Source organism: Sulfolobus sp. E5-1-F, from assembly GCF_009601705.1.
GTDB lineage: Archaea > Thermoproteota > Thermoprotei_A > Sulfolobales > Sulfolobaceae > Saccharolobus.
In genome coordinates, this window is the sequence record NZ_CP045687.1 from 862,260 (window position 1) to 977,602 (window position 115,343).

Here is a 115,343-nt window from a genome sequence, read left to right on the forward strand (position 1 = left end):
TACAAGGTCGTGTCTAATATCTGAAACAAGCATTCCCCATGCAGAGAATACTCCAGCGGGGAGAAATGGTACTATTATCTTCTTTATGTCTAATTCTTCTGCAACAAATGGAGCGAACATTGGACCAGAGCCACCGTATGCTACTAAGGTAAACTCTCTTGGATCGTATCCTCTTTGAACCGATATTAACCTCACTGCATTTACTGCATTATCGTTAGCAATTTTAATTATGCCATAGGAGACCTCTTCAATAGACATGCCATAGTGTTTCGCAATACTTGAAATAGCCTCTTCAGCAAGTCTTTTGTTAACCTTTATTTTCCCGCCAAGTAGTTCTTCTTGATTTAGAAATCCACAGATTATATAAGCATCTGTCACAGTGATGTCTTTACCTCCTTTCCCATAAGATACTGGCCCTGGGTAAGCCCCAGCCGCTCTAGGTCCTACTTTTAAATTGCTTGTTTCATCTATCCAAGCAATACTCGTCCCGCCATTACCTATTTCAACTATGTCTAATGTTGGGACTTTCACTGGGTATCCCGGATTGTACTTATCTCTTCCGACATAGTAATCAGTATTTATATTGGGTTCTAGATTTCTCACTAGACTAGCTTTAGTGGTAGTACTCCCACCATCCATCGCTATAATGTTTTTTTCTCCTAATGTGTCACTTATTTTAATAGCACCGATAACTCCTGCTACCGGACCGGATTCTAAGGTATATATTGGAAATCTTTTAGCGTAGTCGAATGTAGCCATACCTCCATTGGAAAGCATAGCGAAATAATTTCCCTTAAAACCTCTATTTTTAAATTCATTTTCCAGTTTGCTTAAGTATTTGCTCATTTTTGGCATAACGTATGCGTTAAGTACAGCTGTACTAGTTCTCTCGTACTCTCTCCACTCTCTAGTGACCTCATGAGATAACGTTACCATAATATTAGGATCAACTCTCTTGATGATTTCTCCTATCTTAAGTTCATGTATAGGGTTAACGTAAGAGTTGATAAAACTTATAGCAATGGCTTCTACGTTTTCATCTTTTAGTCTTTTAATCGCTTCGACAGCTTCGTTTTCGTTAAGAGGCATTAAAATATCGCCATTGCTCTTTATCCTCTCGGTGACCTCCAGTCTTAAATATCTCGGAACGAATGGAGTAGGTTTCTTATATTTGAAATTGTACATATCTCTTCTATTAGCCCTTTGGATTTCTAGGATATCTCTAAAGCCCTTAGTTGTGATTAGACCTACCTTTGCTCCTTTCCTTTCTACTATTGTGTTTATGGCTAGTGTCTGACCGTGAATTATGGTATTTACATAACCTAAATTTATCTTAACTTGGTCTACTGCCTCAAGAACGCCATTTGACGGGTCGTCGGGTGTTGTCTCTACCTTTGCCCAACTTATATCTCCGTTGTCTTCGTTGTAGACCACCACGTCAGTGAAAGCGCCTCCTATATCTATGCCCACTCTTATCATTGATTAAGTTGTATTGATTTAAAGATATTAAGCAGTCTAATAGTCCTTTATGTCAGCAGAATGTTTTAAATAGACTAAACAACGTATGATAATATCCTTTCTTACTGTCGTAATATGCTTGTTGTTAGACAATGATGGACTAGTCAAAAGAAAATTATAAATAACAGTTATTTTTATAGATTTTATTAAGTTGAGAAATGTCATGGGAAGAGGTATTTCGAAACTATCTTGATGATAAAGATATAAGGATTTTGAAACTTTTAAATCAGGACGCGAATATCTCTGACGCTAAGCTGGGTAAATTAGTTGGACTTTCAAAGACTGCTGTGAGATTAAGAAGAGTAAAACTGCAAAATTCTGGGATTTTAAGAATAGTTGGTGTGGTAGTTTTGCAAAACTTAGGTATACCGTATGCGGACCTCTTAGTAAAGTTGAAGAATGATATAGTACTAAGGGAGCAATTTATAAACAAACTTATAGCAAATGATCTAGTATATGAGGTAACTGAATATATGGGAGATTGGGATTTACTCATAAGATTATTTCATAACAATATTGCTAAGTTAAAGGAAGAGTCATTAAAAATTATTAGTGATAGAGCTGTTCAAGATTACAGAATTAATTATGTAGTAAAAACTTATAAGGCGTGGGGAAAATCGATTCTTTCTAGTATATAAACCTTACTTAAAAACTCACAGTCTAATAGACTACAATAATCTAGTTTTTTGGAATAGAGATAATGGAATAGTTGACTAGATAATAGCGTTAATAATAGTTATTTTCTTAAAAAACTATTTCTTCTAAACTATCATAATGCTTTTATCTCATTTTTAAACATTAGAAAATATGACCGGAAAGGAGGAAATTAGCTCAAAATACGACGATTATTCATTGAAGGAAGTCCCTAAAGATTCCAGATATGGTTTCTTTAACGTTTTTCTAGTATTTTCATCTGTATATGGTGCAATAGCTGTAATATGGGCTGGAGGAGCACTAGGTTATGGTCTCACATTTTCTCAGGCTATGATTGCAGTGCTGTCGGGGACAGTAGTATTAGGCATCTTAGGTTCATTAACTGCAGCAGTGGGAGCTTATAGTGGTCTTTCCACATACGTTATGTGGAGACATCCTTTAGGAAGATGGGGAGGTAAAATTGCTGGATTGTTACTGATAACTATAACTACGGGAATAGGATGGTATGCAGTAGAAACATGGCTATTTGGTATAGTAATGAGTGAGATATTCCCAAATAATCCATTCTTTTCTGTTGGAGTAGCCGCAATTTGGGGAGGAATTTTGATGACAATAATGACATATGTAGGCTATAGGATGCTGTCTTTCCTAAGTTACTTTACAATTCCGTTTCATATATGGCTGATAGCAATAGGAATAGCAATAGTATTAGCACTTAAAGGGGGATTCCACACAGTTATGACAGCTGTTCCTACAAGCCATATGAGCTTGCTTGACGGTATATCTGCTACTATAGGATTATATAGTGCTGGGACTATAATTTCTCCCGATATCTCCAGATTTGCCAAATCAGCGAAGGATGCTGGATATGCGTGGTTTGCCCACATAATTTTCCTATATCCATTCTTAATATTGGGAGGAGTTGCAATAGTGTTAGCGACTGGTTCCTATTTAATAACTAACGCGATGCTGGAATTAGGTATGGGAGTTGGCGTTTTACTAATTATAGTTTTCGGTCAGTTCATAATAAACACTGATAATCTATATAGTGGTTCCTTATCTTTAGTTAACCTAATTCCAATGAGACGTGAAATCGCCTCTATAATCAATGGTGTCATAGGTACTGCCATTGCTGCATATGTCGGATTCTCTGCGGGTTCATCCATAACTCCCTTCGAGAACTTTATCTCTTTACTAGGAGACTTTTTACCAGCAATGGGAGGAATTGTACTAGCTGACTTCTACATTGTGAAGAAATACGTTAATAAAATCCAAGATCCTCATAAACGATATCAATTCGTACCAAATAATAAATATTACAATATAAATATTGCAGGAATATTAGCTCTAGCATTAGGCTCAATAATAGGTTACTTTGTAAATGCAGGTATACCAGCCATAAACTCCTTAGTTACTGGCTTCCTATCCTATATAATAATATACTACATTATCAAAGCAATGGGTAAGAGTCCAGAAATATTGCCGTTTAACTATGAAGGGGGGATATTAAGATGAAATTGTCTGATAACTATAGAATATTTACTATATCTAACGTTATAGTGGGGTTAATCTTCAGTACACTATATTTCATTACAAGTGGGTTTATACAATACTATAACTTAGTCTATGGTATCCTTACGTTAGGAATAGCTATATGGGGAATTGGGAGATATTATTTCAAACAGATAGAAGATGATAGAATAAGAGCAGGAGTTCAAACAGCGTGGCTAATAGTCTCTTTCGCTCTAGGTTACATATCAATAATTTACGCCCCTGTTCTGTTCACCAGGTTAGAAATAATAGTGATTGAGTCCGTTCTGTCAATAATACAAATTTTGTGGGGTTCTGCACTATTAGCAATTTCATATAGGAAAGGATACTCAGTAATAAAGGTGTAACTACATGGAGACTTATTTCATCGAAGAGAGAGATTTACAAAACCTAATAACTGGAGCGTCATTTTTAGGCACTGGAGGTGGAGGAGATCCGTATATAGGAGGACTTATGTTAAAAAGGGAACTAGAAATTGTGAAGAAGATAGAAGTAATAACTGGAATGAAGTACTCAAATAATAAATCATTTATTTTAGGTAGTGCAATGATGGGGGCTCCTATAGTTATGATAGAAAAAATACCCAACAGCTCTGAAGCTAAAAAGGCCCTTGAAGTTTATTCTAAATTTACCGATAATGAAGTAGAATACATTACGCCACTGGAAATGGGCGGAGTCAACTCCACGATCCCATTAATAACATCAGCTAAGACCGGTATTCCAGTAATTGATGGAGATGGTATGGGAAGGGCGTTTCCAGAACTGCAAATGACTACCTTTTACTTTTATGGTGTTCAACCTTCTCCAATCGTCATATTCGATGAAAGAGGTAATGTAAGTATAGTACAAGGTATAGACGGTTATTGGTCTGAGAAAATAGCAAGAATCATCACTGTAAGATACGGTGGAAGTGCATATATTGCACTGTACGGTACTTCATTACCAACTTACTTAAATACTGCCGTACTAGGTACACTGAGTTTAGCCTTAGAAATAGGCAAGCTATTAAATCAAATGCGTCTCGATGATGTGTTAGACCTTTTAAAGGCAATAATAATGTTCAAGGGTAAGGTGGTAGATGTACAAAGAAGAGTAGAGAAGGGATTCTCCAAAGGAAATGTAATTATAGAGGGTATAGAAAACTACAGAGAGAAAAATATGAAAATTGACTTTCAGAATGAATTCTTAGTAGCAAGGATTAATAATAATATAGTAACTACTGTGCCAGATCTCATAACAGTTCTGGATCTATTCACATTAAAACCAATTACGACGGACAGAATAAAGTATGGTCAAAAAGTCATGGTTATCGGTATACCTTCTAGTGAGAAACTCAGAACTAAAGAAGCATTAAGATATGTAGGACCTAGAGCCTTTGGATATGATGTGGATTTCATACCGCTCGAGGAAAGGTGGAATAAGGTTGAGAATTAGAATAGGTATTGATATTGGTAGTACTCATACAGATGCAGTAGCATTAGAAGGTAAAGAGCTAATAGTAGCTGATAAAGTAATGACCACACCAGACCTAACTACTGGACTTTTAAATGCCATAAGTAGGGTAATGGAAAGACTTGGAGAAAGAAAGAACGAAGTAGATACGCTAATGATAGGGACTACCCACGGTCTGAACGCCTTACACCAAGGTAAAGGCTTAAATAGAGTAGCTATCATTAGAATTGGCTTACCTGCAGGAGAGGGAGTTCCTCCAGTATTTGATTGGCCACAGCAACTATCAAACTTTGTCACTCATAGATATATGGTAAGAGGAGGTCATGAGTATACCGGAGAAGAAATAGTAGAGATGGACGAGGACAAAATAAAGAAAATCGCTGAAGACATAAACGGTAAAGTGGATGCTATAGCTATCAGTTCAATATTTTCAATTGTAAATTCGTCACATGAGATTAAAGCAAGGGAGATTTTAAGAGAGAAAGGAATTAACGTACCCATAGTGCTTTCTCACGAAATTGGTGGAATAGGACTGTTAGAGAGGGAGAACTCAGCGATCTTAAATGCGTTAATACTTAAAATCTTCGATAACCTAATAACCAAAATCAAACAGTTACTTTCTTCTTTAGGCATAGAAGATGTAAGACTATTCTTCGCACAGAATGATGGAACTGTGGCCTCTGAAGATTTCATCAAAGGCTATCCGATATTCACTGTAGCGGGACCAGTTTCAAATAGTATTAGAGGAGCGCATTTACTGACTGGGATAAAAGATGCAATAGTAATGGACGTAGGAGGAACTACAACAAACGTAGGTGTTCTCCATGAGGGATATCCTAGAGAATCCTCATCTGTAGTAGAAATAGCTAAAATAAGGACTAATTTCAGAATGCCCGATATTTACACGATGGCATTGGGAGGAGGCACCATAGTTAATGAAGAGAAAATAGGACCAGAGAGTGTAGGTTACGCACTAATAAATAAGGGAATAGCATGGGGAGGTGATACTTTAACTGCAACAGATGTCGCTATGGTAGTGAAAGGAATAACAATAGATGGTACAAATCCGAAGCTGATAAATAACAAATTCCCTAGGGAGTACTTATTTAGGGTTTACACCAAAATGGTGGAAATGTGGGAAGACGCCATAGACTTAATGAAAACTTCAAAAGATGATGTAACGGTGATTGTTGTGGGCGGGGGAAGTGTAATGGTTCCGGAGAAGTTGAGAGGTGCGAGGGAAGTTATAAGGCCACAAAATGCCCAATACGCTAATGCCATAGGTGCGACATTAACCAAAGTTGGTGCAACAATAGAAAGGACGTTCTCCTATGATCAAATAACTAGGGAAACTGCAATAAAGAGCCTAATTGATGAGGCTAAAAGTCTAGCTATTAGAGCTGGGGCCTTAAGTACGACAATAGAAGTTAGAGAAATAGAAGAAATACAAATACCTTATCTGCCCGGAAATTCTGTAAAAGTAAAAGTTAAGGTAGTTGGTGAATTTTCTTAACTTCTTTTAATACCATTTCCTTAATCTTATCGTATCCTCCAACTTCCTTCCACTTATTACTTACAGGGATTTCTAATACTCTCACCTTTACTCCGTATCTAAGGGAGTCAGAAGTCACTACGTTATTATTATAATCTATTAAATTGATAATTTCTGGTGATATTGACAGAATTTTTCCTTCTTTAAGGAAGCTTAAATACTCATTTTTAAATACGACTTCAGCACTTTCACCTCTATATTCTTCAAGGCCGTCAATTTTAGCTATACCAATTGCAAATCCTCCTAAGTTAAATCTCTTTACATCAACTATTTTACCTTCGAAAATTATCTTACCCCTCGCTAAATTAATCATTTCATCCAATCCTTGTTCTATTAACGTTTTACCTAACTCAAAAGCTAGACTTACTGTACCCAAGATAGCTCCATTAATGTACTCCCTTCCAGAGGCTGGGTAAAGCGAGATATAACCTCTTCCACCAAATCCCACAGTTATACTCCTTGCAATACTCTCAGCCCGGAAATTATCAACAGTCTCTATAATAACGCAATTTTCACGCTCGTCACAAATACTCAGAGGTGTTGCCTTATATCCTGCAAAATGCATAGTGGTCATATATAATTCAGGAAAAGCCCTACCCTCATAATCCCCATCTACTAATGGTTTCTTGCTCATTAACGATGCCATAAATGGGACAACTGAGTTTATACCACCTATTTCAATAGAAGTTATTTTAGTGACTTCTTTTCTCAAGAATTTAGTTAAGGTCATAAGAGATCTATAATATTCATTGCCTGCGGGGATCTTCTCTATGCCGATCAATGGCGATCCCATACCGCCTACTCCTATTATGAAATCTTTATCCTCATCAACTTCGTCAGTATATTCAACATAGTCAACATTCATCTGAAGCATTTTTGCTTTAACAATTTTATATCCTAAAAACGGATTTCCACCACCACCAGAACCTAATATCGAACTTCCTATTGCAAGATTGTATAGATCATTTACAGAAATTCTCATGTTTTCTTATAAAGCCCTCTAGTAATATAAAGTTTAAAGTTTGATTCAACGACGTTCAACAATGATCAAAGACTTTGGGTGAATATCGGAAAGGACAACTTTTTAGTAAGAAGTAACGCAACAAACTTGTTAAATAATATTTATATAAAAACAATTCTTACACTATTTAGATCTCTCTATGATATTTATGTTATATATCTTGTTGGTGAAACTCTTAAATCGATTGTCCCATTTCTGATTAATTATAAATTTGGTCTTTAACTTTTTGATCCTCTTTTTTATATAATACTCTAAAAAATGAGATTTGAATAAAAAACTTAATAAATGTATAAGCGTTCATAATTTATTGAAAATATGGTTAAAAATGAGATTCAAGCTTTAGCTTGTTCCCCTCTAAGGTCTACATCTTTAGTCTCTCTCAACGTTAGAACCCCAACAACTGCTACAATCCCATAAGCGATTATTAGCATAACTAAATATGGCCAGCCGAATTTAGCCCCATGAAGAGCAGATACGATATAACTAGCTAAGATTGGTGCTAAACCTCCTCCATAGACCTGAGATATTTGATATGCAAGATTATAATCAGAAACCCTATATGTGCGATCTTCTTTCTTTCAAGAGCTTAGATAATAGCACCCCTATTCATAATGGCACCCTATAGCAATTCACACATATAGTTTTCAGATTAGTTTCTTAATGAGAGATAGATATGAAGAATACAATATTATTAAGCACCACTAAATCTCATAATTTACTTTTGAAATATTTTTAGAAACATGGTTCTAAAATTTTGGATCTTTCCGGGGGAAATATCAATAAGCCACTACCGATATAATAGACTGTACATCATTATCATTCTAATAAACGTAAATAGCTAGGTCTTTACCTCGATATATACTATCTGACTTCCTAAAAGACTAGTCCTTCTACCAACAACTTGTAACAGCCAAGGATAAATTATCAATTCATAATATCTTCAGATAGGATAGTATTCTTGTGCAGTTTTAATAATCTTAGTGGTAAAAATGTCCACTCTTTTTGCATATGAATTTTTACTATGTTTATTGTAGAGTATGAAACAGCATGTTAACGAGTAAGGAATTATTATGATAATAGTTCATTGACTTATTGTAACTTATCGAAAAATATACATAGGTTTAACGTAATCGATGTCCTAAAATATTAAATAATTTTAAGTATAATAGTTATCATGTGTCGTTATTTAACTTATCACTCGTGACTTTTGAAATAGATCATGAAGATTGCTGGAGTAAGGTCACGTCAGATTAACCTGTGTTAATAAAAATCATTTTTGCAAAGCCAAGTCCTAGTTTTCCCTCCTAACAACTCGTAAACTGGAACGCCAAGTAACATAACATAAGCATCATACATCAAGAGGTTAACAACACTTATCGCATGCATAGCTATTCCACTCCTACCAATTGGCAACGTATATCTATATAGCAAATCCCATGCCATGCTTATCCTAGAGATTGGTAAACCCTTTATCAGATTAACTAAATTAGACATTACAAAATTACAAACCAACTCAGAGGTTTCAAGAATGGAATAAGTAGAGTTGTCGTCTAGATCCATTCTTATAAAACAAATCTTATCCATGAACGCTGATTGAAATGGTGATGAAGATCCAAGATATTCTTTATAGTAATCAGTTGGCTTAACGTAAGGAAAATTCTGCTTTGAAATACTCTCCGTAGTAACTACATATATCTTATCAATTTTTACCGTCATGCTATAACACTTCTCTAGGCACCTTTTTATCAATTAGTCCTAACTTGTGCGGATAAGAATGTAAGTCTCATAGAGTGTATATCTAACTAACTTTTGTTGTGATGAATACCAATCCTAACATGTTTGGAATCACCTTTTATTCAGTTACATGGAAAAATATAAGTATGGTTAAATCAAAAGCAGCCCTTCTGAAGAAGTTCTCAGAACCATTATCAGTAGAATACGTTGATATTCCAGAACCTAAAGGTGAAGAAGTGCTAATAAGGATAGGAGGAGCTGGAGTTTGCAGAACTGATCTGAGAATATGGAAAGGAGTGGAAGCAAAACAAGGTTTTGGATTGCCAATAATACTAGGTCATGAAAACGCTGGGACAGTAATTGAAGTAGGGGAATTGGCAAAGGTAAAGAAGGGAGATAACGTAGTGGTTTACGCAGCTTGGGGAGATATGACTTGTAGATATTGCAAAGAAGGGAAGTTTAACATTTGCAAAAATCAAGTAATTCCTGGGCAAACTACAAATGGTGGTTTCTCTGAGTACATGTTAGTTAAAAGCTATAGATGGTTAGTAAAACTAAATAGCCTAAGCCCAGTTGATGCTGCACCATTGGCAGATGCTGGAACAACGTCAATGGGAGCTATAAGGCAAGCCTTGCCATTCATTAACAAATTCGCAGAACCAGTTGTTATAGTTAACGGTATTGGAGGGTTAGCAGTTTACACTATACAAATACTAAAGGCTCTATTGAAGAATACAATTATAATCGGAATTTCTAGGAGTAAGAAGCATAGGGATTTAGCATTGGAGTTAGGTGCAGATTACGCGGTTGAAATGAAAGAGGCAGAGAGTTTAATAAACAGACTAACTGATGGACTAGGTGCTAGTGTGGCAATAGATCTAGTGGGAACTGAGGAAACTACTTATAATTTAGGTAGATTGTTAGCACAAGAGGGTGCAATAGTACTAGTGGGAATGGAGGGGAAGAGAGTAAGTCTAGAAGCGTTTGATACTGCAGTGTGGAATAAGAAGCTTCTGGGTTCGAATTACGGTTCACTAAACGATTTAGAAGATGTAGTAAGGCTTAGTGAGAGTGGGAAAATTAAGCCATACGTTGTCAATGTACCTTTAGATGAGATTAACAAAGCTTTTAAGGATTTAGATGAGGGAAGAGTAGAGGGAAGACAAGTAATAATACCGTGATTCAAGTTATAGTCTTAATATAAAATTAACAAAAAATGACAATCCAGTAAAAGCACGGGATAATTTAAGTTATGGCTTTAATCGTAACTTTTACCTCATTTGGCGAAACTATCCTAAACCACGTTGTCGGTTTCTCAATAACGTTAACTCCAGTCTTTAACTTTACAGTTTCACTGACCTCATCGTTAATATCAGCCTTTAAGTGTAACTCAGCTTCACCATTAAGCGATAATACTAGCCTATTTGCATAAGGAGCATAGTACCATTTACTCTCCCTTCCCTTGAATTTTCCCCTTAACTCGCCATAACTTTTAGGATTGAATATGGACTCGTTTACGTACTCTACCCAAATCTCGTGAGTATATCCCTCTCTTCCCGTGTCCATCCTAGTAGTGTAGGTGTCTCTAAATGATGTGAAGAATAATTTAGGCCTTCCATCGGGTTCAGTGGTGTAATGTGGATGCCCAACTTGAACAAATGAGTCGTCTAAGCCCAGAAGGGGCATTATTGAACCTTGAAGCATCCCAACTTTGTTAATATCCTCTGTGACATAAAGTTCGTCTAGGCTAGGTCCAATAAACGATTGTAACATCCATTTGGAAGCAGTATTTATCTCAACGAATATTTGAAACCTAGGGATTAGTGTGAAATCTAATACGTCATTGCTTCTAGCCCATATTCCAATTTCTCCTAAATCCTCAACTGTTACCTTATCTAAGTCGTCAATATTTTTAACTAGAAATAGTTTAATACCAGAGGAATCATCATTCGGACTTACTCCAAACGCGTCGTGTAAATTCCTATAAGCACCCGTTGGTCTTATTGGAAATCCTGAATCCTTCTTTAAATCCTTAATTAATAACTTATATCCCTTCAATCTCCATTCAGGGTCAAAAATAAATAAATAAACGTCATTACCGTGTGTTGACGTTACGTAAAATTCATCCCTAGCTTCATTATAGAAACCCCTTACAGCATTATTACTATAATTAACTTGACTTGGAAAGTCATAGGGCAGAATCTTTTTAATAGTAGTGTAATCAACATTTAAACTTCTATCAATTTGCACTACGAATCCCTCTCTCTTTAACCCAACAAGGTCATTCCACCCAGTAAACAAGAGCCAATGCTTATCCCTTTTTACATCATAGATAATATAAGGCGTGCCAACTCCTCCTCTAACTTCGCTTATTGGTGATTTTTGAGGAAGAATTACGGGCTTGATCGTAGATCGCTCTCTCATAAAAAATATTGTGCTATTGTAGTTTATAAATAAAACTGCACACTGATATGGATTTACTTTTGTATATCAATAATTTGAACAATTTCGCTCAACGAGTAAAAGGTGTTTAGATTTACGTAGTATTTATATACAGATTGAATTGTAGTAGGGAATTTTTGGATTTCTATAGGTTTCCCGATACCGATCTCAAACCTTAAGACTTCAATGAAGTCTGAGAAGAACTAACGATTACCTTAATAATCTGGTGAAAATTGGTAGTAAGTGAGATTGTGTTTTAGAGAATTACTATAAGATATCCCTTAGTCTTAAATGCTGAAAGCAAATCATAAATGAAGGAAATAGTGGAAGAGAGCTAAACTAAGGGATTTTTCTAGATTAGATGTTGGCCAAGTACTTTGGTAATAAGCTTTATATTATTCTCGTGATGTTGAATTAATGTTATAACAATAAGAAGCGTATATAGGATTTCGAAATTAGAATTTGTGAACTTAATAAAGGCTAAATATTATTAAGAGAATGAGTAAGAGAGAAGGTTAGTTTAATGGAAAACCGAGATGAGTTTTTAGGTTCTAGAGAGTGAACTATAAAAAAGAAGGAGAAAAGATATTACTTCCAACTCCTATACTCTATATAATGGAATGGAAAGTAAGGATTAAGGAGGTAATCGAGAAGATCGCTGAGGCAAAGAGGAAAATGCCAGAAGTTAGAGTAAATAATGAAGGAAACCCTGAACATGAAATTGAGGAGAAAATAATGAGAATAGAACTACTCAGTGAAAAAGTGAAGCCCGAAGTTTATCCCTTAGATTACTTCAAATATGATAGTAATAAGAGGATAGCTTCTCTGGATTCCTCATCCAGGTATTTAAGGGACCACTCAGTCAACACTTGTCTTGTGGGTTTGTCCATTTACAGTAATAAAAGGGGGTTTATTGATGGTCCCTACACGATAAATACTCCCTACATGGGGATAAGTAGTTATGAGGATATCTTAAAGCAAATTAACGTTAATGACAATAACATTAGGACAAAGAACGTTATAGATTACTATTACGTGAATGAGGGGAGAAATGAGTATAAAATAGATGATATAGCGGACGAGATTAGGATAGAGGCTGAAAATATAGGTTTAAAGGAGGTAATTAACGATCACGATATAATAATAGTCGACGGTCCTATTTATCCAACACCTCTAGAGTTTACGGAGGAATTGGAAGTAACGACTGAGGCAAGGAGGAAGCACAAGATCGCATATGCAAAACTGGTAAACGAGAGGATGAAAATTTTAAATGATAAAGTTATTGGTGTAGTGAAGAGATTGGAGAACTCCAAGAAGCTCGTAAATGAGAAGAATATTGCTGAATTGTTGGGAATAGAAAATAGTAACCTTAGGGATACTACAGTATTGGAATTAATAGATGAAAAATTATGTAGAAGGAACAATTACCCATATATTTGCACAATAGGTCCCTTTAAGTTGGAATACGCAATACAAGTTGAGGACGAGAATGGGGGGAAAGTTTTTGAAAAGATTTTGCCAAAATACGCATATTACGTTATCATGAGGAGACCATACTTTCCACCTACCTTTTTAAGGATAGAAAGTATTAGTGAAAAGCTTGACTTATCCCCAGTTCTTTCAAGAATAACTGAGAATAACCTATTACCAACTTACATTGAAATGGTAGATAAAAGGAGTAAGAGAATATCAGCTTCTCTCTTCATTTACGCATACGAAATTGCGTCAAATAACCTAAACGTAATTCACGATGACAAAATGAGCTATGCAAATGTTATTCAGCAATTCCTACAAAGTTAGAAGGGTCTTTATTGGTACCTCACTGAAGTTGATGGAATATATTATACCTAATCCGGGAGTAGCGTGCTTTAGGAAATCCTCATACTCCTCTAAACCTATTCTTCTCAACACGTGAGTTTCATTCCTCATCACAATTTTAGTATTAGACAATTGTAAAACTAGTGGATTCAAATCCTCTGGAACGTGGGTAGCTAATATAACACCCATATTCCTAACTCTACCCAACCTCATTACCTTATTTATCAATCCTTCAACTATGTCCTTTGAAACGTTCTCAGAGTCAGTCTGTGGGAAATACTCGTGGGCTTCATCCATAATTATTAATGATAGTTTAGTATTTTGATGTTTCTTATACGATTCGTCTTTCCAAGCGAAGAAGTCCTCCAACACCTTATACGCAATAGTTGTAACGGCTTCGATCGAAGCTGATCTCTCCATAACCCAGCTTAAGTCGACCACTATATCATCATAGGGTATCTTATCCGGTCTGAAATCAACTGTGCCTGGGACTGTGAATATTCCATAGCTATCATAAGCCTTTAATGTCCTAACTATAACGTCTTGTGTTGAATAAGCTAACTCAAGTTCCTTCATTACATTACGTAACATCTTACCCATGTGGAAAGTCAACGTCTTACTCTTAGGATCATAACTTATATCATCCTTGTTTATATTTGAATTAATATTAATGTTGTTTAAAGTAACGCTAACATTACCTATAAGCTTCCCCGGTGTTAAATTATCCCTTAACATGGATGCGATTTCGTAATCTGTTAATCCCCTATTAATCTTATCCTTGAGAGAGTACCTTATCTTATCCAACAACTCGTCAATAATAGCTTCCCAATACATGGAAGCTCTAGCAGTAAAGTAAGGGGTTATCTTATTGAAGTTCCTCAAATTATCATAAAAGTTTATGGAATAGGGAACAACGAAAACGTCGTGATTGCTACACCTAACGTAAGCTCCATGATTGTTTAATACGTTAACAGTGTTAGGATCACAGCCATACCAGTTGGCGAAATCCTCAACGTAGTCCTTAATTGAAACTTTACTGTTGGGCTCCTCAACAACTGGCATTAAGACGGCGAAGTCTTTTCTACCCTTTAGGAAATTAACGAAGTCCCCTTGCCTATCGAAGATCAAAGTACTCTTATCAATGTCATTACTGGAAATTACAGTCTTAAGTAAAGTGGTCTTACCAGATCCAGTTGTACCTAAAACTAGGGTGTGATGCCTTAAGGTGTATTCGTCCAGTCTAACCTCAGCCTCTATCTCCTCACCACCTGAAAATATCTTAGCAATAACTATACCTTTTTCTGGTATCCTCAATATCCTCTCGATCAAATTAGGGTTTGGTATGAACACTGGACTTTGAGGGTCAATAGGTGAAACAGCTGGCCTGATCTTATCTCCTTCCATTTCTGCGATCGGTCTTAACTCTACATAAGTTGTCGTGATAATAGTAGAAGGGTCTTTAGGATAAGTTAATTCCCTAATTCCCAATCTAGCTAAGGCGTCAGCTCTACTAATGGAGTAAACTTGCCCAAGCATTATTATTGGTTTTATGATACTTCTTATTGCTAGATACTGACCTCTCTTTATATCGCTGTTCTGGTAATTGTCAAAAAGTATATCAACTCCTACGAATTCGTTCTCGTCAATTGTAATTGTCTCATATCTAGTCACCCTTCCGATTATTGTTCCGTATTTACTCGCCTCATTCTCAGCCTCATTAAGCTTTTTCCTTAATTCATCAATGACGTTTTCTAAATTTCGATTTTCCAATGACATAAATATAAGGTAGAAGAATACAAATTAAAATTTTACTTGAATTGAAAACGTTTTACCTTAAGCTTCTAGTCATGGTTATATCAAGATATGAGCTGTGGTTTATGAGAATATTTGAAAATCTCATAATAGTCCTTTTATACTTAAAGAAGTCTAAAGCTTTACCTCAACGTAATACTTTAGGACGTGGATATCAAAATTTAACACTAGGAAGAAGACTTATTAGCAATATTCAATATTAACCTTCCTAATACTTTTATCGAATCTAACAAGTCCTTAACGTAAACGAACTCATCACTAGCGTGAGCCACTTCGATTCTACCTGGACCGTAATTAATACTTTTAATACCCTCACTTATAGTGAACCTAATGTCAAATGTCCCTGCAGATAGAACAGTAATAGCATCAACTCCCCTAATCTCCTTTATACCCTTTTTCAGAGCCTCTGTTAATTCCTTGTCCTCGCTTACTACAGTATCGACAGCGTAGAACTCATCGTAGTTAAACCTGACACCAGTTTCATCGCTCACCTCCCTTAATATGCGTAATATGCTCTCCCTAACTTCATCTATTCTCTCTTCCGGTATCAATCTCCTAACTATACTGAATTCACAGTAATCCGCTACAGTGTTAACCCAAGTACCACACTTAACAGTACCAACCAATATTGAAGGTTTCTTACCAGCCTCTGGCATAATGCTGTACTTCGAGGTAATGTTGGGTATAGAAGCGTAAAGTCTTTCAATCATAATTGCCACAGCCTTGACTGCGTCAATTCCCAATTGAGGAAAACCTCCGTGACTTTTCTTCCCATATACCTTAACAATGGCCCATATTGCACCTCTATGACCATTACAAATGTTATCCGGTCCAGTAGGTTCCGTGAATATTACGTAATCAGCGTTATTCTTGTAGATTTCCCTCAAACAATACGTACCAGCGTTCTTATTTCCCACTGTCTCCTCATCAGGTACAAAAGTTTGGATAATTTTCACGTTAGAGGGTAGTAGTTTAGCCCTCTTTAACATTTCAACTGCGTAAATTTGGGCAACTATTCCAGACTTCATGTCAGAAGCTCCCCTACCGAAAACTTTTCCATCTCTTTCTACTCCCTCATAAGGGTTAACACTCCAACCTTCACCTGCTGGAACTACGTCATAATGTCCATTAAATGCAATCCTTACGTTACCGTTACCCAAATAACCCACTAGATTTGGTCTATTACCGCTTCCAAACTTGACATACTCTTTATCCCCCTCAATTATTTCCGTCTTATACCCAAACTGTTCTAACTTATCCCTCAATACGTTAACTATCTTATCGTAATTTAATCCAGGGGGATTTTCAGTTGGGATCCTTATTAACTGTTTTAAGAACTCCACAATCTCGTCCTTAGATTCTTCAACAACTTCATCTAATTTCATATATTTATATAAAAAAGAAAGGGATATTTAAATTATGCCAAGTATATTCCCTAGTGAAATGATAAGGAATAAAAAAGAGAGAAATCCCATTCTCGAGTCTTAAAAACACCCACTTGTACATTTCCCAAGCGTTCATGTGCGTGATCAACCATTTACTGCTTTTTGAAAGTATTCTATATATTAAAAGGAGAAAATTTAAATATAAGTTAATTATTAAAATTATTAATGGTTTATGGCTTGAATAAGCAACAATGGTTAGCAATATTCTCTACTTGGCTAGGATGGTTAATGGACGGATACACTAGCATAGCATATGCATTAGTTGGAGTCACAATATCGAAAATATTCTTCCCAACGACAATTGGAATCTTAGGTCTTATAGCCACCTTTGGAGGATTTGCAGTAGGTGCATTAGCAAGGCCAATAGGGTCTCTAGTGTTTGGGAACTATATAGGGGACAAAATGGGTAGAAGAAACATGTTAGTCATAACAATCTTAGGATTTTCATTGTTAGCCTCTTCAAAGTCACTCTTACCATCATATAATACTGTAGGCATTTTAGCACCAATACTCCTATACATAGTGTTGTTCGTCGAAGGTATGTTTGCAGGTGCAGAATATGGAGGTGGGACAACACTAGCCTTAGAATCTGTTCCAGCAGAGAGGAGAGCGTTCATAGGTTCATTCGTGCAAAGCGGTTTCGGAACCGGATATTTCATCATTTCTCTAGTCTACTCTCTACTATACAACATTTACGGAAATAGCGGTTTCCAAGCAATAGGTTGGAGAGTACTCTTTGCTACTTGTATTATTCCAGGATTAATAACATTAATTATTAGAAGAATAACTGATGAAAGTCCAGTATTTAAGGAAATGGAGAGTAAAAGAGAAGTAGTAAAAATACCGATTAGAGACTTGTTCGCTTCATCATACAGATCAGTGCTTATTGGATTAATGATAACGAGTGGATTATTATATATCAATACTGCCACTTTCTCCTTCTATCCCTCAGTTCTAACGCTCCAAAATATTCCGGGAAGTTTAGTGGGTCTGAGCGTTGCCATAATCAATCTAATATCACTATTCGGTGTATGGATAGGTGGATTTATAGCGGATAGGATTAAAAAGGGAAGGAAATTCCCAATGTTACTCTACTCAATAGTCTTCGTAGTCTTAATATATCCAATAATATATCTAGGACTCTCGAAAAGCTTCTTTTTGGTAACAGCGGTTTTCAGTATACAAGCGTTCTTAGAGGCAATGATATTCTCAACTCTACCCGCATTCCTCGCAGAACAATTCAGTAAAAAATATAGGGCAACTGGAGTGGGCTTTACGTATAATGGTGGAGCAATAGCTGGAGGGTTTGCAATATCAGCAATATTTGCATTGTCGACATCCCTAGGATTACTTTATGCATGGTTCTTCAACATGATCATAGCTGGAATGGTAATGATAATTGGAATAATCCTCGCGAAAGAGACTTATACTGGAAAACATGATCCTATCATGGAGTGAGGTGTCTAATTGAAATGAGGATTGGAATAGAGGGTATTAAGGTTGGAGGGTACACAGATGAAAACGCTAAGTCTGGAGTTACAGTAATATTGGTTGAAAACCAGAACAACACTGCAGGGATTTCACAGAGAGGAGGATCACCAGCTACAATAGGGACTGACTTATTAAGACCTAAACATAGAGGAAATCAATCGGTTAACGCTATAGTGCTAACGGGAAGGAGCGTCTTTGGGCTTAGAGTAGTAGATGCAATAATTACTAAGTTGTTTGAATTGAAAATAGGATATAAAATAGGAGAGAACTTGAGGATACCAATTGTAGCATCAGCATCAATATTCGACTTTTACGACAATACAATATTACCAACTCCAGAATGGGGATATAAGGCTATGGAAAACCTATCAGAAGATATACCCATAGGAAGATATTGGGCAGGGAGAGGTGCTACAGTAGGGAAATTGAAAGAGTTAAAGTATGCTAAACCATCTGGTCAAGGTTATTACGAAATACAAAAAGGTAATCTGAGAGTGGGAGTGATTTCCGTAGTAAACAGTGTAGGCAACGTATATGATGAAAGTGGAAGACTGATCGCTGGAGAGGAGAGTGAGGAATTTAGTGTCAACAACGTAATGGGAACTACACTAGGAGTCTTAATAACTAACGCTAAGCTAACGAATTCAGATGCTTGCAGAGTTGCGAGCAGTGTAGAAAACGGTTTTGCTTCTGTTATAAGACCTTACAACTTATCCTTAGATGGAGATACTGTGTTCACGATTGCTACAAACCAAGTAGAAGTTTCAGTGGATAAAGTAATCTTTTTAGCCTACGAAGTAGCTAGAAAATCTGTGCTTTCAATATTTAGGTGATGAAAATGAGTTCAGAACTGTTTTCAGTAAAAGGAAAAGGTGCAGTTGTAATTGGAGCTGGTAGTGGAATAGGAAAGGCAATAGCGGAACTATTCACCAATTTAGGAGGTAAGGTTGTGGCAAGTGATGTGAAAGGATTAGAGGAATTAAATAAGATAGCCTATACCTTTAAGGCAGATGTAACTAACGTTAATGAGGTAAGGGAACTTGTTAAGTTTAGTCTGGAAAAGTTAGGTGAAATAAACGCTCTATACATCACTCCATCAATTAACGTTAGAAAAAGGATAGAAAACTACACCTATGAAGAGTTCGATAAGGTTGTAAACTTAAACTTGAAGGGAACATTTATAGCATTAAAGGAATTCCTTCCAGCAATGAAGAAGAGTGGAGGTAGTGTTGTTCTATTCTCTTCAATAAGAGGTAAAGTCGTGGAGCCTGGCCAATCGGTGTATGCAGCAACTAAGGCTGCAATAGAGCAGTTAGCTAAAACTGCTGCAGCAGAATATGGGAAATACGGTATAAGGGTCAATGTGATTGCTCCAGGGATTGTGGACACCCCATTTACACAGCAGATAAAGAACAATCCAGAGTGGTACAAAGCTTATACTGAGAAGACAATACTAAAGAGATGGGCTACGCCAATGGAGATTGCTAGTGTAGCAGTATTCTTAGCCATGCCAGCCTCATCTTACATAACTGGTACTGTAATCTACGTAGATGGAGGATGGACTGCGATAGACGGGAGATATGAGCCAAATGTGTGATTTTTATACTATATATTATTATAACTTTTTGTTTATTTAAGAGATTTGTAGAAATCATCAATAAACTTCAGTAGACAACATTATTATCTTAAGTATGAAAAAATTGACTTTAAATAAATATACTCATAACTCCACTCATTATTGCCAGAATACCTAATACACTGACAAGCACTATTACCCTTTTTGTCCTAGCAAACCTTAACAGAGCGTTTATAAACAATAAACTAATAACTGTAGCTACTATCATTGATAAGCCTAAACCAGCCATGTTAATTGAATGAAGAGCAATGGTAACTTCATTTTTGCTAAATAGGACTGTAACTCCAATAGCTCCAAGCGCAGCTGGAATCGGCGCTATGAATGAAAGCCTAAATGCGTCCTCTGGTTTTACTCCTAACAATATCAAGGCTGATGTTGTCATTCCAGACCTACTAACTCCGGGAAGAGCTGCTAGTCCTTGAGCTAAACCAACAATTATGAAGTCTCTTATCGTTAGCTCTTTGATGTTTTTTCTTGGTGTATGTTTTCTCCTAGAAAAGTAAATTACCAAACCGTCAATTAAGAGAACAATTCCTAAAAGGATCATTGGTATTCCAATTATCGCAGAGGTCACTAATTTTTCTATAAACAGATATACACGCACTCCGACCAATCCAGTGATTACTGTAACCACTACAAGGTATTTTAGAAGAATGAGCGCTTCTTTATCATCTCTTTTGAATATCACTCTAATTACTCTCCATATCTCTTTTCTAAAATACATTATCGCAGCAAATATAGTACCAATTTCCATGAATAATCCAAAAGCGTATGCTTCACTAAAGGAAAGTCCTAGAAGGAAAGAGGATACCAGAAGTATCTGCGTTTTGCTACTTATTGGTAACCATTCGCTTATTCCTTGAACTATGCCAAGTAATACAGCAACAAGGATGTAGTCCAACATTTCAGTAGATTAAATATTGTTTTAGAATTTAAGTATAATGTATGTAGAGAATATAGGGAAATTTAGATGTATGTAAAATATATAGGCACATAAGCTTTACTTAACAATTTTCTCAACATGATCAGTGAGGTAGCTAGATAGGAGTTTTCTGAAAATGAAGTATAGTATATAACGTTTAATTTTTTCCAATGTAGGATTTAAGGTATATTTATACTATACACGCTTTAACTTTCACAATTATTTAAATCTACTTGAAGAGAATCTACGTTAGTGTTTAAGCAACTTGAGGTAAATTTACGTAAGTTACTACTAGTAGAGTAGTAATGACAATATCACGCTTTTTATATGCTCCTTCCTATTTACCACTTTCAATAAGTCCATAAATTTAACAGAATGATAGGTAATAAAATAAGTATATTATACTCGTAACTCTACTTTACTACACAATTCTCTTCATAAGCAAAGGGTGAGCTTTCTATAACTTTATAAGGTAAGATTTTCTTTTTTACCTTTCAATATAAACTCTATTGACAACTTAATTCCCCTTTTCATTGTATCTAAACTCATGGATGGTATTGGTCTCTGTAATTTTGCAGCATATGATTCATGTAAAGGAACGTGGATGAAACCACCTAAGCTATTGTACTTTCTCGCTTCCCTAATTATGATGTACATTGCGTTGTTACATAGATAGCTACCAGCACTTAAGCTCAATTCAGCTGGTATTCCATTTTGATTCAAATAATCAACTAAATCCTCCACTGGCAAATTAGTGAAGATACCATCTTGTCCTAATGGATCTATCCTCTCTCCCCTATACTTCTTTCCTGCATTATCACCTTCTCTTGAGTATCTGTAATTTATGGCTATCTTCTCTGGCGTTATCTTTGCTCTACCCGGAGCTAAGCCTATCCCTAATGTTAAGATTGGTCTAATCTCCCTAATTTTCGTAACTATAATATCCTCTATCTTATCATACTCCACTGGTAATATTACACCTTTAACCTCTTCGTTTAGTATCACATTTCCATTTAAGGTTTCAACAATTAATTGAGATGGATTTTCCATGTAATCTAGAAATGGTTCAAAACCAAATAGGAGGACTGTCATATTATCTTTTTAACGCTCAGAGTATTTATTAACTTTGTTTTTGCCCTTTCCTTTCAATTCTCGTAGTAATTAAAGAGAGTTTAGAAATGTCAAGTTAAACTTGAAAAATGTCGAGTATTTTCCTTTCAATTCCTTCTAGGATTTATAAGCCAGTTTTGCGATGAAAAAAGAGCTAAAGTGCCAAAGAAGTGCTCTTCATCTCTTATTTCTACTCTCCCTAATTGCGTTGACCCATTCCTCGATAGATACACCATTCATTAATTCTATTATCTTCTTCACCTTTTCTACTATCTCTTCGTTTTCGCTCATAGCTTTCTTCAAAACTTTTCTACCCCCCTTATATCTATTCCTAAATCTTTAAGTTTTCTCCTTAAGCTCTTTTCTTACCCTTATGCAATTATGCATGCGCAACTGGGTATATTTATCTCTCCCTCTCTTACCGTGTATAGATTCTACTCATATACTGTATAATCAAACGCATAAATTTACCTCAAATCCCTTAAGCCTTAAATACTGACATAGATTCTCCTCAAAAAGATTTAAATAATCGTAAATATATCAAACGTATATAACATAAATACGCCTTAAATCTCGTGTCGTAAAAATTAAACGTTATATATCATACGTCATTTTTAGGAAACTACTACTTTGAGTTCTTTACGACAACGCCATTTGAGGTTGCAACTAGTTTCTCGACATCGATACCTACTCTCCTACCGTTACTTCGTAGGTGTTTCTTTTCTACTTCCGTTTGAAATACAGCATACCAACTGGTTGCGTTTTTTACTATTATTACTCCCTTCGCTTTCCCCTCTAGTGGTCTGTGGAAGAGGACCTTTATTGATCTTATTGAAAGGATCAGTTTGTCTCCTTCGATCTTGAACCCAGATTGATTGTAGTTTATGACTTTGAGAGTCTTCTTATACCTTAGCTTCCCTACTTCGAAAAATTGTCCCTCACATACACATAATCATAGAAAGCTTAATAATAGTTCACATTTATATTTTATTGAAACTATGTACAAGAAAGTAAGGATAAAGAACTTTAAGAGCCTTTATGATGTTGAATTAGATATACGTAAGGTTAACGTAGTTGTTGGACCTAATGGTAGCGGAAAGTCCAATCTAGTTCAAGTATTTATGTTATTAAGAGAGATTATTAGACCCTCCTCTTATCCCCCATTACCTTTTCTCCCGTTTGGTGGTTACGATAAAGTTGTATATATGCATGATACTTCCAAAGATGTTTCTATAGATATAGTAGGAGATGATTTTGAATACTCATTAACGTTTAATGGAAAAGAACACACAATTAACATCAAAAAAGAGTTTATAAGATATAAAGATTTTACTATTGAGAGAGAAGACGAACTCATAAAAGTGGATGGAAAAGAAATAAAAGAAAACAGAATTTCTCCGTATAATAGTGTTTTCTCTCTAGTTCAGAAAGTAGGTATGATTACGTTTAGTAATTTACCCGTTCAACTACCTCATGATATAATGGAATTTATGGCAAATTTCGGTTACGATATTATCGTCCTAAGGGTTATACCAGAAATAGCAATTTCACAAGTTCCTAATTATTTTCCTCTGAGTCTAAGAGTGGATGGTTATGGTTTAGCTAAATTACTGTACTTAACAAGACTCAATATTTTTCCCTTCCCAACGATAAAACATGAAAGCGCTGAGAGCATTCCTATTGCCATAAAGAGATTTTTAGATGAGAACAATATGCGGTTTGACTTCCAGATAACTCAAGATGGTAGTATAATGTTAATCTTTAAGGAAAAAATAGGAGATAAAGAGATAACATTAGTACCTCAAGCTGTACCCTCCGGTGTTGCAAAAATGCTTGTAATACTATCAGCAATTTATTTACTTAATCCAAAATTGTTAATTATAGATGAAGTTGAGAATCATCTTCATTTAAAGTTTATAGAAGAATTAACAGACCATTTTAAGTTTTCTAATCCTCAGTTTATTATAACTACGCACTCACCCCTGGTAATTGACTTATACGATCCATCTGATATAGTCTTACTTTCTAGGGAAGGATTTGATACTAAGGCAGAAAGGATAAAAAATAGCAAGGAGTTAACTGATAAATTAATTGACCTAGGGGTTTCACTGAGTGACTGGATCTTCGGGTTCCCAAAATAAAAGGGTCCATATAGTTTCTGAGGATACTTACGGTCCAAAGTTTGTAGAATATTTAATTGATGTTCTAAAGAGTAAAGGGTTGATACCTCATAACATAGTTCCTTGTAAATCACGTAGCACTAATGGAAAGGGTAATTTTAAGAACGTTGCTATATGGAGGAGAATAAAAGGTATAATAAGGAGTGGTATATGTGATAAGGCTATCATTTTGATAGATGGTGATGGGAAAGATATTAAAGAAGTTAAAGAGGAGTATAATCTAGATAAGTTAACTAAAGAGTTAAGTGAAGACGTGAAGGAGAAGATATGTACAGTAATATTTGATCATGAAATTGAAGAGTGGATTTTACCTAACTCTAATGAACCATCAGAGGAATTAAAGAGAAAAGAGGATTATGATAAAAGTGATCTACCGAAATATGCTAATGAGATTGATATTGAATTATTAAAGCAGAAAAGTAGAAGTTTTAATGATTTTCTCAACTGCATTAACGATCCGTAACACATCCATTCCTCTGTATCTTGAGAATATCGTCTATACCAAATTGTTTTCAACTGATTCGGACACATCTTTAAGTATTTGTATAGGATACACTCTTATTGTGATTAACTTGAAAGGAAATAAAATCGATTACCTATTTCTCCTTTTTGGACTATTAGGATTAGGTGCAATGATATACTCTTATCTGACCTTTGGCCTAGATGTGATAAATAGTAACAGTTGTACCATAAATTCTGTAATAAGTTGTATATCAGTCGAAACTTCTAGATACTCAACGTTTCTAGGTATAAAACTATATTATTACGGAATCGCTTACTTCTCCGCCATAATACTACTCTTTTTATTCGTTGTAATGGGAATAGGGACAAATATATCTGGCTACTTAATTTTCCTTCTAAGTATCCTAGCCTCTATCATATCTATTTACTTAATATATACTGAAATATTCTTGTTAGGACACATATGCATACTATGTACTTTAGCACATGTCTCCATTTTCAGTATCTTAGTCCTCTCAATAATTAGGTTCAAAGATTCACTTTTAGCCTAGTCCAAATAAGTGAACTATCCTACCCTTAAGGATAAGACACCTCAAGGTGAGGATTTCTCGCTTCTTCCAGGAAACTTGCTATGGACCCCTTCTGAGAAGGGAATGTATGGTAGAGGTTTCCTGTCCACAGACACTAAGGGCAGTCCCGACCCCGCACAAAGAATAATCACGATCTACAACCTAACCACACTTAGGACAAACAAATACTCGATCCTCAAGAGTAAGATCGTTCTTTACATAACCACAGCGAACACACTTCCTTGACGTATTCCTCGGGTTTACCTTCACCAACTTCCTACTAGCTCCTTTAGCCTTGTAGAAGAGGAAAAGGGAAAAGTTGGAATGTGTTTCCTAAGTCTCTCGACTTCTCTACTATTTGCTTATTTTCCAGATCTTCAACGTAAATCTCCTCGTATTGCTCCACAAGCCACGCGTTTACCTTAAGTGTAAATATAAGAGGAGTGAAGAACCATAGTAGTTTCATGAAAATAACGTGTAATATATACAACGTTTAATTTTTCAAATAAGGTAAATTTATACTATATACGCTTCATCAATTTATGATTACTTAAATCCTCTTGAGGAGAATCTATCTTAGTGTTTAAGGTTTAACGTAAATCTGCGTAAAGTACTAATCTAGATAATCATATCGATACTAAAGTTACCTTTTATTAGTTGAGGTGATTTTCACAAGAAAGAAAACCATCTTCCGCTTTTATTTCCCATTTCGGAAAAAATTATGCCTAGTTCTAGTTTAAACTGTACCAATTGTGTATTCTTGAAAATCCTTGAACTTTCGTGTATTCAAAAATTCTCTTCGAAAACTTTTTCGCGTCTTGCTAATTACCTCGTTACAATATCTATTTCAGAGTTCTTAATATTCCTCTTTAATCAAGACCTTTACACTTTTCAACTTCATCTTAGCCAGTTCAACAGCGTAAGAACTTACGTTAGCAACTAAACTAGGCTTATTCTCTAAAGCCCTAAAATCATTACTAACGACTATCTCATCTGATCTCATATTTTCAGATATTTTCTCTATCATGTATGATAGGACTTCTGGGAATTTTTCTAGAAATTTTTTGGTATCTTCTGTGAAGTTGCAAATATACTGAAATTGCCTAACCTCACACAGTTTCAGCATGTCCTCAGCTATCTCCCTCTTGTACTCCTCCCTTAAGATCGAACTTAAAAATTTTAACGTCTCGTCATTTACGTAAACGTTCAAGCCAAAAGGATCTGAGGAAACACAGCAAAGATTACCGGTAAATGGTATACCCCAGAAACCAACCAAAACTCCATTCTGATAAACCGGAACTCTACCCATTATCTTCAAAACGTTAGAGGAGGGCACGATCAACTTATCGAAAGGATAAGTAAAGCGTATATCTACCTTCTCAGCTCTCACGTAAACAATGGTCTTATTATCTGTTTTAACATTAGCCCTAAAAACGACAGGTAAAGCTTGGTTCTCGTCTATCCAATTAGGTATTGGTTGATGAAAGATCTCATTATCGTATTTCACACCAAATGAGTATGCGTGGTTTCCAGTTAATATATAGATGGGAATCCTCTTATATAAGGCTAATATTATTGCGTGTTTTAAACCCATTCCATATCTCCCAATACTACAACAATTCTCTAACGTTAATCTTTTCCTAGTTCTAGATCCAAATAGAAGTAGATCTCTCTCAGATATTGTCCCCTCATTCTCTATTTTATAGTATCCACCATCGTAGACGAAATTTAATTTCTTGTATGTATTAAGAGTTTCCTCTAGATCTTTGGCATTCTCTATCATAGCGTCAACAGCGTTTTCAAATATCTCCCTTAAAATGAAAACAACGGGATAACTTTCATATACTTGACTAGAACAAATCACACTAAATATGTTCCTAGAATATTGTAAAGTAACGAAATCATAGCTCATGTATTCATTAAACGTTGCCTCAAAGGGATCAGTGATACTTATTGGTTCGCTCAAGGGGTTAAATTTTAAAGACATAGTTCAGACTCGCCTCCACATAGTACATATTACCTCTTTACCTTCAGAGTATATAATAACTTTAACGATATTTAAGCTATTGGGTTAAATTCTTACGTAAAACCTAACGAAGTTATCCGTCAATTTTTATCCTACTTAAGGTAATTCAATTTTTAAAGTCAATTTGTGATCTTATTCCTCATTAACCCCCTTTCATATTATGGTGATACAACAACTGAGAGCGTTCTGTGCAGTAATCTTATTTGATAAATAGTAAAATTATATCAGTATCCCTATATACTATATTACCCTCAAGTAGGTTTAGCTCAAGTTATCTCCCTTGAAAATACATTACGTTCAACAAAGCCAAGCTATAATTCCCTATCTTCTAACCCCTATTAATCCTAGTATCCCTCGCAAGATCTACATCAAGAATTATACCTCTTCCTTATTTCGTATAAACTTCCTCAAGCTGTATTGCAGTTCTTTGCCTCTAAGTCAAGACGACTAATTGTGAAAATTTCTATCATAATATATTTTTACAATGATATATCAAATAAGATTACTGCATGAGAATACTCCGATATTTTTAAACACCTTATAATTAAACGTAAAATATAAATATACAACTTCAAATATAACTCAATGATAGAAGTATTAAATGTTTCGAAGAAGTACGGGAACTTTTTGGCATTACAAGACGTTACGTTCACTATCAACAACGGGGAACTAGTAGGTTATGTAGGTTTAAATGGGGCTGGGAAGACAACAACAATAGAAATAATAGCCGGAGTTAGCTTCCCTTCATCAGGAGACGTAATTATTGACGGCCACAGCATAACTAAAGAGAAGAAGGAAGCGTCAAAAAGAGTAAGCTGGGTACCTGAATTACCAATATTCGAACAGGACGCAAAAGCACTAGATTACTTCATTTACCTCGCAGGATACTACGGAATAGAAAAAGAAGAAGCGAAAAAGAAAGCGGAAGAATTATTCTCATCCTTTGGTTTACTAGGAAGAGAAAAAGATAAACTAAAAAACTACTCCCAAGGAATGAAAAAGAGGTTCGTATTAGCAGTATCTTTACTTTCAGATCCTAACAACTTCATATTCGATGAAGTATTAAACGGTCTTGATCCCCAAGGAATAATGTTCTTCAGAGACCTAGCTATAAAGTTGAAAAGGGAGAAAAAGGCAATTTTGTTCTCCTCCCACATTCTTTCAGAAGTAGAGAGTATAGCAGATAGAGTAATTTTCATTCATAAAGGTAAAATAATAAGGCAAATGGCAATGGACGAAATAAGGAAGTTCTTTAGTTCTAATACCTTTAGGGTTACTTTAGGAAGAGTTGACAATAACGTAATTAAGATAGCTGAAAAGTACGGTAATCCTACACTTCAAGGTAACACGATCGTTATAGAAAACTTTAACGGAAATATCACTGGACTTTCCTCAGATCTGTCTGAGTATAACATAATTGAAATGAGTAGACTTGAGGGCAATTTGGAGGAAGTGTTCTTCAAGTTAATAGGTGATCAAAAATGAATCCCGTATTTTATGACTTTAAGCGGAGTTTCCTTCGATTATCAGTAATAATTTTTATTATTATATTTGCTACTTTAGGAATATCAGCCTCTTATGAAACTTATGTGTCAACTGTAGCTCCTAATCCTTATTTTTATCATGATCTGAATGTGATAGGAGTGAGTATTACAAAGGGAGACGAAAATAATATTATTGGTTATGTATTTAATAATCAAGGAAATCCTATAAGTAATGCAGAAATAAACGTAAATAATTCCATTTATAGGACTAATTCCTCAGGCTATTTTAGTATTAATGTAAGTTCTAATTTCTCAAAACCTATTATTATATCCTATAATAATCAAAAAATCTCATTTGAACAATCTTCAGTGTTCGGGAATGGTACCAAATACTTATCTACAGTATTATTCACATTATCTACCCCTGTAACACACAAGCTATTCAGTTTAAATAATGATAATTCGGTGATTTCGACTTCTAATTCAAATAGTATGGCATCTTTAGGATTGGTAATAGTTAAAGATACGTTAATTTTGGTTACAAATAATCCTAATAATCAGCAAGTTTATATACAATTCCGAAGCTTGACTTCAAATACTTCTACAAATGGAGAATACATAGGAAATGTAACCAACTACTTTAATTTTTATCACATCCAATCCCCTAGTTCGGAGAAATTACTAATAGTTACAATAATCTCTAATAAGTCTTTACAATCTACATTTTCCTCACTATATTATCCTCATGGAGATGCCATTACATCACTAGTAAATAATATAGATGATGTAATGGGCATATTTGCTATTGTTTTCCCGATTATAATGCTATATTTAGCATATGTTCTCTTTTCTAAGCCAAGAGATACTGGTGCACTAAAGTTCATACTCGCAAGACCTATCACAAGAAGGGAATTATATATTAATAGATATTTAGGAGGTGTAATAACAGCTGTATTATCTTCATTTCTACTTAGTTTTCTATCATACATTACTCTTTCAGTTTTACTATTATCTTCAGGAGTCTCATTGCCGATAAATATTCCACTGTTAACTTTCGCTTATGTTACTGCAGAATTGATAGCCTTCTTCTCATTAGTATATATGTTACCATCTTTCATAAAATCTGGAGGAACAATGCTGGGAATATCTATATTTCTTTTCTTATTCTTTGAAGTAGGAATAAACATTATAGCTGAAGTAATGGCTCTTACAACTCACAATATCAGTGGAATAACTAATATATTATGGGAGATTTATTACTTTAGTCCTTTAGGAGTACAAAGTTACGGAAGTTATTATTTAGAACGCCAGTACGGATTAACATCAACAATAAGCACTGTTCATTTACCTTTAGTAATATTGTCTACAATATTATGGATTATAGTTCCATTTATAGTTGGCTTAATAAAATTCAACAAGATAAACATTTGATTTTTAACTGAAAGTTTGTGGGTGTTCTAGGGGAGTGTTCTCATGCAGTCATCTTATTCGAGTTTTTGAAGTATTTCAAATTCACATCATTTTCAGTAAACTAGTATTAGAAAAAGTATTACAATTATAAAAATAACCTTCTCATGCAAAGCTTGCGGACATTTCATCGGATGTGTACAGACGTATTAAAAACCAGTTGGCGTTCTCCCTCATTGCCTCCTTTGCAAGTTCAACGACTATTTCGGAGTTTTTATCTGGATCTCGGTTGTCCCATCGATTCATTGCCTTATTAAATACTTCTGCCATATCTTTATATTCTTCGCCGATCTGCTCAATTTTGAACCTTTCAAAGTAATTTTCCAAGGCGCCAATAAAGAATGTTAAAATATATGTCCCTATCAAGATGCCAAATGTAATTAGCTTGCTTATGGACATTACGTTCAGAACGTTCAACAAGACCACCAGCGAGATGCCGACAATAATCAAGAATTCAACAACCCTTTTCAGCTTATTTACTTCTTTCTCATACTTATTCACCGTACTTGAGTAATACTCGAGCTGCCCTCCAATCCAATACTTCTTTACCGCCTCAAAATCGGGCCTTGGCTGCGGATCAAATACGTTTACAGACTTCAGCGTTTCCCTAACCCACCTAATGTATTTCTTGTACCTCCTTGGATAGAGATCGTGAATGTCCTCATGCTTCCCGGCAAGCCTCAAAAAGAACAAAACCCTAAGCCCCTCAGCCAAAGCCCTATACTGTATATATTTCAGACGAAATGATTTCGAAAGTTTCAAATACCTAAAAATAATCAATGAAACTATGTAAAGCACAGAATACGACAGCAAAGCCCAAAAAGCATCTGATAATTCATAAAACAAAAGCAGAGTTAACAACAAAAACCCCAAAATAAATATCTGAGAAATCTGAGTTAACCTCCACCTATCCCTATACCTAATTGAAATCGCATCAGACTCTCCAAATATAAATGAAACAAAATTCTCCTTCCTAAGAATTTCCTCACGCTTTCTCGAATCCTCCTCAAAAACTAAACTATCCCTAGATCTCTTAACCTCCTCCTCACTCAACTTCTTAACCTCCCTATTAAATTCGTCAATTTTCTTAAACGTTTCATTCTTATCTAAACACAACTCCTTTCCACCCTGACCAATCTCCGGACACAACCATTCAACCGTGGGATTAAAGTTCAACTCCGGATACTTCTTCCTCCTAGTACGAATATGCACGACAACTCCCTTATCAGGCTCATCCAAAGGACCTATATACGGTGTATACTCATTAGGCAAACCCTCCAGTTTAAACTTAACTATTTCAGATGTCCCACCCTTTAAACCCGTAACCTTACCATCCCAAAGAGCTATCAACACTTGACAATGTTTAACTATATACACACCAACTTCCTCATACCTTTGATCCCTTTCCGGCCCATACTGTTTTATTGCATCTATTTTACTAGGATCTATTGGCAAAGTGAAATAGCCTAACGCTTGTTTCTTAAGCCTCTCATATTCCTCTAACGAATCCTTGAAGTCATCCTTGTACAGATCCTCCCGCATTGGCAATACAACAACATACTTCACACCCTCCTCCAAAGCAGCCTCAGCAGCAATCCTATCAGCACCCTCAGCCAAAGGAGTTAAGAGAAGCAAAGGAGTATCAGGAAACTTACTCCTCAACTCCCTAAAAACCCCTTTGATCAACTCCTTCAACCTATCCCTATCTTCATCAGGTATATCCCTATGCCCAGTTATCCCAACTACAAGATGTATATACTTCCTTTCAGCATCTACGTCTTTACTCATCCTCTCTCCCCTCTCCTAGCCATCTCAACACATTGCGATGCGAGATTAGCGTAGTAATTCAAATTAAACCTCCTAAATATATCCAATGCCTCACTACACGCCTTAATAGCTCCATCATAATCACCCTTCTCTAAATAAATATAACCAATGGCAATCAAAGTGGTCGCAAATTCTGGGCGATTTCTACCATATACCTTCTCCCTAATACTTAAAGCCTCATTATAGTACTCTAAAGCCTTATCGTAATCACCCTTCTCTTTATAAACAAGACCAATGTTATGTAACGTACCTGCAACATCTGGGTGATTCCTACCATATACCTTCTCCCTAATACTTAAAGCCTCATTATAGTACTCTAAAGCCTTATCGTAATCACCCTTATTTACATAGACATTCCCAATGTTATTCAATGTGTCCGCAACTTTTGGATGATCCCTACCATATACCTTCTCCCTAATACTTAAAGCCTCATTATAGTACTCTAAAGCCTTATCAAACTCACCCTTCTCTTTATAAACAAGACCAATGTTATGTAACGTACCTGCAACATCTGGGTGATTCCTACCATATACCTTCTCCCTAATACTTAAAGCCTCATTATAGTATTTTAAAGCCTTATCAAGCTCACCCTTCTCTTCATAAATAGCTCCAATGTTATGTAACGTACCTGCAACATCTGGGTGATCCCTACCATATACCTTCTCCTTAATACTTAAAGCCTCATTATAGTATTTTAAAGCCTTATCAAGCTCACCCTTCTCTTCATAGACATTCCCAATGTTATTCAACGATACCGCAACATTCGGATGATCCCTACCATATACCTTATCATAAATATTCAAAGCCTCATTATAGTACTCTAAAGCCTTATCGTAATCACCCTTATTTACATAGACATTCCCAATGTTATTCAACGATACCGCAACATTCGGATGATCCCTACCATATACCTTATCATAAATATTCAAAGCCTCATTATAGTACTCTAAAGCCTTATCAAACTCACCCTTCTCTTTATAAACAAGACCAATGTTATGTAACGTACCTGCAACATCTGGGTGATTCCTACCATATACCTTCTCCCTAATACTTAAAGCCTCATTATAGTATTTTAAAGCCTTATCAAGCTCACCCTTCTCTTCATAAATAGCTCCAATGTTATGTAACGTACCTGCAACATCTGGGTGATCCCTACCATATACCTTCTCCTTAATACTTAAAGCCTCATTATAGTACTCTAAAGCCTTATCAAGCTCACCCTTCTCTTCATAAATAGCTCCAATGTTATTCAATGTGTCCGCAACATTCGGATGATCCCTACCATAGAACTTCTCATAAATACTCAAAGCCTCATTATAGAAATTCAGTGCTTCATCAAAACAACCCAACGAACCCATTAAAATTCCAAGGTCATTTAAAATATCAGCCCTCTCCTTGTTATCTTGAACGCCCGTAACTTTATCACTAAACATCATATTCTCACAATCCTTCCCAAAACCAAACGTTACATAATTAACCAACTCGTAAAACCTGTTGTTAGGGTACTCTCTTAAGAAGAGCTTAAGCACGTTAACGTTTGAGAGGTATTTCCTAATCTCATCCCTATCACCAACCATGTAAAGCTGGTAAGGTGCCTCATATATCTGCCTCTCATCAACCTCTTGCTTCGAAAAGTAATTGTAAATTTTACGCCTATACTCAACTTCCTCACCCTTATCCTTGAACAACTTCTTCACCATATCCCTCAAAGACTCATGCATGAAATCAAGCAAATCATTCTTATTAGCCAAATTATAATCAAGATAATTCCTCATAACCGAAAGATATGCGGGAAGTATATCCGACGAAATCCCAACAACCTCATTTTCACTCAACCCACTCCTAGAAACAGCAATCAACTTCAAAAACTCTAAAACCGACTTATCATTCCCAAAATACATGTACATCACACGCCTAAGCTCCCCAACCATAACACCATAAAGATCCTCCAAACTTCTCACAAGATACTTCCCTATCATCCTATCCATAAATTCATTCTGAGACTCCTTCTCCTCCTTCATTTCGTAAATCCCTAAAAGCATATTAAGGAGCGTCCTCAAGTACAATGGATTCCCAGCCATCTCCTCCTTAACTATCCTCTTAATTTGATCCTCCGTCAATTCCTTCCCCGCAGCCTTTAACACCCTCCTTATTATCTCCTCCCTCTGCTCAATCCCCAGACTACTCAGCACGTACTTTCTGAAGCCCAAGTTCACCAGATAATTAAACTGCTCAGTGTTATCCCTACACGACGCAAGAACCTTCACCTCATTTAGATAACTAACGAAAAGTAACTCCCGAGCCTCCGGCAGTTGGTCAAGACCATCTATTATTATGAGCGCATCTTCCTTATTAGGAAGAAGGCTCAACCACCTTGATAACATCGCGTAAATTTTATCCTCCTCATTTGGAATTTCCTCATCGATCTTAATACCATTGGACTCTAACCTCTTCTTTAGTTCTTGGAGTAAGTGAAGCGCGATGTCCTTTGACGTCTCTCTTCCTCCCGCCCCTATGTAGTGTTCAAAAACAAAGGCGTTAGGTTTCTCGCCTCTGTATATTTCGCTCAAGCGGGCTAGCGTAGCGCTCTTCCCGATCCCAACTTCACCAGTAACCACAACCCTTCTTTCTTTTTCCAACTTTTCCAATATTTCTTTCAAGGTCTTCTTATCCTCAACGTAATTATTCAATAGCTCCATCTTGTATTGTGAGTGTATTAAGTTGATCTGGTCAAGCTGCGAGATCGACTGTTCAGGGTAGTTCTCGTCGAGCATTTTAATGAAATCTTCTACGATTTGTTCTCCCAACTCTACAGGGTTCTCAAACTCCTTATCTCTCCAGTGCCAAGGTGAATCCTTCACCCTGATTTTACTCTTTAAATCCTGAAGCTTTCTCAAATTTTCTGAGTCATCTTGTTTTTCAGTAGATGCTTTATCAGATTTGAAATAGAAGTAGGAGTATTTTGCCATTTCGGGCTTGAGGAAGACCGCATAGTCTATTTCCATGTGGGTAATGCTGTACCCTTCTTGAGTCCATTTGTCCTTCAACGTCTTATCTACTTTAAGTTTGTCCACTTGTTCCTTAGAAGGTACCGTGCCGTACCTGTTGCCCAGTATTCCTATAAAGTGGGGTCTTGCCTCATCTATCTCTGCGAGGCACCTCTCAATGATCTTGGCTAGGTCGTTTTCTGTAATACCCCATCTCAAGTCTATTATGGTTACATATACTCCTCTGCTTCTCGCTATACTTCTTAGCTTGGGGTAAACTACGTTTACTAGGTAATCGCGCTCTTTATTCATATCCCTAAAAGTTGAGGAGACGAAAATCCTTACAACGTTTTTCTTTTGCTTCCCGCTCATAAATTATTATAATTAGGTGTATATTTAAACATATATGTTCCTTAATTATACTACAATGTTACCTTCATGTTGAATACACCATTATCAACAGTTTCCAATAGATCATGAAATCTATCTCACTTAGTAGTTTACTGAAAATGATGTGAATTTGAAATACTTCAAAAACTTTTTATGATGATAATACCAAAATTAGATAATGAAAATAACGAGTCTCTTCAATAGGGGATTTGTAAGGGTAAGGAAGTACCTAGGGCAGTTCAGTAATAAACATTTCGATCGAATTTTAGGGGAGTGTTCTCATGCAGTCATCTTATTCGAGAACTATTAGTAAAATTATATCAAGTTTTCTCTAATATATTGTACTGTCCTCAAGTAGGTCTCGTTCAAGGGAGTTATCTCTCTTGAGAACACGTGAGGATACATAATGTTCCACAAGGCCAAGCTGCAATCTACCATCCTCTGACTCCTATTAACCTTAGTATCCCTAGCTAACCTAGCAAGACCTACACCAAGAATTATGACTCTCCACAATGTAAGTTTACTTCTTACTATACGATTGTCAAGAACTTGATAAACACAGTAGTGATCAGTATAGTTTAACCCACTTCTCGGTAATAGAGAAAACTGAAGGTCTTATGATCCCTATCCTAAACTCAAAGAACGGTATTCTATCTGGCAAACCCATAGATCCTCTTCCCATGCCTAAATAAGTCCAGAACTCGTCAAACACTCTAAATTTAACAGTAAACTCTTGAGTTTGACCCTTCAAGATTGACAACTCAAAAGCTTTTGACTCAAACCTCTTCACTAGGCTATATATTGTAGTTATAATAGGTTGTTAAGGATCAGACTTATTATTCCGTTTTCGTAAAATACTACATGATGCCATTGCAAGAGAGAATAAAGGAGGCGATAATGACGTATTTGCAAAGCAACTTATATTACCCAGACGAGTACAGACATAAGTTGAACTGGTTTATAAGGTTCGGCAAGTGGATTATCACTAATTACACTATTTACAACAGTAAGGGCAAAAAGGTACGCGAAGTTTACGCTTATTTTAAGCTAAACAGAAGGGGTGTGTTAACCCTTTTAGGTGAGTATTGGATTAACGATCAGGATGGAACGTGGATAGGAGAGGAATTAGTAAACAGAAAGATTAGTAAGGATTGCATAAAGATTGTAAACAATAAGTACCTTTGTGACTAATCTCTTTTTAATATCGTTAATTTACCTTAAATTTTAGACCTTATACATTCGCCATAATGTAATCGATCTTCATGAAAAGGAGCATTAACCTTAATAATTTGTTATAACTTGCTTCAAATATCGATATAATAGGAGGAGATATACGTTTAACACTATTTCACTAGCACTTCTAGCGTATAAAGGTATAAAGTGTAATTATATAAATAAGCAGAATCGAATAATCTTTATTTATTTATTTTGGGTTCTTTTAGTGTTCCAACTCACTTCCTCCGCTTAAAATGCTAATCTTTAACGTTGATTATTTCATGAAAGCTGTTATTTCCTTTTTGTTACTGTACACTTTAGCAAAAATGAAAGATCCTTATCATTAAGATTTATTGTTTAATTAACTATTACATCTTTTTTTGCACCTAAATTGATCATTCTAACCTAGAGTAATCTCCTATAATATCAACTTCAAAGCCAACAATGAGAAGTCTGCATAAAGAAAACGCGCAACTTGGATTATTAGTAGTTTTATCGTCGTAACAGTAGAATTGAGTCGTTCAAAAATATTTTGACAAATTCCTTTTGCAAGTAGACTCTCCCACCTTGCCGAAACTTTTTCTTCTGTAATTAAAAGATAATACCATCTTTAATGTATTATCTTCCTAATATATTACTACAAAAGTTAAAACCTACACTTTCAGTGTTCTCTCTAAAGACTTAATTTGCTAAGGGAGAGATATAACACATGGGAAGAACACAACCATCATACACCATGGCAGTAAACAGAGAATTAGAAAAACTGGAAAGAATAATTTCACGATTGAACTCACCCACCCTATCCCTTTTACTCGAAAAGGTTAAAGAAAAAGTAAGATATGCTCAAAGTGCATCATACGATGAACTCGTTGACCCCTATAACCTAGTTTACTTCACACTTATTTGGGCTTTAGCGGAGGAGTGTGAGAAATGGAGGAATACGTGCTTGACGCTTACCCGATCAAAGGAGGAGTGAAACTATTCCTAAACAATTTCAAGGAGAAAACTATCAGAACAACGTTTCCAGTTTACGCTATAACAGACAACCCCGATATAGTACTACAGCATCCGGAAGTGAAGTATTATGAGGAAGAGAAATGGAAAACGTTAAATGGGAAAGAGGTTAAAGTTTACCGCTTTGAAGTTGAATCCTTTGACGCTTATTATTACATGAGGAAGAGGCTAAACGTAGTTAACGAAACGCCAACAGTATTATCACAAACCCTATATCGCTTAGGGATAAGACCCTTTAGGAGATTACACTCTTATGATGACGAATTCCCAAAGTTAACTATTGCCAGAGTTGTGCCCTTAGATTGGTATGGTGAGTCGTCAAAGGGGAAAGTTTTTGAAGTCAAAATAAATGATGAGGTTAAGAGATTTTACGAAAAGCCTGAAATTGAGGCTGATGTAGTCGAATGCCTAGGAGAGGCGTGTAATTACGTAAAGTCGAACGTTAAGATTAGAATTGAGAAGAAGAGATCTCCAGTTTCAGCTAAGGGGTTAATAGAGTGGTCCCTTATCTCGCTTACCCCAATTCACGAAATAGCCTATGCCACTATTGGTAAAGTGTTAACGACAAATGAAGCTTGGGTTGCGTTTAAGAGAAGAATAATCATACCTAAGGTTGTTCCAAGAGTTGAGAAATTGAGGAGATTGGAGGATATAATGATGGCGGATAAGGGTGGATTGATACTCTTCCCACAGCTTGGATGTTACAATAACGTTTATCAGGTTGACTTCTCTTCAATGTATCCCTCCTTGATCGTTAAGTACAACATTTCAGCTGAAACCGTTGACAGTTGTAATGATATAACGACTGAGTTACATTCAATTTGCTTAAGGGAAAAGGGAATTATACCAGAGGCGTTAGAGTGGTTGATAAAGAGAAAATCAGAGTTGAAGAAAATTGATGAGGAGAGAGCTGAGGCAATAAAGTGGATTTTAGTTGCCTCGTTTGGGTATCTAGGTTATAGGAATTCCTTGTTTGGGAAGATCGAGGCTTACGAAATGGTTACCTATTTCGCCAGGAAGACGTTAAGGAGAACAATGGAGATTGCTGAAGAAATGGGATTGAAGGTTTTACACGGTATAATAGATTCACTAGTCGTTAAGGGTGATAACGTTGATAAATTCGTTGAGAGAGTTGAGGAGGAAACTGGGCTAAGACTGGATTATAAACGTTATAATTGGATTATCTTCACTACTACCAGAAATGATACTCCCTATCCTACAAGGTATATTGGAAACATGAATGGTGAAATGATCGCTAAGGGTTTAATAAGGGAGAACATGCCAAATATCGTTAAGTCGTTTTTGGAAGACGTGTTAAGGGAATTTTCATCAGCTGGGACTTGTTCCGATATAAAGAAGGTTAGGATTAGGGATTTGTTTGAACAGTATAGAAAGAGGGCTATAAATGGTGAGCCAATAGATTACGTTATATGGATTAAGGGTATTCCTTACGTGAGGGGAGTTAAGGGTTTCTACGATGCTAGACTAGGTTATATGGGAAGGGATGTAGATTACTACGTTAATTACTTGAAGAGGGTTTACAAAGATTTGGAGGAGGTGATCTCTAGATGCTAATTACTGGTTTTCCCTTTTTAGATGAGATAATAAAGAGAGATGAAATAGTTGAGTTCTTCTCAACTGATAGTGATTTGTTGAGAATTTTCTATCATAGGGTTATAGCTATTTCAGCTCCAGTTTACGTTGTAGTAGTTTCCGAAAGAGGCGGATTAGATCCCTATTTAATTGAGCGTTTTCAAAACGTTTTCGACAATCACGCTGAAGTTTATATAAGGAGGGCTTTCAAGGCAGAGGATGTGCCAATTACCATTGATTCAATGGGAGATAATGACTTAATAGTCATTGATCCTTATCACCACAGAAAGAATTACACTAAAATTGTATCGTCATTGAGAAAGGTTAAGGGTAGGAAGTTCTTGTTCAGTTTTATGGATAGGGAAAGAGAGGGGTCAATTTTCGGCTCTCACACTTCTCATGCAATGATCAAGTTGATTAAAAGCACTAGGGGTTTTAAGTTTGTAATAGTGAAAAGCGTTACCAGTAAAGAGATTGAAATTCCCAATTACTTGTTGGACTTATACGGCAAAGTAAGCGATGATGGCGGTTTATTGAAATATATGATCTAACTCGATTTTTCTCTTCTAGTCTATGTATCTCTTGTAATTGCTTTTGAAAAAATTAGATTTATTTTATTATATATCTCTCACACACGACTAAAGTACGTTGAATAATCTCACTACTACTTTGCTAGATTATAAACTCTATACTACTAACGGTAGTGAAAAACTGATTAACGCTTAATCAATAAATATAGACAGAGAGAGAACATATAATAAATAATAATCTAATTCCTCTCCTCTTTCTCTTTATTATTGTAATAAGCCAGTTAAAACAGTAGAACAGCCTCCGCTATTCCAACCTTTTTTATAATAAACCTCTAGCTTTCATAGCACTTACTACCCTATCCACTGCTAAAGCCATTGCTCCACTTCTCAAATCTTGATCACTGAACTTCCTCTTATGAAAATCATATAACGCATTAAAGGCATTTGTCATCCTATCAATAATAATTTTCTTAGCCTCTTCGTCACTAATTATCCCACCAGACTTATTATTAGCCCACTCCACATAACTTCCAACAACTCCTCCAGCGTTAGCTAAAATATCTGGTATTACAACTATACCTCTCTGCCTCATTATCTCATCAGCGTCTGCAGTTAAAGGTCCATTTGCACCTTCAACAATTAGCTTAGCCTTAACCTTTGGAGCGTTAAACTTATTTATAACGTTTTCAACTGCTGCGGGAATTAATATATCACAATCACTAGTCAACAATTCCTCATTCGTAACCTTTTTCCCCTCTGGGTAATTCACAACACTTCCAGTTTTCTGAACAATTTCCAACGCCTTATTAATATCTATTCCTCTCTCGTTAATTACCCCTCCCCCTATATCGCTAATTCCTACTATTTTAGCTCCCATTTCACTCAAGAATTTAGCGGTGAAAGAACCCACATTCCCAAACCCTTGAATTATAACCCTCGCTCCTTCAATCCCTCCTATGAACTTACTTGCAGCCTCTTTAGTGACTGTTGCAACACCTAACCCAGTACTGTATAATCTAACGCCTATCCCTCCTAGCTCAGCGGGCTTTCCAGTAAACACTGCGAAATCAACTTCACCAGTTATCTTTATATACTCGTCTAAGAACCAAGCCATTATTTGCGGATTAGTGTTAATGTCTGGTGCTGGAATATCTACATCGCTACCCAAATAGTTATGAAGTAATTGAACATACTTCCTTGAAAGGTCCTCCAATTCCTTTAAGGTCAACTTTTTAGGGTCAACTCTAATTCCGCCTTTTCCTCCCCCATAGGGTAATAATAGCAATGAGTTCTTCCACGTCATGATCATGGATAACGCTATCACCTCATCTTGCGTAACATTGGGACTATACCTAACTCCTCCCTTATATGGACCTAAGGCAGAATTATGCTGACTCCTCCAACCCAGAAACGTTTTCAATTTCCCATCAGAGCCCCTAATCTGTATCTTAACTTGAATAACCCTTTCCGGTTGAGAAAGGACTTCTAAAGTCTCACCATCTAAACCTAATAGCTCTCCAACTTTATACAACTTCTTAACTTGTTGCACGAACAAATTTGAGGTAAGGAGTTCCTCCATAACTTTACCCATTTACTTTAAGAATAAAAAATTATTCCAGCTTAATTTCAAAAATTTTTAAAACACTATTTTTTAATATAGAAAGATATATTGGAGTTGAAGGTCTTCTGAAAGTAAAGGTTTTTGCAAAACTTCTACTTTCACAATAGGTAAAGAAAATTATTAATAAGCACTTACCATGATTTGTGCATCAGCAAAGATTAGTTTTTCATTAATAGCCTAACATAGGGAACTACTCAGTATTCACCTTAAAGCTGAATACCTTAAGCGAGAAAACTCTCCTAGATCATATTTACTAAAATATGGTATAGATATTTTAAAAATGGATTAAACGTCACTCATTTTATCATTCAAATCTCTCCTCTACTTTTTCTGACCCTAAGCATTACGTTAAACTCAATTAAACACAAATTAATAGTCTTATTCTCCATTATATAATTCATGGAAATTGCAACTTTAGGAGGAGGCTGTTTCTGGTGTACAGAAGCAGTGTTCAAGAGAGTTAAGGGAGTAGTTAGCGTCAAACCAGGTTACTCTGGTGGCCACGTTCCTAATCCCACTTATGAAGATGTATGTACTGATACAACTGGTCACGCTGAGGTAGTTCAAATAACCTTTGATCCATCAATAATTTCCTATAAAGAGTTACTTGAGATATTCTTCGAAATTCACGACCCCACAACTCCTAACAGACAAGGAAACGATATAGGGACACAATATAGGTCCATAATACTCTATCACAATGAAGAACAGAGGAGAATAGCTGAGGAAATGATAAAGGAAGTGGAGAAGAGAATAGGTAAGAAAGTCGTAACTGAATTAAAGCCCTTTGAAGTGTTTTATGAGGCTGAAGATTACCACCACGATTACTATGATAAACACAATTACAATCCGTATTGCAGGTTTGTAATAAGTCCAAAAATAAAGAAGTTCATGAAACTCTTCCCTGAGAAAGTGAAAATTGAGTAAAAGACGTGATATACCATTGAGAAAATGAAGGCATTAAATAAAGAGCAAGAAAGAAGTTACACCTTTTAAAATTAAACACACTGATCTAAACAACATTTTTTAATAATAAAATAAAAATAATCTTCTACTTCATTCTACTTCCTTATTGATAGATTGAAAGATATATAAAATTATTTCATTACTTTACGTTTAATTGGAAACGAAATTTTTATATAGAGTTAACTCCCTATTTAATACATGGAAGTAAACATTAGATTACTCCTTCTAGTCCTTACAATATTGAGTATTATACCAGTAAGTATGATATTCAGTCCACACACAAACCTCAATGTACAATCACTTTCACAATCTCACTCTTTAAATAGAGTTTACTTTCCTCCTTCTGCTCACAATATTTCCCCATTAAAAATAGGGGATCAGATAAACCCTTATGCCTATTATAGTAGTGAACCAGCACCAATGGGAATTGCCGACTATGGTTTATCACCGAATGGTCCATTCATAAGAAATACCACTTCATGGTGGGGAATAGTGGAAATAAATGGCTTGAGTGCAATAAGTAATGGCAGCAGCTGGGTTAGTTTCCAGCTTAATGTTGTGTTAAACTATCAGTATAATGGTAATACTTATGCATTATGGGTTCAAGATGTTGCAGTATATAATACTGAAAGTGGTGAAACATATATTTTAGATAATATTTGGAATTTTACTTCTCCAAAAGCAAACGTCAACGGTTTAGAGGGAAATGGAGGGATTTATTATGATAGCAATAGTGGGCTTTTATATTACGCATATGAGGCGCCTAATCCTACTACATTGACACTTCCAGCAACAATTCAACTCTTTGTGAGTGTATCTACTAATACAAATGGTCAGCCCGTAATTTACTTCTGGTATAATGATGGAAATGGTTGGGTTAACTACGATGTTGTAACAGTGACAAACGTTTTCGATGCTAGCAACGTTTACTTTTTAGTGGATGGTTATACTACGACCGGAAATGGTCTTCTCTATGACGCTGAATTAGTTATGGGAGGGCCTGGTGGTGGATTATGTGCTAATGTTTTTTACTCTGATGTCTTCTTCTTCCTATATTACTGGAATGGACATAATTATCAAGAGGTTAGAAATGCCTATAACTTCGGCTCAGATACTGCTGAAACTGTAAATAACGTAAATGTGGGGGAATATTATTATCCGCTATACGGAATACTCACTTCTGGATTAACGAGCGGAAGGGGATCGCTATCTCAAATCTGGAATCAAGATAATACTGTACAACTAACTATATACGCGAATACTTATGATGGATACGTTTACGTCTACAATGAAAGTTATCCCTATTCGACTGCAACACAGTATGAGAATAGCATTCCTTTAAGTGAAATGTCCTTTGCTGGTGGCCAAGTAACATTAACGCTTTATCCCATGAATTACGCAATCCTAGTTTACAACCAAAATGGACAATTAGTAGGGGAAGCTAACATAAATACTTATTCTGGTGAAAACGCTGTCACTTCAACTACGCAATTTTCAGTTTCAGTTAGCAATACAATACTTAAGGTAGCAGTTCATTCAACATCTACAATAAATATTAACATCAACGCTTACGGCACAGTTACAGTTAACGTCATTGGCCCTCAGAGCGGATTATCTTACTCCTTATCGCAAACTCAATTTTACGTAGATGGAAGTGGAACTACTACGCTAACAATAAATGGTATCAATACTGGAACCTATACGCTAATTGTTAACGTTACGTTATTCCCGGGATATTACATAATTCAGACAATTACGGTAAACGTTATAGTGATTACTGTGCCATTTACCTTAACATATACTGTAAATGGGCAATCATTACCGCAATCACCAGAAGTCACATTCAACTTCCCTAACGGTACTGTGATGACTATTCCGTTTACAAGTGGTTTTACAATTCAAGTACCTACTGGAACTACGTATACAGTTCAGCAAATCATTGGAGGTGGTTCAAACGTTCGATGGGCTACAGAAAACCAGGTTAGTGGTACTATAAGCGGATCAACTAGTATCAGTGTAACTTACTATGAACAATTCCTAGTAACGTTCAACTATCAAGTTATAAATGGACAGTGGAGCTATGGATCACCTAGCGTAACTTATTACTACTTTGGTACACCAACTGTTGCATCAACACCAACAACTGTCTGGGTTGACTACAACTCACCTTATCAATTCTCACAAATGATAACTAGTAATTCAGAAAGGATTATAGGGACAAACTATCAAGGAACAATAACATTCCCCGGTACGATAACAGCAAACTATTATGTTCAATACTACATATCCGTTAACTCACCAATACCAGTATACGCATTAGTAAACGGTAAGAACGTCTCCTTAGTCAGTAATTGGTACAACGGCAGTGTGACAATTAACGTAGAAAACATAACATACTATCCGTCACAACTCACAAGAGATGTCATTATAAGCGTATCCCCTAGTAATATCATAGATGTGACATCACCCATTACGATAACGGTAAACACAATTACTCAGTATTACGTGAACGTTTCAACACCAATGCCAATTTACGCTATAATTAACGGAAAGAACACAACACTAACAAGTAATTGGTATAATAGCGGTACTGAAATAAACGTGGAAAACATAACATACTATCCCTCTACAAGTGAAAGATACGTAATGAAAAGCATATCACCGGGCATGGTATTCACAATAAGCTCTCCAACTAATGTTGAAATAACTGCTATAAAACAATACTTCATCAGAGTCAACTCAGTAATTCCAGTTAAAGCTTACATCAACGGTACTCTCTCTTATCTGAACTCGTCGTGGATTAATGAATACACCAACATTGGAATATTGAACTACACCTACTACGTAAACTCTCAACAAAGATACGTTATACTCAACATTTCACCACAATCGTTCACAGTTAAAAACCCATTAAGCGTGAACGTTTCAACAGTAAGGCAGTTCTTGGTTACGATAAATAACGTATCAACCTGGTACAATGAGGGAAGTAAGGTATTGCTAAGTGCTAACGTGCCAATATACGATGTAGGCAAGTTCGTTGGAACGTACAACGTCTCACCGGGAACATACATTACTGTCAACTCACCAATAGTTGAAAGGCTAGTGTTATCACCGAACTACGTATTCTACGGAGGAATAGCTGGAGCAGTAATAGCAATAGTGATTGCTGTAGTCTTATTGTCAAAAAGAAAGGGTAAAGGGAAGTAAAAACTCTTCTTTAACCTTTTTTCTTATACTAACTAGATGGAGGGCGTCAGGTTTTCTAAGACTGAATCTTTTTTCTTATACTAAATACTAACCCAAAGCTAAGTTTACACTAAATCGTGATGGTAGCTACTCATTCCTATTTTTCACCAGATAATGTATTTGACTGTTGATCCTTTTTCAACATTAACCCCTTAGCCCTCATCATAAGTTTGATAATCTTCTCAAAGATTGCTAAGGCTATGTTAGCCAACGAAACGACACCATAAGTTTGATAATCTTCTCAAAAGAGTTTCTTACCTCACAAGCTATTTACAGATTCGTTACAGTATGGGTACAAAAACTTTCGTATCTATCAATTTGTTACCACATCTGATAAACCATGTGAGGACTTTGTCCAAAAAGTATGTATATTTGACTACACAAAGTTATACACTGAGATATATCGTCAATATCATCTACATAATTGGAGTAATCAATTTCTTATTAAAATTCTTGTCAAGTATCTCTCTAGCTAACGTTCTTAGGAGATCAATATTAACTTTTATTTTACCTTCCTTCACTAAAGACGAGAAAAGCTTCGGAATGAAAGGAATAACTATCTTTATATCGAAGTCCAAATCCTTAATCCTTTCAGAAATATTGTATATATCGCTTGGAAATGGGTAAACCATATTCACTATGAGGATTTTTCTTCCCTCTAGATTCTTGTAGTATTTCACTGTTAGGTCTAACGTAAATGCGTCTGATACGATCAAATTCACTACCTCATCAGCCTTATCAAACTTACTTTCAAATTGCATAGTGGGGGTATCTACGATTATAAAATCGTAATTTCTCTCTATATTACCGTAATCCAGTGTTGTATCATCCGTAACTACATCTACACCCTTTACTGAGTTCTTAATCAACAAACTTGAAAACTTTAAATAGTCCTTATCTACAACAAGGACTCTCTTACCACTTTCTGCCAAGTACTTAGCCAAATAGGCGGAAATAATTGACTTCCCAACGCCACCCTTTACACTTACTGTTTTTATTATCATTCAACTTCCCCCAGATAGAGGAGTAACAACGAAAATAAACTAAAACATTTTATTATCATTTAATTTCACCCTAATTATACAACTTATTATTATTATCATCACCACCATACTGCTTATTATTAAATAGCACAGCCCTCTCCAAAATTTTCGACAACGCAATTCTTATTCCTTCCTCAAGATCGTAGTATTTTATCTCCCCTTCACTGTTTTGATAAAGCACCTTCTTACTGTTCTTACTAAACACAATAACCTCATTAGATTCGAAAAATATTGATAACCTTCTATTCCTTTCATCTTCCTCCAGCAAAGATAGATCCATAACCTTCAAATGAGTATCGTTAACTACAGCGTAGTCTAAACCCAAAGAGGTAAGTAAAGTTAAGAGTCCTCTAATTATACCTCCCTTTTCAAGCTCACTTCTTAGCTTGTCAATTAAAGTCATCCTCCCAACGGATAACCACCTAGCCCTAGTTGCTGAGTTCACCACTGACAATCCTAATGCACCTACAAGAAGGTAAAGTGATAGGCCAAAGTACGTTGTTGAGGGAAAGAATATGTAGAATGCACCATTAGGAGTAGGTAGTACAGAGTAACCGTAATAGTGCAAATACCTCTGTTGGAAAATGAAAGTATTTACGATCATCACAACACCAAAACCCGCAGCAATCGTAGAAGCGTAAAGGGAATACCTACTTGACCTCCACGCTAACGGTAAAACAGCTGATATTATGAAGAAAATTACGGCGAGAATAGTTAATGGAGATATTAGAAGATATTTTGATTCGAAGAAAAGAATTTGAAAACCTAAGGGAGTAATCATCTGTTCATAATTAATGCTTTTTAATCCAAAAACGGGTACAAAGAACCAAAGTACAACAGCAATGATCGTCAAAATGGAGAATATAACAACCTCACTGCGGAACCTTGCCATACTAGCTATTTCACTTTTCGGGATTTAAAAGTTTTCACCTAAAACTCCCGGATGAAATATATTTCGAACGTTTTATTTTCTGGTGGAGAATAGTAGATGATCGTCTTAACAAAAGCATTAACGTAATACGTATCCTTAGACAAGGAAGTAGAGTATATAACGGATTGATACTCACTCAAGTTGAAACTTAAATTAAGGTAATGTAATCCGGGTGAAAGAGAGAGATTTAATGGAATATATTTAACTATGGCAACGAAACTTGACAAATTATAATTCACTAAGCTCAAATTCTCTATGCTTACTAACGTAACGTTTAGTGGGCTAAACACTTCAAGGAAAAGATGCAAAGTACCGTTTTCATATGTGAAATTCAAAAGTTTTATTTCGTTGATTATTGTAACGGAAATAACGTCAGAGAAAGTAATGTAAATTGGATTACCATTTAACTTACCCTCTAACAAGCCCTCCACTGTTACTTCTGACGGTAGATTATAAACTAATGGGAAGGATACATTGAAGAGGGAAGAGTTACTGTAGCTAACAATGGGTTTAGTTATGTTAACCCTTTGCCCAGTGTTGAATATCTCTACATATCCACCGTTAAAACTAATGTTATATCCATCATTATTTACTACCTCTATTTCAACTACAATCTGTCCATTTTCCACCCACGTGTTTATCACTTTGGCGTATGGAGGATTGAAATTACTAGCTGGTTTTATTATCACTCTAGTTGCCTCATAAGTCCCTATAATGGCTACTAAAAGGAATAAGATAACGAGGATGGTGAAGATCTTAACGTCTCTCTCCATTCACGATAAGCCTTATCCTTATTATAATTTAAAGTTTTTCGATTGATCTATCTTTGCGGACTTATCATAATGATAGAGAGTTTGGAGACATTACGCAGTGTTGAACCATTTGCGGATTGAATAAAGAGACGTGAATTGTGAACCTAAAATCAATGGAAATTAACATGCAATAGATTATAGCAATACACAACTGAAAACTAATTTTAAAGTTTAGCCACATACTTAGTAAAAAAGAGAATGTCTTTATTGTTCCTCTGAAAAAATACGATTATTTGTAGTTTAAATCTTGTAAAACAAACTATCACAAAAAGCTTAGAAGTCAGAAACAAACAGATATAATAGAAGTACAACAACTTTATAGGAAAAATAAGTTATACCAATTACTCTCTTTCAAAGAGCTAATGCTTATATCGTGATGCGATAACGATCGCCGTTTTTATCCTCTAAATAAAGTCTTGTATTCCGTTAGCACACAAAATGATAGTTGTCGACGCGATAGTTCAAAAAATATGGTTATCATCTTCTTTTTTTATTATTGTACAAATAAAGAATTTTAAGCAAACCCTTAGGAATTCACTAAATTCTAGAATCTTAGTTTTACTAAAAATATTTCTAATCAGAAGTTTGAGAGAATTAAAAAGCATTTAGTAATTCTGAAAAATTTGTTAAATACTTTAGATTAAAAATCGCACGCTCCTTAGTTTTGAATATAAAGTGAATCGTCGTAAGAATAAACACTTTTAACGTGAAACTCCTTACCCTAAACAGAACATTATAGAAAATTTTAATTAACCTTCCCTTAAAAACAATTAAGGAAGTGATGAGATGTGAGCAAACTTAGTAGGAAAATATTAATACCGTTATTACTAGTCGCATTTATAATACCAGTAGTAACTGCAGACGTAATATACTACTACTCCGGAACAATAAACGTTAACACTACTTCCTCTCCCATCACTATAACCCCAGGGCCAAACGGCAACGTACAAAACTATATTACCGTAACTACACCTACGGGGAGTAATCCAGGTACTAATAGTTTCACAGCTACCATATACATAACTAATTCTAGCTATGCATATTTCTATCAAGCAGTACAATTAACTGTTTCTTCGCAAATATACCTATATATAACTAACATACAAGCATCTGCGTCCTACATAAACAATATGTGGATGATTATACAATCATCTTCCGGCTCTACAGTTGCTACGATACAAATTATTAATGGTGGGGCAGCAGTATCTTCACCATCTACTCCAATAAGCTTATCTGCTGGTACTTACTACATTTCATTCTTAGTACAACCTACCACACCTTTACCACAACCATCAACTACATCAATAGAAACAGTCACACTATACCTAGGAGCTAACGTAGTATCGTCAACCGCCTTACCACTACCACCTGTGTAATTTTTTATATTATTTTTTAACAACAAGATGATAAATCTTTCTTTTTTATAAATTGTATATAGATTTGAAACTTAGTATGAGGTGAATTACTACTCTCTATAACCTTGTCATAACTCGATATTTTTAGATAGAGAGGGGAGATAAACTTTTAAGGTAGACTTCTAATATTGATTGTGTGAAATTCAAAAAGGGAGCTATTATCATCCTATTTATGTTAATTATACCACTTATCCTGCTCCCATATTATGATGCTGATACTGTTTATTATTATAACTCTACATCTCACTTTTCTACAATAAACATATTAACGGCTAAAGGATATAAGGACAGTTACAATGTAACTTTTAATCCAATAGATAAAATATATAAACGTTTGTATAGCGTATATTCGTCATCTGTAGTCTCATCCTCTAATAATATCTCTATCAACGGCACTCTAATCGTTTTTCTACCCATTAATAATAGTATAAATGCTAATATAAACGCAAGCACAGTAAATTTATATCGTAGCGGAAATCTTATTATAGTACCTAATTTTACGACAATCCAAGGAAACAATAAACCACTTTACACTAGCGTAAATTTAATCTTATCAGAGGGGAACTCAAAATATAATATACCACTAGTGTCTAATGGCAATGTGTTATCTTCAAATTATACTATTCCAGTTACACCTGGTCTTATGACAGTTAACGTTAGTTGGAGTATAAAATCTAGTCATTCAATTAATTCTTCCTTTTATGAAAAGCTTAATGTAGAATTTAATTACGGAGGAGTATATTATATTTACTACTGGAATATTAATATCACTTCCTATAGTTCCTCATGATATTAGTTGATACATAGCAATACGAATACGAATTGTTCTGCCTTTTTCAATCTATAAGTATACCTTTTCTATAGTGTTTTTCCGTAAATGGTACTTTGCGAGAATTTAAAGCATAATACGGTTCTTCGAAATCTAATTAGCGATCCTCTCTCACTCTGATAAATTGAAAGAAATATTTTATAACCTAACGTTATAAAACCTTCTACATATATTTTCGAAGCCCGAATCTCCACCAAATTCCCTTTAATGACAAAATTTTACCCTATAATATAGCCCACTGCCAATAATTATATACCGTAACGTTTAAACCAATCTCTATGCAGAGAAGATGTATTTTTTATTATCTCTTTAATGCATTATAGTAGTTGGCACTTCTCCTTATAAATTGTTTAAATAGTTTGATCATAAATCTTAAATTCCTAACCATCTCGAACATTGGCCTAAATTTCGTAGTACCGCTAATCCTTTATAGTGTTATTGAAACATGAGAAATCCCATTACTGGAGGCTTATTGATAATATGCCCTCACGATATCCCTCTTATATTAATAGTTAGCCATAGATGATAATGAGCTTAACCTTCAACTAATAAACTTGAAGTAAAACCTTTAAATATATAGCATAAAGCAACTTCAAACACATATGTGCTTTATGAACACCTTAGAATTGTAGAATAGAAGAAAAAAATATTATTATAATAATATACAATTACTCATCTTGAATATTTCCTTTAGGGTATAATAGATTAAAGCAAGTATCATGAAAACGCTATCACTAGGAACAAGCTAATATTCCTCCTTTCTACTTCATCGCTGAGCAAAACACTTACGCTAAGAAAACGTATAACTTAAGGGCTTTACACACTCTGCTACAAAAGAAGTTGAATTCAGCATTAGCGTGATAAAATACTATACATAGAAGAAATCGTCACTCTCATGGTATCATTCCATTGAAGCTCATTAACAGCTTATACATGTCGATCTCTCTCATAAACTTTAAATCATCAGCAGGAATATATAATACGGGGTAATGGATTATAAGAAAAGAAGTTCTAATTGCGATCATCGTAGCAGTAATAGTTTCGATCGTTGCTTATGCATTAACGATGGTTTCAACACCTCATATATCTTCATATATCTTCAGCGTCAAAGTCTTAAGCTTAGTTGATTCACAAATCTTTCCTGCAAATTGGAAATATAAAAATGCTACATGTATAATAGCTTACATTAACTTAACGTATGAAGGTAACAAACCCTTAACAATATATGCATCTAATTTCTACCTAAACACTAGTGAGGGAGAGTATAAGGGAAATAATATTTCTCTATCGGGCTCCTTCCTTCATCCAGTTACTTTACATAATGGGCAATATCTAATAGGTGGAGTAGGCTTCATTATACCGATAGGGGCTATTCCGGAGGAATTAGTCTACAAAAACAGCACTGGTCAAATATTGTTTAGCGTGCATTTACATGGTTTCACGGAGTATTGGATAGGTGTTAGTGCAAAGCCCGAGCTTTATAACACTTCCATATATTACACTATCGTTACAATATACCCCTTTATCCTAAGTGGTCAACCAGTTTACTTGAATGTAGAAGTGGTAAATTACTACCCCCACTCGAACATTAGTGTCTTAAATATAACAACATCTCCTAAATTCAATTTTACCGTAACTACTCATAACTTGCCCTCCATTCCACTTCGGCCTTACCAATCAACAACTTTTGGTTTACTTATATATCCGCCTAATGAAAGTTATTATGGCAATCTATACGTTTACGTATACTACAAGGTTGAAAACTCAACAACCTCAACATAACCTTTTTAACAAGCTCTATTTTGACCTCACTGTTTTCTATTGAGAACTCAATATAGTCCCCCCTCTTTTATTCCTAGCACTTCTCTAATCTCGTAAGGTATAGTCACTTGAAAGTTCCTTGTAACCTTTCATATCACTCTTCTTATAGTATGTTTTAGGGAAAAGGAATATATAACTCTCTCTAGCAATTTTTCTACTAGTTTTTACGCGTCACTCTGGAATTAAGTTGATTATCATCATAATTATCATAGTCATTATTTCACAATAAATATTATCTAGAAGAATGAACCATTAATTAAAACGTTTACATCTATTAACATCTAATAAAAGAATAGTATTATTAGTTCTCTGAAAATGACGTATAGCATATACCTTTAATTTTTCCGATGTAAGATTTAAGGCTTATTTATACCATCAACGCTTAAACTATTTGCCATTATTTAGATCTTTTCGAAGAGAATCCATGTCAGTATTTAAGGTCTAAGGTAAATTTACGTAAACTACTATAAATAGTATCTTCACTATTTCATAGTATCATTTCCGGTTTTAGTTTCTTTTCGTTCGTAAACTACTATAGTATCTTCACTATTGTAAATCCAAAAACATGTAATCCTCTAGAACTTTATAACATTATGCTGAGTAAGTGTAATGTTAAAAGAAAAATAATATATAATACCTTTGTATAAATGAGTATTAAGAATGACAGATGATTTGTTAACTTATGAATTTGAGGAACCCGAAGTCCCTTTGAACAATCCTAGCAATACCACTTTTAACGAATTAATTGGGGTTAATTTTAAGTGTGAACCCTTTACATTCAAAGCTTATGAACATCAAATTAGAGCTTTTAATGAGTTAAAGAAGGGGAATAACGTAATATTGAAAGCCCAAGCTGGATCGGGTAAGACGGAAGCGTGGTTCTCATATGTGATATATAAAATTCTTAAGGAAGGGCAAAAGGACTTCAAGACTCTCCTTATATATCCCACAAGAGCTTTGAGCAATGATCAGTTCAGCAGATTAACAAAATATGCAGGTGAGGCATGCCTTAAAATGCCCAATCTAGTGGAAATGTATGATAGCAACAAAACACCGAAACATCTTCATTATCCATTTAACATCTTAATTACAAACCCTGAGAAAATAGCTAGAAATCTACACAATAAAGAAAGACTCTTACCATACAAAGATGTTAATCTAATAGTCATTGACGAATTCGATTTTTATGGAACAAATGACGCAAACAAACTTCTTGTCCTACTAAAGGTTCTCTATAAAGATATTTTTAGAACTCAATTTCCCCAATTCGTCATTATGAGTGCTACCTTAAACCTCTCTGACATTAAGGAGACTATATTAGAGAAATTAAGCGATGGTAAAGAAATTATAACAATTGAAGGTAATGCAAGAAAGCCCAAAAACAAAGTTAAGATAGTTTTAGGCAAGAATCAAGGTTTAAGTACCTCAGAGATCTTTCACGCTCTAAAGAAATATTTTTTCAGTAACGAGATAAGTGATCAAATAACTCAAGTGATAAAAACACTCGATACGAATATAAGAATATTCAAAAAAGGAGATGATAACAACTTACTATCAAACTTTTTAAATCAATATATCAACTCCGGTAATACAACCATCGTATTTGCACCCACAATAAAATGGGCAGACTACCTATATTCTAAAATTTCAACTCAAAAAGACAAAGTAGTCATTCATCACTCATTAGTACCAAACCGAGAAGAAATTGAAGCTAAACTAAGAGAGGGTGAAGTTAACCTAGCCATATCAGTTATAACCCTTCGTCAAGGGATCAATATAAAAAGCGTTACAAGGATCATACACTACGGTATGCCTACAAGCATATCTGAGTACCTTCAGAGAGAAGGGAGAAAAGGAAGAGATCCAAATATAACTACAACTGAAACTGTAATCATACCGTTAACCCTCTCTGACCTCATTATATTTGCCAGTGATAATCCCGAGGAATTATTCAAGAAATGGAAAAATTTAGGGCCGGAAACTACAGTTTTATTGAAAGAAAACAACAAGTTCACCAGGCTAGTTGAAGACATTTATAAAAACGTAATCAATAAGGAAAACGAAAAAATTCAAGATTTAGCCAGACGAATGAGAATTTTAACAAGTAAAAATAAGAAAACGATCCAGGCTACCTTTTACGGATGGCACTCAGACAACGTTAAAGTAATATTAGACGATCAAGTCGTCAAACTAATAGACAAAGCTAGTTTTGTAAATTATTATCAAGTAGGGTCAATAGATATAGCAACTGAATCTGTTATAGTGAAAACGGACTGGAATAAAATTTATGAAAAGAGTATAGTTGAGTTACTTAAACAGAGTTATCAAAGTCCTCAAACCGTATCTGGGATAGAACGGGAAATCATCAAGCTAATTAATAAATACAAAAAGTATAAGAACAAATATTATTATTATAGTAATAATAGCATTCAAGATTTAAATAGCTTAAAGAATGCGTTACTAGATGACATATACTCCTATAGACTCGTCTCCTACGTTGAATTAGGTATTAGGCTAATAGAAGAATTAACAAAAGGCCTTTATATAGTGAGAATCTTTCCAGTTAGAACCATTTGGTATCTAAATGATATCAATAAAACTCTAGGTTCAATATATTGTAAAAAACCTATTGTTAGCGTGTACGACGTAACTTACGCATACAACTTCCCCTTACTTTACTTATACACCATGAAGTCGGGAAAGTATGTCGAGATTAATGATAAATTAAGGAATGAGATAAAAGAAAACCTTAAGCAAATAATATCATTAATAAATTTAATTCTCAGAAGAAATTACAACATTTACTTTCCCTTAATAAGATTCTATATAGACAAAGACACCGAAAACGTCATCTTCTGGGAATGGGAGCTCACTGGAGCACTAGAGACAATATTTGATAATGCGTCATTAAACTTTAGCAACAATAAAACACTTAACCTAGAAAGTATAGAAAAAGACGTAAGTAACATACATTTTGACGATATAACCACGATACTGCTTAGAATGAACGGGATTTACGTAAATGATGTAAGATTTAAAGAGATAAAGGATTACGCAGTATCCTTCTTACAACTTATAAAAGCCTACAAACAAATAACCACTCTGTTAAAGGACTTCTCAAATAAGGACGTTTTCTTAGTCCCATTGCGCTATAATAATCTCGATCTAGTTTTCGTTTTCTCACTTAACATTTACCCAGGTTTCTATTCTCTTAATAAATTATTAACTACTAACCATATCACTGCGGATAGTAACGTATATTGCATTGGTAGAAAAGAAGACTTAGATCAAATCGAAGGAACCTTACGAAATAACGGTATAAAGAAGGTCACTCGCATCGACATTAATGAAGACGATAAAATGGTCAGCTTCTTAGAAGAGAAATTAAGGGAATTTGATCAAGAAAATAGTGAAGTTATTGGAGAATTACAACAAAGTAACAAAGATAGCTTAATATTTATTCAATACTTTGACTCATCTATAATCAAGGAAGTTATTGAAAGGATCAAAGACCATAAAATTATAAATAATGAAAATCTTATTAATAATGTAATGAGCACATTAAACACTACCCAACAACCAGTTCAACAGAATAGAGATAGTGAGCCAATATGTTTACTGATCACAGAGGACTGGTCTAATCTACTTAGAACAGAGTTAAAGAAAGAAAACTCAAAGTATTTCATTGAGTTGAACTCTAACATGCAATTATCCAATAACGAGAAATACAAAAACATAACCAATTCACCACCAATATCCACGGAATTCTTATCATACATCAAAAAACCTAATACACGAATAGACGTTGTGTTTTTAGAGAAAAAGGACAACGAACTACTCCTCCGTTCAGTCGGAAAAATTATCGACGCTAAAAACATCGAATTAGTAGAAGGGAACAAAATTAAATCAATCAAGATAAACGTCGACTGCTATCAACCTGTCCCACTAAGAATGGACCTAGATATAGGCTATGAAGGGGTCTTTATTTGTGAAAGAACCCACGATGATGAAACTAAGAACGCTTCTAACATGATAAATATCAAGAAAATATTGAGTGAATGTAGAAAAGATTCAATATATGAATTAAAAGTATGTTACCCTAAAATCCTAGCTTCTAAAATCCTCTCAGATAACCCATTAACACTAGATCAAGACGCATTTATAGATATCAAAAGCAACATTATAATCGTTCCTTCTCGGCAAATAGTATTAATTCCATATAACAATACGTACGTTTTATGGAGCATTCCCTATAACTGCAGACAAGGAGATATCAGAGAAATAGATAAAATAGATAGCAGAAAAATAATTGAATGCATGGGATTACAATTTTTACAAGAAGATAATTATTTGGCTAAACAACTAAGTACCAAAGAAGGTGTTGAAAAGGCCTTATTGGGAAAAACTTATTCTAAGGTATCAGTTTCGAGAAAACCTAGCAATATAGTAGACTCATTAAAGAAGACCCTCTATTGGCAACACTACATTCTGGAATTTATAGGAGTTAAAAAACTAGTTATATTATTGAACTCTCTAATGAAATATCATACTGTACTTAAAATGATTCAAATTAACAACCTTTATGATGTGCTATCATTTATAGACATAGTTAAGCAAATCAACGAGCTGAATTCATACCAATCATTACAGGAAGTAATTAATTCACTCCGTCAACATTATCAAATAGACTTATGGAATTCTAACTCTGACAAAATCTTAAATCAAATAAATGAAGCTATAGAGAAAATTAATTCAGAGAAAATCACCAATGACTTAAATAAATATTTAGATAGTTATTCTCAAGAAATCTCTTTCTTACTTGATGATGATATTTTAGTTGAGACCCGTGGTATCATGATATCATATAGAGAGATATTATTACCGCAAAATTCAGAGCTAAAAATAAAGTACTTATCACTGTTACTTGTAGAGAAGTATAAGTTTAATGATTTTCCGGTCCTTGTTAAATTCCAAAGGTAAAGCAATCAGAGATTCCCTCAGCGTTATATAATTTCTTAAGGATAAGCTCCTTCTTTTAATTCTTATAATAGATTTAAAAGAGTATTCTGTAGATCGACTAGAAAAATCTTACTTGATAGAGTAGATTTTCATAGATTTAAAGGTGAGTGTAATCTATCTAGGGTACGCATTCATTAGCTCTGACGCCTGAAATGAGTCATCTTCAAGTAAAATTGACTCATGACATGACTCAAAAAACAATTGCAATACCACTTCATGTAAAAGTGTTGATTAGTCAGTCGGGATATTAGTGCTCTGCAGCATTACAATACCACTTCATGTGAAAGAGATAAACTTATCACGAAGACTAGGAAATACAATAGTAGTAGTATTTTCTTGAAAATGACGTATAGCATAATACTTTTAATTTTTACAATGCAAGAAAAGGCTTATTTTTTATACTACATACGGTTAGTGTGTTTACGATCGCTTAAATCTTTTTGAGGAGAATTGATCTTAGTATTAGTAGATTTGAAGTAAATCTACGTCGTAAAGTACTATACTGACTTAATCAGAAAACTCTACAATTACCTTTGAATCAGTGACCTACCTTCCATAAGGTAAAAATAATTAAAAATTACTAAATCTGATTTATTTGAGAGAAGATAATATACCTAATACACGCATATATACCTCCTTTTTATTAAGAAGCAGAAATTGAGATACGTAACTATTTCACCTGATTTGTCTCTATATACAATCAGCACTACTTCATTATCCTAACAACAGCAACAAATAATTTATATAATAAAAATTGTAACTCACTTCTTCTCCTCCTCTAATTTCCTAAACTCCACCGCAACCTCCCCAAAACCGATACCCCTACTCTTTCCTATACCAAAATAGGAAGAGGACAACAAATACCTCAATACCCTCCTCTTTAATCTCTCTTCTGGTATATCGAACTCGATCCAACCCATAACACCCCTAGCTTTTCTCAAATTACCTTTACTATCCTCACCAATGGTAACAGTTACCGGATGTAGATCATATCCCACAATCCTGGATAACGCGTTAGAGAGAACCCCAAGCTTAAACGCCCTAACATCAATTTCCTTCTTCCCGATCAAATTACAATACGTTTTATAAGCATAAGCAACTATCAAACCAACTGAAGGCAAAGTCGAGTAACCAGCGTCAATCTTCTTATACCTTTCAGAAAGAGAAGGAGGAAGCAAAACCTTAGATGAAAGAATTGCAGGGGAAATAAATCTAACCACTATATTATCCTTCATGTAATTTTCAACTCCCTTATTCAACTTCTCAACATCAACTATTTCTACATCCTCGATCTTTAGATGAAATTTACCGTAAACAGTATCGAAAACCCCCTCATCTACAATTTCAGTCAAAACGTTAGTTTCAGTAGAAAAGGCAATTGTTGAAGAAAGCCTTGTACCTTTTTTTACAGTCTTCAAGCTTCCATTCGTCTGGAAAATCCTCCTCTGATTTGAACCTAGATGGGAGATAAAAATCAGCTTGTATTTATCTCTAGATGCAATTAAATCTCTTAACGAAGGGAGTACTTTTCCACTTTGTATCAAATATTTCAGCACCTTAGATGAGGGAGTAGGTAAAATAACGTCTTGCAGAGGCGTAACGCTATACCTTATCCTAAAAATTAATGGCATCACTTTCCTCACCTCATCAACTCCCAATCTGAAATTAACCTCAAATCCTTAATAACTCTTTCATTCCCTCTCTCCATGATTTCCTCCTTCTCTTTCGTTTCTTGTTTTTCTGTCACAATGTATCATATAGTTATGAGTCTATATAAACTTCGCTTTCATATGTACGAAACGATTTTTTCATACTTATGAAAAATTAAGGCCCGTAAATTTCCAACAAGAGCTTACCTTTCATTGTAAGTTTATTCGAATCGTCAATTAATTTCTCTTTCTTCAACTCGTTTAACCTCCTCCATGTTGTAGTTAAGGAAATTTCCGTAGTCTTACTTATTGAGTTAGCTGACGAATAACCATCTTTAATAGCCTTCAGTATTGCCAAGTGATCCTTGGTCAAGGATAGGGAAGTAAAAGTAACATCGCTCATCTTAAATTGGTAAACCTTTGTGAAGTCCTCAGTCTCGATCTCAATAACAGCATCTATTCCAGTCAGTAGAAAAGCAGAAAATACTCCTAAAACTATCAGCCTCATACCTCCGCTCAAATTAGCTACAAATTCTTTCCCCGCATTTTGTAGAATAACCTTTCCAACCTTCGTAACTATGTTTTCGAAGTCAATAGGGTCTACATCAACAACCTCATAAGGAACTTCAACAGTCTTTATAAAGTTTGTCAGAGATTCCAACGCCTTTTTAGCCTTCTCTTCTCTAAAACTACCTACTATAATGACTTTTTCAACGTTTTTACCGTGCCTCATTAACGCTCTATACTGAAACTTCTCGTCAAACCCAAGTGTAAAGATCAGTATCATACCCTATACACGGAAAATAAGATATTAAATTTTTCTGGTTTAGGGAAAAGAGTAGGATATATCGTGTTAAGTGAGCTAGATCTGTCTGAAATACTTCTCTATCTTCGTGGTTTAGAATTTCTGTTCTTAATTGCAACTCTCCCATCAGCTTCATTCAGTAAGGAAAGTACTGAAGCCGAAATAAATCTGTAAAAGCTATATTTCATGTCGATTGGTAACATTCGCTTGTCTACAGTTACTATTATCTCCTTCTTTTTGATCAGTAAGTTGTTTATCTTGTCTACAATTTCTCTACCAAGCTCACTTCTGAGAAAGCTCACATCCATTCGTGTTATCACGTCTAGACACTCTTCATAAGGTTGGAATTTAATGTTTTTATTTATGTTCCTAAAGACCTCTGAGTAATCCCTTTTAGCATAATGATGCAAAAGGACTGGTCTAATTAACATCACTCCAATCATTTTATTTTTTTCCGATTTAGTTATATTAGTAGGTTCCATATCATCCCAACTTATTCTCGTTGCAAGTAATATTATTCGAGCACTTATGAGTTCATGATCTGTATAGTGTCCGGTTGGTTTTTCTTGATATCTTGTATCAATTTTTCCTAAGTCATGAAGGAAACCAGAAAGCAGAATTAAATCATGAACTTCATCTTTATCAAGATTTGCCCTTCTCGATATAACGTTTACTAATTTTTCAAAGAACCAGTTATCTCTCATATAGTTTACAACGTCTGTAGCGTGAACTTCGTAGAGTTCCTCTTTCTCATTTTTATTATCATTAGGATAATATGCTAAACAAGCCATTACTTATTCACCCTCAAACCAACATGTTCCTTATATCTATCTTTTCTAAGGATAAGAATAGGAGTCGATTTGTATTCTTCTATAAACTTTCCATATAATTTTTCAACTTCTCTACTTCTTTGTATCTTCTTCTTACCCATAAGCTCCTTATACAATCTTTCGAAATCACATTTTGGACTCTTTTCAATAACCTTGTATCCTTCGGGAGTTAGGTAACCAATTCCTTCAACATACTTGAATATTCTTCCATTAATCTCATTTATCCCTAAAACTAATGAGTTGCTCATTATTTCCATAGTTATCTTATTGAACTCTTCCCGCTCTGAAGTTTTTTTATTAGAGTTTTCGTCTGGCTTTTGTGAAATTATTTTCTTAAAATCTTCTATTCCTCTGACGTAAACTTCAATTAAGCTTCTTGTTAGAGAAAAGTTATTCTTTCGCAAAAACCTATTTATAACTTCATTGGGCGTATAGAGAGGTGCTAAAATTGACTTTAAGTTGTACATAAATTTGTAGTCAATCCTATAATAATAATCCGAGGTAGCCCTTATCAAATCTAGGTAAGAAACCTCGTAGCCATCCTTTTTATAAGGTAGTCTCCAATTTATCTTCATCTTATGTTCCTTTATGAATTCAATTATCTTGTTGTTATTCTCTTCAACAATATATATTTCTGCTTCATTGTTCTTATTGTCGCATTTTCCCTCTTTATTGCCATATCTGAAAACTCTTCCCACTCTTTGAACAACGGAGTTAGGGTTGGTTGCAGTAGTTATCAATGCGTCAAAGGATACGTCAATTCCCGCCTCAATTGCACTAGTCCCTAACACGACTTTTGCCGTCCTTAATTTACTAGCAGCCTCATCTCTGTCCTTTCTAATCAATCTCCCGTGAATTAGTACACACTCATTACCTTGAGATAGATCCTTGCACACCTCCTTATAAATCTTCATAACCTTTTTTAGACTATCTATGATTACTAAGACTCTCTTTCCTTCATAAACTAACTCCTTAATTTTATTAACGATATCTTCTTTTTTAATCGTTTGGGTTTTCCATACAACGCTTAGCATTTCTTTTTCAAATTCCTCATCGTGTATAATGATCTCATTTCTCTTATCCTCGTCTTTTTCGCCAAGCCTTAACCTAATATATTTATCTTGACTAAGCACTTCTGTATTAAAGAAAACATCTGGTAATGTTGCACTAAGTATTAATACAGGGTTCCTCATATACCAGTGAGCCTCTAATGCAGCGTAAAATAATGTAGGTATTTCGTTCTCATCGTTCTTAAAATATATGTGGGCTTCGTCATAAACCGTTAACGAGGTAAATATTTTACCTAATGGAAGGAAATAGTGTTTATTAAATTTAAACAACTCAGTAATAGGGGCTTTGAAGAAATTGTGTACAAAAGAATCCATTGTAGTTAGGACGTAGTCAGCATCGAATAGAGGTCTCTTCTTTGGTTTATATTGTTCATTATTCTCCTTCCCTTGATCTTCTTTTTTATAATCAAGACTCTGTATATAATCACCCATCTGATAAGCTAGGTTAATAGGTCCGTTTTTATTATATAAGCGCATTTCATATAAGTCCTCCAATAAATTACGTACTAAGACTCTCAAAGGGAGAACATGTATAACGTTTTCTGCCCAACCTTCATCTGATAATTCGTTGAATATCTCAGGGACACTTTTCGTTTTTCCATAACCTGTCGGAAATTCAACTATAAAAAACGGTAATCTGCCCCCCTTTTTCTTCTCTCTTCTTACAACTTCAATTAGTTTCTCTATTCCTTTTCTTCCTTTAGTTTTTCTCATGGTTCCCATCGTAGATGCCTAGTATATCATTTTTAATATTTTTCCATTCATTACCGTAAATTTTCTCTCCGGCAATATTTACCGTATTACTTGTTAATCCTCTAATAATTGGATAAAATAAACTAACGTCTTGAACGTTTATATATTGAATAATTGCATTTGAAAGTAACTCTATTAAAGTCCTTATAGCATTACTGTCATCCTCTTCATATCTATATTTAGATGTTAACATGTAAATAGAATTAGCTAGTTTTAGCTTCCAGATAACTTTCATTAAGTCTGTTATGTAATAATATACTAATTTAGAACTGCCATCTTTAGAACTGCCATCTTTAGAACTGCCATCTTTAGAACTGCGATCAAAATAGATAAAACCCAGCAGAGCTTTATATTGCGTGTCTTTTTCAATAGCTTGCATATAAGCTAATGCATAAGCCGAGGCTACCCCCATTAACGTTGCCTTTTCACTTAATTTAGATTTTTCACTTCTTTTTCTTATTACTTCTTTAGAGTAATCTAGAGCTTTTTCAATATTATCAAATAAAACTCTTTCTGGATATACTATATCGATGAACACATTACCTTCATCAACGGCTGTAGATAGATCACCGATCCTTGCTAATTTAGCAACAGCCTTGTTAACGCCTATTATATTTCTAATTGCACTAGTTTGTCCCCCGAAGATTCTTCCATACTCACTAAATTCCAACCTATATTTAGAATTATTGAGAATTTCCTTCTTATCGGAATTATTGGGATTTTTACTTTTTCTTTTCTTACTTTGTCGAACAGCCTTCAATGGAACGAAATTGTTTTCATCAAAATCACTTTTCTCGAGCTTTAATAAATCGATGTCAGAGACATTAGCTTCTTTATTCAATCCTAATTTTACATACTTAGCTTTAAGAGCCTCTAGAAGTATGTTAACATTTTTGATAAATTGATCTAACTGATCCTCATCAGCTAATGGCACCTTTTGAGTGAAAACATCAACTTTATGTGCCAATAGGATTGCTTGCCTAACATACTGACTGAGTAATAAATTCTTAAATTTCCACAAATTATTAAGCGTGATAATTATACGCTCTGCCGAGCGTTTAGGCATTACCTATCACCTCTCTCGGTATTATTAGATGTTGATTACTCTCAACAACTTTCTCCACTTTATTCACATCAAGGACTACGGCATCACTAGTAACATCTACTACCATTCCTCTAGGCACCGGTAAATAAGGCGGTGGTACACAGAACTGATCATCCTTAGGATAAATTACTTTTGTAAAATTCTCCTTATCAAGTATTGGCATTTCAACGATCTCACACATCGTTGTATTCAACGCTAACCTTTGGGGGAAGTAAAATCTCGTTTTCAAGTCGCTTACTTCGTCAATAATTAAATCTTTGACTTTAAACACTTTTACATCTCTTATATAAACTAACGACTCTTTTCTTCCAATCCTTGTTATGCCATAAGCGTATTTAGCCAACTTCTCGTCATTAACAATATATGCAATATACGCTTCACCTCCATAATAAACTGAGCTTCTCGTACCAATACCATACATTCCTTTTACTGTCCCCCGAAGCTCCTCTGAACATTGATCTGGTTGTCTTAAACAATCAACAACCTCTTTCGTATTTCCAATCATTTTAAGTCTACTAGACTTCTGTATAAACATTGTAAATATTCTTTCCATATCGGTTGTTATAGCATATGTAGGAGCCCAAAAGGATGCATATTTAACATTATCTAATAATTTATACGTAATTGAATACGAATTTTCAGTTTCAACTCCATCTTTTGCAAAATATGGATAACTCAGAGCACCAACCAACGTTGTAGGGGGAGGAACAACGTAACCTTGAGAAGATTTAACTAAGGGTGGAACAGATATAAAGTTACTATAAAAACCTACCTTGACTAGAATAAGGCTTAAATCACTCATTGCACTCACTGATGTGTTACTTTTTATTTGAATTCTTTTTCAGTTCTTCCATTACATCTTCTTTCACAGCAGCGATTAATTCCTCTAAGGAGGTTTTTCTTGTAACATTAACAATACAACCTTGAGTCTGACTCTGATTTTCTGTTGTTTGCTTATTTTCGTTTACCTTAATTAATTCCTCGTTATCAAAATAGAATATCTTTATGCATTCATCCTTTATATTATTAACGTAAACATATGCTCTCTGCAAGGTATCAGCAACGTAATCATACCTCTTAGGAGGAGATACAGAGAACGGCATAGGTTTCGAAATAGCTGCAATTCCCCCTAAGAATTCAATGATTGGCAAATACCTAGCATGTTTAGCACCTATATATGAACCACTAAACATGGTCATTAAAGCAGTAAACGTTTTGTCTACTCTGTCTATTCTGTCCTCTACATATTGCTCAGTAGATAATTGACCAATTCCACTAACATTAACATGTATTGTTAGCATGTAAACTGCTGAACCACTCTCTATCTGAAATATGGCATTTTCATTTTTTATATTATTAAACCTTACGTGGAACTGTGGAAAGATAGTTGCTCTTGCTGCATCTATATCTGGAATCATATAACTAAACATTATTCTTGAAGTTCTCCTTATCGAACTTCCCTTTTCTTCGGCTTCAGATTCACCTTCTTTTTCTGACTTAGAAGAGGACTTTGTAGCCATAGCTTTAGATTTACCTTCTTTTTCTGACTTAGAAGAGGACTTTGTAGCCATAAAACCGGTAACATCATCTACAATACACGTTTTTACTCTATTGTCAAGAAGTGTGTTAGCGTCACCAGATCTTTTTAAAAATCCGCCAATCGTTTGATAGTTCTTACAATCCTCACACAATCTCGGTTCAGTCTTACTCGATTTACTTTGTTGCGAACCACTCTCACTACTACCGCTTTGCAGTGGAGTTACTCCTATTTTATTTAACTCTAAGTCAGCTAAAGCCCTCATAAATGCGTGCGCTATTGCTTGTCCAGAAACTACTGGTGCAAAAACTACTTCATAGCCATTATCAGTTTTTCTTAGCAGTGGAGCAGTCCTGTGTCTTGTATAATTACCAAATGACTCTACCATGTTCATTGCTTCTACATTAACCCTAAACCTTAAACCAAAACTTACGAACATTATTGACCACCACCTTGGGTTGACTGTTTAGCCTCTTCTTGTTCACTTTTAGGCGTTTGCTCAGACTCATCTTGTTTAAGAGCTCTAGATAATGCTCTTATTGCCAATTCTTTATATATAGCCGGATTTTTCCTAGCCTTAGCAAAAAGTATATTAAGCTCTCTTTCTGAGGGAATCGACACGCTATTTTGTGTAGAAACATAACGTATTGCGTTGTATAAAGCAGCATTAATAATTGATTCATCAGAGACATATGCTAGAGTATCTAAGATCCCGTAATTTTTTCCCCTTGCTATAACAGTAAGCAAGTTAACGATAGATTCAAGAAACCTTTTTTTCTCCTTCTTTTCCTCTTTACTCATACGCGTATATTTTATAGGTAAAAAATATATATATTTTGCGGATCTGTTATTAAACGTTAACATCTCAATTATCTTATAAATCTCACGTAAATTCCCTTCATTACTAGTAAGATCTAATGTATATCTTCCGTAGTCATTTTTCACTAAAATGAAAAATCACGGGCATTCTCCATGATACTCAGTATCACGCAAAAGTCCATAATAAATTACGTCTAGTATTACCTATGAGAAAATACGATGCGATAACTAGTATGTATACCCCTTTAAGTCCTCAAACATCAATGAAAATACCTGAAAAAGAATACACGTGTTAAAAAGACATACAATGACTTTCTCCTCACCTTCCCTAAATTAAATAAATAGAGTCAGAACGTTGAAACAACTAAAAATAATCTCCTAGACCTAAATTACTCAACCATAAAAAGGGAAGGGAGAAATACAAAGATAAAATCCCTAGAGAAACCGTCCTTCGCGTTCCAATTCCTTAACCTATAGGTTAAGACGATCAATCACAAAAATTTCTAGCCTGATATAGTTTCACTGTAATATATCGACTAAGATGAATGCATGACAACGCCTCTCGAGAATTTTGAAGACTATTTGGCCAATGTAAGAGTCAATTCTTTCAATTCTATAGGAGATTAGCTTTACAGTATTTGCAATCATTAACTAACGCACCGGAATTAGCTGATGCTTTCAATTCTATAGGAGATTAGCTAAGCATAGAACTGCGCCAGTTGTATTAAGGACTTCCACCTTTCAATTCTATAGGAGATTAGCTTTGAATTAATTGTACACGTTGTGATAAAAATTGTGTAAGCTTTCAATTCTATAAGAGATTAGCACAGAATGAGATAGCATCGAAAATCATCCAGCTCAAAGACTTTCAATTCTATAAGAGATTAGCAAAAGAACGCCAGGGAAGTGCAACTATATTCAACGAGTAACTTTCAATTCTATAAGAGATTAGCCGTTTATAAATGCGTCTGAGATGATTGCGAGAACTATTGCCTTTCAATTCTATAAGAGATTAGCTAGGGTCAATACTGATAATATCGAGAGCTGAAATTATACCCTTTCAATTCTATAAGAGATTAGCAAAATAGTGCACTTGTCGGGGAGATTGAGTCATTGGAAGCTTTCAATTCTATAAGAGATTAGCCTTCACCACCTTTTAGCTGTGGCCCAAGGCGTTTGATGTTCTTTCAATTCTATAAGAGATTAGCGAAATGAATTTTAAACACTTAGGTATGATTTTACTTATAATCTTTCAATTCTATAAGAGATTAGCAGAATGGTACAATAGCATCAAAGGCAAACGATTAATGCTAAACTTTCAATTCTATAAGAGATTAGCCAAAGCCTTTTCTCAGAGATTTACAACCAGCTAATTCAGATCTTTCAATTCTATAAGAGATTAGCTTGCTGGAGTAATGTATATGATATGAAAGTAGAAAGTAAGCTTTCAATTCTATAAGAGATTAGCTAACATTTGCTTTGTTAGGATTGTTTATTTGTAAGGAAGTCTTTCAATTCTATAAGAGATTAGCGCCGTCTGGTATTGTACAAACTGCTCCGTTAACTTATTCCTTTCAATTCTATAAGAGATTAGCAAGGAAGTAACGATGATCGTACAGGGTTAGACGCTTTCTTCTTTCAATTCTATAAGAGATTAGCAATATTGGTCAGTCTCGGAGTAATTGTAGGAGTATATCTCTTTCAATTCTATAAGAGATTAGCTTGTGGCGTTGTAAGCTTGGTCGGAGTCAGCATAACATTCTTTCAATTCTATAAGAGATTAGCATTACGCTCTAGCTTCAAGTCAAGATAGTAGTGTTGTTTTTTGCCTTTCAATTCTATAAGAGATTAGCAAAGGAATTGGAAGAGAAAGTCTCAAAATTGAATGAGTTGCCTTTCAATTCTATAAGAGATTAGCGAAACAGAAAAAGAGGAGGAAACAGCGTCTGAAAATGAACCTTTCAATTCTATAAGAGATTAGCTTACCAAGGTTTCGCCCTTAAGTTGCAGAGACATCTAAATCTTTCAATTCTATAAGAGATTAGCACGGCAAAAGTTCCGTTAGGACCTAGTTTATTCCATGAAACTTCTTTCAATTCTATAAGAGATTAGCTTGGCAATAAAGGAAATTGAAGGCCAGCTGGATAATATTACTTTCAATTCTATAAGAGATTAGCGTGCCGTTCGAAGAGTTAGGAGTTGGAACAACTTCAGTTTCCTTTCAATTCTATAAGAGATTAGCATAGCATCAGTATTAGATGGCATTGCTAGCACCTATCTTGACTTTCAATTCTATAAGAGATTAGCCTCGCTATTCTGTGCAAAAGTGTTAGATGAGAGCAAAGTCTTTCAATTCTATAAGAGATTAGCACAAGTATGGGTACCAAGCCCACAAAAAGCAGTTGAAAGTCTTTCAATTCTATAAGAGATTAGCTTTCGACAGAACAACTACCGACAAGTTGTGGCTTTCAAACTTTCAATTCTATAAGAGATTAGCAGAATATGAAGAAACGCCATGGTTCCTTCAGCTTAGTGAACTTTCAATTCTATAAGAGATTAGCCTACGTTTTGTCGTTGCCGTTGCGGGCGTGGATGAAGCAAACTTTCAATTCTATAAGAGATTAGCCGACCTCATACGTTTTCTCGTAGTACTCTAATGGCGATAACTTTCAATTCTATAAGAGATTAGCAAAAAGCTAAGGGGGAAGAACAGTGAAAATAATTGAGTACTTTCAATTCTATAAGAGATTAGCAATATTGCACTAGGTGTGGTGAAAAATTCGCAACTGTCTTTCAATTCTATAAGAGATTAGCGTATTGCAAATAAATGCAGTACCCAATAACGGCCTGATACTTTCAATTCTATAAGAGATTAGCAAAAATGAACCGGCAGAAGAACAAGTACCCGAAGAAGAAGCTTTCAATTCTATAAGAGATTAGCTGGTGCAATAACCCCACCTATTACGAGACCGCTGATTACCACTTTCAATTCTATAAGAGATTAGCAGAGTAATTCGGCACTTGCTTTTGTCCAGCCATAAACTGAGGACTTTCAATTCTATAAGAGATTAGCGTCAAGTCCTTCAGGAACAAAGATTCCAAATACTCATTTCTTTCAATTCTATAAGAGATTAGCAAGGCATTGTTCGTGGAATATTGGCTGGGCTCACAGGAATCTTTCAATTCTATAAGAGATTAGCCTGTAGTGTTGCCATGTTTATCCCTAGTTATCGTTCTCACTCTTTCAATTCTATAAGAGATTAGCCAATTTATATGCAGTGATGGGTTGCAACAACGATTTTGTTACTTTCAATTCTATAAGAGATTAGCGCGTATCAGTATTCGCAAAACGCAAAGAACGCACTTCTCAACTTTCAATTCTATAAGAGATTAGCGTAAATCTGGCATGGGCCTGTTGCCCACGCATATATGTTCTCTTTCAATTCTATAAGAGATTAGCTTAACAAACTAACTAGGTTAGTAAATAGTATCTTTATCGACTTTCAATTCTATAAGAGATTAGCATATCTCTTTGAAAGATAATTTGCCGTTGTATAATCAGATCTTTCAATTCTATAAGAGATTAGCCCAAAGGCCGAAGAGCAACTTGTGCGATATGCCATAAGCTTTCAATTCTATAAGAGATTAGCCATTCAGCTTCTTCTGCATAGCTTGTGACAATCCATACACTTTCAATTCTATAAGAGATTAGCTTAACGTCCTCTATATCTTGAAATTTATATATTAATAATCTTTCAATTCTATAAGAGATTAGCATCGAAAAAGATGATATAGCGAGAGAAGTTTACGAGTATCCTTTCAATTCTATAAGAGATTAGCTGCCACTGGATTTACTGAAATTGGAGCTTCGATAGGACTTTCAATTCTATAAGAGATTAGCACAAATTTTAGAGCAAGTTCAAGCGGCGTTAGGCAGAAGCTTTCAATTCTATAAGAGATTAGCGTGGCATATGCGGTGGTGAATGGTGGAACAGCATCATTACGCTTTCAATTCTATAAGAGATTAGCACTTAACGTAACTGAATCCCAAGTTTCTGAAAACGTAGCCTTTCAATTCTATAAGAGATTAGCTAAACATTAGCTACTAATATATCATTAGGTCCTACAGTGTACTTTCAATTCTATAAGAGATTAGCTTCAAACAGAAAGACGTAGTCAAATGCATTGTCACGAAACTTTCAATTCTATAAGAGATTAGCAATGAGAAAGAAAAGGGGTTGGGGATATGACCCTAATATCCTTTCAATTCTATAAGAGATTAGCTCTCCTATGTATGCCGCAAAATGATAATAGCCTCTTTGCTTTCAATTCTATAAGAGATTAGCACAGATAGTATGCGCCTTTATACCCTCTTTGCCACGAAAGCTTTCAATTCTATAAGAGATTAGCACTTTTGAATGGTCTTGTTCTGGTTTATGTGAGGATACTGACTTTCAATTCTATAAGAGATTAGCTGAGGGTTTATTAATCTCATATTTACTACTATTTTCTCCTTTTCTGTTTATAAGTTTTGTTCTCCCCTTTTTCTTTCCAATTTTTATCATTATTAATTCAATCCCTACTAAGTTTAGGAGAGTGAGGGATTCTTCATAGAGGTAATGAGTTTAGGTTAACATCCTACCTCCTAAGGAAATAACATAAAACAACACACACTAACAAAAACGGGACAAAAAATTCAAATTTCCTAGAAATTCCTCCTCTTAGTACTTTATTAATTTATAGAAAGATTTATGAGTTGGTAATACTAATTTATTGTATGAAGTCATATTTTGTCACCATGGGATTTAATGAAACTTTTCTCCTTAGACTTCTAAACGAAACTTCAGCACAAAAAGAAGACAGTTTGGTAATTGTTGTTCCCTCACCAATTGTCTCCGGGACTAATACTGCAATAGAGAGTTTGAGGGCTCAAATTTCCAAGTTGAATTATCCTCTTCCAAAAGTTTACGAAATAGACATAGTTGACTTCAATTCAGCTCTCTCTAAGATTTTAGATCTTCTTTTGCCTTTACCAGAGCCAATAATAAGTGATCTAACAATGGGAATGAGAATGATAAACACTTTGATTCTCTTAGGGATTATTGTGAGTAGGAAGAAGTTCACAGTTTACGTTAGAGATGAGGGTGGGGGAAGTAGGGTTATTTCATTTAATGATGGCATAATGAGGGCTTTGATGAGGGAATACAGTAAGGAGGAAATGAAGTTACTTAACGTACTCCATGAGATGGAAGGAGCTAGTGTAACTGAACTTGCAAAAATGTTAAATAAGAGCGAGAAGACTTTGATAAACAAGGTAGCTGAGTTAAAGAAATACGGGATTTTAATTCAGAAAGGTAAGGATAGAAAGGTTGAGCTAAATGAGTTGGGGTTGAACGTTATTAAACTAAATAGGAGTTTTGTTAGTAGTAGTAGGGGTCTTGGTATCGAAGAGAATGGAAAGGAAGCTGATGTATCTTATTAGAATTATATGAATCAGTAAAGTCTTATACGTTGTTTGCGATGCAAGCTGAGATGTATCTTATTAGAATTATATGAAAAAATGTGTATATAAAGGTGTTAGAACGCTTAGAAGAGAAAAATGGTTAGCAGACGAGTGGTCATTGACTATTTGGAAAAGCAATCTTTATACTAGAATACTTGGTTAGAGTAGTTTTGATACCCCGACCTCTCAAAAGACTTTTCTGTTCTAGAATACTATGGTTAGAGCGTTCTTTATAGTTAACTTAGAAGAGGGTAAAAAGAGGTAAATTTAATCTTATTAGAAATAACCATTAGCTCTTGTTTTACATTAAGTAGAAAGCCATTACATTTGAGTAGTTTACTGAAAAATTAGAGACAAGTAATAGAGATGTGCATGTGTGTATATAACGTTTAATTTTTCCAATGTAAGATAAGGCGTATTCATACTAAACACGCTTCAACTATTTACGGTTACTTAAATTTGAAGAGAACCTATCTCGGTGTTTAAGGGATTTGAGGTAAATTTACGTAAAGTATACATTTGATAGAGCTAAATCATGAAAACCTAGTTTCACCCGTCAAATAACCAGATAAAGAGATACTTCTCTACTTGTGTCGTTCGAAGCTAAACCATTGTCGATCCATTGTATACAAAACAGATATTTCTCTGCTTGTCTTATCCAATAGTGTTAAATAATGGGTTCAGTATTAGCGTAAGCAATCTTGAAGACGCTAATTATCACCTTCAGCGTTAAATAAATAGATAAAAATTTTCACGTTTTCTGACCTTCTTTAAACTACGTAAAAAGGGCAAAAATTCAAAGCATTTAGCTCACAACAAAACGCTAACTGGACAAACTCTCCTATACTGACAAGCTTTACATAGTAGGGGTGAGGGATTGACGACAGGAGGACTATCATCTTCTATACTGTCGATTAACTGATTAACTACTTTATGTATGTATTCGACGTGCTCTCTTCTAACCTCAATGTTTATCTTCTTCTCCTTGTTCATTAGTAATATGGAACTCCTCACCCTAAACCCATTTCTCTCAGCTAAGTAAGCGTAAGCTAGCAACTGTATTCTAAAGTGGTTGTAGAATCTTCTGTGAAATGCCTTAATCTCTATTACACTATCCTCAGTCAAAACGTCAACTATCCCGTTTAATCCACTATCCTTATCCTTTAAATGTACTTCATAATATTTAGGTTCTGGGAAATCACTCACAATTTCCTTTAAATTCACTTTCTTAGCTATCCTCTGACTATTCGTTATTGGCTCTCTCCAACCCATCTTCTTCCTTATCCATGGTATGACCTTACACAGAGTGAAGTCCTTTAAGTCAGTTACACTAACCATTCCTCCAATCCCTCCTTACCTATCACAATCCTTCTCTCCCAATCCCTTATACCTAAAGGAATTATGTGAACTATGTCAGTATTAGTGTCAATAATTAACTTAACCACTCTTATCAAATCCTTAACTCTTTGACTATCTATATCACCTTCAAATGCACTTCTCTGAATCCTCTCCAATCCAAGTTTCTTCAAGTTATTTGCTAGCTTATTCCTCTTACTATCGTCAGAAACGTCATAAACTACCAATAGCTTCACTCACATCACCAACCTAAATCCCTTATATTCCCTTCCTTCCCTAATGCTTGACGCTAACTTCACAGCGTGAGCCCTAATCGCTTGAATTAACGTCTTAGGATTATGATCACTTTCCTCCTTAACGTTCTCCTCCATACCTTTCCTTATTAACTTAGCCAAATTTCCCCTACTACTCTCCTCAATTAAACCTTCCTTAACCTTTAACCTAAAACCACTTCTTAAAGCTCTAACCAATAGGAAATCAATATATGGTTTAAACATTTCTGAGAAATCATATACTAAACTCTCCTTCCCTGGTCTATCCTTGTGTATAAAACCTAAATAGGGATCCAACCCAGCTATAACTAGGTATTTGAAGACGATGCTGTAAAGTATAGCGTAAGAGTAGTTCAAAGCAATATTGAACTGATCAACCCCATCTACATCCCTACCGTCAAATCCAATATCCTTAGGTAGTAGGTGAGATATATTCTGCCAATATATTCTAGCAGCAGTTGGCTCATCCTTCCCTAACAACTCCTTATAATCGTTCTTACTTCCAGTAATTCTAGCCCAGTACTTTAAGTGAACACTCTGATTGAAAATCTTAGAACTTATCATCTCCTCCCCGTATTTAATGTCCTTCTTCACCACAACACACTCGTACTGTGCCTTCTTAGTCTTAACAGTTTCAGTTACAATAGAAGGTAATAGTATTCCCCAAGGCGTATCCCTTGAGTTCAAGAACATTACACTTATACCGTGAGTTAAGGCTAGAGATAAGGCAGTAGTTGAAATCGAACAAGATGCTGTTATCAATATTTCATCAACCTCAGAGGGCGAAATTTCGACCTTCTTATCCCCTTTCTTAATCACTAACATGTTCCTCTTAACGTAAACGTAAGCTCCGTATTCAGATATGACTAACGTTCTCATTATTTTCACCTCTTATTATTACAATAGTTTAGGAAAGGACAAGAGGGAGAGCACGAGACCGGCATACCAGGATCCTTCTCTTGACTTACCATGTCAATGACCTCATCCCTAGCGTCTAAGAACTCCTTCCTAATATCTGGGGAAATGTAAAATACTTCAACCTTAAATTCCGGGGAGTTAATGGTGACTCCGTTAACGTAGATTAGAGCACCGAAGTCAATTGGAAGCTCTAGAGCGCTCTCCAAAGCCATACCGTATCCAGCTAGAGCCAATCTATGAAACTCTTGAGAACTCCCAACCTTCATTTCCACAACCAAGGAGAGTTGCATTATTGCGTCAACTGACAACCTAGAGGATAAACCCAAGGGACTACCATCTACTTTGAATTCGCTGATCACCGGTACAAATGATGTGGAATCTGAGAAGTCACTCAAAAGATCCAAAGCATAAGCTTTGTAAACCTCTTCACAGTACTTAATGAACTGTTGGGGACATACGTTCCTAACAATCTTGTTGCTCCTAAACAGAGTTTCTAGGACGTTCCATGGTTTATAACCAGAAGAAAGGAGTTTAATGACCTCGTTTGATACGTTCCTAACTATCTCGTGAATTGCTTGGCCTAATAGTAGCGAAGCTCTTTGTTCCCCTTGCACTTTTAAGACCTTCCTTAAGTACACATCCCTCTTAGTCTCACAGTATCTATAAGCAACATCAGACATAGAGAGGCCCAAATAACGTCTAGGCTTAATTGGGGGCATGTGATAGTTCCACCCTCTAAGCTCCTCCTCAATAGGGTCCGAGGCCCTATATGAGTGGAGCCTTCGTAACTGTCTAATTATCTGGGACCTCATAATATAATGGCAGTTGTCGAATTTAAAATCCATTTTAAGGGGAGGGGTAAAGGAATTCCCGGCTTTACTAAGGATTAGCCTAGAATTTTGAAAGTTTTCTCTACATGAAGATTAATAATCTAGGTAGGGAAAGATGTTACTCCACCGTTAATGGAAACGGTTACTAGTTTTGAATTTTTTGTCCCGTTTTTGTTAGTGTGTGTTGTTTTATGTTATTTCCTTAGGAGGTAGGATGTTAACCTAAACTCATTACCTCTATGAAGAATCCCTCACTCTCCTAAACTTAGTAGGGATTGAATTAATAATGATAAAAATTGGAAAGAAAAAGGGGAGAACAAAACTTATAAACAGAAAAGGAGAAAATAGTAGTAAATATGAGATTAATAAACCCTCAGCTAATCTCTTATAGAATTGAAAGCAAATTGAAAAATAATGTCTTCAATTGTGATTTGGCCTTTGCTAATCTCTTATAGAATTGAAAGTTTCTAACTGTACGATTTCATTAATTCCGTCCGAAACCTGCTAATCTCTTATAGAATTGAAAGGGTCTAGGGCATCGAAGATACTGGCTATCGTGGGTACGTCTGCTAATCTCTTATAGAATTGAAAGGCACAACAGACAATTAGCTTAGAAGTCACTGACCCTGCCAGGCTAATCTCTTATAGAATTGAAAGGAAATATTGGCATAAACCGAGACATTGTAGACTTCTGGAAGCTAATCTATTATAGAATTGAAAGTTAATACCCGCTACAAGCTTATAATCATCAGTTACGATTTGCTAATCTATTATAGAATTGAAAGAATGCTTTAACACTTCAATATCATCATCACCCACATTGAATGCTAATCTATTATAGAATTGAAAGATTTATTATATTGCGCACGCAATCCCGCGTGAAATTGAAAGAGGCTAATCTATTATAGAATTAAAAGCTACGTAAATTGGGTCAGCCTCTGTCAATGCCGGTTGCCCAGCTATGCTAATCTATTATAGAATTGAAAGATTTTTAGCGTATTGCAAATACGTTGACTGTAAATCGCGCTAATCTATTATAGAATTGAAAGGTGTCTCGTCTCTTGTTATTGTTGTGTCAAGCGCCACAGGCTAATCTATTATAGAATTGAAAGTGGGTGGGTGTTTCTTCTGTACGTTGAATTTTTCTCATGCTAATCTATTATAGAATTGAAAGTTTATTATGCCATACGCTATATCAAGCCAATAAGTTGTCCGCTAATCTATTATAGAATTGAAAGTTGACAGACAAGATCGTTGACAATAAATTCTTCATCTTCTGCTAATCTATTATAGAATTGAAAGATTATCAGCATCATTAGGTCTGGCCCACTCCCCACCCTAGGCTAATCTATTATAGAATTGAAAGGATTTAGTCTGCTCATTAGGTTCAAAGTCGTAAAAAACTGCTAATCTATTATAGAATTGAAAGAACACGCTTGTGATGAACGCATCTATTGCTGTAATTTGTGCAGCTAATCTATTATAGAATTGAAAGATTATAATCTTTGACAATTTCTTTCTCACATTCAAATCCATGCTAATCTATTATAGAATTGAAAGAAAAATGTCAACTATGGAGGAAATTATGCCAATAAAGTGCTAATCTATTATAGAATTGAAAGCAGCCTAACCCCAACTATCCGTTTACATTTTCTGTCATAGCTAATCTATTATAGAATTGAAAGAACAGAAAGACGAAAACAATAATCACTAACAAAAAAAGCTTGCTAATCTATTATAGAATTGAAAGGTCCCTGGGGGGCCATGTAACAGAACAATCTGAAATGGATTGCTAATCTATTATAGAATTGAAAGGAATTATCGGATGAACCTGAACTATCACCAGAACCGGACCCACGCTAATCTATTATAGAATTGAAAGTTTAATGTACTACCAGCGTATGCTTTTTGAGATGTACTAGCTAATCTATTATAGAATTGAAAGACGGCAAATTACGTTTATGAAACGCATAGATATTCATTCGTGCTAATCTATTATAGAATTGAAAGTTCACCATTATTGTGTTCTCTTGCTTCTGATAACTCAGCTAATCTATTATAGAATTGAAAGTCAGCAGCGGCAATAAGGCAATTAATAATAGATAACTTCCGCTAATCTATTATAGAATTGAAAGATAATTTACACTAACTTTACACTAACACACACGGCGTGCTAATCTATTATAGAATTGAAAGGTCATCTGCAAGATTACAAAACGTAAAACAAAAAATAGCTGCTAATCTATTATAGAATTGAAAGATACTGTAGCTGATGCAGCTGTACCTGTAGCCGCACTACCGCTAATCTATTATAGAATTGAAAGTAAGTCCAGCTGGTTGAATCAATGCTGATCCACTTCCAGCTAATCTATTATAGAATTGAAAGTAATTTATCAACCGTCTGTTATTTTTCTGGTTTCGTGGTGGGCTAATCTATTATAGAATTGAAAGATCTAATGAATTACAGTTGGAAGGTAGAAAGCACAGGTAGCTGCTAATCTATTATAGAATTGAAAGACAGTTTGTCAATGTCGTGAAGGAGAAGTTCTGGTATTTGGCTAATCTATTATAGAATTGAAAGAATTTTCAGTTTCTACGGTGTACCAAAAAGCGATATTGACTGCTAATCTATTATAGAATTGAAAGAGTAACGACTCAATGTTGTATCCAAATTCTCTCCTAATAAGCTAATCTATTATAGAATTGAAAGTCGTATTTGCTGTCCCTAATCCTAACGCTATAGTACTGGCTAATCTATTATAGAATTGAAAGTAAAAGCATCTATTTGGAAACTCTTGCTTTAGCTAATTCCGCTAATCTATTATAGAATTGAAAGAGTATCAGCTAATGTGAGTTTGTTATTGTTGTTCTGCTTGCTAATCTATTATAGAATTGAAAGCAGCGGTGCCTTCATTTTTCAAAACTCATTCTCTTCATGCTAATCTATTATAGAATTGAAAGATTACGAGGTATATTACACTCCCACCTATCACCCTAACTGTGCTAATCTCTTATAGAATTGAAAGCAAGTTCTTAGCACAGTAGCGGTAGAGAAACCATAACTTCTAGCTAATCTCTTATAGAATTGAAAGAAAAACGATTGGAAATGGAAGGGGACTTTCACCCCCTTAATCCCCATAAAGTTAAAAATAACGAGATTTCAACATTAGGTAAGATTTGTGAGTCCCTTCGTAATTATACAAAATTTTAACTAATTAGGTATTACTATAAGTATGGGCAACACTTTACTTAATTAACAATATCATTTACACTCGTATTTAGTGGATAGTTATAAATGCAAGTATTTCAAATGCATGAAATTACTCCTCCGCTATCATATCATTAGTGAACGTTACCTAAAAAAGTGTAAGGACTAAACCCCATCCTTCTTTGCGTTGTTATACATTAGTTAACTAAAAAAGTGAATATAAAATATTTCTTATTTATTTATTGGGTATGTGTATATATGTACACATGCATACATGCATATATAATAATAAATAGAATCTATTCTAGTTTTTTCCTTTCTTCAAACGTTTTCAACTCCTTGGCTATATCTGGATTTTCATCAAACACTTCCTTCAACAACTCACCGATCTTATCGTGAGCATAATCTATCCGTATTTTGTTATTTTCTTCCTTCTTCACAACCACATATTCATTTAATAGACCAGCGTGGGCTATGAAATTCCTCTTTAAGCCCTCTTTATCATCCCTCTTCTCCTCATCCTCAAATTTTGACTCTCTAGCGTAAAGTTCCGAATATAACTTAGTCTCACCAACGTTCATCTTCTTTGAAAGCGTATAAATTATGTTCAACTCCCTATTAATGATGATATAAGATATAGGAGAAAACTTGGTAAACACTTTCTCACTAAATTGCTCAACATCTTCTTTCGTATTCCCCTTCACATTACTGCATGCGTAATCGTAGATTACATCAATCCAGGCTGGATCTGGCTCAAACTTCTCATTTATCGTTATGGTATTATTCTCTATCGAAACAGCTCCTACCAATTCCCTATAATAGTCCTTCCTTTCCTCTTTTCTACAAATTTCAATAGCAAGTAGTGGTGCATTATACCTTAATGACTTAATTAAAAGCCTCTTCCTCTCATTATCCTTATACTTACCCTCTCTAATTTGACTTAGATCAAAAGTTCTCTTCCCTTCATACTTAGATATTTCAATGTAAGTGTACTCTTTCTGAAACACAGTTGGTATATAGTTAATTACCTTAAACTTTAAATCGAGTAAGGAGGTTAAGTTATATAATACACGCAATACCAATGCCGGTAAATAATTCACTCCGTGAGTAGTGTCTAATATTACCTCATCGTCATTAACGTCTCTTAACTCCTCATAAAGTCTTTGAACTAGGAGAGTTTCAACAATAGATGAATAAATATATGAGGGTAAATTATCCTTCTTTTTATCTTTAAGTCTAATCTTACCGTACTCATAATTACCAATCTTTCCTATTGCGGGGATAACTATCACACTCAACCTTTGATTATTATCTGCAACCACTTCGCCTACGATACATTTTATGTAATTTTCCACCGCACCAATCCAATCGCTGTAACTCTTAATATTATCACTCAAATTATTACCTAATATCTTTTGAAAACAACTATTCGCAACCTTATTTCTTACAGGATTGGAAGTAGGAGTGAGCACAGAATCTTGAACTATGATGATTATTTTCGACCCTTTCTCGTAAGTGGCAACAGTGGTAAAGCTCCTCTTAGGAGTTTCTTCGTAATTTGTCCAGTAATTTACCTCACTCCATCCAGATGGGTCTCCATAAGTTGAAACGTAAACTACCATATGAAATAGTAGAAAAAGAAATAAAATATATATATTTTACTTCTTCCAGGTGAGGACAACACTTTCATGAGACTTATTCTTATCATATTCATCATTACCTCCCTCTCCCCACTAAATACGCTTCTAAGAATCAACTCGTTAGTATATTCTAAGGGAAGCTACAGAGGATAGATTTACTAAACGTAATTTCTCCTACTAAAACATCTTATGCTCAACATTTAACCGAACAAAACCATTATGACCTAATGGCTTGTCATTCAAGTAAACCACCTTATCCATAAAGTATTTTTGAAATCCTCTCAATAGTATTCGTGAGAACTATTTCCACCTTCGTTTCCAGCCCCAGTTTTAGGATATCCTCCTTGATAGTATTCATGTAATACTTTACGTAAATTTACCTTAAATCTCTTGAACACTAACCTAGATTCTCTATGAAAAGATTTAGATAGTCTAAAATAATTGAAGTGTACATAGTATAAATATACCTTTTCTTGAATTGGAAAAATTAAACGTTATACACTATACCTAATTTTCAGGGAACTACTATTCCGTCTCTTTTTATAACGTAACATTAAAAACTTTTTAGGTAAGAGTGGTATCTCTAATATCACAAGGATAGTATATGATAAACCAAACACGAAATTATGTTAATTAGGACTGTTCTTGTCTGTTCCTTTTTTAGTCTCTATTATAACGTAACCAAACCCATTAGCTCTCCCGGTTCCAACTCCCATTATTTGTGCATGGGTTAAAATCTTCACAAAGTCCTCTAGGGCTTCCCTTTTAACCTTACTCTTTCTAATGAACTTTGCATAACCAATTATCCCGGGTAACCATTTCCCATCATAATAATACCATATTCTCTTTACTGTTTCAATATTGTTGTGAGATTCATAGAATGCATAACCTAACCTTATCGTGGTTTTTCCATATTTTTCTCTCAGAATTTCATATACGTTAGTTGAGAAAATTATAGGAGGGATTGGGCTAAATCTCTTAATGTTCTCTCTGTCAACTCCAGCGATTCTTGAAAATGGATCATTAAAAATGGTAGGTGAGATAAACTTTATATAAAGATAATCATAATTCACGGGGTAACTAACGTCAATTTGCTCATATCCTATAACTTTCACACTAACGTCGAAATTTCCGTACTTAAACTTAATGCTTGTGAACAAGTTCGCTAAAGCTTGCATAAGATCCTTTTGTAAATCGCTCCTTATTCCAACAAGGAAATAATATTCCCCTCCAATCTGAATCGAAGGTATTTGATCATCCTTATTATTATTATTCCTACTAAACTTCTTAGGGTAGATCGCTTGTGTTGGAAATTTCTCATCTCCTCTTAAGAGTGGTGTAATTCTTATGGGTTTAGGAGTTGGATAGGAGGGATTTTCAAATACATCAGTAAATGAGGGATTAGCGTTTATTAATAAGCTTTTTACGAATTTACCAGTGTAATCTGACGTGATGAACGGTGATATCATGACTTTTAATTTGTGCAGGGTATACACATACTACTATAAGTCTCATCCTTTAATATACTCATCGGATGTGGGACATTTCCATGAACTACCATCTTATTGGCAAATTATACGGGAGTTTTCACAATTAGCCTATAAGGGCACAAAATTAGAAGTTGAAGACTATCTAAGAGATATTTGTACACTATGATTACTATATTTTTTAAGGTAATCATTATAAACCTTGTAACCTTTTATACGAGAAGACAGTATTAGCGGTATAAGTTTACTCCTTGGATTAGGTCATGATAATAAGGATTCTACTATTAATACCATAAAAGAAGAGACAAGAGACCAAAGTACCATTATGTAACTAACTAAAGTATTAAGGAAAAGCTAGGTAGATGCGTAAAACATGTTGAATGAACTTTTACTATTAAAGGCTTAGATTAGATATAAAACAAAGTGAGAGTGTAGTAAAAGGTGCTTAAGTTGAATGGGCATATAATCTCCAGAGCGTAGAGATAATCCTTGACAAATCTTATGAAGATAGTCACAGACTCAACAATTTTGAAGGAGAAACTCAAAGTTTCACTGCTAAATTCAACAATGTCTGATAAATTCTGAACAGCTTATGTTAGGCATGGAGAGAGTATCTATGGATAGATTTACCTAAGCAAATATCATTTTTTGAGTCCAAAGACAAACTTTTCTAGTGTAGTTAACCACACTGACCGATACTGCGTTTGTTAAGTTATTGATTATTGTATAGCATGCGAGAAGTATATTGCTAATGAGTTTCAGCATGATACTTTAGTTAACTAAAATAAGGGAATATCGTAACTTACGTCGTTGAACATTATAGTGAACTTTCTAGGGATGAAATTGACTCAAATGAGGATTAGTAAAGGGGAATGCATTCAATTTAAGAAAACTCAATATAATATAATTTTACTACTAATTATCAAATAGGATGACAATATACAGACCTTAAATAATACACTATCTAGTAGATGCAACTTAGTTGCACATTATCTCAAAGTAGACGTAATACGAGAAAGTATATTATGGAAAAAAATAAGGGATGAGGTTAGGTTCAGAAAAGTTTTTAACTTATTCCTCTATATTTAATATGATTATGTATAGAGAGTTACTTATGAAGTCAATGGATATCCTTAAATTTACTGACGCTATAAAAAGTGCTAAGAAAACTTCTCCACAAACATTTATATTCCATTCTGTATCAGTGGGCACATTAGCATTAGCAATATGTGAGGAAATTGGAAAAGTATTCCCAGATGACATGAAAAGATTACAAGACTTATATAATGTAGATGATTTCAGAAGCTTATGCTACTTTTCAGGTTTCTTTCACGACTGGATGAAACTATATTCTGTAGAAGAAGAGGGAAGGTTCAAAATTCAACCAAATGCTATGAATAACGCAAAGGAACTTGCTAAACAGACCGGAATTCAAAAATCAGAGTTGTTAATAGAGCACTTAGCAACTTATGCAGAAGGTCACGTTGTGAATAGAGATGAAATTCCACTATGGATTTCAGTAAAAATTGCGGATATGCTAATGATAAGCGATATAACGAGCGTTACCGACGTCTTCGAATTCGCTAAGAGTGGTAATTATAGGGATGCAATAAAAGAATTAGAGGATAGTTATGGTTTTCATCTACATTATATTAAGTCATCAGATAGACTATTCGTCCTTCTAGCTTCAGAAGACATCGTAAATAAAGTAATCAATGGTAGGGCTCTAATCTCCTATAAAGATGGAGTAGTTTACTTGACGAGAGCTAATGACAAAATTAGCTTGAAGAGTATTTACAATATATTCTACTCAAGAATACACGGGGGAACCGATATAAATAAAGATATAAGTGAAGCTAGTAAAAGGATTGAGGAATGTATAAAACTAAAGGAGGAAGTTTGGACAAATGTGAATGTAGGTAAGTACGAAGTCTTATATAACAAAGATGGTAAACCTAAACAAGTGAATGTAGTATTTCCTAGTAAGAAATGCAACTATTTCGAAGATATTGTAGGACTATTAGAACCAAATGTTAAGCTTAATGTAGCCTTGAAAGTTATTAGTGATCTGAAAGATGATATTCCTTACGCCGTTTTGGCATATTTTCTTGAAAAATTCTCCTCAAAAGATGACGAATACATTAGAAAAGCCTTAAATATAAAGGATAAGTTCCCCAAATATATCAATAGTATTGGAAATAACGTTGATCTTTACATCAATAAACTTATCGAAGCATTGAAAAGTAGATATTCCTCTATGTCATCCCCTTGGGATAATACCTTGTTATCATTTGTGAAAAAGAGTTTCACCGGTAGTGATATGGTTGATGACCTTCCGTCCATTAACGTATCTCCTAAAAACTATTGTACCGTTTGCGGAATGCCGATTTACGAGGATTCAGTGAGATTTAAGGAATACAATGAATTGTTAAAGGGCAAAACTGAAATATGGATCCCTAGGGAAAGGGGTTTAGCTGAAATAGATTCAATAAGAGATAGTTGGGCCATATGTCCAATCTGTAACTATGAGGCAAAGGAAATGAAGAGTGAGATGTTACCTCCTTACATAATAGTCTCATTTTATCCTGCAATACCAATAGATCTACTGAGAAGCCTAAGCTTTGATTCCAGTAAACTCTATTCTGATTTCACAAAGGAGGATAATAAGAAGACTAGGCTAAACCCAATTTATAATGATGTTATGACGGACAAAAGCTTCAAACAGATCTATGAGGAAGCAGGAGGAGATATAATAAGAAGAGAAGATGTGACGAATAGTTCTTCAAAGAATGTTAAACCAGATTACCTAGGTTCAAAGATTGTAATTGGCTTAAAGGATGTATTAGGAGAAAGAATATCGACTAGATTAACTAAGAATGAGTTGAATATGTCTTTATCAATAGTTCCATTTATCTCAATTGTCTATTTAGGAGCTCCCTTGTTCATATCATCTAATATTTACGATTTTCCATTAGTCACAAGGAACTTTACAGTAATGTCTGATATAAACTACAATTGGGTAAAGGGAGATGATAATTACTCTACTTTACTCTTGTTATTATCTTATAGGGCTAAGTACTCTGCATTAAAGAATTATTCAACCAAAAACGAATTTGAAAATAACTTAAACTCGATGGTAAATGAAATGGATTTGTACGCATCTGTGGATAAATCCCTTTCCATAATTTCAACCGGGATGGCGGTTGATGATAAATTTTTCTCTAATATTAAATTTTTTGCTAGATTTCTTAACTTCTCGTTAGAAAAGGTGTCCAAGATGGGTGAATCGTTCTCCAGGTCGTTAGGTATAATATCAAGTATATTAAATGAAGTAATAAAAGACAAAAATCCAAGTAAACATGACGTAATAGGTTTCCTAAGGGATGGTATAGATATCTTTTTTAAAACCACAATAATAAAGGAAAAGGAAGATAGGGTAAACATAGCAGCTAGTACTGCACTAAATACCCTACAAACCAAATACTCCATAGGTGACGAAATGTCTAAAAGAATATATCCTCATATAAGGGATATTTTTTCTAATTTATACGAAATAGAGGAGAAAAGTGATCGTAGCTTGGCTATATCCATATCCAATTCGATCGTGAATTGGTTATACGTTTTATTCCTATATAAGAAAAGTGGTGAGAGTTCATGAAAGCAGAGGAAGCATTCAAATCCATATTTGGAGTAGAAGTAGAAAAGGTAAAACAATATTTTTCTGATCTAAGTAAAGAAGATCCTAAAAGTGTGGTACCACAAGGTAAGGTAATTAACGTATATCTAGTAATAAGGGCAAATAACGAGCTACTAATAAGGCATGAAGGAGGAGAGGATATATCACTAGGAACATTTGAAAATGAGAAATATCCCATAATATTATACGACAAGTTCCAGTCAGCTTACAGAAGAAAAGAACTAGAACTATTGAGAGCTAACTATATTGCAAAGAAAGTAGAGGTGAACAAAATAAGAGGAAAGGACGACGACTGGTTCTGTGCCTTAAGGCCAACTGCTGCGGTTAAGAAACAAGAAGAAAGAATGGGTGGGTTATGTGGAGAGTGCCCAGACTGTATGACATTTGGATTTGCAGTAAGAGAAGGAGGAAATTACAACGTAAAGAGTAGAATTGAAGGCGACTTACTAATATCTACAACACCAGAATCTAAGAGTGTAGTTGTTAGAACCTTCAATGCAGTTGACGATATTAAAAAAACCACCTTAATTGGAGGAGAAGAGGAGGGTGCAGGGAGAACTGGAGCACTGTTCAGATACTCATTAGTAAAGGAAGGTACAATATTTGTAGGAAAAATTGCTATGAAGGATATTGGCTTAAACGACTTCCTAGTGAAAATTGCAACCCTATCAACTATTAGCAAATTAGGAGGAAGGACCACTGACTTCGGTAACGTAAAAGTCTTCATTCCGGCCATAATGTTTAGCACTTACGAAATATCCTCAAGCTACGACATATTTACCAAAGTTAAAGGCAAGGAAAATGTTGAAGACTTAATACAAATAATAAATAGACACTTAGAAGACATAAAGAAAGGAGTATTAGTAACATCTAAGGACTTCTCTGAAAACATACAGAAGATATTGTTTGACCAAAACGGTATGTTAGATAGTGACATAGTACTAAAAGCCTGGGAGGAGGCAAAGAACTTTAAGCTATCAATAGAGTCGTCCACCAGATCTAAGAAGTGAGAGGTAATGCTCTATAAAGTAACATACAAGTTAGAAGGCATTCTAATTTTTTCTACTGAAGTCAGACCTATGATCAGTAGAGGAAACCCGATGGGCTCTTACATATCCCCGCTACCCTACATTCACAATTATCCAATAATCTACGCAATCAATGGCAAAAGTTGTGAAGCCTACTTCGTTTTCCCCTCATTACACGAAAGCTACTACGAAGAAAGAAAACATAAAGGAGAAAAATTAAACTACACCACAGTTAAGGAAATATTGGATAACGCCAAAAAAGGAATAGGCTTTTATCCCTTTCCCCTAATACCTAAGAAAATAGTCACCTCATCTTTCCTAATGTCGGCAGAATCGTGGAGCTATGGTTTATTAACGAGATCGCCAACTAAGAACGTATTTCCTAGATTAACCAGTTACACTGCATTTATGCCGGAGTCTGAATTTGTAAGCTATCTAGTAACTGATGGCAAATTCCAAATACCGGAATGGATAAGAATAGGCAAAAAAAGATGGGGAATAATGAAAATCAACGCGCAACCATTGGAAATTAAGAAAGTTAATGAATTACAACAATGTGTAACCTCATTCCCTATTAACGTAAATGATGCCGAATATTTCGGTTATAAAGTTATAAGTTACTCCAAATTACTTGAGACTCCTTCCCTTGAGGAAGGAATAATAGGATGGGCTAACTTGGAAAAATGCCTAGAAATAGTTACTAAATACGAAAGAATAACCCTTCCAATACCTAAACCTTTTTTACCTGAGGTATAATTTAATGAGTGAAGTACAGCTTAAAGTACCCGCAGTTTATCTACCTCTAGGAAATCTGAAGATAAACGGTATTCAATTAAGGAAATTTCAAGAAGACCTATTTTACGAACTTGACAATTCCAGAAAAATCTTATTAGAAGCCCCAACAGGCTCTGGAAAAACCTTCTCTATCATAGTCCTCCTATCGAAACTAGTATTCCAAGGCTCAAAATTACCCATTATTGGAATATACCCCTCTAGAGTACTAGTTTACGATCAAAAGAAGTCAATAATTAATACGCTTAAGGACATGGGATTCAAGGAGGAAAAGGAGGACTATTATTTCACAGGGCAGTCAAGAATAAGCAACCTACAAAATTGTGGAAAATACATGGTAAAAGGAGAGGATAACACGTGCGAAAAGAACATTAGCTTAGTTTTAGTGGATTTGACAAGTGAAACTAATAAGAAAGCTTATGACATTTTACAAAATTTGAAAGCTAGTGACTACTTGATAATGTTAACAGTACCAGAGTACCCATATATGTATATTTCTCATATAGGTAAAGTGGAGGATTTCAGCAGAGTAATAGAAGCAGTAGCGAAGGGAAAAGTGAATAATTTACAAATAAGGAAAAGTAACATAGAACATATATTCAATGAGTTTACTAAATACTTTAACGGATATTTCTTTATAGATGAGTATCACTTATATACTGGGCTTGCTAGAGCTTCACTTTACACTTTGATAAGAATGATAGACGATTTCAACTCCTCGCAACCAATACACAAGTTCGTTTTCTCATCAGCCACACCGTTAAGTGGTATTCATGTGGATAAGGTAATAAGAGCCCAAACGTTCCCTAATGGGTCTAAAATAAGAAAGGACACGACGTTAATTTTCCACTTAACAAACAAAACTAACGCACAAGAGGCACTAGTAGATTACGTAACGTCATTACAAACAAATGGCAGAAGAAGTAATAGTAACAACAATAGAAAAGTTGGAATAATAGTTGATAGAGTGTATTATATAAGTAAAATTTGTGAGAAGATACAAGCTGCTGTTGTTTGGGGACTAGATAGAGATTATGGTCTTTGTAGAAAAAGCTCAGACATTAAAAATGAAAAAGTAATAGTTGGAAATAGCGCAATATCGTTTGGCATTGATATTCCAGATCTAGACGAAGGGTACATTCATTCCCACGATGCGGAAACCGCCATACAGAGAATAGGAAGGTTTGGAAGACATGGTGAAGGTAGTGCTGAAATTCACATTTTCACTACCGCTAAATATAGCGTCGTCAACTTCTTAAACTCAGTAAAGGATAAACCCCTCTCCCTTTTCGAATATGTCGATGTCATCAGAAAAGTCTTCAAAAGTAGAGAAGACGATAAGTTAGATCAGATTCCACTATCCAAGGAGAGGTCTGAAATAATATATAAGACATATGAGTATCTAAAGCTAATTTCACAGTCCTCAGAAATGTTACAAATAAAAGGTTATACCCCACCCCAAGTATCTGGATTAATAAAACTAAGGCCATCAGCCGAGGATTACTTCAAAGTATTTGCATATAGACCAGGGAGAATAGTTGGAAAATGGTGTAATGGAAATGAGGATGACCTCTTCACTCTAATAAGAAACTTCGAATACGATAAGAACAACGGATGTTTTAAGGAAACCCCATCCAGACAGAACCCAGAGGTTTACTTGGAGAACATTCCCCAGAATAAATTCTACTCATTTCTCGAATTCGACCAAATATCTAAGCCATTAATAAACATTAACGGATTAACATTAAGGTTGAACGTAATAAAAGGACTAGAGGATTCGTACGTTTTAATAATAACGGAAGACGATATGAAAGGATTATGGGACGACTTTTACGAAATGGCTAGATTAGTAGCAAGTTACGCCTCAGCATTTGTATCCTGCTATAAGAAAAATAGGAGAATTAATAACAGACAAGAATACGAATGTGATAGTGTTGATGCATTGTTACTGTTCATATAATTAACTGAAGTAGCATTCCATTTATTTATATATTACTAAAAAGGAGTAGCTAGCCGTGAATATTTACACAGTATGTTTGCCGAAACAAATATTACTAAAAGGGGAGTAGCTAGAATAATACTTTCCGTAAATTCACCTCAAATCCCCTAAACCTTAAACACTAAGGTATATTCTCTGCAAAAAGATTTAAGAGTTGCAAAGTTTAATCGCGTATATGCTATATACAATAGCTTTGGAAAAATCAAACGTCATAGTCGTTCTCAAGAAACTACTAACGACAAGTCCACTATACATAATATTACGCCAATCACTTAGGCTTATAGACATATGGCGAAAAAGCCTTGAATTCAACTATACTCTTCTTAAGCTCATTAGCCTTAGCGTAAATAACGCTCCTCAACTTCCTCTTACTCATCATTTCATAAAAATTCCTAGTGATAGCAATTAAGGACTTCGACTCCAGATAACCCTTCCTATCAATGTCAATTGAAAACTTATTCACTGACGAAATGACAACGTGAATACCAAAAGGCTTAAACATTTCAGAAAAATCATAAGTTAGAGAAACCCTCCCAGGATAATTCTTATGCATAAAACCATAATACGGATCAAGACCAGCCGACATCAACGCGTGAGTACAAATTCCATAAATTAAAGAATAGATATAATCAATACTCCTATTAATAGGATCATCATTCCTAGGCTTTCTACCCGGAAATTCCTTGGGGAGAAACTTCCTCAACTCCTCCCACATCGCCTTACTCAACTCCGCCTCAGCTAGCCTTAACGAATCAATATCCTTCACCTCACCAATCTTCCTCACATCAACATTTGAAATATAAACCTTATGAATATACGAAAAGTACTTCGCTACATTATACATACCCTTAATTTTACCCTCTATAAAAGACCTCGCAATAAACAAACCTTGAGAATCGGAAATATTATATTGAGCCTTCCTAATCTCAGAAATTGACGTCAGAAAAGGAGGTACCAACACAACATCATATCTCTTCCCGTGAATTAGAACAGGAGCGTTAATTGAGGACAAGAAAAGCAGAGTTCCACTATCAATAACCACCTCACTACCTATAATAACAAGCATATCCACATCTAACGTGCTAAACTCCTTAACACCCTTCGAAGTCTCGACAATTAAATCCGAACCCTTCCTCGTTACCTTAGCCTTCTTTATAATTAGTATCATCAATATAAGAGAAGATAATTTGAATATATAAGTATATTATATATAGAGAGAGAGCTACAATAATATCTCCCTCTTCACCTCAATTACAATAGTAGTTAATAACACCTATAGTCATGTCTAAGACGCTTCTTTAACTCATCAAAATCATCAAGACAGTTAATCACACCTATACTGATGAGTTTGTAAAACATACATGCCAACAACTTCCTCTTGTGTTGTGAACTCTATACTGATGAGTTTGTAAAACTCTCTTCACCTAAATTGCAACCTTCACTCTGTTCATAAGCTACAACAATTAGTTTCATCAATATAGTATACCTTACGTCATTAACATCATCCCAGGTTATTAGTAATCAGTACCATCAATCCAACGCTTTCTGATACACTCTTAACAACACAAAAAACATCAATCCAAGACTTAGTCCATTTTTGACAATTTCTTCCGGCCTTTAAAGTAGGCATCAACATAACACTATACAACAGCTACTAATATGAGTCCTAAAGACTTGATACTATCAACATAATTAATAATACTATAAGTTAACGCTTTTCATGGCCCTTAGTGTCAATCATTAAATATAACACTATAAGCCAATACTATATGCTGTTGATAAAGGACTCGAAGAGGATATTATCAATATAACACTCTGAGGTTCAAAATCAGCACAACTGCTGTCCCTTCCTGCCGTATCATAACACTCCGAGAGATTTACTAGTTACAGCCCAACTTACCGAAAAGAGTTTAAAAATAATACTTGTTTCCTCACCTTATCTATTTTACCAAAAATTATCGAAAAGATATCATTAATATAACATTTATATTTTCGTTAATTTTATCATTATATTTTAATAACTAATATTATTTAGTACTTTACGCAAATTTACCTTAAATCACTTAAATCTTAAATAATAATGTAGATTCTCTTTAACGAGATTTAAGTAACTATGAATAGTTAAGGCGTACATAGTATAAATATGCCTTAATCTTACATAGGGAAGATTAAACATTATATACTACACCTAATTTTCAGAAAACTACTAATCATTATAGGGAAGAAAGAGAGAGGCAAAAGATGAAAAGAGTTAGTATCATTAATATATAAGTGATTCCGCATTATGCTAGTATTATAATCTCACAGCTTACTGACGTATTATTAATAATATGATACTCGATATAAGCAATTTGAACGCCTTTGAAATATTTATATAATAATTCTCTCTATATTAATAAAATATTCTATTATAGAATTGTGATAGAAGTTCTGAATAACTTCATCACTTGTTCTTTAAGATAAATAAATTTCGGGTAAAGTAATTTTTCCCTATTCCTCTTTACGTTTATAAACGTGAAAATTCCCTCAATTTTAGGCAAAATCCCCCTTCAAGACCCTTACGTTAGACCATTTTAGGTATACCCTAAAATTTCCTAAAGTCCCCTTCCACACCCTAGATGAATCTTTAGGGTATGGAAGAGAGAGTAATGCTTATAAATAGGGAAATTCAAATAATTTTTGATGATATCGAGGGTCAGTAACAACGAAAAGAAACTAAAACCGTAGGTGCATGATTCTTCTGGGTCTAAGTAGCCAGTAACAACGAAAAGAAACTAAAACAAAGTATTTGCCAAAACGCGGAGCAAGTAACGAAGTAACAACGAAAAGAAACTAAAACTCCTTTGACCGGCTGGAATAGGTGGGTCTGCCATGTAACAACGAAAAGAAACTAAAACTTGTAACCTTTGGACAGAACAGCACTTAGCCTATGTAACAACGAAAAGAAACTAAAACGATGTTCATTGTCACTCACTGAAGCTTTAAAATAAAGTAACAACGAAAAGAAACTAAAACAGCTATCGCTAATTTCTTACAAAAGTATGCTGATAGTAACAACGAAAAGAAACTAAAACTCTTTGTTATTGGCGACTTAAATAGCGGAAACAAAGTAACAACGAAAAGAAACTAAAACTTGAGCCGGCTGAGCAAAAATAATAGCGTCTTTGTAACAACGAAAAGAAACTAAAACGAACTGAGTTCACTACTCTGTGTGCTACGTTCCACGTAACAACGAAAAGAAACTAAAACTATTGCGCGCACCTTTTTGCGGTGTCGGCTCCTGTAACAACGAAAAGAAACTAAAACAAATTAAAATATGATTTCCAAATATAAATATATTCGTAACAACGAAAAGAAACTAAAACTCTAAGAAGCTTACTATATCTTTTAGCCCAATAGCGTAACAACGAAAAGAAACTAAAACGTTAGCTAGTACAATAGATGCAGTTCCTATCGTGAGTAACAACGAAAAGAAACTAAAACTGGGGGAATGTTGGGGATCAAGGTATATTGTACGTAACAACGAAAAGAAACTAAAACCTACCAGCAATACACGAGGCACACCATTCTCCATGTAACAACGAAAAGAAACTAAAACACACTCTTGCCAGCGTACATACTCTCCTCTATCAGTAACAACGAAAAGAAACTAAAACGTACGCCAAATAAATGTAACCATTTTGTATGCCTTCTGTAACAACGAAAAGAAACTAAAACTATATTCCTGCATTTTCTATCCGATATTGGACAGGTAACAACGAAAAGAAACTAAAACTTACAAAGTTTTACGATGCTTACGTACAGCAGTGTGGGAGTAACAACGAAAAGAAACTAAAACACCTCTACCTCATCATATCTACGGCCAACTTTAACATGTAACAACGAAAAGAAACTAAAACTAATTGCACTTTCTTTAGATTTGAGTAACATTATAAGGTAACAACGAAAAGAAACTAAAACTATGAACTAGAGATTATTCAAGGTGCAGGATAAATGTAACAACGAAAAGAAACTAAAACTTCACCCAAGTATATAATGAGAATATAAAATATAAGTAACAACGAAAAGAAACTAAAACCTGGTGGTGGTGGATGAGCACACTTTACACGTGTAACAACGAAAAGAAACTAAAACCCAGGGCTACATAACTACACTAAGGGGGCTTAACTGTAACAACGAAAAGAAACTAAAACGCTTTTATCGTTCAAAAACGTGTAAAGAGTGCTCATCGTAACAACGAAAAGAAACTAAAACTTCCACTGAGATTTATGGGAGTGTTCTCATGCAGTCATCTTATTCGAGAACTGTTAGTAAATTTATATCAGATCATCTCTAATATACTGTACTGCCCTCAAGTAAGTCTCGTTTAAGGGCGTTATCTCCCTAGAGAATACGTGAGGATACATAACGTTCAACAAGGCCAAGCTATATTCCACCATCCTCTGACTCCTATTAACAGCCCTAGTATCCCTAGCTAACCTAGCAAGATGAGACCTACACCAAGAATTATGGCTCTCCACAATGTAAGTGTACTTCTTACTAGCTACGCGTTTATCAAGAACTTGATAAACACAGTAGTGATCAGTATAGTTTATCCCACTCCTAGGTAACCAGCTCAAGAGGAGACGGAAAGTCCCATAACTTCTGTCCCCAGACTCGTAAAAAGGTACCCCATCAGAAAGAGCAGTCCAAATCCAGAGATCCGCTCTAACCTTCCCATGCCTAACACGAAGATAAGTCCAGAACTCGTCAAACACTGTAGACTTAGCAGTGAAACCCTTGAGTTGACCCCTCAATATTACCAAGCTCGTGAAGGCCTTTGTTCCAATCCTCTTCATTAGGCTGTAGATAGTAGTTAATGGTTTTCCCTCAACTCTTGATATCGCCCTCATGCTCATCCTGTTCAAGTACTCCTTTAAGATTCTCTCCCTTTGTTTTCTATCCATTCTGTGCTTCAACGTGTTGTAAAACGTTCTTCCACACGCTTTACACTTGTATTTTTCTTTCCCTCTGGATGAGCCGTTCTTGACTACTCTGTTGGAGTTGCATGATGGGCATGTTGGTCTCTTCTCCCTTCTCCTTCTTATTCCCACTTTCTTCACGTAGTAGTATAGTGTTGATGGTGGGATTCCTATTTTCGTGATCTGAACTCCCAAGGAGTATGCTGCTAACGCTAGTGCAAGATCCTTTAGCTCGTACTTTCTTGGCTTAAGATTTAAATTTCTTAAAATCAAAAGTATTAGTTGTGCGAGGATTACGGGATCCATCTGTAATAGCCTCACAGAGAATCTCGTAATCCTCGCACATAAACCTTATTCTAGAGACCGTCCTTAGCGTTCTAATTCCTTAACCTATAGGTTAAGATGAGTAATTATAAAAATTTCTAGTCTGATATAATTTTACTAATACTTTTCGAATAAGATGACTGCATGAGAACACTCCCAGATTTATTGCTAGAGTTTCAGCTTGTTCTGTAACAACGAAAAGAAACTAAAACATTTTTCAAGATGGTTTGAATGTTCTCCTTCAATGGTAACAACGAAAAGAAACTAAAACAGAAGTGCTTAGTGTCTCAGAAGTACCAGCAATAGAGGTAACAACGAAAAGAAACTAAAACCTAAAATCAATTTTGGAGAATAAAAGCTAGGGACCTGTAACAACGAAAAGAAACTAAAACTGGAAGCAAGGAGTCAGTTCGATAGGGGCACAAAGGTGTAACAACGAAAAGAAACTAAAACTTATTTCCGCCTTAGATACTATCATTCGACAAATCAGTAACAACGAAAAGAAACTAAAACATAATATAGTTGAGGACTTCTATAAGAAACTAAACAGTAACAACGAAAAGAAACTAAAACTTTTCTATGTCAATTACGATACCTTTCTCGTCTTTCGGTAACAACGAAAAGAAACTAAAACCCAGATTGCTGACCGTATTGGATGATGCAATGAGTGTAACAACGAAAAGAAACTAAAACTTATCTCCTTCTCTGGATGAAATTACTGTCTCCTTGTAACAACGAAAAGAAACTAAAACCTGGACCGCTTTCGCCATTTCTGCTGCGCTCGGAGTAACAACGAAAAGAAACTAAAACTGCCGAAAAGATTGTTTCTGAAGTGATTAAATTAGAAGTAACAACGAAAAGAAACTAAAACACCTAGTTTGCCAACAGCTTTGCAAAATGCAGTCAGGTAACAACGAAAAGAAACTAAAACCATATAGAAAGCTCTTACGATTATATTCGAAGTATTGGTAACAACGAAAAGAAACTAAAACTTTTCGCTTGGTAGTTCCGCTAACTATTCCAAATTGTAACAACGAAAAGAAACTAAAACGCGAATGTGGTTGAAATAATTGTAAAAATTAAAGTTATGTAACAACGAAAAGAAACTAAAACGCAAATACTTTTGCTTTGCTTTTGATGGCTTTGAGAGTAACAACGAAAAGAAACTAAAACCAACAATGCGGAACGCTATATGCTCCAGCTCAATTTGTAACAACGAAAAGAAACTAAAACCATTCTTTTTTATCGCAAAGCAGAACATTATATTTGGTAACAACGAAAAGAAACTAAAACTTCGTGGTCCATTGGAGTTGCGAATGGTAATACTGTAACAACGAAAAGAAACTAAAACAACTTGACTTTTTTTGGCATTTTTACACCTCTGAATGTAACAACGAAAAGAAACTAAAACATATTTGGAATTTAAGGCAACTGTTGCCCGAAAAGGGTAACAACGAAAAGAAACTAAAACCATGGCTTCACAATACGCTGCACATGATTCACAGTCGTAACAACGAAAAGAAACTAAAACTTAGATAATCAAGCTTTCCACCGAAACTAACCACTGTAACAACGAAAAGAAACTAAAACGTTTTGACCCGAGAATGATAGCTGATAATCCAGATGTAACAACGAAAAGAAACTAAAACTTCATGTCAATTTTTCCTTTTTCGAATAATAGTGAGTAACAACGAAAAGAAACTAAAACCTAATAGGCAATGTAGCTTTCTATGGGTTGGATTCGTAACAACGAAAAGAAACTAAAACATGATTTATATAGTGTACATGATACACTGACTTTGTAACAACGAAAAGAAACTAAAACTTACTTTTTTTAATATTTCTTTTATCTCACTTTCAGTAACAACGAAAAGAAACTAAAACAAGATATTGCAAAAATATTACAGAGGAGTAGGGGAGTAACAACGAAAAGAAACTAAAACCTTACTCCTCGCAAGTCTAATGCTAAGCCTAGGGCCATGTAACAACGAAAAGAAACTAAAACATAGCTGAATATGCAAATGAAAGCTATTCACCATGGTAACAACGAAAAGAAACTAAAACGAGTTTTCCTTCTTTGACATGTATAGAACAAAATGTAACAACGAAAAGAAACTAAAACCAGCTGTAGCTGAGTATTGCCGATGATGGCATTTTGGTAACAACGAAAAGAAACTAAAACCCCTACGCCATAGGCAATGAGAGGGTAGTCATAGTAACAACGAAAAGAAACTAAAACTGCGTTTAAGTATACTTTTATGAACTTAGACAATGTAACAACGAAAAGAAACTAAAACGTTTCTGCATCTACATTTCAATTTAGACTAGAGTGGGTAACAACGAAAAGAAACTAAAACATTGTGCAACCTAACGTAGACCCATTGACAGGAGGTAACAACGAAAAGAAACTAAAACGTTATGCCGTCGTTTTGGTACGTAGTACCTAGACTGTAACAACGAAAAGAAACTAAAACTAAGGTACTACTACTTGTGTATGTGCTTCCCCAGATGTAACAACGAAAAGAAACTAAAACTAATTTCAGCCTTAAATAGAAACGTACAACAAATCAAGTAACAACGAAAAGAAACTAAAACTTCGTTTGCCATAATTATATATACGTAAAGGATATGTAACAACGAAAAGAAACTAAAACTGGTCAATTCTTTTCCCCTGGGGTGCACTCATTTCTACTGTAACAACGAAAAGAAACTAAAACTAATCACAAGTTCACAGTTGAGATAAATAGCATAATGTAACAACGAAAAGAAACTAAAACTTTGCAAATCAGCGTTTGACGGGCTTATTGAAGCATGTAACAACGAAAAGAAACTAAAACTTGCTTTCCACGCGGAAAAGCCTAGTTCTAGTTCTGTAACAACGAAAAGAAACTAAAACGGGAAATCGCTGATATTTATTCAGTTGAGCCAGAAGTAACAACGAAAAGAAACTAAAACGTAAACTACCCTGACAATAAGGGAATAGTTTATGAGGTAACAACGAAAAGAAACTAAAACCCAACTTTTGAGCACTTAGAGGTATATGCCTACTTACCCAGTAACAACGAAAAGAAACTAAAACGTTGTTGCAGTACCAAATGCCTCGAGCTTTCAATTGTAACAACGAAAAGAAACTAAAACATATGCCTTCGCTAACTCTTTCAATTTTGCACTTCTGTAACAACGAAAAGAAACTAAAACTATTAGCTGGGATTTTTTCAAGTTGTTTTTCTGCTGTAACAACGAAAAGAAACTAAAACTCGCTTAGAAAGAAGAGGGAAAGTGAAGCTGATTCGAAGTAACAACGAAAAGAAACTAAAACCATTCCGCTTCCTTCTAATATACAACATCACAGCGTAACAACGAAAAGAAACTAAAACCAAGGGATATTTGCAGTAAATAGCACAACGGGTAAGTAATAACGAAAAGAAACTAAAACTGCTGACTACCCCCCTCTGGGGGTTTTGACTCTTGTGTAACAACGAAAAGAAACTAAAACATTGTAGCGTTGAATCGCTTCAGATATTGCAGATTGGTAACAACGAAAAGAAACTAAAACATGTATTCTATGCTCTAACAGCGCAACTTTTTCAGTAACAACGAAAAGAAACTAAAACCAGTTTCGGCTTGCTCATAAGTTGCTTTTTGTAAAAGTAACAACGAAAAGAAACTAAAACACTTGCATGGCGTAGTTGAAGCTATTCCGTGTCCTGTAACAACGAAAAGAAACTAAAACATCAACTAAGTAAAATCAGAACTAAAACATGAGAATAAGTAGAGAGGTGCTTAGTTAGTCTATTAAATATTTTTATCATAGTAAGCCACTATTATTTTTTCTTCAGACTTATCTCGACATGAAAATTTCTATTTATAAACTCCTTAACTCTTCACTAAAATTCAACGAATTCACAAAGTATTTGCAGCTTTAATATTTATATAGAACCTTTTTAAATTATATAACGGTTGAAATGATCACCCCTTTAGCTAGTATTGACGTAAAGGTATATTCTCCACTGATAGGAGGTTATGGTGGGACTTCGTATTCTCTAGAGCTAAATGAAGTAGAGCCTATAAGGCCAACTGAAATTAAAGCCTTATGGAGATGGTGGTATAGAGTAGTTCTAAATGACGGTAATAAAACGTATGATGAATTGGATAAGGAAGTTAGTAAGCGTTTGGGTTCCACTTCAGAGGTCTCGAAATACGTTTTACGTGTAACTACGAAGGAGCTTCCCAAATGCGAGAATTACAATAATGAATTTTTCGAGAAATTATATAATGAAATGAGAAAAGGATCAAAAGAAGGAAAAATAATGGACCTACTGTTTGAAACACTAGATAAAATGGAAAGACAGAGCGAATATTCAAAGTTAAAGCCACCTCTTAAGAGACTACATGAAAAAATAAGTAGTATGTATGAGGCTAGGAAATTTTTAGTTCTTCCCAGAGAGGCAGAGGGAGAAAGTGATGAAATCCAAAAAAATGAGAATAAAGAGGGTGTTATAAAATACCTCAAGAGACTTTTCCAGCAAACGTTCTTGTTGGATGAGGAAATTGAAGCTGGAATAGAAGTTTATGGTTTCGATACTTCTACTGCAACTAATGACCTATTGGTTTTACTCTTAGGGCTATTTTTAGATGGGATTGGTTCTGGTAGTAGTAGAGGTTTTGGAAGTATTACGCCCATTAGGATTTCATCTCCCTACATTCCAAAAGATATAATCGAAAGTGTAAACAAAAGGAACTACGAGAAGGCTCTAAAATCGCTTTTTGAGAATTTAAATAAAATGTTTAATTTAAATCTAAGTTTAAAAACTTCTCCACCTGCAAGCGTAAGTGTTAGTAATACCTCGTCTATTAGATATTTCGATTGTTTTATAATAAATACAAGTGATAAACCCTTACTAAGTACGGGTACACGGAAGTTAGTTGCTATAGCGAGAGCCGTCAATAAATTGGAATGGAAGAGAGAAATTTTAAGGAAATCACAGCAAGTTAACATGAAGGCTACAACATATGCGCGATCCAGACCAGGGATAAAAAAACCTGAATTCCATTTTCATGGAGCTAATATCCACACGTTTTTACTAGGATTACCTAGATCTCAGAGGGGATATGGATATAGAGTAGTTAATAGAGAAGGAGAGGACGAAAGTATAAGAAGAAAATCGACAATTTCATTTAAGATCTTAGGGGAGAATTACATTCTAATTAAAGTATTTTACGCAATGGATTTTCCAGATGAACTAAAACACTTTGGTATGTATCACAGACAAGGCATAGAAGTGAAAAACTTAGAGGTGTTTAATTCCTATGACAATTATGTGAATATGTTCGATAAAAATAATTTCCAATTTCCTTACGTTAAAGGGACTTTCAACTTTGAAAACGCATATAAGTTTGCAATTAAAATAATCTATGACATCATAAAGTAGGTGATGGAAAGTGCTACTTGAAGTAACTTATAAATACGCCACGCCAGTTTACATAAAGGTATTAACACCTCTTCATCCGGGTGTAGGTCAAACTTTGGGTAGTGTAGATTTGCCAGTGCAAAGAGATACATTAGGTTATCCTATAATCTATTCAAGTAGTATTAAGGGTGCTATTAGGTCTGCATATAGAAAGATGAAGAGTGGTGGGAATAGTAATAATTTAGAGAGGAAAATATTTGGAGGAAGTGAGGAGACAGTTGAGGAAACTAATCAATCCAAGTTTAGTGTTCTTGACGCTTATTTACTAACTATTCCTACTAGAGCCTTAAATAACGTATACGTTTATCTTACTTCGGATTTCTTAATTCAGAGGCTTAACATGTACTTAGAAATATATAATATTTTAATGAGGAAAAGTAATTATGTCAAACCTGATTTTAGCAAAGCTGAGGTTCTAGCTTCAGAGAACATTGGAAACGAATTTTTAGCTGAGAGTTACCAAATAGGTAAAAATCAACAAGATGACGAAATACTAAAAATAAAGAAACTCCTTCAATTGGAGAAACCGCTAGTTGCACTTAAGAACGATTTGATCGCTAAGGCTTTAATTGATAGGAGTCTGATGAGAATAGCAAGGGTTAAGCTGAATGATAATAAGACTGTTGAAGCTGGACCATGGACGGAAGAATACATCCCTCCATATTCGTATTTCATAACCTTGTTCTTATATAAAGATGAGGAGACAATGAAGGAGATCGAGCAACTCCTATCCTTAAATCAGAGTACAGAATCTAAGAGTCAAAAGTCCTCCACCTCTTATCAATACATATTCATAGGTGGAAAGGAGACCACTGGAAAGGGTTTAGTGAAGATAAGTAGATTTGGGGTTTGAGAATGGAAAAAATTCTTGACTCTGTCCTCAACGATTTTAATGCCTTAAGTAAAGAAGTTAAGGATAAGGCGGAATTAAGGAAGAAAATTAGGGCGAGAGTGAGGGAATTGCCATCATTGATAAGCTCCTTCGGAATCAGGACTGTGCTTTATTTCTATTATTCTAAGGTAGGTAATAAAGAACAATTATCAGATGATGAGAAAGCATATTACGAGGTAATGAAAATTCTGATAAAATACGTGAAAGAGGCTCTCATACATCTAGGGGTTAACGTCTCTAGCGACGATATTAAGGAGATATTGAATAACCTTTCAAATGTTGAAAATGAGGCTAAAGTTCAGTACTATATTGATTTACCTTTACAGTATTTAAAAAGACTGATTGAGGCTGAATTCGAGGGATAAGATAATGGCTAAGAACCTATTAAGTTACTTAATCGCCTCATGGATTGAGCTTATGAATAACAATAATTGGAACGACAATAAAAAGAGGGAATTGTTAGTAAATTTAGCTAAGGAAAGTAGTAACGTTAACCTAGATAGTGTAATACAATACTACGAGGAAATTAGACACGGTATTAGTAAATATTACAAAAACTGTTACGTATATAAGATAAAGAGCGCTTATAGAGCTACATTTGGCAGGGGAGACATATTCGGAACTATACCTTACGAAATAGGCTTATCCTTTAACTGGATCTTCAACGTACCAGTAATATATGGGTCTCAGATAAAGGGAGCTGTTAGGGCTATTTATAGAAAGAAATATAAGGATGATAAAATATTCGATGATAAAATAGGTTTCACAGACGCAATGCCTATAAGTAAACAAAATTACATAATATATCCCGAAGTAATGACCCCACATTATAATAATGTAAAGGACGAGACTGATGTAACACCAATACCAGTACTTTACCCTGTAGTAGCACCTAATGTAACCTTTGAGTTCATTTACTATTCAAACTTATTAGATGAGAAAAAGGAAAAAGACGTAAGAGAAGCAATAAAGGACGCCTTAATATTGGGCATTGGAGCTAAGACTTCTTCTGGTTATTCGTATTTTATATTGGAGGGTGAGCCTTCGACATGTTAATGAACTTTAAAGAAAAGGCAATTTCCCTACTTCACGATCCACCTCATAAGGCATATGTAGTAACTGGATCTTTAAAAGGACAGAGACTATGCGATAAGTTCTCTGGCTTAAAAGCTCATGAGACGGAGGCACTTTGTTTCGCATTTGAAGCTATTGAAGGTACTCCATTACATTTAGATGAAAATGAACTTAAAAGAACGTTTGAAAATGTTAGAGATGCTGACCATTACGCCTCTGCTGTGGATAGATTAGGTTTATCAAATTTAGAGCCGGAAGATAATAAAATTGTCTTGAAGAACATAATCGACCCTAGGCACTTTAGGGAGATATCGCGGAGGAGTATAGATCTGCAAGAGGTCATGGGAATAGCAAAAAAGCTCAATGAGTATCTTAAAATGACTAAAGACGAAAGGGAGGCATATCACGTACTCTACACAGCATATGAACTACTTTGGATAAAAAATGAATTACCCCTAACCCCAGCAGATACTAGAATTCCCACTCACACAGTATTCGATCATCTATATGCCACTGCTATGAGCTATAATATAATCTTCAAAGATTTTGACTTATATTACATCGATGTAGCTGGAATTCAGAATTTCATTTCAAAGTCTAGGAAATTGAGGGATTTATGGGCTTCAAGCTATCTAGTATCCTTATATTCGTGGCTTCTAATAAAGGACTTTGTGAGAGAATATGGTGGAGATATATTAATAATCCCAACGGCTAGATTTAATCCATTCTTCTATTACACAGTCCTAAATGAGGAAATTAAAAACGTAAATTTAAGGGAAAAATTACTTGATCTGATCTGCTCTGTATTGTATAAAGACGTGAATAATTGCGATCTGAAAATCAATAATTATCCAAGATTTTCCGTAATACCTGGGACAATTTCTATACTGTTACCACATAACGTAAACATAGAGGAAAGAAAAACATGGGAAAAAATAGTAGATAAAGTCCTAGAGAGTTCATCAGAGATATTTCAGAGATATGATATAGAAAGTATACTGGATGAACTGAGAAGATTAGCTAAAAAATTACCGTTCTTCGTAAGGAAAAATTTAATCCCTAATACAAAATTACGCAGTATAGATGAGAACACGTCCTTTGGCAACATAATTGACGATCTGAGGAAAATAAATCGGAGCGTTAAGGTAATTAAAACCATTACCGAAATACCACGTGTAACAGCCCCACTCCAGTCGAGCAAAAATTACGATTACTGTACAATGTGTGGCGAAAATCCTGCTATTCTAATTTTGCCAAGAGAAGATGATAATTATTGGAATAACAACCAAAGAAATAGAGTATTGGTTTCGCCATCGGAAAAGCTATGCCCTTGGTGTCTAACGAAGAGACTCTTCTCGATCAAAGCCCATACCGTAATTCCCAAACTATTCAACTCTCAAGAGGAAGGCATTCAGCTGGATTTCATTTCAGTAGGAGACTTAGCCTCTGCAACATTCAAACTTGAAATAGCGAAAAATCTCGATAAATTAAAGGATTTAGATAAAATAATACAATATCAACATACCAAAAGTTGGAGACTCTACGATGAACTACCGAAAAGAGACTCGTGGCTACTATTTGAAGAAGCTACCTCCACTTACTTTGACGACCAACAACTTAGAAAGAGCCTACAAAACAGATTAAAAAAGGCTCCACACACATACTACTCCATTATTAAGGGAGATGGAGACGGAATAGGGAAAATCCTAACTGGTCAACTATCTGAAGTACTATCAATTTCCGAAGGCACTACTACAGAGTTCTACTTAAAACACGCACTTAATGTGAAAAACAAACAAGATATAATAGGTAGATTAAAGGAAAGGCCAACCACGTTTATCATAACCCCATCATATCTGACCACGATCAGCCAAATGCTAATGAGAATAGCAATTAGAGATGCGGAAATAATATACGAAAACTACGGTATCCCAGTTTACGTGGGTGGTGACGACATCTTAGCCTTAGCTCCTAATGAGGATATTAAGAGCATAAACCCAACTATAGAGATCATCACAAAAACCAGAGAAAACTATATGGGAACACCACAATCAAATCACTTCGATAAATATGGCTTACCCCTATTCCCTACAACCAGATCCTATGCAGTTTACGTTATGCACTACAGAGAACCGATATATTGGCCAATATCCCAAATGAACGAGCTATTAGATAAGGCAAAGGATTCCAATTGGATCGAAATCAAAAAACAAAAAGACACGCTAATAGTTACTGACGGTGATGAGGAATCCTACATTCCCTTAGACCTCCTCGAGAATTTCGAGACGCTCAAAAAATTTATAGACGTAAAAGCTCTATCTAAATCGTTCATTTACGATGTGATAAATCATGAAGAATTTCTCAGAAAGAAACCTGAAACTTTCACTAAATTCCTACTCAAAAGAAATAGTAATGGTAAAATCTCCTTTAATATTCCCGATGTGAGAAGGGAAAAAGATGAAAATAATACACCATTCCTAATCAACTTAGTTAAAGGTTACAAAATATTAACTAGGTGATATGAAAATGCAACTAATATGTTTCAAACCATTAGAACCCACGTTATTTAGACTCCACGGTGAATTCGACATTAACCTAAAGGGACCCTACTCTAGAGCTGAATCGCTGAATATACCATTACCATCAACAATAGCTGGGATAATATCTACAATAAACATAGAGAATAAAACAGTCAACTTAGACGAATCCAAAAAGGAGACTGACCAATCGTATACCCTTAACGGTAATTTATGGGGACCAATAGTACTTTACTCCAACATCACTTACGTCTACAACTACCTAAAAAATAAATTCTTCCTACTATCCAACGGTACAATAGACAAAACAAAATCCATAGAGACTAAAGCAACAACCAGAATAGGAATAGCCCTCGACGAAAAGCAAAGAGTAACAAAAGAAGGATATATATACTCAGTAACATTCAGGGATTTTGAAAACATGGAGTTTTGTTATAGATATGAAGGTAAAACGGAAATTATAGGGGAGAAAGTGGTAAAGTTTGGAGGAGAAGAAAGAGCTGCTAAAATGTACAAAAAAGAAGTTCAAATAAATTGTGAAAAGTCTAGAAAAGCGTATGTCATATCACCCCTATTAATAGAAGGAGAAGAGAAAGACAATTTCGAAATAACAGTAAACAATACAAATATAAAAATAGAACAAGGAGTAATATATTCCGTAGGATTAGGATTCAATGTGAGACTAAAAAAGAGAAAGCCAATATATAGGGCTATAATGCCGGGGTCAATTATAGAACTAGATAGGGAAGCACAGTGTGAAAGCATTGGCCTATACTCCCAGATCGGCTATGGAAGTATAGTACCATTAAAATCAATTGAGCCAAAACAAGAGTCAAATGAACTTCAATGATATTTCACAGTCTCATCTTTTAGATTACGAAAGGAAAAGCTTTTTCCTAAATTCCATAAAAATAGATAAAAGTGACGTTCGTGAAATAACTCTGACGTGAACTGAATTTTTGTAGGTCTCGTTATAAAGCATAAAATTGTCTCAATATCTTCTAGCCCTTAAAGATTTAAAACCTCCTCTTTTCTCTATTACCATTATCATCTCAATTATCCAGGGGAATCATATAATAACTGATACCTTGTATAGTAGTTTCCTGAAAACGACGCATAGTATGTAACGTTTAGTTTTTTCAATGTAGAATTTAAGGTGTATTTATACTGTATACCCTTAAACTATTTACGATTACTTAAATCTTCTTGAAGAGAATCTATGTTAATATTTAAGGTTTAAGGTAAATTTACGTAAAGTACTACTTGTAGATCATCACCCTTAACCACTTGTTGTTATGTTTTAGTTTCTTTTCGTTGTTACAATCGCTAGAGAAGTCGTGGGGAGAGTGTTATGATGTTTTAGTTTCTTTTCGTTGTTACCACTTAATGGCAACAATAATACCAAAAGCCCAAGGTGTTTTAGTTTCTTTTCGTTGTTACCTAATTTATGGGTACCATCACTTTCAATATACGCTTGTTTTAGTTTCTTTTCGTTGTTACATTGTTAGCGGACTAGAGGCCTTTGCGAATGCCATTTGTTTTAGTTTCTTTTCGTTGTTACATGGAGAGGAAGAGATCATTCATCTATGAGGAGTGTGGTTTTAGTTTCTTTTCGTTGTTACATTGAAGAACAGCTATAATAAAGAAGAACTAATAGAGTTTTAGTTTCTTTTCGTTGTTACCACAAAGCCATAATTATGTCTAAAGGCATTGGTAAAAGCACAACAGTTTTAGTTTCTTTTCGTTGTTACACAACAGTATCAGGGCGAATTACCACAAGCACCACGTTTTAGTTTCTTTTCGTTGTTACCATTCCTTCATCAACAACAATAAATGTAACAATACATATGTTTTAGTTTCTTTTCGTTGTTACTTGTCGATAGATTTGCCCGTGCTCAGAGTTATCAAGTTTTAGTTTCTTTTCGTTGTTACGAATATGCCTTCTGGCGAAGACTGCTGATTGTTGAGTTTCCAGTTTTAGTTTCTTTTCTTTGTTACCCAGTTCGTTGTTTTTAGTAATGGCTAGTAATATCTGTTTTAGTTTCTTTTCGTTGTTACATGGTGTGTTTGTATCTACAACTTTAGATAGACAGTTTTAGTTTCTTTTCGTTGTTACTGCTTGCTCTAGCGTCTGCAGATATTGTTGATATGCGGTTTTAGTTTCTTTTCGTTGTTACTCGATAATCTTCGCATCCCAAAGCCTGTTAACCTGTTTTAGTTTCTTTTCGTTGTTACAAATAATCCCCCTCTTCCCGCGAACGAAAAACAAGGTTTTAGTTTCTTTTCGTTGTTACAAGGCTAGTGAAGAAAAAGAGAAGAATCCATACGGTTTTAGTTTCTTTTCGTTGTTACTGGGGCTCCGACATTCCAGCTTCGTGGAGCTGTTGTTGTGTTTTAGTTTCTTTTCGTTGTTACAGAAGGAGGGGGAGAAAAACGTGGACAGCTCTAACACTGTTTTAGTTTCTTTTCGTTGTTACACGTATTTTGACATTACATTAGTTGTATCAATTGTGTTTTAGTTTCTTTTCGTTGTTACGCTAACTGAAGCTAAGGAACAGAAATGTGCTCCATGTTTTAGTTTCTTTTCGTTGTTACCACAAGATAACATAAACAGGATGGTGAATTTCGTGTTTTAGTTTCTTTTCGTTGTTACCTGTATCTTCTACTACCGTATCAAGTACGTGTAATATGTTTTAGTTTCTTTTCGTTGTTACACATAAATGACTGTGAATGCCGTGTTGATAAATGTTTTAGTTTCTTTTCGTTGTTACAATTCAGTCTGAAAATGACTAACAGCCTGTCTCTAAGTTTTAGTTTCTTTTCGTTGTTACTTGAAAGCGAACAACAGAGCCTACAAATCTCAAAAGTTTTAGTTTCTTTTCGTTGTTACACATTTTTATACATTTGATTCTATGTAAAGATATGGGTTTTAGTTTCTTTTCGTTGTTACCGGAAAAGAAACCATTCTTGAGAAAGAAAAAGAAAGTTTTAGTTTCTTTTCGTTGTTACCTATTACTAGGTTTCCTATTTGGCAATAGAGACTAGTGTTTTAGTTTCTTTTCGTTGTTACCACTTCCTCCTAATGCAAAACAGCAAACCTATATGTTTTAGTTTCTTTTCGTTGTTACAATAGAAACGTTTACATGGGACATTAAAAAGATAGGTTTTAGTTTCTTTTCGTTGTTACTGTGTATAACCAAAAATAAAGAAAACGACAAAAATTCGTTTTAGTTTCTTTTCGTTGTTACGATGTTGTGGTTGAGGAAAGCGTAGCTGGCGGTGGGTTTTAGTTTCTTTTCGTTGTTACTGAATGCAGGGCAAACTAACGATGGACAAGGGAGTGTTTTAGTTTCTTTTCGTTGTTACTATAGTGAGTGGGAATTACGTTGAAAGTTCCCAAAGGTTTTAGTTTCTTTTCGTTGTTACTAATATTACCGCTTTCATCTTTGCCAATTGTCACAGTTTTAGTTTCTTTTCGTTGTTACTGTAAGTGACTCAGTTTGGACTTGACTTTCGCCATTATGTTTTAGTTTCTTTTCGTTGTTACTCCAGCCAGATGGTACCGTAGTTCCAGCAAAATTCCAATGTTTTAGTTTCTTTTCGTTGTTACTGAATACAAAATATGCAGACGAAACGAAAGATATTGTTTTAGTTTCTTTTCGTTGTTACGTCTACCGCGTCGTTTACGTTCACTCAAAAAAAATGTTTTAGTTTCTTTTCGTTGTTACGAGACAAAAGATATGGTAGTATATGTGCCATTGGGTTTTAGTTTCTTTTCGTTGTTACTACAACACTAAACTCGGGCATATACAAACTCAAAAGTTTTAGTTTCTTTTCGTTGTTACTATAGAACAGAACAGTACGGTACGGAGAACGGAACGGGTTTTAGTTTCTTTTCGTTGTTACACGTTTGGTTTAGCAGTTATGGTAACAAGTGGGAGTTTTAGTTTCTTTTCGTTGTTACACTTATCTTTTAATGCCATATTACAAGCACAAAAGGTTTTAGTTTCTTTTCGTTGTTACTTATTATTGCATTTGGTGATGATGACCAATTAGGTTTTAGTTTCTTTTCGTTGTTACTTTTACGTGTTTTCTCGATGAAGGGAATTGACAAAGTTTTAGTTTCTTTTCGTTGTTACTTGAGTAAACTGCTTTTGCTCTGATTTCTGGACTGTTGTTTTAGTTTCTTTTCGTTGTTACAAGCGTTAAATCCGCCAATTTATTTTCGTCTTCAGTTTTAGTTTCTTTTCGTTGTTACTATGCTAACAAGATAGGGGTACATCATTTCACCCTGTTTTAGTTTCTTTTCGTTGTTACCTCCGGTAATTGCTTTGCCTCCGCCTCTATCTTGTCAAGTTTTAGTTTCTTTTCGTTGTTACTCATACCGGCTGAATTATTCAATTTGCATGCAAGCTGTTTTAGTTTCTTTTCGTTGTTACGAATTGAAAGTCCTTCATCAACAATTTCTGACGTGTTTTAGTTTCTTTTCGTTGTTACTACGTAGCCAGCTTCATACACATCAAGAATTTTGAGTTTTAGTTTCTTTTCGTTGTTACGGAAACGAAACAATTGACCTTGCAGGTTTCCGTTCTGAGTAACAACGAGTTTTAGTTTCTTTTCGTTGTTACAAACACTATATCTTGCAGCATAGTTTTCTAAAAGGTTTTAGTTTCTTTTCGTTGTTACTATCAGTTCTTGATATTCCTTGGACGTATAGAACTTTTTGTTTTAGTTTCTTTTCGTTGTTACTGCGTAAAAAGAGAGAGAAAGATTTTTAAACTTGGGTTTTAGTTTCTTTTCGTTGTTACTCTCTCGTCTGTTGAACTGCTGTTACCTGAGGAGCCATCTCATTGTTTTAGTTTCTTTTCGTTGTTACAGATACCGCCAAATCAAAACCCAGGTGGATATCAGTTTTAGTTTCTTTTCGTTGTTACTGGCTCTCGGCCTCCTCAAGATTTAGTTGAGTTTTCGTATTTATAAATATTTCTGTTCCTTCCACAACCTAAACTGGTATCTTTTGTGTGGAAGGGGATTTTACGTAGTTTTAGGGTTAACCTAATACCCCGTATGTTGAGGGTTTTGAAGGTGGATATTCCTTAAAAACAAGGGAAATTTCAACATTTATAAACCTTAAAGGGTAAGAGAACTTCTTGATAAAATCACCTTAGGCAGTCATCTAGAGAAACTTTCTTCTTTCTACTTAAGATACAATATTTTAAAAAGGAAATAAAATAAATATTATGTCTAACTTCTGAGTAAATCTTTAAACTATTGAAGTTGAATAGGATAATATAATGATGTTGTTTTTAATGCTTTTAGTACATACCGAGAGTCAGTGAGGTTGAATAGGATAATATAATTAGTAGTTTCATGAAAATGACGTATAGTATGTAACGTTTAATTTTTACAATGCAAGATTTAAGGACATTTATACCATACATGCTTGGTATATTTACTATTATTTAAATCTCATTAAAGAGAATATATGTTAGTATTTAAGGTTTAAGGGATTTGAGGTAAATTTGCGTAAAGGGCTAATCAACCGTAACTCCATCAATAGGATATATTTCTTACCTAGACAATTCCAATCTAATTTTTTGTCTTAGCGTTAGGAGGATATTTCTTACTTAGACTGTTCCTCTGGTACTAATTAACCATTCCATCTGGAAATGGATTATTGCCCAATTAAGCATACTTCATGACTGACAAGTTTACTATTGAGATATGTATATGTGTTTACACATTGTATTTTAATAATAAAAAATATTAATATTGAGCGTATTGACATTGCCTTTTGTATAGGCAAGAAGGGCAGAATTTGTTTCTGTAGGCCTTAAAATTCTCTTCAATGACTTTTTCTAACTCCTCAGCTAGATAATCTAATACCATAGCGTTAGGAATTAATAAGTATCCAATATCTTCGCCTATTGTTGTAGGTAACAATAGAGTGGCACAAGCTTGACCATATTTCATGCACATGTATGCATAAATTACTGCTCTTCCTATTAAATGTCTTATCATTCCTCTCGTTATGGTCATTTCAATAACAAGGTAATTATCGTATACATAGTCTGGAATTCCCACTATTTTGTACCAATCTTTTCCAACTTTAAATAGGATATCCATTGGTTTGCTTTCGAAGTTAATGTCGTTTTTCCTTTCATATTCTAATCTTATATCGTGGATAGCTTTGTGTTTGTATATAGTGAAATACGCTCTCTGTTTGCATATTAATAAGTCATCAAATATCCTCGCCGGCAAAGTTAACTTGTAAGTGGTGTCTTGATACCTTATCCTTGGAGATGATAAGAGTTCTTCCGAAATCAGCGTTTTGAACTGGGATGATAGCTGCGGTATCTCTTTCTTCAAGAAGTTTAGCAATCTTTTCCGATAGGAAGAGGGATCTATTCCAAGATAATCTTCCTCCATATACTGATCTTGAAATATACGATAAACCGTAACGGCGTAGGAGCCTCCTAACCTTACCTCTAACCTTCTCATCTGATATGTCATATGCGACAACCACGTACATATAATTAGTAACTACTTTTAAGTATTTATAAATTTAGATAAAATAGTGATGACTATTAAGAGTATGGTTAACAATTTAATTAATTTAAAATTAATTGTGTAAGTTGCTTTTATTGTAGAAATAAATACTTTTTGTTTAGTGTAATTTTGGTGAACATGGGATTTTCGTTGGTGAGGACTTGATAATCAAGTAGAGTATTTCGGTTTTAACCCAAGTTATTTTAATGTTTAGAGCATATTAACCTTAAGCCTAGGTTTCACATTAGGGAGGAGATAGCGTTAGGCCTAGTTATCTAGCTGGCTTATCCTCTTGGAGGACTACGTTACCACATTCCACCTTACTCTATTATTACAAGAGGCTTGGCAGGGTTAAGTATGTAGTATCCTTGAGTCTTTACACCATTGACGAGACTTTTACGTTAAGGGGAATTATTATTACGTTTGGATCGTTAGGGATGTTATAACTATTCCTTTCTTCATGGCTTGAGGAGTGGTCTTCGCGTGTTAACATGAGGGGGATTGATAGTTAGGAGGATTGATCGAGTGATTTACTTGCACGATTACCAGCCTATAATCCCTTTGACTGGTCTAATGTTGGGCATAATATGGTTTGGTAGGAGGGATTACGCTGAACAAGAACATTAAAGGATAGACTCTCCTCTATGGACTTTCACTTGGAGTTCCAATATGTTAGCGAGTTGGCTCTTGATCTTCTTCCTAATCTACAACATTCTTTATATTCAAATTTAGTGGATAAGGAAGTGATAATTATAAATGCAAATGTTTTAAATGCATAAAATCGTTGACCACACTCCGTAAATTTACCTTAAATCTCTTGAACACCAACCTGGATTCTCTATAAGAAGATTTAGATAGTCTAAAATAGTTGAAGTGCACATAGTATAAATACACCTTCCCTTGCATTTGAGAATTATACGTCATATATACTACACGTAATTTTCAGAAAACTACTATTCGTGAAGTTTCTAACCCTTCCCTTACTTGTTATCAAATGTTCTTTCTTTTGATACATCTATCAAATTATCCCTACACTTACGTCACACTCATATTCGAGAATATTTTCACAATCTTCAGTTGAATGATATGTTCTACCATTTTCTTACATAAAGCTCCTCAGAACGTTTTACGAGTTTTTGGTTACCTCTAGATAAAGATGAGCAATTATAAAAATTTCTAGCCTAATATAATTTTACTATGTGTCAATTAGATGACTGCGTGAGAAAACTCCTAAAAAGAGGGTAGAGTACTTTTCAAATCCTTATGTGGATTTATCCTCAGAGTAATAACCCATCTTTACACTGGCTTCTTTCAATTCGTTTAGTGACTTACCATATACTGTTATTTCTTTAATTTTAAATAATTTTTAGTGTTAGGTTGTGGAATTAAACGTGAAATTTACGTGCTTATAAATCTCTTTAAAAAGATAACTGTTCGTTAAAATGAAAAGTAATCAAAAAAATTAGGGTTAGAATGAAACAATTATTTACGACATGTAACGAATTTAGATGGAATCTCTCCAATAGACGTAACTATAAAAGTTCGAGTTGATTAAGGAGTTTAAAAGTGTAAGAATTCGAGTCTAGATGCGACCAAAACGAATCATTATAAAATAATTGAACGTATATAAATGATAACCCATGTTTCAATTAAACAAAAAATCCTTGCGACCACAATTTGTTAAATTAATTACAACTAAAATTGGTCGCAAGGTAGAAAGACGAGAGAAATGAAAAACTTATAAGCAAGAAACGAGAAATAACAATATAGAAGTATAAAAATACACCAGATAAATCCTACAAGGAATTGAAAGACTAGAATCATTTCTATTGATATTGGAAATATTTATGTTCGATAAATCCTACAAGGAATTGAAAGATAAAATTACGAAAATAATAAAGTTCCCGAAAAGCAGATAAATCCTACAAGGAATTGAAAGATAACTGTGTTTATGTGTTAGCGTTTTGGAATGAGGGGTATGATAAATCCTACAAGGAATTGAAAGCATTCAAATCCATTTAACTTCAACACTTCCTCAACAGCATGATAAATCCTACAAGGAATTGAAAGAAGCTTCTCACCGCAATCCAGCTTCTGATATCGGCAAACGATAAATCCTACAAGGAATTGAAAGGTATCAGTAACATCTAGTGGTATGGTGACGTTAACGGTATGATAAATCCTACAAGGAATTGAAAGTTTCAACACAAACGCTATCGCTTTATCGTTAACTTGATAAATCCTACAAGGAATTGAAAGTTTTCTTATTCTATTTAATATTTAATATCTTTTTCTAAGATAAATCCTACAAGGAATTGAAAGAGAGCATAAACCGCATCATCTAAAATTTTTTGCTTTGAAGATAAATCCTACAAGGAATTGAAAGAACACATTGGCAGTGTTATGCTATCACCCACGTTGTCACTGATAAATCCTACAAGGAATTGAAAGAAATAAGAAGTTATCCATTTGTTATTTGTATCGGACGATAAATCCTACAAGGAATTGAAAGACAATATACTCAATTTCAATTTCATGTTTTTGACTTATAGATAAATCCTACAAGGAATTGAAAGGCTCTTTCTCTAGCTGTTTATCTTTGCGCTTTTCAATTTTGATAAATCCTACAAGGAATTGAAAGCACAGTAACTGTAGCAGCAGCGCCAACTTGAATGTTTACCGATAAATCCTACAAGGAATTGAAAGTAGCGTTACAGATGTTGTACCTCCAGCATTTCCACTTGTCGATAAATCCTACAAGGAATTGAAAGTATAACTTTAGAACTTTTTCAGAATATGTCTGAGCACTCGATAAATCCTACAAGGAATTGAAAGTTTAAAATAATAATATGTCATTAGATAATTATTTAGGATAAATCCTACAAGGAATTGAAAGTACAAAAAAACTACTCTATCTTTGAGCTGAACTGCGAGAGATAAATCCTACAAGGAATTGAAAGTTAATTATTTCTACCGAGTCTGTTGACAAGTCCCTAGGATAAATCCTACAAGGAATTGAAAGGTTGAGGAGATTAACGCGTTGCCTCCTATAGCGTCCCTAGATAAATCCTACAAGGAATTGAAAGTATGCCAGCTCTTCTCAGACTAACATTTGGAATTACTATTGATAAATCCTACAAGGAATTGAAAGAGTTTGAATTTTTCACAAAGTGTATCTATATTCATTTTTATGATAAATCCTACAAGGAATTGAAAGTCCACTTCACTTACGATTAAATCTTCATTTAAAAAACGTTGATAAATCCTACAAGGAATTGAAAGGATGACATAATAAATATTGTCAGAAGAACTGAATACCCAGATAAATCCTACAAGGAATTGAAAGTTTCTTTAGCTCTTCTACGGGTATGGATACTCGCTTAGACAGATAAATCCTACAAGGAATTGAAAGAAAACATCGTCCTCATCCAGATAGAAATGATTTGTAATGGATAAATCCTACAAGGAATTGAAAGTCCCATACTTTCCATGACCACTGCCCAAGATTAATGATAAATCCTACAAGGAATTGAAAGTAAATGTGTCATTCCCAACGCTTACTGTAACAGATAAATCCGCAAAGGAATTGAAAGAAGGCCTACGGTCTGAAGGGAGCGCTTTAAGCCCCATTTTGATAAATCCGCAAAGGAATTGAAAGGAAATGACACAGGGATTGATGCGAATAAATACGCACTACGATAAATCCCGAAACGAATTGAAAGCGTATCACTGTTGAGTTCGATGATGCGACATTCAGCATGATAAATCCACAAAGGAATTGAAAGTTTAACGTTTCAGTGCAACACATATTTCAGTCAGCCCTCAATAAATCCACAAAGGAATTGAAAGATTGCATTGGCAAAACTTGTGCTAGGTGTTATTCTCAACTGATAAATCCACAAAGGAATTGAAAGGACTTTTTTGCCATCACATTCTTTTGTTGGGTACAGCATGATAAATCCACAAAGGAATTGAAAGATACTTCTGTTCATGCTGGAAAGACAGTAGAAATACAGGGTAAATCCTAAAAGGAATTGAAAGTTAGCGCTTGTCTGATGACTTCGCTTGTCGTCATATCGTGCGATAAATCCTAGAAGAAATTGAAAGACAAAATATACGGCAGTGCGCGCTGGGTACATCACAAGTGATAAATCCTAGAAGAAATTGAAAGACATCATCCCATTTTGCTCTAGGAGATGGCATCAACCATGATAAATCCTAGAAGAAATTGAAAGACGAATTTGCTATCCTATTTATTGTTGGCTTATTCTATTGATCAATCCCGAAACGAATTGAAAGAAAAACATAGTATTGCCTCCGCTTCAAGCTGCAGTCTCAAGATAAATCCACAAAGAAATTGAAAGATTAGATTACCTTGTTATACTATTATAAGAGGCTTGGTAGCGTTAAGTACGTTGTATCCTTGAGATACTATTCACGAGACTCTTGCGTTAGGGTAATTATTATTACATTTGGATCGTTAGGGATGTTGTATTGAGGAGTGGTCTTCACGTATTAATTGTTAACATGAGGGGGATTGATAGTTAGGAGGATCGATCGAGTGATTTACTTGCATAATGGTTTACCAGCTTATAGTACTTTTGACTGGTTTAATGTTGGGCATAAGATGGT

70 protein-coding genes, 8 pseudogenes and 5 CRISPR repeat arrays (2 of these 83 cut by a window edge) are annotated in these 115,343 nt (G+C 34.8%); of the genes and pseudogenes, 40 read left to right on the forward strand and 38 right to left on the reverse strand.

Annotated elements, in window-relative coordinates:
* A protein-coding gene (locus tag GFS03_RS04490) for a hydantoinase/oxoprolinase family protein (protein WP_153422700.1) crosses the window boundary here: on the reverse strand, positions 1-1,479 show its 5' portion. The gene continues 573 nt to the left of window position 1, outside the view; 1,479 of the gene's 2,052 nt are visible here — the first part of the coding sequence; the start codon lies at positions 1,477-1,479; its stop codon lies off the left edge, out of view.
* Positions 1,480-1,676: 197 nt separating this feature from the next.
* On the opposite strand from GFS03_RS04490, the gene GFS03_RS04495 reads away from it, so the two are divergent.
* From GFS03_RS04495 to GFS03_RS04515, 5 genes are all read left to right on the forward strand, one after another.
* Positions 1,677-2,156, forward strand: coding sequence for an Lrp/AsnC family transcriptional regulator (locus GFS03_RS04495; protein WP_153422701.1), 480 nt, complete (start codon positions 1,677-1,679; stop codon positions 2,154-2,156).
* A 169-nt stretch (positions 2,157-2,325) separates the two neighbouring features.
* Positions 2,326-3,687: a purine-cytosine permease family protein gene (locus tag GFS03_RS04500; protein WP_153422702.1), complete on the forward strand. Its 1,362-nt coding sequence runs from the start codon at positions 2,326-2,328 to the stop codon at positions 3,685-3,687.
* On the forward strand, positions 3,684-4,070 hold the full coding sequence (locus GFS03_RS04505) for a hypothetical protein (RefSeq protein WP_153422703.1): 387 nt from the start codon (positions 3,684-3,686) through the stop codon (positions 4,068-4,070). The genes GFS03_RS04500 and GFS03_RS04505 overlap by 4 nt, the downstream gene beginning before the upstream one ends.
* Before the next feature lie 4 nt (positions 4,071-4,074).
* Positions 4,075-5,157 (forward strand): DUF917 domain-containing protein, encoded by a 1,083-nt coding sequence (locus tag GFS03_RS04510; RefSeq protein ID WP_153422704.1) that lies wholly within the window; start codon positions 4,075-4,077, stop codon positions 5,155-5,157.
* Positions 5,105-6,688 carry a hydantoinase/oxoprolinase N-terminal domain-containing protein gene (locus GFS03_RS04515; RefSeq protein WP_153422705.1) on the forward strand — a complete coding sequence of 528 codons (1,584 nt, stop codon included), beginning with the start codon at positions 5,105-5,107 and terminating at the stop codon, positions 6,686-6,688. Before GFS03_RS04510 ends, GFS03_RS04515 begins: the two co-directional genes overlap by 53 nt.
* Here the strand turns inward: GFS03_RS04515 and GFS03_RS04520 are convergent.
* Positions 6,663-7,709 (reverse strand): DUF917 domain-containing protein, encoded by a 1,047-nt coding sequence (locus tag GFS03_RS04520; protein ID WP_153422706.1) that lies wholly within the window; start codon positions 7,707-7,709, stop codon positions 6,663-6,665. The genes GFS03_RS04515 and GFS03_RS04520 overlap by 26 nt on opposite strands.
* A gap of 1,215 nt (positions 7,710-8,924) precedes the next feature.
* Between GFS03_RS04520 and GFS03_RS13525 the strand changes: the two are divergent.
* Positions 8,925-8,999, forward strand: a pseudogene (locus GFS03_RS13525) (bacterio-opsin activator); the annotation flags it as partial.
* Between the two features lie 39 nt (positions 9,000-9,038).
* Here GFS03_RS13525 and GFS03_RS04530 read toward each other — a convergent pair.
* Positions 9,039-9,464, reverse strand: a pseudogene (locus GFS03_RS04530) (L-rhamnonate dehydratase); the annotation flags it as partial.
* Between the two features lie 119 nt (positions 9,465-9,583).
* On the opposite strand from GFS03_RS04530, the gene GFS03_RS04535 reads away from it, so the two are divergent.
* The gene (locus GFS03_RS04535) at positions 9,584-10,663 is read left to right on the forward strand and encodes an NAD(P)-dependent alcohol dehydrogenase (protein WP_153424545.1); all 1,080 of its coding nucleotides are present in this window, start codon (positions 9,584-9,586) and stop codon (positions 10,661-10,663) included.
* Between the two features lie 64 nt (positions 10,664-10,727).
* Here the strand turns inward: GFS03_RS04535 and GFS03_RS04540 are convergent, their stop codons facing one another.
* Positions 10,728-11,906, reverse strand: coding sequence for a hypothetical protein (locus GFS03_RS04540; RefSeq protein WP_153422707.1), 1,179 nt, complete (start codon positions 11,904-11,906; stop codon positions 10,728-10,730).
* A gap of 633 nt (positions 11,907-12,539) precedes the next feature.
* On the opposite strand from GFS03_RS04540, the gene GFS03_RS04545 reads away from it, so the two are divergent.
* Positions 12,540-13,724, forward strand: coding sequence for a DNA double-strand break repair nuclease NurA (locus tag GFS03_RS04545; protein ID WP_153424546.1), 1,185 nt, complete (start codon positions 12,540-12,542; stop codon positions 13,722-13,724).
* Here GFS03_RS04545 and GFS03_RS04550 read toward each other — a convergent pair.
* Together GFS03_RS04550 and GFS03_RS04555 are read right to left on the reverse strand one after the other, a co-directional pair.
* Positions 13,713-15,518, reverse strand: coding sequence for an ATP-binding protein (locus GFS03_RS04550; protein WP_153422708.1), 1,806 nt, complete (start codon positions 15,516-15,518; stop codon positions 13,713-13,715). The two genes, GFS03_RS04545 and GFS03_RS04550, sit on opposite strands and share 12 nt — an antisense overlap.
* A 203-nt stretch (positions 15,519-15,721) precedes the next feature.
* A complete protein-coding gene (locus GFS03_RS04555; protein ID WP_153422709.1) occupies positions 15,722-16,939 on the reverse strand; it encodes a M20 family metallopeptidase in 1,218 nt (405 codons plus the stop codon).
* 225 nt (positions 16,940-17,164) lie between these two features.
* Here GFS03_RS04555 and GFS03_RS04560 point away from each other — a divergent pair, with 225 nt between their 5' ends.
* Genes GFS03_RS04560 through GFS03_RS04570 form a run of 3 tightly spaced genes read left to right on the forward strand, consistent with a single transcriptional unit; the run spans position 17,165 to position 20,087 of the window.
* A complete protein-coding gene (locus tag GFS03_RS04560) occupies positions 17,165-18,457 on the forward strand; it encodes an MFS transporter (protein ID WP_153422710.1) in 1,293 nt (430 codons plus the stop codon).
* A 14-nt stretch (positions 18,458-18,471) separates the two neighbouring features.
* Entirely contained in the window at positions 18,472-19,323 is an 852-nt protein-coding gene (locus GFS03_RS04565) for a P1 family peptidase (protein WP_153422711.1), read from the forward strand.
* A gap of 5 nt (positions 19,324-19,328) precedes the next feature.
* Positions 19,329-20,087 carry an SDR family NAD(P)-dependent oxidoreductase gene (locus GFS03_RS04570; protein ID WP_153422712.1) on the forward strand — a complete coding sequence of 253 codons (759 nt, stop codon included), beginning with the start codon at positions 19,329-19,331 and terminating at the stop codon, positions 20,085-20,087.
* Positions 20,088-20,196: 109 nt separating this feature from the next.
* Here GFS03_RS04570 and GFS03_RS04575 read toward each other — a convergent pair whose 3' ends face one another.
* From GFS03_RS04575 to GFS03_RS13530, 4 genes and pseudogenes are all read right to left on the reverse strand, one after another.
* A complete protein-coding gene (locus tag GFS03_RS04575; RefSeq protein ID WP_153424547.1) occupies positions 20,197-21,027 on the reverse strand; it encodes an undecaprenyl-diphosphate phosphatase in 831 nt (276 codons plus the stop codon).
* A gap of 486 nt (positions 21,028-21,513) precedes the next feature.
* Positions 21,514-22,140, reverse strand: coding sequence for a pyroglutamyl-peptidase I (locus GFS03_RS04580; protein WP_153422713.1), 627 nt, complete (start codon positions 22,138-22,140; stop codon positions 21,514-21,516).
* A 195-nt stretch (positions 22,141-22,335) separates the two neighbouring features.
* Complete coding sequence (locus GFS03_RS13655) at positions 22,336-22,461, reverse strand: hypothetical protein (RefSeq protein WP_256365646.1); 126 nt, start codon at positions 22,459-22,461, stop codon at positions 22,336-22,338.
* A 325-nt stretch (positions 22,462-22,786) separates the two neighbouring features.
* Positions 22,787-23,083, reverse strand: a pseudogene (locus GFS03_RS13530) (RNA-guided endonuclease TnpB family protein); the annotation flags it as partial.
* A gap of 73 nt (positions 23,084-23,156) precedes the next feature.
* Here GFS03_RS13530 and GFS03_RS04585 point away from each other — a divergent pair.
* The 3 genes from GFS03_RS04585 (at position 23,157) to GFS03_RS04595 (ending at position 25,351) form a co-directional block, all read left to right on the forward strand.
* Complete coding sequence (locus GFS03_RS04585; protein ID WP_162000398.1) at positions 23,157-24,299, forward strand: AAA family ATPase; 1,143 nt, start codon at positions 23,157-23,159, stop codon at positions 24,297-24,299.
* Positions 24,271-24,801, forward strand: coding sequence for a hypothetical protein (locus tag GFS03_RS04590; RefSeq protein ID WP_153422715.1), 531 nt, complete (start codon positions 24,271-24,273; stop codon positions 24,799-24,801). Before GFS03_RS04585 ends, GFS03_RS04590 begins: the two co-directional genes overlap by 29 nt.
* Positions 24,802-24,901: 100 nt before the next feature.
* On the forward strand, positions 24,902-25,351 hold the full coding sequence (locus GFS03_RS04595) for a vitamin K epoxide reductase family protein (protein ID WP_153422716.1): 450 nt from the start codon (positions 24,902-24,904) through the stop codon (positions 25,349-25,351).
* Positions 25,352-25,392: 41 nt separating this feature from the next.
* On the opposite strand, the pseudogene GFS03_RS04600 reads toward GFS03_RS04595, so the two are convergent.
* Positions 25,393-25,793: pseudogene (locus GFS03_RS04600) on the reverse strand (zinc ribbon domain-containing protein); the annotation flags it as partial.
* A 432-nt stretch (positions 25,794-26,225) separates the two neighbouring features.
* Positions 26,226-27,356 (reverse strand): hypothetical protein, encoded by a 1,131-nt coding sequence (locus GFS03_RS04605; RefSeq protein WP_153422717.1) that lies wholly within the window; start codon positions 27,354-27,356, stop codon positions 26,226-26,228.
* Positions 27,357-27,980: 624 nt separating this feature from the next.
* Between GFS03_RS04605 and GFS03_RS04610 the strand changes: the two genes are divergently transcribed.
* Both GFS03_RS04610 and GFS03_RS04615 read left to right on the forward strand, forming a co-directional pair.
* Entirely contained in the window at positions 27,981-28,880 is a 900-nt protein-coding gene (locus GFS03_RS04610) for an ABC transporter ATP-binding protein (RefSeq protein WP_153422718.1), read from the forward strand.
* Complete coding sequence (locus GFS03_RS04615; RefSeq protein WP_153422719.1) at positions 28,877-30,310, forward strand: ABC transporter permease subunit; 1,434 nt, start codon at positions 28,877-28,879, stop codon at positions 30,308-30,310. The genes GFS03_RS04610 and GFS03_RS04615 overlap by 4 nt, the downstream gene beginning before the upstream one ends.
* Before the next feature lie 141 nt (positions 30,311-30,451).
* Here the strand turns inward: GFS03_RS04615 and GFS03_RS04620 are convergent, their stop codons facing one another.
* A complete protein-coding gene (locus tag GFS03_RS04620; protein ID WP_153422720.1) occupies positions 30,452-32,134 on the reverse strand; it encodes a hypothetical protein in 1,683 nt (560 codons plus the stop codon).
* Positions 32,131-35,532, reverse strand: coding sequence for a tetratricopeptide repeat protein (locus GFS03_RS04625; RefSeq protein WP_153422721.1), 3,402 nt, complete (start codon positions 35,530-35,532; stop codon positions 32,131-32,133). The genes GFS03_RS04620 and GFS03_RS04625 overlap by 4 nt, the downstream gene beginning before the upstream one ends.
* Positions 35,533-35,728: 196 nt before the next feature.
* Here GFS03_RS04625 and GFS03_RS13660 point away from each other — a divergent pair, with 196 nt between their 5' ends.
* On the forward strand, positions 35,729-35,860 hold the full coding sequence (locus GFS03_RS13660; RefSeq protein ID WP_256365647.1) for a hypothetical protein: 132 nt from the start codon (positions 35,729-35,731) through the stop codon (positions 35,858-35,860).
* A 5-nt stretch (positions 35,861-35,865) separates the two neighbouring features.
* Here GFS03_RS13660 and GFS03_RS13535 read toward each other — a convergent pair.
* Positions 35,866-36,361, reverse strand: a pseudogene (locus tag GFS03_RS13535) (IS1 family transposase); the annotation flags it as partial.
* Between the two features lie 53 nt (positions 36,362-36,414).
* Here GFS03_RS13535 and GFS03_RS04640 point away from each other — a divergent pair.
* From GFS03_RS04640 to GFS03_RS04655, 4 genes are all read left to right on the forward strand, one after another.
* The gene (locus tag GFS03_RS04640) at positions 36,415-36,741 is read left to right on the forward strand and encodes a hypothetical protein (RefSeq protein WP_153422724.1); all 327 of its coding nucleotides are present in this window, start codon (positions 36,415-36,417) and stop codon (positions 36,739-36,741) included.
* A 733-nt stretch (positions 36,742-37,474) separates the two neighbouring features.
* Complete coding sequence (locus GFS03_RS04645) at positions 37,475-37,741, forward strand: DNA polymerase II (protein ID WP_153422725.1); 267 nt, start codon at positions 37,475-37,477, stop codon at positions 37,739-37,741.
* Positions 37,696-39,354: a DNA polymerase domain-containing protein gene (locus tag GFS03_RS04650; RefSeq protein ID WP_153422726.1), complete on the forward strand. Its 1,659-nt coding sequence runs from the start codon at positions 37,696-37,698 to the stop codon at positions 39,352-39,354. The genes GFS03_RS04645 and GFS03_RS04650 overlap by 46 nt, the downstream gene beginning before the upstream one ends.
* Positions 39,348-39,923 carry a hypothetical protein gene (locus tag GFS03_RS04655; protein ID WP_153422727.1) on the forward strand — a complete coding sequence of 192 codons (576 nt, stop codon included), beginning with the start codon at positions 39,348-39,350 and terminating at the stop codon, positions 39,921-39,923. Before GFS03_RS04650 ends, GFS03_RS04655 begins: the two co-directional genes overlap by 7 nt.
* A 298-nt stretch (positions 39,924-40,221) precedes the next feature.
* Here the strand turns inward: GFS03_RS04655 and GFS03_RS04660 are convergent, their stop codons facing one another.
* Positions 40,222-41,481, reverse strand: a complete 1,260-nt coding sequence (locus tag GFS03_RS04660) for a Glu/Leu/Phe/Val family dehydrogenase (RefSeq protein WP_153422728.1) — start codon at positions 41,479-41,481, stop codon at positions 40,222-40,224.
* Positions 41,482-41,922: 441 nt separating this feature from the next.
* Between GFS03_RS04660 and msrA the strand changes: the two genes are divergently transcribed.
* Both msrA and GFS03_RS04670 read left to right on the forward strand, forming a co-directional pair.
* The gene (gene msrA, locus GFS03_RS04665; protein WP_153422729.1) at positions 41,923-42,450 is read left to right on the forward strand and encodes a peptide-methionine (S)-S-oxide reductase MsrA; all 528 of its coding nucleotides are present in this window, start codon (positions 41,923-41,925) and stop codon (positions 42,448-42,450) included.
* Positions 42,451-42,687: 237 nt separating this feature from the next.
* Positions 42,688-45,696 carry a thermopsin family protease gene (locus tag GFS03_RS04670; protein ID WP_153422730.1) on the forward strand — a complete coding sequence of 1,003 codons (3,009 nt, stop codon included), beginning with the start codon at positions 42,688-42,690 and terminating at the stop codon, positions 45,694-45,696.
* A gap of 455 nt (positions 45,697-46,151) precedes the next feature.
* On the opposite strand, the gene GFS03_RS04675 is transcribed toward GFS03_RS04670, so the two are convergent.
* The 3 genes from GFS03_RS04675 to GFS03_RS04685 all read right to left on the reverse strand — a co-directional run bounded on the left by GFS03_RS04675 (position 46,152) and on the right by GFS03_RS04685 (position 48,482).
* Complete coding sequence (locus tag GFS03_RS04675; protein ID WP_153422731.1) at positions 46,152-46,739, reverse strand: AAA family ATPase; 588 nt, start codon at positions 46,737-46,739, stop codon at positions 46,152-46,154.
* Between the two features lie 70 nt (positions 46,740-46,809).
* Positions 46,810-47,670, reverse strand: a complete 861-nt coding sequence (locus GFS03_RS04680; protein WP_153422732.1) for a hypothetical protein — start codon at positions 47,668-47,670, stop codon at positions 46,810-46,812.
* A gap of 38 nt (positions 47,671-47,708) precedes the next feature.
* On the reverse strand, positions 47,709-48,482 hold the full coding sequence (locus GFS03_RS04685; protein ID WP_153422733.1) for a hypothetical protein: 774 nt from the start codon (positions 48,480-48,482) through the stop codon (positions 47,709-47,711).
* An 827-nt stretch (positions 48,483-49,309) separates the two neighbouring features.
* On the opposite strand from GFS03_RS04685, the gene GFS03_RS04690 reads away from it, so the two are divergent.
* From GFS03_RS04690 to GFS03_RS04700, 3 genes are all read left to right on the forward strand, one after another.
* On the forward strand, positions 49,310-49,897 hold the full coding sequence (locus GFS03_RS04690; protein ID WP_153422734.1) for a hypothetical protein: 588 nt from the start codon (positions 49,310-49,312) through the stop codon (positions 49,895-49,897).
* A 175-nt stretch (positions 49,898-50,072) separates the two neighbouring features.
* Positions 50,073-50,726: a hypothetical protein gene (locus GFS03_RS04695; RefSeq protein WP_153422735.1), complete on the forward strand. Its 654-nt coding sequence runs from the start codon at positions 50,073-50,075 to the stop codon at positions 50,724-50,726.
* A gap of 1,104 nt (positions 50,727-51,830) precedes the next feature.
* Positions 51,831-52,547 carry a hypothetical protein gene (locus tag GFS03_RS04700; RefSeq protein ID WP_153422736.1) on the forward strand — a complete coding sequence of 239 codons (717 nt, stop codon included), beginning with the start codon at positions 51,831-51,833 and terminating at the stop codon, positions 52,545-52,547.
* Between the two features lie 28 nt (positions 52,548-52,575).
* On the opposite strand, the pseudogene GFS03_RS13705 reads toward GFS03_RS04700, so the two are convergent.
* Positions 52,576-52,654 (reverse strand): annotated as a pseudogene (locus tag GFS03_RS13705) (AbrB/MazE/SpoVT family DNA-binding domain-containing protein); the annotation flags it as partial.
* Positions 52,655-53,246: 592 nt separating this feature from the next.
* On the opposite strand from GFS03_RS13705, the gene GFS03_RS04710 reads away from it, so the two are divergent.
* On the forward strand, positions 53,247-57,566 hold the full coding sequence (locus GFS03_RS04710; protein WP_153422737.1) for a DEAD/DEAH box helicase: 4,320 nt from the start codon (positions 53,247-53,249) through the stop codon (positions 57,564-57,566).
* Between the two features lie 800 nt (positions 57,567-58,366).
* On the opposite strand, the gene cas6 (GFS03_RS04715) is transcribed toward GFS03_RS04710, so the two are convergent.
* The 8 genes from cas6 (GFS03_RS04715) to GFS03_RS04750 form a co-directional block, all read right to left on the reverse strand.
* Entirely contained in the window at positions 58,367-59,236 is an 870-nt protein-coding gene (gene cas6, locus GFS03_RS04715; RefSeq protein WP_153422738.1) for a CRISPR-associated endoribonuclease Cas6, read from the reverse strand.
* A 193-nt stretch (positions 59,237-59,429) separates the two neighbouring features.
* Positions 59,430-60,041 (reverse strand): CRISPR-associated CARF protein Csa3, encoded by a 612-nt coding sequence (gene csa3 / locus GFS03_RS04720; protein WP_153422739.1) that lies wholly within the window; start codon positions 60,039-60,041, stop codon positions 59,430-59,432.
* Between the two features lie 98 nt (positions 60,042-60,139).
* Positions 60,140-60,850, reverse strand: coding sequence for an HD domain-containing protein (locus GFS03_RS04725; RefSeq protein ID WP_153422740.1), 711 nt, complete (start codon positions 60,848-60,850; stop codon positions 60,140-60,142).
* The gene (gene cas3, locus GFS03_RS04730; protein WP_153422741.1) at positions 60,850-62,682 is read right to left on the reverse strand and encodes a CRISPR-associated helicase Cas3'; all 1,833 of its coding nucleotides are present in this window, start codon (positions 62,680-62,682) and stop codon (positions 60,850-60,852) included. The genes GFS03_RS04725 and cas3 overlap by 1 nt, the downstream gene beginning before the upstream one ends.
* Positions 62,660-63,778, reverse strand: coding sequence for a hypothetical protein (locus GFS03_RS04735; RefSeq protein WP_153422742.1), 1,119 nt, complete (start codon positions 63,776-63,778; stop codon positions 62,660-62,662). The genes cas3 and GFS03_RS04735 overlap by 23 nt, the downstream gene beginning before the upstream one ends.
* Positions 63,771-64,619, reverse strand: coding sequence for a type I-A CRISPR-associated protein Cas5a (gene cas5a / locus GFS03_RS04740; protein ID WP_153422743.1), 849 nt, complete (start codon positions 64,617-64,619; stop codon positions 63,771-63,773). The genes GFS03_RS04735 and cas5a overlap by 8 nt, the downstream gene beginning before the upstream one ends.
* 16 nt (positions 64,620-64,635) lie before the next feature.
* Entirely contained in the window at positions 64,636-65,793 is a 1,158-nt protein-coding gene (locus GFS03_RS04745; protein WP_153422744.1) for a DevR family CRISPR-associated autoregulator, read from the reverse strand.
* Positions 65,793-66,155, reverse strand: coding sequence for a hypothetical protein (locus GFS03_RS04750; protein WP_153422745.1), 363 nt, complete (start codon positions 66,153-66,155; stop codon positions 65,793-65,795). The genes GFS03_RS04745 and GFS03_RS04750 overlap by 1 nt, the downstream gene beginning before the upstream one ends.
* 622 nt (positions 66,156-66,777) lie before the next feature.
* Positions 66,778-70,648: direct repeats of the CRISPR family, unit length 24 nt; unit sequence CTTTCAATTCTATAAGAGATTAGC.
* Positions 70,649-70,950: 302 nt separating this feature from the next.
* On the opposite strand from GFS03_RS04750, the gene csa3 (GFS03_RS04755) reads away from it, so the two are divergent.
* Positions 70,951-71,655: a CRISPR-associated CARF protein Csa3 gene (gene csa3, locus GFS03_RS04755; protein ID WP_153422746.1), complete on the forward strand. Its 705-nt coding sequence runs from the start codon at positions 70,951-70,953 to the stop codon at positions 71,653-71,655.
* A gap of 831 nt (positions 71,656-72,486) precedes the next feature.
* On the opposite strand, the gene cas4 is transcribed toward csa3 (GFS03_RS04755), so the two are convergent.
* The 6 genes from cas4 to cas6 (GFS03_RS04785) form a co-directional block, all read right to left on the reverse strand.
* The gene (gene cas4 / locus GFS03_RS04760; protein WP_153422747.1) at positions 72,487-73,014 is read right to left on the reverse strand and encodes a CRISPR-associated protein Cas4; all 528 of its coding nucleotides are present in this window, start codon (positions 73,012-73,014) and stop codon (positions 72,487-72,489) included.
* Positions 73,002-73,268 (reverse strand): CRISPR-associated endonuclease Cas2, encoded by a 267-nt coding sequence (gene cas2 / locus GFS03_RS04765; RefSeq protein ID WP_153422748.1) that lies wholly within the window; start codon positions 73,266-73,268, stop codon positions 73,002-73,004. Before cas2 (GFS03_RS04765) ends, cas4 begins: the two co-directional genes overlap by 13 nt.
* Positions 73,269-74,183: a CRISPR-associated endonuclease Cas1 gene (gene cas1, locus GFS03_RS04770; protein ID WP_153422749.1), complete on the reverse strand. Its 915-nt coding sequence runs from the start codon at positions 74,181-74,183 to the stop codon at positions 73,269-73,271.
* Between the two features lie 5 nt (positions 74,184-74,188).
* Complete coding sequence (gene cas4a, locus GFS03_RS04775; protein WP_153422750.1) at positions 74,189-75,034, reverse strand: type I-A CRISPR-associated protein Cas4/Csa1; 846 nt, start codon at positions 75,032-75,034, stop codon at positions 74,189-74,191.
* Between the two features lie 394 nt (positions 75,035-75,428).
* Positions 75,429-78,144: a CRISPR direct-repeat array (repeat unit 24 nt; unit sequence GCTAATCTCTTATAGAATTGAAAG).
* A gap of 415 nt (positions 78,145-78,559) precedes the next feature.
* Positions 78,560-79,882 carry a TM1812 family CRISPR-associated protein gene (locus tag GFS03_RS04780; RefSeq protein WP_153422751.1) on the reverse strand — a complete coding sequence of 441 codons (1,323 nt, stop codon included), beginning with the start codon at positions 79,880-79,882 and terminating at the stop codon, positions 78,560-78,562.
* 647 nt (positions 79,883-80,529) lie between these two features.
* A complete protein-coding gene (cas6, locus tag GFS03_RS04785; RefSeq protein ID WP_162000399.1) occupies positions 80,530-81,396 on the reverse strand; it encodes a CRISPR system precrRNA processing endoribonuclease RAMP protein Cas6 in 867 nt (288 codons plus the stop codon).
* A gap of 1,087 nt (positions 81,397-82,483) precedes the next feature.
* Between cas6 (GFS03_RS04785) and GFS03_RS04790 the strand changes: the two genes are divergently transcribed.
* From GFS03_RS04790 to GFS03_RS04805, 4 genes are read left to right on the forward strand one after another with little or no spacing between them, the layout of a single operon-like run.
* Positions 82,484-85,045 carry a CRISPR-associated protein gene (locus GFS03_RS04790; protein ID WP_153422753.1) on the forward strand — a complete coding sequence of 854 codons (2,562 nt, stop codon included), beginning with the start codon at positions 82,484-82,486 and terminating at the stop codon, positions 85,043-85,045.
* Positions 85,042-86,094 carry a type I-D CRISPR-associated protein Cas7/Csc2 gene (gene cas7d, locus GFS03_RS04795; protein ID WP_153422754.1) on the forward strand — a complete coding sequence of 351 codons (1,053 nt, stop codon included), beginning with the start codon at positions 85,042-85,044 and terminating at the stop codon, positions 86,092-86,094. The genes GFS03_RS04790 and cas7d overlap by 4 nt, the downstream gene beginning before the upstream one ends.
* 6 nt (positions 86,095-86,100) lie before the next feature.
* Positions 86,101-86,868: a type I-D CRISPR-associated protein Csc1 gene (locus GFS03_RS04800; protein ID WP_153422755.1), complete on the forward strand. Its 768-nt coding sequence runs from the start codon at positions 86,101-86,103 to the stop codon at positions 86,866-86,868.
* A 4-nt stretch (positions 86,869-86,872) separates the two neighbouring features.
* Positions 86,873-88,864 (forward strand): DEAD/DEAH box helicase, encoded by a 1,992-nt coding sequence (locus tag GFS03_RS04805; RefSeq protein ID WP_153422756.1) that lies wholly within the window; start codon positions 86,873-86,875, stop codon positions 88,862-88,864.
* Positions 88,865-89,171: 307 nt separating this feature from the next.
* Here GFS03_RS04805 and cas1 (GFS03_RS04810) read toward each other — a convergent pair whose 3' ends face one another.
* Both cas1 (GFS03_RS04810) and GFS03_RS04815 read right to left on the reverse strand, forming a co-directional pair.
* A complete protein-coding gene (gene cas1, locus GFS03_RS04810) occupies positions 89,172-90,071 on the reverse strand; it encodes a CRISPR-associated endonuclease Cas1 (protein WP_181443777.1) in 900 nt (299 codons plus the stop codon).
* A gap of 1,530 nt (positions 90,072-91,601) precedes the next feature.
* A CRISPR array of direct repeats spans positions 91,602-93,158; the repeat unit is 24 nt; unit sequence GTAACAACGAAAAGAAACTAAAAC.
* Positions 93,159-93,219: 61 nt separating this feature from the next.
* On the reverse strand, positions 93,220-94,170 hold the full coding sequence (locus tag GFS03_RS04815) for an IS1 family transposase (RefSeq protein WP_167738480.1): 951 nt from the start codon (positions 94,168-94,170) through the stop codon (positions 93,220-93,222).
* A gap of 206 nt (positions 94,171-94,376) precedes the next feature.
* A CRISPR array of direct repeats spans positions 94,377-97,921; the repeat unit is 24 nt; unit sequence GTAACAACGAAAAGAAACTAAAAC.
* A gap of 232 nt (positions 97,922-98,153) precedes the next feature.
* On the opposite strand from GFS03_RS04815, the gene cmr1 reads away from it, so the two are divergent.
* From cmr1 to GFS03_RS04845, 6 genes are read left to right on the forward strand one after another with little or no spacing between them, the layout of a single operon-like run.
* Positions 98,154-99,620 (forward strand): type III-B CRISPR module RAMP protein Cmr1, encoded by a 1,467-nt coding sequence (gene cmr1 / locus GFS03_RS04820; RefSeq protein ID WP_153422759.1) that lies wholly within the window; start codon positions 98,154-98,156, stop codon positions 99,618-99,620.
* Positions 99,621-99,630: 10 nt separating this feature from the next.
* Positions 99,631-100,512, forward strand: a complete 882-nt coding sequence (gene cmr4 / locus GFS03_RS04825; RefSeq protein ID WP_153422760.1) for a type III-B CRISPR module RAMP protein Cmr4 — start codon at positions 99,631-99,633, stop codon at positions 100,510-100,512.
* A 2-nt stretch (positions 100,513-100,514) separates the two neighbouring features.
* Positions 100,515-100,916, forward strand: a complete 402-nt coding sequence (gene cmr5 / locus GFS03_RS04830) for a type III-B CRISPR module-associated protein Cmr5 (protein ID WP_153422761.1) — start codon at positions 100,515-100,517, stop codon at positions 100,914-100,916.
* 4 nt (positions 100,917-100,920) lie between these two features.
* Complete coding sequence (gene cmr6 / locus GFS03_RS04835) at positions 100,921-101,607, forward strand: type III-B CRISPR module RAMP protein Cmr6 (RefSeq protein WP_153422762.1); 687 nt, start codon at positions 100,921-100,923, stop codon at positions 101,605-101,607.
* On the forward strand, positions 101,601-104,144 hold the full coding sequence (cas10, locus tag GFS03_RS04840; RefSeq protein ID WP_153422763.1) for a type III-B CRISPR-associated protein Cas10/Cmr2: 2,544 nt from the start codon (positions 101,601-101,603) through the stop codon (positions 104,142-104,144). The genes cmr6 and cas10 overlap by 7 nt, the downstream gene beginning before the upstream one ends.
* A 7-nt stretch (positions 104,145-104,151) precedes the next feature.
* A complete protein-coding gene (locus GFS03_RS04845; RefSeq protein ID WP_162000400.1) occupies positions 104,152-105,012 on the forward strand; it encodes a type III-B CRISPR module-associated Cmr3 family protein in 861 nt (286 codons plus the stop codon).
* A 447-nt stretch (positions 105,013-105,459) separates the two neighbouring features.
* Positions 105,460-109,096: a CRISPR direct-repeat array (repeat unit 24 nt; unit sequence GTTTTAGTTTCTTTTCGTTGTTAC).
* Between the two features lie 832 nt (positions 109,097-109,928).
* On the opposite strand, the gene GFS03_RS04850 is transcribed toward GFS03_RS04845, so the two are convergent.
* Positions 109,929-110,423, reverse strand: coding sequence for a hypothetical protein (locus tag GFS03_RS04850; RefSeq protein ID WP_153422765.1), 495 nt, complete (start codon positions 110,421-110,423; stop codon positions 109,929-109,931).
* Entirely contained in the window at positions 110,404-110,694 is a 291-nt protein-coding gene (gene cas2 / locus GFS03_RS04855) for a CRISPR-associated endonuclease Cas2 (protein WP_153422766.1), read from the reverse strand. The genes GFS03_RS04850 and cas2 (GFS03_RS04855) overlap by 20 nt, the downstream gene beginning before the upstream one ends.
* 223 nt (positions 110,695-110,917) lie before the next feature.
* On the opposite strand from cas2 (GFS03_RS04855), the pseudogene GFS03_RS04860 reads away from it, so the two are divergent.
* Positions 110,918-111,490, forward strand: a pseudogene (locus GFS03_RS04860) (IS6 family transposase).
* Between the two features lie 3,593 nt (positions 111,491-115,083).
* Positions 115,084-115,343, forward strand: a pseudogene (locus GFS03_RS13815) (IS6 family transposase); its annotated part runs 140 nt beyond the window's last position; the annotation flags it as partial.

Bases quoted from the DNA above. Each gene is read 5' to 3' on its own strand.
- GFS03_RS04610 (WP_153422718.1), top strand. From the start codon at position 27,981: ATGATAGAAGTATTAAATGTTTCGAAGAAGTACGGGAACTTTTTGGCA.
- GFS03_RS04570 (WP_153422712.1), top strand. From the start codon at position 19,329: ATGAGTTCAGAACTGTTTTCAGTAAAAGGAAAAGGTGCAGTTGTAATT.
- cas5a (WP_153422743.1), bottom strand. From the start codon at position 64,619: ATGAGTGATTTAAGCCTTATTCTAGTCAAGGTAGGTTTTTATAGTAAC.
- cas1 (WP_181443777.1), bottom strand. From the start codon at position 90,071: ATGATACTAATTATAAAGAAGGCTAAGGTAACGAGGAAGGGTTCGGAT.
- GFS03_RS04585 (WP_162000398.1), top strand. From the start codon at position 23,157: ATGTACAAGAAAGTAAGGATAAAGAACTTTAAGAGCCTTTATGATGTT.
- GFS03_RS13660 (WP_256365647.1), top strand. From the start codon at position 35,729: ATGAAAATAACGAGTCTCTTCAATAGGGGATTTGTAAGGGTAAGGAAG.
- GFS03_RS04520 (WP_153422706.1), bottom strand. From the start codon at position 7,709: ATGAGAATTTCTGTAAATGATCTATACAATCTTGCAATAGGAAGTTCG.
- GFS03_RS04735 (WP_153422742.1), bottom strand. From the start codon at position 63,778: ATGCCTAAACGCTCGGCAGAGCGTATAATTATCACGCTTAATAATTTG.
- GFS03_RS04615 (WP_153422719.1), top strand. From the start codon at position 28,877: ATGAATCCCGTATTTTATGACTTTAAGCGGAGTTTCCTTCGATTATCA.
- GFS03_RS04845 (WP_162000400.1), top strand. From the start codon at position 104,152: ATGCAACTAATATGTTTCAAACCATTAGAACCCACGTTATTTAGACTC.
- GFS03_RS04725 (WP_153422740.1), bottom strand. From the start codon at position 60,850: ATGGCTTGTTTAGCATATTATCCTAATGATAATAAAAATGAGAAAGAG.
- GFS03_RS04510 (WP_153422704.1), top strand. From the start codon at position 4,075: ATGGAGACTTATTTCATCGAAGAGAGAGATTTACAAAACCTAATAACT.
- GFS03_RS04750 (WP_153422745.1), bottom strand. From the start codon at position 66,155: ATGAGTAAAGAGGAAAAGAAGGAGAAAAAAAGGTTTCTTGAATCTATC.
- GFS03_RS04645 (WP_153422725.1), top strand. From the start codon at position 37,475: ATGGGAAGAACACAACCATCATACACCATGGCAGTAAACAGAGAATTA.
- GFS03_RS04505 (WP_153422703.1), top strand. From the start codon at position 3,684: ATGAAATTGTCTGATAACTATAGAATATTTACTATATCTAACGTTATA.
- GFS03_RS04805 (WP_153422756.1), top strand. From the start codon at position 86,873: ATGAGTGAAGTACAGCTTAAAGTACCCGCAGTTTATCTACCTCTAGGA.
- cas4 (WP_153422747.1), bottom strand. From the start codon at position 73,014: ATGGTTAGTGTAACTGACTTAAAGGACTTCACTCTGTGTAAGGTCATA.
- GFS03_RS04640 (WP_153422724.1), top strand. From the start codon at position 36,415: ATGCCATTGCAAGAGAGAATAAAGGAGGCGATAATGACGTATTTGCAA.
- GFS03_RS04655 (WP_153422727.1), top strand. From the start codon at position 39,348: ATGCTAATTACTGGTTTTCCCTTTTTAGATGAGATAATAAAGAGAGAT.
- GFS03_RS04675 (WP_153422731.1), bottom strand. From the start codon at position 46,739: ATGATAATAAAAACAGTAAGTGTAAAGGGTGGCGTTGGGAAGTCAATT.
- GFS03_RS04550 (WP_153422708.1), bottom strand. From the start codon at position 15,518: ATGTCATTGGAAAATCGAAATTTAGAAAACGTCATTGATGAATTAAGG.
- GFS03_RS04660 (WP_153422728.1), bottom strand. From the start codon at position 41,481: ATGGAGGAACTCCTTACCTCAAATTTGTTCGTGCAACAAGTTAAGAAG.
- GFS03_RS04710 (WP_153422737.1), top strand. From the start codon at position 53,247: ATGACAGATGATTTGTTAACTTATGAATTTGAGGAACCCGAAGTCCCT.
- csa3 (WP_153422739.1), bottom strand. From the start codon at position 60,041: ATGATACTGATCTTTACACTTGGGTTTGACGAGAAGTTTCAGTATAGA.
- cas6 (WP_153422738.1), bottom strand. From the start codon at position 59,236: ATGCCATTAATTTTTAGGATAAGGTATAGCGTTACGCCTCTGCAAGAC.
- GFS03_RS04790 (WP_153422753.1), top strand. From the start codon at position 82,484: ATGTATAGAGAGTTACTTATGAAGTCAATGGATATCCTTAAATTTACT.
- cas3 (WP_153422741.1), bottom strand. From the start codon at position 62,682: ATGGGAACCATGAGAAAAACTAAAGGAAGAAAAGGAATAGAGAAACTA.
- GFS03_RS04495 (WP_153422701.1), top strand. From the start codon at position 1,677: ATGTCATGGGAAGAGGTATTTCGAAACTATCTTGATGATAAAGATATA.
- GFS03_RS04545 (WP_153424546.1), top strand. From the start codon at position 12,540: ATGGAATGGAAAGTAAGGATTAAGGAGGTAATCGAGAAGATCGCTGAG.
- GFS03_RS04580 (WP_153422713.1), bottom strand. From the start codon at position 22,140: ATGACAGTCCTCCTATTTGGTTTTGAACCATTTCTAGATTACATGGAA.
- GFS03_RS04780 (WP_153422751.1), bottom strand. From the start codon at position 79,882: ATGGTAGTTTACGTTTCAACTTATGGAGACCCATCTGGATGGAGTGAG.
- GFS03_RS04650 (WP_153422726.1), top strand. From the start codon at position 37,696: ATGGAGGAATACGTGCTTGACGCTTACCCGATCAAAGGAGGAGTGAAA.
- cas4a (WP_153422750.1), bottom strand. From the start codon at position 75,034: ATGAGGTCCCAGATAATTAGACAGTTACGAAGGCTCCACTCATATAGG.
- GFS03_RS04700 (WP_153422736.1), top strand. From the start codon at position 51,831: ATGGTTTCAACACCTCATATATCTTCATATATCTTCAGCGTCAAAGTC.
- GFS03_RS04535 (WP_153424545.1), top strand. From the start codon at position 9,584: ATGTTTGGAATCACCTTTTATTCAGTTACATGGAAAAATATAAGTATG.
- cas2 (WP_153422766.1), bottom strand. From the start codon at position 110,694: ATGTACGTGGTTGTCGCATATGACATATCAGATGAGAAGGTTAGAGGT.
- GFS03_RS04670 (WP_153422730.1), top strand. From the start codon at position 42,688: ATGGAAGTAAACATTAGATTACTCCTTCTAGTCCTTACAATATTGAGT.
- GFS03_RS04680 (WP_153422732.1), bottom strand. From the start codon at position 47,670: ATGGCAAGGTTCCGCAGTGAGGTTGTTATATTCTCCATTTTGACGATC.
- GFS03_RS04625 (WP_153422721.1), bottom strand. From the start codon at position 35,532: ATGAGCGGGAAGCAAAAGAAAAACGTTGTAAGGATTTTCGTCTCCTCA.
- cas7d (WP_153422754.1), top strand. From the start codon at position 85,042: ATGAAAGCAGAGGAAGCATTCAAATCCATATTTGGAGTAGAAGTAGAA.
- cas1 (WP_153422749.1), bottom strand. From the start codon at position 74,183: ATGAGAACGTTAGTCATATCTGAATACGGAGCTTACGTTTACGTTAAG.
- GFS03_RS04515 (WP_153422705.1), top strand. From the start codon at position 5,105: ATGATGTGGATTTCATACCGCTCGAGGAAAGGTGGAATAAGGTTGAGA.
- GFS03_RS04685 (WP_153422733.1), bottom strand. From the start codon at position 48,482: ATGGAGAGAGACGTTAAGATCTTCACCATCCTCGTTATCTTATTCCTT.
- GFS03_RS04815 (WP_167738480.1), bottom strand. From the start codon at position 94,170: ATGGATCCCGTAATCCTCGCACAACTAATACTTTTGATTTTAAGAAAT.
- csa3 (WP_153422746.1), top strand. From the start codon at position 70,951: ATGAAGTCATATTTTGTCACCATGGGATTTAATGAAACTTTTCTCCTT.
- GFS03_RS04540 (WP_153422707.1), bottom strand. From the start codon at position 11,906: ATGAGAGAGCGATCTACGATCAAGCCCGTAATTCTTCCTCAAAAATCA.
- cmr5 (WP_153422761.1), top strand. From the start codon at position 100,515: ATGGAAAAAATTCTTGACTCTGTCCTCAACGATTTTAATGCCTTAAGT.
- GFS03_RS04555 (WP_153422709.1), bottom strand. From the start codon at position 16,939: ATGAAATTAGATGAAGTTGTTGAAGAATCTAAGGACGAGATTGTGGAG.
- GFS03_RS04565 (WP_153422711.1), top strand. From the start codon at position 18,472: ATGAGGATTGGAATAGAGGGTATTAAGGTTGGAGGGTACACAGATGAA.
- GFS03_RS04620 (WP_153422720.1), bottom strand. From the start codon at position 32,134: ATGAGTAAAGACGTAGATGCTGAAAGGAAGTATATACATCTTGTAGTT.
- GFS03_RS04500 (WP_153422702.1), top strand. From the start codon at position 2,326: ATGACCGGAAAGGAGGAAATTAGCTCAAAATACGACGATTATTCATTG.
- cmr1 (WP_153422759.1), top strand. From the start codon at position 98,154: ATGATCACCCCTTTAGCTAGTATTGACGTAAAGGTATATTCTCCACTG.
- GFS03_RS04745 (WP_153422744.1), bottom strand. From the start codon at position 65,793: ATGTTCGTAAGTTTTGGTTTAAGGTTTAGGGTTAATGTAGAAGCAATG.
- GFS03_RS04560 (WP_153422710.1), top strand. From the start codon at position 17,165: ATGGTTTATGGCTTGAATAAGCAACAATGGTTAGCAATATTCTCTACT.
- GFS03_RS04605 (WP_153422717.1), bottom strand. From the start codon at position 27,356: ATGTCTTTAAAATTTAACCCCTTGAGCGAACCAATAAGTATCACTGAT.
- msrA (WP_153422729.1), top strand. From the start codon at position 41,923: ATGGAAATTGCAACTTTAGGAGGAGGCTGTTTCTGGTGTACAGAAGCA.
- cmr6 (WP_153422762.1), top strand. From the start codon at position 100,921: ATGGCTAAGAACCTATTAAGTTACTTAATCGCCTCATGGATTGAGCTT.
- cas10 (WP_153422763.1), top strand. From the start codon at position 101,601: ATGTTAATGAACTTTAAAGAAAAGGCAATTTCCCTACTTCACGATCCA.
- GFS03_RS04800 (WP_153422755.1), top strand. From the start codon at position 86,101: ATGCTCTATAAAGTAACATACAAGTTAGAAGGCATTCTAATTTTTTCT.